We start from the raw sequence: 115,343 nt of genomic DNA, 5'->3' as shown, positions 1-115,343 counted from the left end.
GGATTGAATCTAGGGCTTCCGTCACCTTTAGCGTAGTTTAAAACTTCGTCTTGGAAAGTTTCCAAACCACCAATCCCGGCTCCCCAAATAACTCCAACTCTTAATTTATTGATTTTGTCTAAGTTTAACTTAGCATCTTTGATAGCCTCATCTGAAGCAATCATTGCATACTGTGTAAACCTATCCATTCTTCTTGATTCCTTTCTGTCAATGTAATTTTTAACATTGAAATTTTTCAGTTCACAAGCGAAACGAGTTTTGAACTTGGCAGCATCAAAATATGTAATAGGGGCTGCCCCGCTAACTCCGTTAACTAAGCCATTCCAATATTCTTCAATATTATTTCCTATTGGCGTTAATGCGCCAAGTCCAGTTATAACAACTCGTTTTAATTGCATATATTTTTACTTTTTAGCTTCTTCAATATAGCTTATTGCTTGACCTACTGTAGCAATGTTTTCTGCTTGATCGTCTGGGATTTGAATATCAAATTCTTTTTCGAATTCCATGATTAACTCAACAGTGTCTAACGAGTCTGCTCCTAAATCGTTAGTAAAACTTGCTTCGTTAGTTACTTCGTTATCGTCAACTCCTAACTTATCAACGATAATTGCCTTTACTCTTGATGCAATGTCTGACATAATTTTCTAATTTTTTAAATTTAAAATCGACGCAAAAATACAAATCTTAGGTTTTAATTCTAATTTTTGCTCAAAAATGTGAGTCTAAAATAAAAAATCTTTTGATTTACACCTCATTGATGTTAATAATTATTGTTTTTTTGCAGTCAATATATAGTGTCTTATTTTATGAAACGAATTGTAATTTTTGCCTCTGGTTCTGGAAGTAATGCCGAAAATATTATTAAGTATTTTCAAACTAGGGATTCTATTTCAGTTACGCATGTACTTACTAATAATCAGCAAGCCAAAGTTTTAGTTAGGTGTAAAAGGTTAAATATGAATTCTATGGTTTTTAACAGAGAAGAATTCACTAAAACTAATAAAATCATCGATTTCTTAAAAAAGGAAGCTGATTATATCGTATTAGCTGGGTTTTTATGGAGGATTCCTGTGAATATTGTTGAGGCTTTTCCTAATAGAATTATTAATATTCATCCTGCTTTATTACCGAAATATGGAGGAAAAGGAATGTATGGAATGAATGTTCATAGGGCTGTAAAAGAAAACTTTGAGGAAGAAACAGGTATTACAATTCACTATGTAAATGAGAATTACGATGAAGGAGCTATAATTTTTCAAGCTAGATGTAAACTATTTACGAGCGATACACCAGAAGATATTGCTCAAAAAGTACATAAATTGGAGTATGAACACTTTCCAAAGGTTATAGAACAAATAATTTTAAATAAGAAAATTGGCTAAAAAAAAGAAGTTTTATGTGGTTTGGAAAGGTAAGAAACCTGGAATATATTCTTCTTGGAATGAATGTAAAGAACAAATTAATGGGTTTGAAGGAGCTCAATATAAATCTTTTGTGAGTGAATCCGAGGCTAACTTAGCGTTGAAAAAAACCTATAATGACTACAAGGGTAAAGACACTAGAAAAATAACACTTACTAAAGAGGAGTTAGTAAAGTTTGGAAAACCAATATTAAATAGTTTGTCCGTAGATGCTGCTTGTTCTGGTAACCCAGGTGCGATGGAATACAGGGGTGTTGATACAAAGACCAAAAAACAAATATTTATACAAGGACCATTTAAAAAAGGAACAAATAACATAGGTGAATTTCTTGCAATTGTTCACGGATTAGCTTTTTTGAAAAGTAAAAACGAACATAACTATCCAATATATACAGACTCAAAGATTGCTATGAGTTGGGTAAAAAAGAAACAATGTAGAACTAACGTTACATTTTCGGATGAAAATAAAGATCTTTTGGATATGATAAAGAGAGCAGAGAAGTGGCTTCAGGAGAATAACTACAGTAACCCTATTTTAAAATGGGAAACTAAGGCTTGGGGAGAAATTCCTGCTGATTTCGGACGTAAGTAATTTATTCTTTACATAAGGTTTTCATTAATTCAATTAAAACTTTGAGTTTTTTCGGTGGATTATCATCATCGAATTGACTAGAAACATAATTATTAGATTCAGTTTTAATCGAAAGAGTCGCCTGTAATGCTCCGTCAAAAGCTCTTTTATTCGATGGAGCTTTAATATTCGATATGTTTTGTAAATCAATTTTCTTTATTAAATCAGTTAATTGTTTCTTCTGATCAGAGTCAATACCGAAAGTTTTGGAAGTCTCGTAAGTTTTATAAAATATAGCTTTATCAGAAATTGTAATGTTTTCTAGTTTACCGCGGGTTTGCGCATTAAATACAATCTCTTGAATGGAATCTGAACTTATATTGCTTTTTTGTGAAACACCATTCAAAGATGTAAATAAAATGACTATTAATTTAAAATATTTCATAATCTGTTTTATTTAAAAAGTGTCTTGTAAAATATGACGCTTGAATATAAACAATTTATTCTAGCTTAGTTTAAGATATAAATTATGGGGACCACTTGATTAGAAAGTAGTTCTCATTATTTCTTTTGTCTTTGAGAGAATAAACTCATACAACCATGATTATGTCTTAGAACTTTTTATTGAACCTTGGTTTTCGTTTAACTGATGGTTTAATACTTTCATTGATTGATATTTCGAATTTACTTTTTTTTATTTACTATCTAACTAGTGGTAAGTACTTGTTAATATTATGCTTAGGTAAAAGTATTTACTGTGAATTCTATATTTTAATTGTAAGGATATTTAGTTGAAAGATTTACTATTGTAACGATCCTTAAAAACCTTTCTTATTGGGTAAAATTTAAAGGTTGGATAATCGTAACAACAGTACCCCCGTAAATTTTCTGAACTTTTTTCGTTAAAAAATCAACAAAGAAGTTAGAAAGAAATTAATGGTTTTGATTAAGAACTTATTTTTGATGTTATAAGAAGAGTTATTTCTAATGTAATAGTATGATAAATGAACTTTTCTAGGATAACAAATAGTTAGAAGTTCGTTTACTCGTAAAAACGCATTAATTATTTTTTTACAAAACAGAAAAGAGCACTAAAAAATAAAACTATATAATACTTCTATGGTTTGTATTTTGATATAGAATGGATTTAACTCAGCATCATTTTTGCCTTTTTAACTGCAGCAACTAATGTGTCAATTTCTTCTTTTGTATTGTAAAAAGATAAGGATGCTCGAACTGTTCCGGGTATTTTAAAATAATCCATAATTGGTTGAGCACAATGGTGACCAGTTCTTACAGCAATTCCAAGTTTGTCAAGAATAGCTCCGATATCATACGGGTGAATATTGGCTATGTTAAAAGAAACTACTGATGTTTTATTAGCAGTACCATATATTTTAAGTCCTTCTATTTCAGTTAGTTTCTCGGTTGCATAATGTAAAAGTTCATTTTCACGTTCTTGAATGGTTTCAAAACCAATAGAATTCATGTAGTCTACAGCTGCACCAAATGCGATACCACCACAAATATTTGGTGTACCTGCTTCAAATTTATGAGGTAAACCTGCGTAGGTTGTTTTTTCGAATGTTACCGTTTCTATCATTTCTCCTCCGCCTTGATAAGGAGGTAACATTTCTAGCAATTCTTTCTTTCCGTAAAGGATTCCAACTCCCGTAGGGCCACACATTTTATGAGCAGAAGTCACATAAAAATCTACATCTAATTTTTGAACATCTGGTTTAATGTGAGGACAAGCTTGCGCTCCATCAATTAAAACGTAAGCTCCAAATTTATGTGCTTTATGAATTAAAGTTTCAATAGGATTAATAGTTCCTAAGGCATTTGATACGTGATTGCAAAAAACTAGTTTTGTTTTGTTTGTAAGCAATTCATCAAACAAATCCATTCTCAAAGAACCATCTTCATTCATAGGAAGTACTTTTAACTGAGCTCCAGTTTTCTCACACATCATTTGCCAAGGCACAATATTAGAATGATGTTCCAAAGCAGATACAATTACTTCATCTCCTTCTTTTATGATAGAAGAAAAACCAGAAGCAATTATATTGATACTTTCAGTAGTACCAGCGGTGAAAATTATCTCATAAGAATGTTTTGCATTGAAGTGATTTTGAATTTTAACACGAGCCTCCTCATACTTATCTGTAGCTTCTTGACTTAACGTGTGTACTCCACGATGAATATTTGCATTATAGTTAGTATAATAATTAACTATTGTATCGATAACTTGTTTTGGTGTTTGCGATGTTGCACCATTATCAAAATATATCAAAGGTTTACCATGAACTTCTCTTTTCAAAATCGGGAAATCTTCACGGATTGTGTCAATATCAAACATGAAATATTAATTTGTAACAAAAATACGGCTATACAGGCAAACGAACAATCAATCACTTAAATTCTTACATTTGTTTAAAATTTATCTTACATGAGAATAATTAAGAGAGGTCTACTATTACTTTTCACTATTTTACTTTTAATTGGTTTTTATAATTACCCAAAGCTAAACATTTTAGCAGGTTATTCTGCAAAAATGACGGGTTCTTCAGTTTTTTTAGCTGAAAGAGATTTAGTATTTACTGATTCTACCGATACTAATTTTTCGCCAATAAACTTAGCGACTAATACAATAAATGAAGAGAACAAAACTGCCCAGTCTTCTGCATTAGGTTTGTTAAAACGTACTTCAAAGTACAGAGAAGGATTTGGTAATGTATTATTAGTTGATGGTTTTGAACTTGATAGTAATATGAAAAAACCAACTAGATCTAAACCGGATGATACAACTGAATTCCCTTACGGGAATGCAGAGCCAAAAGATTCAGTATTTGCTAATATTGATTACGATAAGTTAAATTCTACCGTTGATGAAATGTTTAACAGTGTTAATAAAACAAGAGTAATACTTGTAATATACAAGGATAAGATTATTACGGAGAGATATGATACTGGCTTTGATAAAAACTCCAAATTCCTTGGTTGGTCAATGACTAAAAGTATTACGAGCGCTTTGTTTGGTGTTTTACAAAGCAAAGGGCTTATAGATGTTAATGATAAAGCGCCTTTTGAAGAATGGAGTAATGATGATAGAAAAGATATTACAATTCATAATTTACTTCAAATGAATAGTGGATTGGAATGGGATGAGGATTATAACACAATTTCTGATGTTACCAAAATGTTGTTCCTAACGGAAGATGTTACTAAAATTCAGTTAGGAAAACAGTTAATAGGAAAACCAAACGAAACTTGGAATTACTCTTCTGGAACGACAAATTTACTTTCTGGAATTTTAAGAAAACAGTTTGATACACATCAAAAATATTTAGACTTCTGGTATAGCGGTTTAATTGATAGGATTGGAATGAATTCAATGACAGTTGAAACGGATATGGTTGGTAATTATGTTGGTTCTTCTTATGCGTGGGCAACCGCTCGAGATTGGGCTAAATTAGGATTACTATATTTACATGACGGAAATTGGAATGGAGATTCTTTATTTGATAAAGATTGGGTAAAATACGCAACTACACCAACCCCAACTTCTGATGGTTGGTATGGAGCCCAAATTTGGTTAAATGCAGGAGGAAGATATTCTGATGTTCCAAAAAACATGTTCTCTTTTAATGGTTATCAAGGTCAGAATGTATTTATTCTACCAGACCAGGATTTAGTAGTTGTAAGATTAGGATTAACGAAAAATGCAGATGTTAATAATTTCTTAAGCGGCGTGATGAATTCCTTTAAATAAAGGTAAAGACGATTAAAAATATAATCAATATATAACAACAAAAAATGCTCGAGTTAAACTCGAGCATTTTTTATTTTTTTTCAATATCAAATCATTAGATAGTTGTTTTGGTGCTAATGTAAAATTCATTGTAATTATCTAGTAAGTTAATTAGTTCAGAAACTAAATCTTGAGTTTCTAACAAAATACTAAAGTAAAGTGTCGTGTTTTTTGGACTTGTTTCATATGTACGAATTCTTTCAACTTGTCTTTCGATAGATTCAGAAACTTCTTTTAAAAGTTCTTTTTTACCAATCAAAATATCATTTAAGTTTTCGAATTGCTTCTTTTCAAAAGCGTCATTAATTCCGTCTAACAGTTCACTAAGTTTGATGTCAATGTTTTTTAAATCTTTGATTTGAGACTTCTTTAAGTTCTTGTGATTGTTATTTACGTGTTTGAAAGTAGACTTAGAAATCAAGCTTATCGATTGGGCAACATCTTGTAAATGCCCAAGGATTAAGATATAGAATTTACTTGCTTGAACTGAAGTATCGTCGAGAGATTTAATAAAATAGAAAACTCCACTCTTTAAACTTTCGATTTCGTCGTTTAATTTTTCTACATACTTTTCAGTTTTTCTTAATTTATTTAAATTATGAGTTGCTAAATCATTTACTACGCTAGAGTATAATTTATTTACTCTTGTGGCTACATTAGCAATATGTCCAGAACTCTCCTCAATAACTTCATTAATTGAAATTAATTCTGCTCTTTCAACAAACTGTTGTTGTTTTTCTTCTTTTGATTTTTTTGAATATTGAAGAGTCGTTCTTACTAACATTGCAATTACAACAAATAATAAAACAGGAATCATTGCTGTATGCCAATAAATTAAGAAAGCAACAATACCAGCTGCCGTGAATGCGATAATTGCTGTTAGAAACCATCCTCCAATTACATTTAAAACACCGGCAACTCTATAAACAGCACTTTCACGACCCCAAGCTCTATCTGCTAATGAGGTTCCCATTGCTACCATAAATGTTACATAGGTAGTAGAAAGAGGCAGTTTCATTGAAGTTGCGATAGAGATTAAGATACTTGCCATGATTAAGTTAACTGAAGCCCTAACTAAATCGAAAGCTGGTAATTCATAAGTTTTATCTTTTGGTAATTTAATTACAGGTTTTTCAAACTTTGAATTAATGTATTCTTGGGTTTTAATAGGGATCAGTTTGTTTAAACCTAAATTAGCAAACATAGCAGCTCTAACTACAACACGAGAAAGATTGTTTGGTTGGAATTTTTCATGTCCATCTCCTTGGCGGGATAAATTAATTCCCGTTTCAATTACAACTCTAGCTTTTTTAGAAGTCCAAAGTGTAATTACCATAATTGCTCCAGCAATTAATAATAATATTGTATTAGATGGTACTTTATCGGCTAAAATACCCATTGAAAACTGGTTAGCTGCTTCTCCTGAAGCTTCCCAAGCATTATACGAATTCAATGCGGCAATAGGAACACCAATGAAATTGACTAAATCATTTCCGGCAAAAGCCATAGCTAAAGAAAATGTTCCAATTGCAATAATTGCGGTTAATATATTTATTTTGAAAACTTTTATTAACGCATAAGAAACAGTAGACCACAAAATAAAGCTACCAGCAATAATTACTGTAGTATTCCCCTCTATTATATGCTTTATATTTCCATAAAAGTCAGTTCCTTTTAAACCTTTGATAATTATAAAGTAGGTGATAGCAGTTATTGCAAACCCTCCAAATATTGCACTTATATATGTTGGTCTGCTCTCAAAATTGAAGGAATAAATTAACCTTGAGAAATATTGTACGATTGCACCAACGGTAAACGCTACAATTACGGAGAGTATAATACCTAAGATAATTTGAGTAGCTTGTTCGTTATTAATGTACTGAGAAATTTCATTAATTGGTTGATCTGATGCTGTTATTTTGAGTAAAGCGATTGCGACAGCTGCTCCAAGTAATTCGAATACAATGGATACTGTTGTAGATGTTGGCATTCCTAAAGAATTGAAAATATCTAGTAGTAGAATATCGGTTATCATAACCGCCATAAAAATGAACATTATTTCTTCAAACATGAACATATTGGGGTTGAATATTCCTTTTCTAGCTACCTCCATCATTCCACTAGAAGTCACTGCTCCAAAGAAAACTCCAACACTAGCAATAATCATAATGGTTTTAATTGGAATTGCCTTAGAACCAATAGCAGAATTTAAAAAGTTTACAGCGTCATTACTTACTCCCACCACCAAATCAAGAATTGCAAGTCCAGCAAGCGCTATTAACATTAAAATATATGGATCTCCCATTTTTATAGATTTAAACTCGACAAAAGTAAAAACCAATGCTTTTCTCAATGTTACCTTAATGTTATGAAATCGATTTTTCTATTGATATTCCTCAATATTTTTAGGACCTTCAAGAATAGTTTTTATAATTTTCATAGTTCCGTTTTCTTGAGTTACCAAATGCCATTTAATAAGAGTTATTTGATAATTTTCAATTTCTAAACCCGTTATGCATCTAGGATGTACGCAACTTCCATCATTAAAAAATGGAACTTCGTCAGGTTGAGGAAATCGAGGTCTGTGCGTATGCCCAGTTATAATTATTTGGTTTTGATTACTTTTAATCCATTTTTCAATTCGCTGTTCTACTTTAATTAATTCTCGAAAATTTTTAGCAGGACTGGTGGGGTCTTTAATTCCCAGGATTTGTAAAGGTTTCCATAAAAATCGCACTAAAAAGCGACTTAAACGCCAGAAGTTATAATTAAACCAATCTGCTTGATGTCCATGAATTAAGAATAGAGATTGTTTGGTTTGTTCATTTTTTAGTAGAATAGATTCAGAAAATGAAGCATTGGGCATAAGTTCAAGTTCTTTACCAAGAGCGTCTTCGAAATAATAAGCTAGATTTTTGTTGATGGTTTTTGGGTTCTTGTAAACCATATCATGATTCCCCCAAATAAAATGAAGTCTATTTGTATCATAGAATTTTTTCAAAAGCAAATAAACATCTTTATTTTCTTGGAAAATTGTATCAAATTTATTTTCCCATAATTCATCACCATCACCTAATTCGATATAAGTATAATCTTCAATAAAATATTGAGACAATGCATAGTTGAAAATATTTCTATTACGAGCAAAGTCATCAGCAAAACTATTATCTCCTCTATGGCAATCGGAAAACATAATGTATTTAGAACTTTCGGTTAGTGGAAGTGTTTTGGCATTATTAAAAGCTCTAGTTATTCTTTTTTTAGATGACATGATGTTTTTTATAAATATGCATAAAAAAAGCCAAGTTTTAAAACTCGGCTTTTTATTTGAAAATATGTTTGAATTATTTTCCAGTCACTTTTACATTGTCAATGTGATATCTAGTTTCCATGTTATCAGCAGAGCCTAAATACTTAAATGCTACGTGTACATCACCACTTAAACAAGAAATGTTGATAGAAGAAGAAACGAAATCTCCGAAACCTCCGTCACCTGTTGGTACGTTTGCATCAATTTGAATCCAATCAGTTGTGGTTGGGTCTCCAGTATAGTTTTCAGTAATGAAAGCTGTTAATACTTTTCCAGACTCAAAGTTTGCTGAGATATCAAATGTTAATACTTCTTCTGTAGTTCCGTCTAGGTTAATAGCTGGAGTTACTAACCAAGCTTCTAATGGATTCTCACCTGTTCCAAAAGCAGAGATTTTCATATATCTGTTTCCAGAGAAAGAACTGTCTTCATATCTTTCGCTACCTCCAGATACGTTAACATTTGTCCATCCCAAACCATCTAATTGAGCTTCGTTTGTAATTGTTTGGAAGTCTTCTTCGAATACAGTTACGTCAGTTGAAGTAACACCGGTACATTCTAATACGATTGGATCACATCTTTCATTGTTAGTGAATGCTAATTCAGCAGGATTATTTGCGATTAAAACGAAAAATTCTGCTCTAAAATCTTTAGCTAAAACTGCAGTAGCAGCACCTTGTCCTTCTGGTAATTTATTTGATTTAAAGCTAGAAAAAGTACTTGTTTGTAATGGGATAGTAGCTTCTGTTTCACATTCGAAAATGTTTCTAAACCCATCAAATTCGTCATTAACTTCACCGGCAAATGTTTTACCTAAATCTTCTTTATCAAACTGAGCGGCTGGTAAGTTAACTAAAGTATTCACATGTTTTTGCTCAATTTCTCCAATTTTGATTTCGGTTGGAACAACTGTAGCTAACTCTGTAGATTTTACTAAAGCTTTTCTTTGTTCTGGAGAGGTGTAAGGAATGTCATCAACACGACCTTCATTTGATAATAACCCTAAAGTGAAAACTCCAGGAATGTTATTTGTTGGGTTGATGAAGCTAGTGCTTTCACCATCATCATAAGAAACAGTTAAACCATCTAATCTGATGTAAACTTTTCTTCCGATTTCAAAAGATTCGCTTAAAGAACTGTTATTAACTAGTAATTCAATTCCAGCAGTTGCATTTTCAGCTTGATCTTGAATTACTAAAGTTCTGAAGAAATTTCCAGCAGCATCGCTAGAAACTACATATCCAGTAACATAAGTTGGATTTGCTAAATCAGCGAAATATGTAAGAGTTAAATCACCATTACTATTATACGCTTGAATTAAATCGTTATGAATTTTAGCCACTGTAAATTCAGTGTCAATGTCTGGCTCCTCAAAGCTAATATCGGGAGTTTCAAAAGAATTATCTTCAACACAAGATGTGATTGCAATGGCGAAGATAAAAAATGATAAAATGCTTAATATTTTATTAGTTTTCATTTTTTTCTATTTAAAAGAATATTTTGTTAAAATCTATAATTTAAGTTAATGAAGTACGTAGTTCCTCTACCGTACCAATATTTATTACCAAAAACAGGAGTTTCTAGTGCTTTATCATCTCTTAATTGACGATAGTTAGCGTTTCTTCCTTGTTCAAATCCACCTGTTCTGTATTCTCTATTGAAAATGTTACCAATACTAGCAAATAAACCAATGTATTGTCCGCTTCCAACTCTCCAAGATTTCCCTCCTACTGCGTTTACTACCATGTAGTCATTAAACCTTTCTTGTCTTAATAATTCTCTTGCAATTGATTCATCATAGTCAGGAAATGGTACTCCACCATCGTCAGCAAAGTTACTACTTCTTGTTAAAGGAGCAATATCAATATATGTATCATTAAATACGTTAGCAGTTGCTCCAAACCACCAGTAATCAGGATCTCTATATTCAAAACCAAAAGAATATGCTTTCTGAGGTCCACTTGCTATTCTATAATTTTTAAGATTGGATTTTCCAAAATCTTTTACCCCAAATTCATCTGCATCAGGATCACCAACAAAGTCTTCTGAAGCGATGAATAAATTTGGATTGTTGTCATAAGTATATTGTCCGATGTTTGCAGCACCTTTTAATTTAATAGTAGGAGTAACTTTAACTTCTAAACCTAATTCAGCTCCAATATGTCTCTTTTCAATTCCTTGTAAAGTTTCTTGTACGAAAGCAGTATTATCACCACCAATACCGTCAGCAAAGAAAAAAGATGTTTCGATAGCATCCTTAATACCTGTATAATAAGCAGTAGCTCTTGCCTGAATAATAGGAGTTCTTAAAATATAGCTAGCATCGAGTGTTAATACCTTTTCACTTTCAATTCCTTTAACAATAGCATTGTTCTCTCTTGAGTTGGCAAAAGTATTTCTTAAAGTTGGAGCTTTAGTTAAATAACCCGCATTAAAATCTAAGATATGACGACCAGTAATTTTATAAGTTAAACCTCCTTTTGCTCCCCAGTTAGTGAATTCCTGCTTTTCAGATTTTCCAAATGAAGTATTAACAAATCCTCCATTTTGGAAGTTACCTTCTCTTTGGTGAGAAGTTCTCGAAAGACTACCCGCTAAGAAGAAATCAACTTTGTTAAACTTGAACTGTGTTTGAACAAAACCATTTATTACTTGTGAAAGTAAATCGAAGTCATATTTAAAACGATCTCCTTCTCCTGCTAAATGAAGTGGGTTTAATAAGTTATTTTGTTTTTCTTCAAAAGTGTCTGCAAAAGTATCAACATCTAAATATCCAGTTCCTCCTAATAAGTCAACAATCTCTGCGAAGTTTTCCGATTTCTGAGAAGTGTAATTTACAGAAGCATTTAATGAAATGTTATCTGTCAATTCAGTATTGAAGATTGTATTAATTGTATATCTATCGTCTTCGTTTCTATCTTCATACAATACGTATGCAGAATTTCCTCCTGTAACAGAAGCAGCATTTGCAGCATATAGTTGGTTCCAATCTAATTGTCCGTTATTTACAAACTCTTGATACATTCCGTAAACACCAGGTAAACCTTCTCTTATTCCGTAACTAGGCAGTTTTTGATAATAAGTTGGATCTGGGTTAGCAGTTGCTAAATTTGTAATGAATGGGTTTCCGTCACCATCAACAATACCGTCTTCAACTCGTGCTCCATTAAAGTCAATTCTACTGTTACCAATACCTCCAAATTGGTAAGCAACATTTGTAGTTAAAGAAGTTTTCTCGTTAATGTTCCAATAGTGGTTTAACATAATGAAAGGCTCTTCAACATCTTTAATTCTTGAGTTTCTAATTTTACCATTTTGGTATCCCCAATATGGATTGTATTGAATTCCTTTGATATCAATAACTTCTTGAGTATTTGGAGCAGCTTTACCTCTTCTGTTAGCAGCAAATACTGATGTGAAGTTTAAACTGTGTTTATCATTGAATACTTTTTCAATAGACGCGAACGTTGAGTAAGCATTATATGAAGATCCGTCAGCGAAACCTTCGTCTGCGATTCTTCTACTTCCTGAGAAAGCAAATGCCCAACCATCATCCATTAAACCGGTTGCGTATGTTCCCATAACTCGGTGAACATAGCTTCTGTTAGATGAAGCATAGGAAACTCTTCCTCCTTGTCTATATTCAGAAGCTCTTGTACTAATATTGTTTGATCCTAAAACACCACCAAAAGTGAAGTTCGAAGGAGCTAAGCCATTTGTAAATTCTTGATTTCTCAATACATCATTCAAACCTCCCCAGTTTGCCCACTCTGGTCTACCTGTAGAAAGTTTGTTCATTTCAATACCGTTTATTAAAAGTTTTGCGTTGTCAGAATCTAAACCACGAACTCTAAAGAAAGAAGAACTAAATTCGAAAGCAGCAGTTCTTAAATAAACATCTCTAGAAGCTTGAAGAAGTCCAGAAATATTATCAGAAGCAGTAGTGTCGTCGTTTAATTCATCGTCAGTAATTATAATAGTACTCAAGTCTTGATCTTCAGCAAACTCATCCTCGTACATATATACAATCCCCAGATCTACTATATTTCCCGATAGTGTTACTGGATAGTTTTGAGTTTCATAACCATCCTTTTTTATTACAATAATGTGCCTCCCGTCAGGTAAGTTTTCAATGATAAAAGAACCGATAACATCTGTTGTTACCTTAATGTTCTTTCCTTCAACACTTACTGAAACACCTTGTAATAATCCTTCGGAGTTGCTGTCTTTCACAACCCCTTTCACAATGTTTTGAGCTGATAATCCTAAAGAAAAAATCAAGCTAAATAACACTGATAGAGTTAATTGTTTCATAAAATTGTTAAAATTATTTTTAATAAAAAATGCGCACAAAATTAGGATTTTACCAAAATGCCAATGTTAACTTAATATTAACATTTTAAATTGTTGATAACTCTCTTAATTGTGGCTGGGAAATTGTATTATTTTTGCCAAGTTAAATTTTAATAATGAGAAGAATACTGTTGTTAAGTGTGTTGTTAATGAGTGGTTTATTTGTTAACGCACAAAAGAAATATAAAATTAGAACTGTTGCGTTTTATAATCTTGAAAACTTATTTGATACTATCAATGATACTTCAAAAAATGATGAAGCGAGTCCAATGATGGAATTAAGAACGAATAAATCAAAAGTTTATTGGGATAAAATTGACAAGTTAGGGGAAGTAATTAGTCAATTAGGTAAAGAGAAAGCAAAAACTGGACCTGCTATTTTAGGAGTATCAGAAATAGAAAATAAACAAGTACTTGAAGATTTAGTAAATTCTGATAGACTGAAGAAAATGAGATACGGAATTATTCATTTCGATTCACCAGATAAAAGAGGTATTGATGTTGCATTATTGTATCAGCAACGTTATTTTAAACCAGTGCATTACGAAGCTGTAAATCCAAATATATTTTCAAATAATAGAAAGGTTTATACGAGAGATATTTTAAGAGTATCAGGATATTTGGATGATGAATTGGTGCATGTGATCGTAAATCATTGGCCATCAAGAAGAGGAGGAGAAGCGAAGAGTAGTCCTTTAAGAGAAAAAGCAGCTTTTAAAGTTTCTCAAATTATAAATAAAATTCGCGAAGAAGATAAGAATGCGAAAGTTATGATCATCGGAGATTTTAACGATGATCCAATGAACAAATCCTTCAAAGAAGTTTTAAAAACGAAAGCAGAGAAGGCAGAAGTTAATAAAGGAGACATTTATAATCCCTATGAAAAAATGTTTGAGAAAGGATTAAATACAACTGCTTACAGAGACAATTTAAGTTTATTTGATCAAATCCTTTTTACGTCACCTTTATTGAATCAGGAGGGTAAGAAAAACTTTTCTAGCTATAAAATGTTTAAATCAGGAATTTTTAATAAACGTTTTATGGTTCAAAATAAAGGAAGGTATAAAGGATATCCTTTCAGAAGTTTTTCAAACGGACAATATACTGGTGGATATAGCGATCATTTTCCAGTATATATTTATCTGATCAAAGAAAAAAAATAATAAAAATCCCAGGAAATTTGCTGGGATTTTTAGTTTTTACATATGTCTACTAAATAGTTGTTCAATCTTAATTGAAATAAGGTTCCTTTTAATAAATCTTCTATTTGTCCAAGTTCTATTGAGGAAACTGCAAGGCTAACTTTGTTAGACGGTGTTTGCAATAATATAGATCTACAATCTTCGCCCATCGGACACTCAGGGCATCTCTTTTGTTTCTTCGAGTCTATAATTTTTTCAATAAACAATTCAATTTCATCTTCTGTCAGATGAAATCCTGTATCTCTAAAAATTACTTGTGTTAGAAATGAGTTGGAGTTTACCCATCTAAATGAGATTCCGATTTTATTTTCATAAATTTTGATAATTTCGTTCATAATCTGATTTATTGATTACGGAACAAATATAGTTATTTAGATTTATTCTAAATAAATTATTTTAAATCTTTTAAAAGTAACTGTAATGAAGTTTTTCCATTCCAAGTATTTTCATCTATCTGGTATAAAACATCAAAGTCATTTTCAATTTTATTAATTTTATCACCCATGCTAAACCCAATTGCACCTATTATATACTTTGGGTTTCCTTGGAAAAGTGTGAGTTTTAAGTGTGATTTATCTTGTCCAACTAGTTTTCCATATCCATTATCTCTAACCGATGAGCTTTTAAAAACTGGTTTTCTATTTTCAGGACCAAAAGGAGCCATTTGTTGAATAATGCGATAAAGCTTTGGAGAAATTTCAGCAAATTCAAGTTCTGCATCAACGGTTATTTCTGGTGTAAGTAAGTTTTTGTCTATTGTACTTTTTACAACCTCTTCAAATTTAGCTTTAAACTTTTTGTAGTTTTCTGGCTTAAGGGTTAGCCCAGCGGCATATTTATGTCCGCCAAATTGTTCAATTAACTCGGAGCAAGCGTTTAAAGCATCATAAACATCAAAACCTTTTACAGATCTTACAGATGCGGCAAGTTTTCCTTCACTTTCAGTGAAAACCACAGTTGGTCTATAATAAGTTTCGGTTAACCTTGATGCTACAATTCCTATAACACCTTTGTGCCAATTTTTATCAAAAACAACAGTAGTGAAATTCTCGGTGTCGTTATTTTCTCTAATTTGAACTAGGGCTGCTTCTGTAATTTCTTTGTCTAACTCTTTTCTATGAGCATTAAATTTTTCAATAGATGAAGCGATTTCAGTCGCGACTTCGATATCTGATGAAGTTAATAATTCCACAGCATAATTGGCATGTTTTATTCTTCCTGCGGCATTTATTCTTGGAGCAATGATAAAAACTACATCTGAAATAGTTAATTCCTTTTTCTCTATGGATTTAATAAGCGCTTTAATTCCGATTCGAGGTTGGTCATTAATCACTCTTAAGCCGAAATAGGCTAAAACCCTATTTTCGCCTGTCATAGGAACAATATCTGCAGCTATGGCAGTTGCAACTAAATCTAATAACGAGATAATTTCAACTATTTCAACTCCATTTGTTGTCGCATGAGCTTGAATTAATTTAAATCCAACTCCGCATCCACAAAGTTCTTTGTAAGGATATTCGCAATCCTGTCTTTTGGGATTAAGAACAGCTATAGCTTTAGGAATTTCATTTCCTGGTTTATGATGATCACAAATTATAAAATCAATTCCTTTTTCGGTTGCATAAGTTACTTTGTCTATGGCTTTTATACCACAATCTAAAGCAATAATTAGGGAAAAATCATTATCGCTAGCAAAATCAATACCTTGATAAGAAATTCCATAACCTTCTTTGTATCTATCTGGAATGTATGTCGCTATATTACTGTAATGCTTAATAAAGTAATTGTATAGTAAAGAAACAGATGTGGTACCATCTACATCATAATCGCCGTATATTAAAATTTGTTCATTTTTTTCAATCGCAGTCTGGATTCTTGTTACTGCTTTGTCCATATCCTTCATTAAAAAAGGATCATGTAGCTCTTCTAATGATGGTCGGAAAAAATGCTTCGCTTCATCAAAATTTGTAATACCTCTTTGAACTAATATTGAGGCAAGTTTTGTGTTAATAGATAATTCATTAGCTAATTTTTTTGTTGTTGCCAAATCTGGCGTTGATTTAAATTTCCATCGCATAATTTTAAAAAACGTAATTTTGCTTTAACAGGTAAAAGTAATCCATTCCTATATGAAATCAAAAAAATTGGTATCTCACGTTATTCTTTATTTTTTATTCCAGTTTCAGATTTATACTCAAAATCAGCCACCTGTTTTAACGGCTTCAGGGGATCAAAGTTATTGTCCGTTAAGTCAATTACCTATTGTAACTAGTTTCACAATTACTGATTCAGATGATACAACTGTGGATTCTTTTTCTGTTCAGATTTCAGGTAATTATAATGCAACTTCGGATATTCTAATATTAACAGGATCTCATCCAAATATCATTGCTAGTTGGGATGATCGTGAAGGGAAATTAATATTTACGGGAGTTGGTGGAAGTGCTATTTTGTTAACTGATATAGAGCAAGCTGTTCCTGATGTAGTTTTTCAAAGTTCAGACCCAGCAATTTCTGGTGAAAAAATATTTTCATTAACAGTGGGTGATGCTAATTATTTGCCTTCAACACAACATTATTACGAGTTTGTCTCTGATATTGGAGTTTCTTGGTCTCAGGCAAGAGACTTAGCAGAAAATAGAACTTATTTTGGGTTACGAGGATATTTAGTGACAATTACCTCAGCAGATGAAGCGAATTTTGTTGGAGAGCAATCAAATGGTGCAGGATGGATTGGTGGAACAGATCAAGAAACCGAAGGAGAATGGAAATGGGTAACAGGTCCAGAATCAGGAACAATTTTTTGGTATGGTAATTTTAATGGTTCAACACCAAATTTTGCATTTTGGAATTCTGGCGAACCTAATGATTTCGGTGAAGGAGAAGACTATGCACATATTACAGATGATTCTGTAGGGATTATAGGTTCGTGGAATGATTTACAACTAAACGGAGATACAGGAGTTTATGAACCAAAAGGATATATTGTTGAATACGGAGGGTGGCCAGATGATCCACTTTTAAATATTTCGGCAACAACTCGAATTTATATACCAGAAATAATTTCAACCACTGAAAATGAAATTTGTGGTTCAGGAACTGTTTTGTTATCAGCGAATTCTTCTGAAGGAACCATTCTTTGGTTTGATGCTGAGGTTGGTGGAAATTTATTAGGAACAGGAACAACTTTTACTACCCCAGTATTAAATTCGTCACAAAATTTTTATGTTACCATATCAGTTGGAGGTTGTACGTCATTTAAGAGAACACGAGTAACAGCAACTGTAAATAATTTGCCTGTAATAACCGCGACTCAAAACGGTTTTGTTTGTGGAAGCGCTGGTACCCTAACTATAGGAGCCACTCCTTCTGATGGAATAGTTCAATGGTATGAAACACTAACAAGTACTACGCCTATTTATACAGGTAATAATCTTGAAGTAAGTGTTTCTTCGAATACAGATTACTTTGTTGAAGCGATTAGTTCTAATGGTTGTGTGTCAGCTAACAGGACTATGGTTTCAGTTACTACAAATAATATTATTCCCGAATTTGAGGTGAATGAGAATCAGATTTTATGTTTGAATGTTGGATCGTTAGATTTATCAATTTTAAATCCGAACGGGTCGGATTATACATATGAATGGAAGGATGAAAATGGAATGGTAGTGTCTAATCAAATGACTGCCAATATTACTTTATCTGGAAGGTATTTTGTTCAGGCAAAATCGCAGCAAGGTTGCGAGTCAGAAGTTAAAACAGTAGTTGTGAAGAGTTCTGAAATTGCCACATTAAAGTTAGAAGATATTGAAATTATAGATGACTCTAATAATAACTCAATTATTGTAGTAGGATCAAATTTGGGAGAAGGTTCTTATGAGTATTCAATTGATAATATTAATTTCAAGGAGAACGGTTTTTTTCAAAACTTACAGCCAGGTATTTATACACTATATGTAAGAGATAAAAACGGTTGTGGTACACTACCATTTGAATTTTCAGTATTCAATTATCCATCTTTTTTTACCCCGAATAGTGATGGTGTAAAAGATGATTGGAAGGTAGAAGGTTTTAAGGTAAGTGAATATTCATTCTCTAAAATTAGAATCTTTAACAGGTTTGGAAAACTCTTATACGAAAATTCAGATACTTCGAGTAATTGGGATGGAACTTATAATGGAAATATTCTCCCATCAGATACCTATTGGTTTTCTGTTGAAGTAACTGATAAGAATGGGAGAATAATTCGTAAAAAAGGTCCTGTAAGTTTATTGAGAAAATAAACTACCTTTAGTTATAGATTATTTCCGTTGTAACTGTTGAAAATTGACGGAACATTTCCATTACGCCGCAATATTTTTCGATAGATAAATTTACAACTTTGGATAATTTTTCTTCATCCAATTCTGTTCCTTCAAAAAGGTACTTTACGTGAACTTTATCGTAATATTTAGGATGTTCTTCCGTTAAATTGGCTTCCACTATGATTTTTAAGTTATCAAATGAAGTCCTCATTTTCTCTGCAATCATAACAACATCTAAACCAGAACACCCAGCCAAAGAAGACAACATTAAAGCTTTTGGAGATGCGCCAACTTCATTCCCACCATTTGTGAATGAAGTGTCCATTAAAACTTGAGCGCCATTTGGATTATCACTTTTAAATAATAAGTTTTTCTGCCATTCTGTGGTTACAATATTTGATGCCATTTGAGTTTTTTTTCGTTTCTTGTATAGAATTACAAAACTACTTAAAAAATAAATTATGCCACTAGTAACTCCGTTGGATCCTAATCATGATGAGGAAACCAAAAAGTTGTCAGATTTTTATAATGAAACACTTGGTTTTTGCCCAAATTCGGTATTAACCATGCAAAGAAGACCAGATATATCAAAAGCATTTATAAACCTAAATAAAGCAGTAATGGCTAACCATGGCCGTGTCACTTCTGCTTTAAAAAGAATGATTGCTTGGGTGAGTAGTAATGCTACTGGTTGTAGATATTGCCAAGCTCATGCAATTAGAGCTGCGGAAAGATATGGAGCCGAACAAGAAAAATTAGATAACATTTGGGAATATAAAACACATCCTGCTTTTACTGAAGCCGAAAGAGCTGCATTAGATTTTTCTTTAGCTGCATCTGTAGTTCCAAATGTTGTTGATGAAGCTATTAAAGAAAGACTCTACGAACACTGGAATGAAGGCGAAATTGTAGAAATGTTAGGTGTTATTTCTTTGTTCGGTTACTTAAACCGTTGGAACGATTCTATGGGAACAAGTATTGAAGATGGAGCTGTTGAAAGTGGAGATCAGTACTTAGGTAAACATGGATGGAATAAAGGTAAACATATCTAAAAACTAGAGTTTAAAAAAGCTAAAAGCTCGCAATATTGCGAGCTTTTTATATTTATCGGTTAACGGAAAAACGTATTAATTCTTCTTTAATAAGTCTCTAATTTCAGTTAATAACTCTTCTTGAGTCGGTCCTGCAGGAGCAGCAGGAGCAGCTTCTTCCTTCTTCTTTATTGCATTTACACCTTTTACAATCATAAACATTACGAAAGCAACAATGATAAAGTCAATAACGTTTGTAATAAAATCACCATATAAAACAGCAACTTCACCTGTTACTTTACCTGTTAAATCATCTGCAACACCTTCTTTTACAATAAATTTCAAATCTTTGAAGTTTTTGCCTCCTAAAAGACCAATTAGAGGAGAAACAATTCCTCCCGTAAACGAAGATACCACTTTGTTAAAACCAGCACCCATCACGAATCCAACCGCAATGTCCACTAAGTTTCCTTTCATGGCAAAGTCTTTAAACTCTTTTAACATTCCCATTTGTTTTTAGTTTTTGATATTATTAGGCAGGGAATTTATAAAAAATTTAACGTTTTACCAACCTTTTTACGCGTTGAGAAATGGCGGTTAAAATTTCATATGGAATGGTTTCGCATTTGTGTGCCATGTATTCAACATGCTGTTGGTGATTAAATATAATAACCTCATCACCTTCTTCACAGTCAATTTTTGTAACATCAACCATGATCATATCCATACAAACATTTCCAATTATTGGAGCAGGTTGATTATTAATAATAACAAACCCATTTTTATTACCGAGCCTTCTTGAAATACCGTCAGCATGTCCAACAGGTACAGTAGCGCTTCTAGTTGGTTTACTTGCTACGAAGGCTCGATTATATCCTACTGTTTCTCCTGGTTGAACATTATGAATTTGTGAAATAATAGACTTTAAGCTATGAGTGTTTTTTAACTCAGTAGTTTCCTTTGCGGTGTTGCTAAACCCGTACAAACCAATTCCAACTCTTACCATATCGAATTGAGCTTGTGGAAAATGAACAACACCTGAGGTGTTTAAAATATGAATCATTGGCTCATACCCTAAATGAGCATAGATTTGCTTTATTATGTATGCGAAATTATTAATCTGTTCAACTGTAAATTCCTGCTCGTTTAAATCTTCGCTTGCAGCTAAATGAGAGAATATTGATTGAACTACAATGTTATTTGATTTTTTTAATTGAGCAACGATATTAGGTATGTCTGTATGCCAAAATCCTAGTCTATTTAAACCAGTGTTAAATTTAATATGAATAGGATAATTCATCAAGGGAACATCTTTAGCATAGTTAAGAAATGCTTCAAAAATTTTAAAATTATACAAATTAGGCTCTAATCTGTATTTAACGATTTCTTTTATGTTTTGAATTTGAGGATGTAATACTAAAATAGGAGTATCAATTCCTGCTTCTCTTAAAGCGATTCCTTCGTTGCTGTAGGCTACTGAAAAATAGTCTACATGGTCTTTAACTATTTTTGCAATTTCTACAGCATCACTGCCATATCCAAAAGCTTTAACAACAGCTAAAATTTTTGTTTGCGGTTGTAATTTTTGTTTGAAATATTGAAGATTATGCAAAATTGCATTTGCATCAATTTCTAAAACAGTTACATGATTATTCATTCTTGCTCTTCTGAATTACGAGTTTGCTGTTCTTTAATAGCTTTGTAGTAAGCCGCTCTGCTCAAAGGTTCGTATTCCTGAGTTTCACCTAACATTACAATATTTTCACCTTCAGCTTTTCTAAAGCTGTAATGTGCTAAGTTACCAGTTCTTGTACAAACTGCATGTACTTTAGTAACATATTCTGCAGTCGCCATTAATGCAGGCATTGGTCCAAAAGGGTTTCCTTTAAAATCCATATCTAAACCTGCAACAATAACTCTAATCCCTCTATTGGCTAAGTCGTTACAAACTGCTACAATCTCGTCATCAAAAAATTGCGCTTCATCAATCCCTACAACATCTACGTTGTTTGCTAATAGTCTAATATTTGCAGATGCTGGAACAGGTGTCGAACGGATGCGATTATCATTATGAGAAACAACCTCTTCTTCATCGTAACGAACATCTATAGCTGGTTTAAAAATTTCAACTCTTTGTTTAGCAAATTTTGCTCTTTTAAGCCTTCGGATGAGCTCTTCTGTTTTACCAGAAAACATGGAGCCACAAATTACCTCAATCCACCCAAATTGTTCTGTATGATTTACTGTGTTTTCAAGAAACATTTTGTAATTTTAATGCTCAATTATATATTTTTGCTTCGCTGTTAACAAGCAACAAATTTATTAAATTTTAAAGGTAAAAATTAAAACCTACAAAGAACTTATGCACAAAAAATTAGCTTCTGATTTAACTAGTTTAGCACACAGTATCTTACAAATGAAAAATAAGGAAGATGTAGTGGCGTTAAAGGAGAAGGCCTGTGAAGTTTACGAAAAATTAGCTCTTTTAGCGTTTGTAGAAGAATATATTAATACAACTCCTAATGCAGAAGAAACGAAAGAAGAGTTAATTCAGAAAATTGAAAAAGCTGCTGAAGTAAAAGAGGAGAATATAGAAAAGGTAATAATTGAAAAAGTTGAAGAGATAAAAGAAGAAGCTCCAGTAGAAGACGTTCAAAAAGATGTTTTGGAATTAGTTGAAAATAATTTCGAAAATGTTGATAAAGTAGCAGCAACAGAAGATAATTTCGAAGAGCCAGAAATGGTTGTGGTTAGAAAGTTAGAAGATGTTGAAAAACCAATCGAAGAAGGTGTAGAAACGGAAACAAAGCCTTCTGTAATTGTTGAAGAAATTGTAGAGCAGCCTTTTGAAGAGTTAGAAAATTTATTATTCGGTGAACCAGAACCAGACAAGGAAGATCCGGAAATAAATAAAGCTACTAAGGAAGTTCAACCAACTTTAGAGGAGGAGTTACAAGACACCTTGCCAGTTGATGTAATGGCTGATTTATTTCAAAAGGTTGAGCCAAAGAAAACGATAAATGATTTGTTACAGGATACAATTAAAATTGACTTAAATGATCGAATTGCCTTTGTAAATCATTTATTTGGAGGAGATCAAGCCAATTTTAACAGGGTAGTTTCTCAATTAAATACTTTTAAAACAGAAAGAGAAGCAAAGAATTTCATTAGTAAAATGGTTAAACCAGATTACGATTGGAGCGATAAGCAAGGATATGAAATACGTTTATTAGAAATTATTGAACGTCGTTTCGCATAAATTGATTTAAGAATAATACATGAAGATTGAAGTATCAAACGGAGAGATAATTGACAAATACACGATTTTAGAAATAAAACGTGTTGAAATAAAAGATGAAAAGAAACTTGTAAATGTGCAGCATGAATACGATGTTTTAACGCCTATTGTAAAAAGTATTTATGATGAGGTTTCTGATGAATCAAAACTAAAAGAATTACACAACGATTTATTAACCATCAATAAGAAATTATGGAAGATAGAAGATGATATTCGTGAGTGTGAACGTAATAAAGCTTTCGGACAAACATTTGTAGATTTAGCTCGTGCGGTTTATTTTACTAATGATGAAAGATCGGTGGTGAAGAAAGATATTAATACACTTACCGGCTCAGATTTGGTAGAAGAAAAATCGTATGAAGATTATAAATAAACTAATATCACCAAAATTATTATTTATTGTATGTACAGTTGTAATGTTTTACAATTGTAAATCTACTTACAAAACACAGGAGTTTTTACGAGAAAACATTCCGCCAAAACCAGATTACACAAAAGAAGCATCTTGGGCGGTTTTACCCGGAAAATATACAGATAGCTTTAAGAAGTATGCATCCAATAAAATTGATACTTTAAAAGCAGATGTTTTTTATGTATATCCAACTTTAATCACTGATAAATCAGATACGCGTTGGAATGCTCCAATTGCTGATAAGAAGCAAAATGAAAAGGTATTAAACAAGGCCGTTTTAATGCAAGCTTCAGCGTTTGCGACCTGTGGGAAAGTTTATGTTCCATATTACAGACAGGCACATTTACGTTCCTATACATTATTTAATAAGGGAGGGAAAGAATCTCAGGAATTAGCTTACAGCGATGTAAGAAATGCTTTTAAAGTTTATTTGGAAAAATATAATAATGGTAGACCGATCATAATGGTTGGTCACAGCCAAGGGACAACTCATACTTCTAGATTATTAGAAGAATTTTTTGATGAAAAACCACTTCAAAAGCAACTGATAGCAGCTTATATTCCAGGAATTAGAATTAAATCTGATACTTATAATTCTATTCAGGCTATGAATGTTGCCAACGAAACAGGAGGTTTCGTTTCATGGAATACTTATAAGAAAAATAAGTATCCTAAAAAAGATAAGAATCGTTACAAGGGAAGTTTAACTACAAATCCAATTACTTGGGACTATAGCAAAAAAACAAACCTAAATCAGCATAAAGGTTTTTTGTATACAAATGGAAAAATATACAAAAAAGCACTTACTATTGAAATTACAGATGGGTTAGTTTGGAGTACAAATCCAAAATTTCCATTTCGCTTTTTCATGTCGTTCTTAAAAAATTATCATGCGGGTGATATTAATTTATTTTGGCAAGATATTCGTGAAAATGCTGAATTAAGAACTAATACTTATTTACTTAAGAATAAAGGTAACTAATAATCTTTATCAAGTCGAGAGATAATCCAAACATGAGGAAAAGTAATACAGGCCAAAAGAATGAATAATATTGGTGTGAATAGATTTTCGTTGTTGTTGAATAGGAAATAAATTACAACTAGACCAACAATGGAAATTACCCAGTATAAAAATGAAGATTTTAAATATTCTTTAAAACTGGATGCCTTATGATTTCCGTAAAGATACTTCACCTGTCTTATTAATGACGGAATACTGTGCCAGAAAACGAAGTAAATTGCAAATGACCAAATTAAAGAGGCAGTTTTAAAAATCACATAAAGTATCAATAAATAGAATGTTTCCTCTAATATCTCAACTAATTTAATTTCTTTCGTCTTAAGTTTTACTAAAAAGAACAAAAACAAAAAAGTGATTGAACCAATTAAAAATATTGTAAAATAATGAGAAGGAACTACTTTGTTTGTTATTTCTTGGATAATTTCAATAACAGCATTTTGATTACAGAGAAAAATGATTGAAAAAATTAGTAAACCGTGAATAGTGTACAGTATAGGTGAAGTTTTTAACGATTTATTAATTTTTGATGATAAATGCTCTTCTCCAAAATGATAACTACTTAAAACTACGAATAGGGTTAATGCAGTAATTGGAAAAAAATAGAAAAGACCTCCAGTAATTCCAACAAATAAAATATAAGCTGAAATTATCTTGGTAAATACAGATTTATTGAAATTGATATACTTTCGTTCTATTAATCTAAGGTCATTTGCTCCATGAATAATACCAAAAGAAAGAATTAAAATGTATGCCAAAAAACTTTCTACCTCGATGCTGAAATACACCGAAATCCAAAGCGAAAAAAAGGTGGCTACAATTATAAAACTTTTGTAATCAATCATTAAAAAAAAATTTGCTTAATATTTCTGATATAAAGTTAAACATTTTAGTTTAATATTTTGTAAATTTGATTAAACAAATAATTTTTACAAAATGAACTCATTTTTTACATTTATTAGCACCCCTGAGATCGCTACGGACGATTACGTCGGATTTACATTTTTCGTTGGTTGTATGGCCATGATGGCAGCATCAGTATTCTTTTTCTTTTCTATGAATAATTATGATAGAAAATGGAGAACTTCCATCTTGGTCTCTGGTTTAATTACATTTATTGCCGCAGTGCATTATTGGTACATGAGAGATTATTGGTACACAAATGGAAGTTCACCTACGTTCTTCAGATATGTAGATTGGATTTTGACTGTTCCTTTAATGTGTGTTGAATTCTATTTAATCCTGAAAGTAGCAGGTGCAAAAAAGGATTTAATGTGGAAACTGATTGGATTATCAGTTATCATGTTAGTAACAGGATACTTCGGTGAAGCGGTTTATAGAGATCAAGCGTGGTTATGGGGGTTAATCTCAGGTATAGCTTATTTCGTTATTGTTTACGAAATCTGGCTTGGTTCGGCTAAAAAGTTGGCTGAAAAAGTAGGTGGAGCTGTACTTTCTGCGCATAAAATGTTATGCTGGTTTGTGTTAGTCGGTTGGGCAATTTACCCAATTGGTTACATGGCAGGAACTCCAGGTTGGTACGATAGTATATTTGGAGGATTAGCAATGGATGTTATTTACAACATTGGAGATGCAATTAACAAGATTGGTTTTGGATTAGTGGTTTTTAATCTAGCAGTTAATGCATCAGAAACTTCAGTAGCCAACTAAGTTGGTTTATTGGTTATTTAATCAAAAGTCTCGCTTCGGCGAGACTTTTTTTGTAACAATTTTTTGCATGTATCGTCTTCATTACAAAACCAAGTATTATGAAACAAACATTTACGGGATTACTATTATTATTTACAGTAACCATTACAGCTCAGAAAACTAGTTTCAGTAATTTTTATCAAGATCATCAAGATGAAGCTCAGTTTTCAATGAGTGTTCCAACATCATTAGCGAATTTAATATCTGATGAAGGTGAAAGTGAAGAGATTGATTTGTTAGTAAAAAAAGCAGAACATTGTAAAATTACAGTGTATAGTAACAAATCAAATGTTATTGAAAAAAGTTTCCGAAAGTTCGCCAAATCACAAGGGTTGACAACGCTAGTGAAAGTCAAAAATGGTAAAGATAAAGCCGCAATTTACTTTAAAGAGAAGAATGATCTAATTCGTGAGATTATCATTAAAGCAAATAGTGATGAAAACAAATTAATTATGGTAGGACTTAAAGTAAAGCTCACCAAAGATGAACTTGCTGAAATCGTTTCAGGATTGAAAGATGAAAAAGCTTCTCGTTAGAGAAGCTTTTCTTTTAGTTGCTCGATTGTTTTTTTACTATTTCCAACGAATATTTCATCATTAACTACAAATACTGGACGTTTTAAAAATGTGTATTCATTTAATATATATTGTTTGTAGTCTTCTTCTTCTAAGTTCTGGTTTTTTAAGTCCATTTCTCTGTACAACTTTGCACGTTTATTAAATAAACTTTCGTAGCTTTTTGTATAGCTATGTAGCTCTTCAAGTTGATTTTCAGATACAGGAAATTGCTTTATTTCTTGTTTTTCAAAACCATCTAGAGTTACTTCTTTTAAAATTCTTCTACAGGTATCACAAGTTTGTAAAAAATAGACTTTCTTCATGTTAAATAAGTATCTTTATCATTTCCAAAAATAAACAGAAAATGGATACACAATTCGATATTTTAAAAAAATCAAGAGAACTAGTTTTAAAAAGAATTGAGGGATTAACTCATGAACAATTGCACGAAATTCCTGAAGGTTTTAATAATAACATCGTATGGAATGTAGCTCATTTAGTTGTTACACAACAATTATTACATTATAAATTATCAGGATTACAATGTTTAGTGCCAGATGAGTTAATTGAAAAATATAGAAAAGGAACCGTTCCTTCTGAAGAAATGAGTAAAGAAGAGTTCGAAGAGGTAAAAGAATTGTTGGCTGGTTTACCTGACACATTAGTTGAAGATTATAAAGAAGGTATTTTTAAAGAATATACAGAGTATCCAACAAGTACGGGATTTGTATTGACATCTATAGATACTGCAATTGATTTTAATAACTTACATGAAGGAATGCATTTAGGAACTATTATGGCATTAACTAAGTTGGTGTAATTAATTTCTATAAAAATTAAAGTATGAAGTTTAGTACAAAAGTTATACATGGAGGTCAAAAACCAGAAGAAGCAACAGGTTCTGTTATGCCACCTATTTTCCAAACTTCTACTTATGCCCAATCTAGTCCTGGTGTAAATAAAGGATATGCATATTCAAGATCGTCAAACCCAACAAGAACAGCACTAGAAAAAGGATTAGCCTCCATTGAAAATGGAACTCATGGTTTTGCATTTGCTTCAGGATTGGCTGCGATTGATTGTGTTTTAAGATTGTTAAAACCAGGAGATGAAGTTATAGCAGGTGACGATTTGTATGGAGGAACTTACCGCATGTTTACGAGATTATTTGAAAAGTATAATTTACATTTCAAGTATGTAAACATGGATGAAGTTAAGAATGTGTCTAATGCGATTAGTTCGAAAACGAAACTTGTTTGGATTGAAACTCCTACAAATCCGTTGATGAAAATTGCAGACATAGAGGAAATCACAAAGGCAATAAATTTAGCAAAACCAGAAGTGCTAGTCGCAGTAGATAATACCTTTGCTACTCCTTATATTCAACAACCATTGGATTCAGGAGTAGATATCGTAATGCATTCGGCTACAAAATATATTGGTGGTCATTCGGATTTGGTAATGGGTGCATTAATGGTGAATGATGAAGATTTAGCTAAAGAAATTCATTTTATACAGTTTGCGGCAGGTGCAATTGCAGGTCCAATGGATTCTTTTCTTGCATTAAGAGGAATGAAAACTTTAGATGTAAGAATGCAGCGTCATTGTGAAAATGGAAAAGCAGTTGCCGAGTTTTTAGATAGTCATCCAAATGTTGAAGATGTGTATTATCCAGGATTTGAGAATCATCCGAATTATTCAGTAGCAAAAAAGCAAATGAAAGATTTTGGAGGAATGGTTTCTTTTAAGCTAAAATCGAATAGTAAAAAAGATACTTTTAGGTTTTTAGAAAATCTAAAACTTTTCACACTTGCTGAGTCTTTAGGAGGAGTGGAAAGTTTGGCCAATCATCCTGTTACTATGACACATGGATCAATTCCAGAAGAAGATCGCTTAAAAATAGGGATAACCGATTCTCTTGTTCGATTAAGTGTAGGAATTGAAAATATTGACGATCTATTAAATGATTTAGAGCAAGCATTAAGAATATAAAAAAACTCCTGTGAGGAGTTTTTCTGTTTATCGACTATCCAAGAGTTTTTCATAGCTTTTTACCCACTTGTCGATACGTTTCTATAATTTATTCTTCGGCTTGATATTCTAAAATATCGCTAGGTTGACAGTCTAAAGCTTTGCAAATGGCTTCCAATGTTGAAAAACGAATGGCTTTAGCTTTTCCAGATTTTAAAATAGAAAGATTCGCACTTGTAATACCAATAATTTTTGCTAAATCTTTGCTCTTCATTTTGCGCTTAGCAAGCATAACATCTAAGTTTACTATAATTGCCATAATTTAAATTGTTAATTCGTTTTCAGTTTGTAATTCATTTCCTTTGTTTAAAAGAATGCTTACTACAAGCAATGATAAACCTACAATGAACATTGAAAAGTTAAATTCGAGAGTTGGGTTTAAAGAGAGATTGAAAGCATTGTTATAGTTAGTTTCGGAGTTAATAGAAATGAGATCGTAGTAGCGACCTATTATAAAACTAAGAACAAGTCCTAACACTTCTATGAGTATAATTAATAGACCTATTAATTTTGTGAATCTGATGATGTTATTGTCAAAAGTTAAATTTACTTTCAAAATTGAAAATATCCCTTTTAAGAAATATAGAATAAAAATTGTTATTAGTATTCTATAGTGTTGATTTATGTATAATAATATGGATAAAAATGTGTATTCAGATGTAACGAGAATATTTAATTTTTCAGGTAAAATTTTATTAGAGAATTTTAAAGGTTGATTTCCAGAAGAATCGGTAATTTCGAGACTACACCCCGTTCTTATTTTTTTTGTGTGATTGGTGATGATTTCTTTTACATGATTTTCTTTTATGTTATTGAAGTTGTTGAATTGTTCTTTAAGAGGTTTATTGTCCAATACTGTTATGCTACCTTTATTACTAATATAATTGTAGCCATATTGTCTTAAACTTAAATTCAATTGAACTGGAATTACATATCCTTTCGGTATTTATATTTTTGAATATTTGCTTGTCTTAATTTCTGAATTCTTAAAAAAAAGGCTCAAAGTCGTGTTAAATGTTAACCAAGCGATTAAAAACCAAAAAGATATGGATGTAATTAGGTGTAAAATTGACGAAAGTTTGTTTTTTTTATTCATTTTTTAAGTTTTTTATTCTTGGGTAAATATATAAAATTTATTGAATAACAATAATAAATATATTTTTAAAAATAATAAAATACCCTTTTTCAATTATTTTAATAAAATTGAATAAAAAATATACCAAACGGTATATTTTTATATATTTGTCAAACATGTTGAAATCGGAGAGGACGAGATTATATATTTTAGAAACGGTTGCACCATTATTAAACAAGAAAGGATACTCAGGAATGAGTTTATCTGGAATTACAAAAGCAACAGGATTAACGAAGGGAGCTATTTATGGACATTTCGGTAGTAAAGAAGAATTGGCAATAGAGGCATTTCGTTATTGTATACGTACGGTTCTTAAAGATTTAAATACACATGTAGCAAGGGGAAACACAGCGTTAGATAGATTAGTGAACGTTTCGAATTTTTACAAGAATTATTATAGTTACAGTAAAAAATTCGGTGGCTGTCCAATTTTAAATATTGGAGTAGATTCCGAATATCAAGAAACATCAATTTCAAACTTAGTTAGATCGTACAATGAACGAATATTAGATAAGTTCACAAAATTGATTGATGCGGCAAAAGAATCTAATCAAATAATTAAAGAAGTAAACAGTAAAGTGTATGCGAAAAGGTTTGCGTATATGATAGAAGGAGCAGTTTACATGTCCCACGTAATGAAAGATGGAAGTTATCTTGAAGATTTGGCTGAAGTAATGAAAGCAATGATAACAAATGAATTAAGAGTTTAAACTTTTGATTACAATATATCAATTGGTACAAAAAATATAGTTAATGAATTTAATAGTAGAAATAATCCCAAAAGAAACAGAGTTCGGATTCTTCATTTTAACGTTGAGTTCGCTTATGTATTTTAATTTGTTACTATCGTCTTCTGTGAAGAATTTATTGAAGACACATTCGCTTTTTGCCTTTTTGAAAAGAAATGTTACTTGAAATATAACAAACAACAAACTTTAAATGAAAGGGTCTAAAAAGTTTTGCACTTTCAAAAAAAATTAAAGCGAAAAAAAGCACCCAAAATGGGTGCTTTTTGTTTATGGTAATAGAAAATTACTAAACTAATTACTTAGCTTCAGCATATCTTCTTTCAACTTCATTCCAGTTGATTACTTTAAAGAAAGCATCAATATAATCTGGTCTTCTGTTTTGATAATTTAGATAATATGCATGTTCCCATACGTCCAATCCTAAGATTGGAGTTCCACCGCAAGTAACACCTGGCATTAACGGGTTATCTTGGTTTGGAGTAGAACATACTTCAACTTTACCTCCTTTATGCACACATAACCATGCCCATCCAGAACCAAATTGAGTAGCTGCAGCCTTAGAGAAAGCATCAATAAAAGCTTCTTTTGAACCAAATTCAGCCTCGATAGCATCTTTTAACTCACCTGATAAATATCCTCTGTCTTCTGGATTCATTACTGTCCAAAATAAAGAGTGATTGTAGAAACCACCTCCGTTATTACGAACACCAGCGTTGTTCATATCTAAGTTTGTTAAAATATCTTCAATTGACTTTCCGTCTAAATCTGTTCCTTCGATGGCAGCATTTAATTTTGTAGTGTATCCATTATGATGCTTAGAATGGTGGATTTCCATTGTTCTTGCATCTATATTTGGTTCTAACGCATCATAAGCGTATCCTAATTCTGGTAATTCAAAAGCCATAATTTTTGTTTATTTGATTACTGATTTATATATACAAAGTTACTGCAAAAAAATAGGACTAACAATTTGTAGTGCTATTAGATTTCTTATTCGTTTATAAGATTTTTATATGATCTATTTAACGTTTCAAATCTCTAAGAATATTCTTTCATAAATTCTTCAGCTTTCTCTACCATATTTTTACTTCCACAGAAAAAAGGAATTCTCTGATGTAACTCAGTAGGCTGCACATCCATAATTCTATTAAAACCATCACTTGCCTTCCCTTTTGCTTGCTCCGCGAGGAATGCCATAGGGTTACATTCATACAATAAACGTAATTTTCCATTTGAGTTTTTAGAGCTTTTTGGGTACATGTAAATTCCTCCTTTAATCATATTTCTATGAAAATCTGAAACCAATGATCCTATATACCTACTTGTATATGGTCTGTCTCCTTCCTCCTCTTGGCAATATTTAATATATTTTTTAACCCCGATTGGAAAATGGATATAGTTTCCTTCATTTACAGAATAAATTTTTCCATCCACTGGGAATTCCATATTAGGATGAGATAAATAGAATGTTCCAATTGCTGGATTTAACGTAAAACCGTTTACTCCATCTCCAGTAGTGTAGACCAACATGGTTGATGTTCCGTAAACTACATATCCTGCCGCAACTTGCTCACTACCTTTTTGTAAAAAATCTTCTTTGCTTACAGGAGTTCCTACAGGAGTTACTCTTCTGTAAATTGAGAAAATAGTTCCTACAGAAACGTTTACATCAATATTTGAAGAACCATCTAACGGATCAATCAATACAACGTATTTATTTTGGTGGTTTTCATCTTGGCTATTAACTACAATAAAATCATCTTCCTCTTCGCTGGCAATACCACAAACTATATTTCTATTGGTTAAAGTTTGAATAAATTTGTCATTAGCATAAACATCTAATTTCTGTTGATCTTCACCTTGAATATTGGTTTCACCAGCAGCTCCAATGATATCAACTAAGCCTGCTTTATTTACTTCATGATTAACAACCTTAGCCGCTAAACGAATCGAATTAATCAATCTTGAAAGTTCTCCTGAAGTATATTTGAAAGAAGCCTGGTTTTCTATAATAAATTCACCAAGCGTTTGATTTTTTTTTGCCATAGAACGATTTAGAATATTTAGTCTTTGCAAAGATGCCAACTTTTTGTTGAACGACAACGATTTAGTAGGGTAATTTTTTCTAGAATAAATTTTGATAAAAAATCAACAAAACATAATGATGTGTTGTAATTTGTAATTTTTTTTAACCAAGTATGATAAAAAGTATTTTTGCATAAATTTTTGAAAAATGAGTTTTACAATTCGACAAGGAAACAAAAATGACGTTAAAGCAATTTTAGATTTAATTGTTGAGTTGGCCGTTTTTGAGAAAGAACCAAATGCTGTTGAAATTAGTACGAAAGATTTAATCAGAGATGGGTTTTCAGAAAACCCTAAGTTTAAAACTTTTGTAGCCGAGGAAACAGACGGAACTATTATTGGGATGGCCTTGTTCTATGAAAGATATTCTACATGGAAAGGCAAGGCACTTCATTTAGAAGATTTAATGGTTACGGAATCTAAAAGAGGAATTGGCGCAGGGAAAGAATTGTACGGAGCAGTATTAAAATACGCGTATGATAACAATTACAATCGAGTTGCTTGGGAAGTATTAGATTGGAACACAAATGCTATCAATTTCTATGAAAATACAGGAGCTAAGGTTTTAAGAGATTGGGACGTTGCTCAAATGGATAAACAAAATTTAGAAAAATTTATAAATGAGAATTTTTAAGTTTGGAGGAGCATCGGTAAAAAGTCCTGATGCAGTGAGAAATTTAGCACGAGTGTTACAGCATGAAGGAATTGAAAATACACTGGTTGTTATTTCTGCTATGGGAAAAATGACTAATGCTTTCGAACGTCTGATAAAAGCGTATGTCGACGGTTCAGATGATTTAAATGAAGCATTGCAAGCAATTAAAGATTTCCATACGTTTATGATGGATGGATTGTTTGATAAAAATGATGAAATTTATAATAAAGTAACATATTTATTTGGAGAGCTTGCCGGTAGAATGGCAATCAATACATCAAAAGATTATAATTATATATATGATCAATTAGTTGGTTTTGGAGAATTACTTTCTACAACAATTGTTAGTGCATATTTAGCAAATATTGGAGTTGACAATAAATGGTTAGATGTTCGAGAATACGTAAAAACAGATAGTAATTATCGAGATGCCAAAATTAATTGGGAACTTACCGAGAAAATTATCAAAGAAAAAGTAGATACTTCTAAACTTAACATTACCCAAGGTTTCTTAGGAAATAATGGAGAATATACCACAACATTAGGTAGAGAAGGTTCTGATTATACGGCAGGAATTTTTGCATATTGTTTAAATGCTGATAGTGTTACTATTTGGAAAGATGTTCAGGGAGTTTTAAATGCAGATCCAAGAGTTTTTGAAGATACGGAGTTGTTAAGAAATATCTCATACACAGAGGCGATAGAAATGGCATTTTATGGAGCTTCTGTAATTCACCCAAAAACAATTCAACCGTTAGAACAAAAACAAATTCCTTTATCTGTTCGTTCATTTGAAGATTTAAATCTTGAAGGAACTGCGGTTACAGGAAGTGCAAAAGGAATTGAGCCTGAAATACCATGTTATATTGTAAAGAAAAATCAAACGTTGGTTTCTGTTTCAGCCAAAGATTTTTCATTCATGGTTGAGGATAATATAAGTGCAGTTTTCAAAAAATTACACGATTATAAATTGAAAGTAAACTTGATTCAAAACTCAGCAATTAGCTTTTCTGTGTGTATTGAAGATAAATTTAATAACTTCGATAAGTTTTATAATGATCTAAAATCTTCCTTTAACATGAAGTCATATAAAGACGTTACTTTATATACAGTAAGACATTTTAATGACCAAGCGATTGAGAGTATAAAAAGTAAAGGAAGGGCAATTATAAGACAGATTAATACAGAAACAGCCCAGTTAGTTATTCAAGAAAAAACCTAAGACAAACAATTTTCTTATATATTTGCGGTTTACGTTAACACCAAACTATGGGTTTAGTTACATCTAAAGAAGTTGCAAAGGTTATAAAAGTTGATAAACTAGGTATTATAGGAACGTTTATTGGTTGGTTACTAATGAAAGTTTCAAGGATATCGAGAGTAAATAAAGTTTATAACAAGTATAAACATCTTAACGATTTACCATTTTTAAAAGGACTTTTAGGTGAGTTTCAAATTGAGTTTGAAATTCCAGAAGAAGATTTTAAACGTATCCCTAAAGAGGGGCCATTTATTACCATTTCTAATCACCCATTAGGAGGAATAGATGGTATTTTGCTTTTAAGATTATTAGTAGAGCATCGTCCAGATTATAAGATTATAGCGAATTTTTTATTGCATAGAGCAGATCCATTAAAGCCTTATGTAATGCCAGTGAATCCTTTTGAAAATCACAAAGATGCTAAATCTAGTGTTGCAGGAATAAAAAATTCTTTATTACATCTAAGAGAAGGAAAACCATTAGGTATTTTTCCGGCTGGTGAAGTATCAACATATAAAGACGGAAAGTTAATGGTTGATAAAGAATGGGAAGAAGGAGCTGTTAAGTTGATTAAAAAAGCTAAGGTTCCTGTAATTCCTATTTACTTTCACGCTAAGAATAGTAGATTATTTTATATTTTATCAAAAATTAGCGATACGTTACGTACAGCTAAATTACCATCAGAATTACTTTCACAAAAGAATAGAGTTATTAAGGTTAGAATAGGAAAACCTATCTCTGTAAAAGATCAAGATAACTATAAAGAAATTCCAGCATTTTACGAGTTTTTACGTAAGAAAACGTACATGTTGGCAAATCCTTTTGAGAAGAATCAGAAATTAATTTCAACTCAAAAGTTAAAGATCCCCAAGAAAGCGAAAAAGATTACCTCACAGAGAAATCCTGAGTTATTTGTTAAAGAAATTGATGGATTAAGAGACCACGGAAAACGAATGCTGGAAAGTAAAAATTACGAAGTTTTTTTTACTGATGCAAAAGATATTCCAAATATCCTTCATGAAATTGGAAGACTTCGTGAGATTACATTCAGAGAAGTTGGAGAAGGTACTAATAATTCTATAGATTTAGATAAGTTTGATAAATATTATCATCATTTATTATTGTGGGATAATAATACGAATCAAGTAGTAGGAGCTTACCGCATGGGATTGGGAAAAGATATCTATAAGAGATACGGAATAAATGGTTTCTATGTTCAATCATTATTTAAAATTGAACCAGAACTTCATCCTATGATGGAGAAAACTATTGAAATGGGTAGAGCCTTTATTGTAAAACAATATCAGCAAAAACCAATGCCTCTGTTTTTACTTTGGAAAGGAATTGTTCACGTAACATTACGTTATCCTATATATAAGTATTTAATGGGTGGTGTAAGTATTAGTAATCAGTTTTCGGAGTTTTCAAAATCATTAATGATCGAGTTTATGAAATCGCATTACTATGATCCTTATGTTGCTCAATATATCCATCCAAAGAAAGAGTTTAAAGTTAAGCTTAAAGATGGTGATAAGGACTTTGTATTTGATGCTACCCAATCAGATATGAATAAATTTGATAAAGTAATTGATGAAATTGAACCAGGAGCGCTAAGAATTCCCGTATTAATTAAAAAGTACGTAAAGCAAAATGCTCGATTGGTAGCTTTTAATGTTGATCCCAAATTTAATAACGCAATTGATGGCTTAATGTATATAAAAGTATCTGATCTTCCAGAGAGTACCGTTAAGCCTGTTTTGGAAGAATTTCAGACTGAATTGGAACAGAAAGCACAAGAGAATTTACACAAGGAAAAATAACACAACATATAATAATATTGAATCTATTAAAAATAGTTTAAAAAATATATTATGTGCTTATATTGTTTGTATAGTTGAGCAGGTAAATAAGTTTATTTAAAGCCTATCATTAAAACGATAGGCTTAGTGTTTTTATTTTTTTCCAAAAAGGCGCTGAAAAAAGCCTCTTGCTTTTCCTTTTACCTCCTTTAATTCTTCAGCAGCTTCTTCTGCTAAGTCTACTGCTTTTTCGGCAGCTTCACTTAAAGCTTCTTTTGTTTCTTCGGCAAATTCATTTGCTTTTGCTTTAATTTTTTGAGCTTCTTCACTAGCTAATACCTCTTTTACTTTTTCTTTTGTATCGTTATATGCATCTTTCGCATCATCTGCTAGATCGGCAAGTTTTTCTCCAGCTTCTCCAGCAAATTCAGAAATCTTTTCTTCTGCAACTTTAGCATATTCACCTGCTTTATTCGCTGCTTCTTTAAAAGCTTCTTTTGCTTCTCCCGCCATTTCAGTTGCTTTATCAGCAGCTTCATTAAATGCATCTTTCGCAGATTTACCAGCCTCTTCAGCATCTCCAGTAGTTTCGTTTGCTATTTCTTCCGCGTTTTCTTCAGCTTCATTCACTGTGTTTTCTACATTTTCATTAGCGTCCTTAGCATGATCTTCTAAATTGTTGTTTTCTTCAGACATTTTTTTTGATTTAAAGTTAGTTACTTCTCAAATTTATAAAATAAAAAAGAAACCTAACAATCTCATATTGTTAGGCTTTGATCAACTATTAAGCTAATCGAATTATCAAAACAAATCCTTATCCTTCTGATTTCTCTCGATATAAGCAATATCTCTAGTGTTCTTTTGAACAGTAATAGCAGCATATATACTTAACATGAATGATATTCCGTAAAATCCTTTTTCACTTAATTCTAAATCAGCATTCCATAATCCTATAATTAGTAGCACAATAGAAATAACAGTTGTTGCCCAACTAATGCTATAATACATTTTAGTTACTTCAATACCTTCAAGTTTATCTCGAACTGCTTTTTGAACAGAAATAACCGAGAATAACCCGAATAATAAAATGGTAAAATAGTATCCTTTTTCATTTAATAACATATCAGCATTCCATAAACCGATACAAAAAGCAATTGTTCCCACGAACAAACTAGCCCATGACGCTCCAACAAATGCAGGAGTTGGTTTTTGGTCATAAATGGTGTTTTTTCTCATTTTTTCCTTTTTGTTTGTAGCTTCTTTATTTGAAACTGTTGTTTGATAATCCATAATAATTTATTTTAAATAATTACACTTCAAAGATGCTGTGATCTCAGTTCTTATGAAAAACAATTTTTATTTAAAACTGATGATATATAATTTTTTTAATTAAGTTTATCATTATTAAATACTAATAATAAACTCTAAAAACTTACGATATAAAATGAGTTTAAAATTATTGATTTCCTCTTTTTCTTCAGAAGAAGCCAATCGATTTATTGGTTTTTTGAATAAAAAGAATAAAAGGTCCGATGTTAAAAATATTGAGTTATTCAAGTATTTGTATACCGATGAGTTTTCTTCAGAGCAGATTTGTAGGCGATTGTATTCAAATGGAAAGAAAGATGCCTATCATGCATTAAGAAAAAGGTTGTATGAGTCTTTAATTGAGTTTTTAGCTGCAGTAAATTTAGAAGAAGAAAATTCGGAAAAGGTAGCCGTGATTAAATATATATTGGTAGCACGTTCCTTTTTGCAACAGCAACAATTTGTTTTAGGGTATAAATTGCTGGCGAAAGCATCAAAAATTGCGAAGGAATATCAACTCTATCCATACCTCAATGAAATTTACCACTTAAGAATTCAATTTGCACATGCCAATAATAAAGAAGATTTAAATCAATTAATTGAGTCGTATAACTTCTACAGAAAACAGGCTCGGCTAGAAGAAGAACTAAATATCGTATATGCTAAAGTAAGAGCCATATTATATCAAATTACAACTAAAGGTGAGATAATTAATTTTCAAAAAATCGTTGTACGAATTCTACAGGAACAAGATATAGATATTAATGAGTTCTTATCCTTTAAATCCTTATATCAATTGTTAATGATTGCAAGTATCTCTGCATTTGTATCGAAAGATTATTTGCAAATCGAGTCATTTATGTTAGAAATGTATGAGGTATTAAAAGAACATCCAAATAAAGATAGAGAACGTTTTTTTCATATCCATGTATTATATATGATTGCTAATACACTTTTTAGAACAAAACAATTTGGAAAATCGATGCAATTTTTAGAATTAATGGACAATGAAATTCTAAAGAACAAAAAAAAGTACGAACGTATTTTTAGACTAAAATATGAGTTACTCTACACCTTAAATCTAAATTACACCAACAATCAAAATAAAGCGATTGAAAGGCTTGAAACGATCATGAAAAAGAAACATTTAGATATGGTTGGAGCTTTAGATTTACATTTGTGTTTAGTCGTGTTTTATTTTCAAAAGGAAGAGCTAAAGACGTCATACAGTTTATTATCGAAATTATATCATACAGATAATTGGTATTTAGAAAAAGTAGGGAAAGAATGGGTAATCAAAAAAAGTTTGATTGAAATTTTATTGCTTGTAGAACTTGATAAGTTTGACCTGTTTGAAAATAGAATTACAAGGTTTAAACGTCAATACGGATCTTATATTAAGGAGGTAGGTCAGGAACGAGTTTTGATTTTCTTGAAATATGTAGAACAGTACTATGATAATCCGAAGTCTGTAACATCTGAAATTTTTCTAGATGCCGTTGAGAATTCTTTTGATTGGATTGGTGCGAAACAAGAAGATATTTTTGTGATGAGTTTCTATGCTTGGTTAAAAAGTAAAATGATCAAAAAACCAATTTATGAGGTTACTTTAGATTTAATAACTCAGGCTGCAGACTTTAAGAGAAATAGTATAAATTCATGTTCGTAATGCTATTGTTATAAAAAATATTTCACATTACTGCCAGAGAACTATATTCATCTTTAAATTTAACAATAGTTTCCAATTTGTTTTCTAATAATAATCAGATTTCTTTATTTTTAAATCTTTCATCCTATTATTACATTAATTTTTTGCAGGATTCTTTCAGTTTGTTTCTTCTTTATTCACCAATATCACTGAAATTAATTGGAGTTAAACTTCAAATTTATATTTACTTGTGAAATTAGTATGTTAGGAAAAATAGTTATTTTTCAATTGAACAAGTTGTTCTGAATATCTAATTTTTTTACTTACTTATTCTTGGTTTGTTTCTTATAAGTTCATTACAGATTTACCTTTTGAGTAAGGGTTAAAAAATGAAATAATTTTCTAATATTTAATGATTAGAGATAAACTAACAGAATTTCTTCTTGACTTTGTCAACAATTGTTTGTGCTAGTTTTTCTTTACTTTCTATAGTCCATCCTGCTACATGAGGCGATAGTAAAACATTTTCTGAGTTGATTAAATATTGAAAAGCTTCAGGCATCTCTGAATCTGTAAAAAGATTTTCAAACGATTTTTTCTCGTATTCTAAAACATCTAAACCTGCGCCTAAAATTTTTCCAGATTCAATAGCAGCAACTAAGTCTTTTGTGATAACAGATTTTCCTCTTGCCGTATTGATTAACCAAAATGGTTTTTTAAAGTCATTAATAAATGATTCGTTAACCATATTCATGGTTAATTCTGTTTGTGGAGTATGAAGACTCAATACTTCAGATTTTTCTTGAAGTTCTTCCAATGAAACTTGCTTGCAATTTTGGTCTCCAACATTTGATTTTATATCGTAACACAGAACCTCAACATCAAAACCTCTAAGTTTTTTAGCAAAGGCTTTTCCCATATTTCCATAACCGATTAACCCAACTGTTTTGCCGTCTAGTTCAATTCCACGATTATTTTCTCGTAACCATTTTCCTTGTCGAACTTCTTTATCCGCTTTATTCAATTTGTTGAATAAAGAAAGTAACATTCCTAAAGCATGTTCACCAACTGCATTTCTATTCCCTTCAGGAGCCGAAACTAATTCAATGTTTTTTTGTTGTGCATAATCACAATCAATATTTTCGAGTCCAGCACCAACACGGCCAATAAATTTTAGATTTGTTGCTTTATCCAAAAATTGTTGATCAATTGTAAATCTACTTCTGATTACAATTCCATCGTATTTATGGATTTTTGCTTCTATTTCATCTTTTAACGAAGTATAGTCTTCGTGATTTGTAAAACCTAAATCTTCGAATTGATTAATTAATAAAGGATGATTAGTATCGAGATGAAGAACTTTCATTATTCAGCTATGAATTTAACAACAATTGCTTTGCTTTGGTTAGTGAAAAAGGATTTTGAGCTACTTTTATTCATATTGGTATTGATATAAAAGTCCATTATATTAAAGCTTAAATTATCAATTTCTTTTACTTCTTTTACTTCTTGAACTTTTCCTAATTTCAAATCTGACAGCTCAGCAATCATTAAAGCTTTATTCTTTGCTTTTTGCAAAAGCTTTTTAAACAATCTCTTTTCTGAGTCTTTATCATCTTTAAAAAATGTTTCTTCTAGAGAAATATTCACATCCTCAAAATCTTTAAAAAGGTTATATGTCCTTTGAAGTTCTTGTTTATTTTTTATTGTTATAATAAAAGCTTTATCTGAAAAGTTATAAGAGTTTACTAAAGAGTTATAGTTTACAGGTTTTCTGTAAATATATTTTCCCTTTTTAAGAATATCCTCAATTTTCTCTTTTAGTTCATTTTTTTTCTCATTTATTCGTTCCTTTTTAGTCTTTGATCCAGTTTGAACAAAGTTCACTTCGTTTGTAGTATTTAAAATTTCTAAAGAGTATTCATACTTTAGAACTTTAGATCGAATAGTATCTTTTACTTCTACCTCAATAAAACCGTTTTGTGCATAACACAAAGATGAAAGGAATAAGATTCCAAAAAAAACACTCTTTTTCATTTTAACTATAAACACAGTTTTTAATACTGTTCTTTCTCATTTGGAAAATCAACGTTTTTTACATCAGTAATATACTGTTTGAAAGCATTGGTCATTTCACTATGTAAGTCTAAATATCTACGTAAAAAACGTGGATTAAATTCATGAGTCATACCCAACATATCATGCATTACTAAAACCTGTCCATCAACACCGCTTCCGGCACCAATTCCAATAACAGGAATAGAAATGCTTTCAGCAACTTCTTGAGCTAATTTAGCAGGAACTTTTTCTAAAACTAAAGCAAAACAGCCTAATTGTTCTAATAATTTAGCATCTTCTTTTAGTTTTATAGCTTCTTCCTCTTCTTTCGCTCTTACCGTGTATGTTCCGAATTTATAGATAGATTGCGGAGTTAAACCTAAATGTCCCATTACAGGAATTCCAGCGGTTAAAATTCTAGAAATAGATTGCTCAATTTCTGCTCCACCTTCAAGTTTTACAGCATGTCCGCCAGATTCTTTCATAATACGAATTGCAGAATCTAAAGCTTGTTTTGAATTTCCTTGGTAAGTTCCGAAAGGTAAATCAACAACAACTAAACAACGATCAATAGCTCTTACAACCGAACTTGCATGATAAATCATTTGATCTAATGTAATTGGTAACGTGGTTTCGTGTCCAGCCATTACATTCGAGGCAGAATCACCAACTAGAATAACATCAATTCCAGCATCATCAACAATTTTAGCCATCGTATAATCATAGGCAGTTAACATTGAAATTTTTTCATTGTTACTTTTCATCTCTACCAATGACTTTACAGTAACTTTTTTGTATTCTTTTTTTGCTACAGACATCTGTTATTTTTTAGTTTGCGTAAAAATAGACAAAATACAGGAAACAGGTTAATATATTGTTTATTTGAAGGGAATGTGAGTCTTTTTTATAGCTTTACATAAAACTTGAAACTATAAGATTTTTCATAATCTTTATTTTCTCAATAATTTTGAGTACAAAAATGAATCCTCAAGACACCTCGGAAAAAGCAGTGATTAAAGAAGTTAGTTGAATGTTTTTTGAAGGATTACGCACTGGGAATTCGTCAAATGTAAGTAACATTACAAAGGAACATTAAAATTCAAACAGCTTTTATGAGTAAAGAAGAAAGATGTTTATTTCCAAAAATTATTTTCAGACGATATGAAAATTGACGGAAATTTAGCTTCTGTTTGGACTCCTCATGAATTTTATGATGATATTAATTTTAGTCATTGTGGAGCAAATTCATTTCAGATGTTTAATATTAGTGGTAAATGGATAATTATTTTTATTGTTGACATGGGAAAGAGAGTAGGTTGTAAGTTAGGACAAGAAAAAAATAATGTATCTTTAGAGCGTGAGTGAAACTAGTAAAAACCAATTTTTAAGCCCTGAAAATTGGGTAGATAACTATTCTGATTATCTATTTAATTATGCAGTTATTAGAGTAAATAGTTCTGATATTGCGAAGGATTTGGTCCAGGAAACTTTCTTTGCAGGCTTAAGATCAGCGAAGAATTTCGAAGGGAAATCAACTGAAAGGACCTGGCTAATTTCTATTTTGAAACGTAAAATAATTGATTACTACAGAAAAATTAACTCTAAAAAAGGACAGTCGGAAGTTCGAATGAGTTTTTATGAAGATGGCGAAAAGGAAGGTAATTGGATTGAAGAACGTGTACCCCAGTCATGGAATAGCCAAACTGAGAAGGAAATAGAAAACGAAGAATTAAAAAAACAAATTGATGATTGTATTGATCATCTTCCAGAAAAATATGCAATGGTTTTCAGAATGAAAACGATTCAAGAGTTTGAAACTGAAGAAATTTGTAAGGAGTTAGATATATCTCCGTCAAACCTTTGGGTGATTATCCATAGAGCAAGAGTGCAATTAAGAAGTTGCATGGAAAAAAATTGGTTCAATAAGTAAGAAATGTTTAAATTTTTAAAAATTACCTGTCAAGAAGCAAATGAGATTTGTAATAAATCTCAATACAACGAGGCTACTCTCTTGGAGAAAGTAAAACTAAACATTCATATAATTTTTTGTAAGTTTTGCGCAAAGTATTCTAAGCAGAATGCTAAGCTAACGAACATATTTAAATCAAAAGCAATTGATTGTAAGAAAAATGTTCATCGTATGAAAGAAGAAGATAAAGAATTATTAAAAGAGAAACTAAGAGAAATGACAAGCTAATTTTTTATTAGAAGAACGTTTATTGATTTTTGATGATATTGAATGGTATTTACTTTATTTTAAGATAAATTCCATTTTTTTAAATTTTATCCCAATGCATTTTTTACCTGAAGATATTGATAATTATGTAATACAACATTCTCAACAAGAGCCACAACTTTTGAAAGACTTAAGTAGAGAAACTTGGCAAAAGGTTTTGAATCCAAGAATGTTAAGTGGTGCTTTTCAAGGAAGAGTATTGAGTATGATTTCTAAATTGATAGCTCCAAAGACAATTTTAGAAATAGGAACATATACGGGTTATTCTGCTTTATGTTTAGCAGAGGGGCTTCAAGAAAATGGAATTTTACATACGATTGATAAAAATGAAGAACTGGAAGAACTTCAATATAAATACTTTCAAAAATCTTCTTTTGTAAATCAAATAAAACAATACGTTGGAAATGCTATCGAAATTATTCCATCAATTGAGGAGAAATTCGACTTAGTATTTATTGATGCGGATAAATCCAATTATCCTAATTATTTCGAATTAATAATTGGTAAAATGAACAAAGGAGGCATTATTTTATCCGATAATGTATTATGGAGCGGAAAAGTTGTTGAACCTTTAGAAGAAAGAGATTTCGACACTAAAGTGCTACTTGAGTACAATCGTTTGTTGAATGAAGATGATAGAATTGAAACCGTTTTATTACCTATTCGAGACGGTTTAACAGTGAGTCGTGTAAAATAAAAATAATTTTACATGTTTCTCTTTATAGGACCAGTTAAATCATCGATATTGTCTTTAACTTGTTCTACTTCTTTGTTTATATCTGAAACGATATCCGTATCTATTCCTTGGTTTTTAGCACTATCGTTAATTTCTCGTTTTATTTCGTTCGTAGCATCTTTAACTTGACGCATACCTTTTCCAAGTCCACGAGCTATTTCAGGAATTTTATTAGGCCCAAATACTATTAAAACAATTGCAAAAATTACAAAAATCTCCGGACCGCTTATAAATAATAACACTGAGTTCATAAGTACAAAGATACGTAAAATAGTGAACCAGAGATTTACTTATATATTTTTATACAAATAAATTTAGTTGATGATTATTTGCTTGCTACTAATAATGGCGTCGTTAGTTACAAAAGGCATTGGCATCATATGATCTTCTCTTGGCTTTAAATTGAATTTAGGATGCGTTAATAAGTCATTTGAAATTTCATTTATAATTAAATTCAATTCTTGGTTTTTCTCGAAATCTAATTGAAGTTCAAGTTGTTTATCTTGATTTCCTAAATGATAAGTTAATAAGGTTCGTCTTTTTAAATCAGTTACTTTATTATATAAGTTGACTCCATTTGCAGTAAGAGAATTGATTTTGATGTTGTTATTGTTAATTATTTCAAACGTTGTAATATCTCTTTGAGGAGTCAATGTTAGCCAAATGGAACGATTACTTCCAACAACAGTATCTCTATTTGTAGTAATTAAGGACGTTTTAATTTCTTTATAGTCAGCTTGCTTTTGATAGTTAAACTTTCTACTGTATTTGTTTGTAGTTTCGGCATTTTCAATACTTCCTTTAGAAAAACTTTTATCGAAAATTTGTTGTGTATAATTATCTAGTGTTTTATTGTAAGTTCCCCAATAAGCTTTTTTGGTGTCAACATCTTGAATGTAAACTAAACTATTTGGCTTTCTTTTTTCAATGGAAAAACCGCTATTAAATGTGGCTAATAAAAAGAAAACTATTGCTCCGATACCAGCCAAAATTGTCCAAGAGTTTTTTCTGTTTTTTGTATGAAAAACAGGAACAACTAATCCTGTAACAAGAGCGATAAATAATCCAGAAATAAAAAGGTTTTTTAACCCTAAACCAACTGGAAACATTTTTATTAACGGCGCAAAAATATAAAGGGTTGGTATGGCTAATATACCTAGTATTAAATTCTTTGGTTTCTTATTACCAAATATTAGAATGGCGAGAGAAATAATTCCGATAAATGTTGGAAGTAGGAAGAATGCTGCACCTTTTAAATAAAAGTAAATTAAAACATTAATAATAATCCAAAATAGTATTGGAAAAACTAGCAAATCAGCTGAATTTACTTTAGTAAACTTCTGATAAATTTTAAAAATTAACCAAATATCAAGTAAACAGAAAGCTGAAATGTACATATAACCATTATAGGTGAATCCGTGTAAAATATCTTGGTAACCGGGATGAATAAAAAGTATAATTTCCCAAAGGATCCAATTAAAAAGTGTGACGAGGATCACTGATCCTTTGAAAGGAATTACCCCATTAAAAATCCCTTTGATAGTGAGTTTTTTGTTCTTTATTCCAAAAATTATGAGGCTAAAAGTAAGAATTAAAGCAAAAACAATTAAAGGTAAAATCCATTTGAAAGGAAAGGTCAGTAAATCTAAAAATGGGAAATTAACAAAAACGTAATCTTCATTACTATTCAATTTGGACAAATCAATTTCAGAAAAATGTTTTAAATTACTTACGAAATAATCTTTTTGGTGTGCTAATGACGATCTATCTAACCTGACATAGTTGTCTTGAACTGTGTGATAATCGAAATGATCGCCAATGAAGGCAAAGTTAAAACCGTTAATATTTCCACCTTCTCTAAAAACTGTCAAGTCAGTATCATTTGGCAGCATTTTATAAACGCTATACATAAGTGAATTTGCAGCCGGAAAGTTCGGGTTCGCTTTTAAAAATTCATCGATAAGAATACTGTTTTTTCCGTTGGTTTCCATGAGCATATAACTAGGCCCACCACTTCCACGAGCTTCAAAATTTAACACTAAGCCAACATTTTTAGCTTCTGGATGATATTGTACGAATGCTTCTGCTCCCAATAGTCCTAATTCTTCTGCATCAGAGAAGAGAATAATTATATCGTTTTTTGGGACTTTATTTTGTGCCAAATAAGCTCTAATTCCTTCTAAAATCGTTACAATACCCGATCCAGCGTCAGCTGCACCAATAGATGAGTGTGGACTACTATCATAATGACTAGCCACAACTAATGATTTACCATTAGAAGTTCCTTTAATTTTGGCAATAATATTTTCAACAGTTGTTCCCGCTTTCCACTTTTTATTGAAAACAGTAGCAGTTTGAATTTCGGGTTGTAAACCAATTTTTTGGAGTTCTTTGAATAAGTAAGTTTGAACTTTTTTATGCTCATCGATTCCAACATGATGAGGTTTAACAGCAATACGTTTTAAATGGTTTAATGCATTATTTACAGAAAGTTCATCTTGAGCTATGATATTTTCATTGTTATAACTTGGTTTCATATCGTGAAAGCCCCAATATATAGCTGCAATTAATATAAATAAAGTAAGCGTTCTGTTTGTCGTGTTCATTAGTCAATTATTTTTTTACAAAGTAAGCTATGGATATACTTTTTAAGTATAACACTTTAGCTTAATCGTGAAAATGAATTAATTAAGCGTATTAGTTTTAATGATTTTAAAAATATAAAAATTAAATAACAGAGCTATTTTATTTTTTAAACAACTATAAATCAGTATATTTAAGTGAATCAAAACTTTGTATTATGGGAATTAAAAGCTTTCAAGGTAAAAGAGCCGCCACTATAACAAAACCTTCACAACCAATATTGGTTTCCGACTACATGACGAAAAGTTTAATTACTTTTAAAGAGGATCAATCTATTGTGGAGGTTATAGAGATTTTGATAAAAAATAAGATTTCTGGTGGGCCAGTGGTGAATAATCAAAATCAGTTAATAGGTATTATTTCCGAAGGTGATTGTATGAAACAAATTTCAGAAAGTAGATATTATAATTTACCTGTAGATCAGAATAATACCGTTCAAAAGGCGATGATGAAAGAAGTAGAAACTATTGATGGAAACATGAATATTTTTGATGCGGCAAATAAATTTCTTGAATCTAAAAGAAGAAGATTTCCCATCGTAGAAAATGGTAAATTAGTAGGTCAAATTAGTCAAAAAGACATTTTAAAAGCAGCTTTACAAATGAAAGGGAATTCATGGTAGTATAATCTATCGTATTTTATTGACTGTTCTACTTGGTAAATCTGTAATAATAATTTTTTGTTTTTCATTGCTTTCTAAAGAAGCTATTTTTGAATAGGAATAGCTTGGAATTGGTTCCTTTAAATTTTTCCATTTAGCAATACCCGCTACAGTAATTTCTTCACCAATTTCAATAATAGCTTCTCTATATCTAATATTTTTTTTGAATCCTAAAAATCCTTTACTCTTAATATTATAACTACGAAGTAGTGCTTCAAATTCAGGTGTGCTTTCTTTAAATGTATGAGAAGAAGCTTTCTTATCAACTACTAAATGAGCTTTATAATTAATTGGATTTTTAGATGGATTAACAATCATATATTCTCCATTTTTTTGCACATAAAACGGTTGAAAACGAACATCTTTTACTAAAGTAGCCCAGTGAGAACTATTTCCAGAACTGCGCTTTTCTTCAATTTTTATACTATAAAAAATACATTCTCTTTTACTGAAAGGAGCAATAAGAGGTTTTTCAATATGTAATGCTTTTCCTGTTACTTTAGTTAATTGATTCGTGCGAATACCACTTATTCCAGAACTTGGTAATTTTCTTAATGTTCGAATGATAAATTGCTTGTTATTAAAATAATAACCGCAGCATATTACAATAATGAAAATTATAGGTACTAGAATTAGAAATGGTTCCATGAGTCAGTTTTTATTTTATTAGTACCTGTTTTTATAAAATAGTTACAGTTCCTTCTTAATCAATAAAAAAAGATCATTCTCCAAAGCCAAATAACCTTGATTGTAAACATAAAAATAAGTGTTACCAGTTTTAGTTTGATAAAGTGAAGTGAATAATTGAAAATCGAATCCTTTATCATATAATTTGGTTCGTGATGCTTTTGTTTTACCACTTGAATTCAATTCAGAAAGAATCTTGTAGTTTTTTTTAAGTCGATTATTGATGTTTCGGATTAAATTTTTAGTGTCTTTATCAACTTTATTATTGTAAGTATTTCTGCAGTAATCTGAACAAAACTTCTGATCGGCTCTTCCTTTTAATGGAGTACCACATTCTAAACATTCTCTTTTTTCCATAGGTCATAAATATATAAAATTATTTGAATGTAATCGACTACAAATATTTACAATCGAAAGTAATTGTTTTGCAACCGAATCTATCTTTCAATGTGGTCCATCTTTGCAGTGTCATTTTTCAATGGCAAGGTCTTAACTGTTAAACAATAAAATAAATAACATGAACGCATTAAAAAACAGAGTACAGTTAATTGGGAATTTAGGAAACAAACCAGAAGTAATCATTTTAGAATCTGGTAAAAAATTAGCAAAATTTTCTATTGCTACCAATGAAACTTACAAGAATTCAAAAGGAGAAAAGGTAACAGATACACAATGGCACAATATAGTTGCTTGGAGTAAAACTGCTGAAATTATTGAAAGTTATTTAAATAAAGGAAGTGAGGTAATGATTGAAGGTAGATTGGTTTATAAATCGTATGAAAATGAGACAGGAGAAAAGAAATATATCACCGAAATTGTATGTAATGAAATTCTAATGTTAGGAAATAAATAGAGGGGGAAATTGCTATACTCCAAAAAAGAAAATGAAAAAGAGGAAAATCCAATAGTTTTAACTATTGGATTTTTATTTTAAATATTTGATAAATGCAGGTAAATATTCTTTAAATTTTACTCTTTTGATTCACAAAGTAAATTTTAGTTTTATTTAATATTTTATGATTACCGCAATTTAATTGTCACAAAATAAATTTATAAATAGTGTTAACAGCAGTTTAAACGTTTAGATACATTATAACTGTACTTCGGTAAAAGCTTTTATTTCGTAATTTAAAAGATATTATATTTTGATAACCCACTGAATACCGTTGAAATATTTCTCTATTAGCATAAAAAAATGTTGCTTATGAATCGATATTTAAAGGAATTTTAGGTATTGCTATTATTAAAGATTATGTGTAGTCAAATTAGAAGCTTAATTTTTGAATTATTATTATTCGATTCAATTATTTCTTATTATCACTAATTGTGCTATTTAAGACGTCATAATAATTTAAGATGGATGTACTTTTTGAGTTACATCAGATATCAATACTTCTTAACTTATTATTGAATTGTTGAGGAAATGAAACAATAAAAACCCTCAAAAATTTTCGGGTAAAACCCCTTTAAATTTAAGCTATAGAATAAGAAACAAATATTAAATTTACAAAAGTCTTGTTCGCAAGAGTAATTAATCATTTTGTGCAGCTAGTTTTGTTATACGAGTATTTTAGTTTGTGCAAAAATTAACCAACCCAACCTCATGAAAAGTAATAACATTAATACGCTATTACAAATAGTAGCTATAATAATTTTGTTAATTATAGGTTACTTAGTGTTTAAGTCAAGTTCTAACTGGAAAATAATTGAAATAGAATTGGATAATGTGCGAAACGAACTTAAAGTTTCAAAGAATAATATGCTTAACGCGAAAACCGAGCTCGAAAATTTTAAAATAGAATTCGAACAAATGAAAGCCAAAAAAGATTTTATTATTCATAAACGTGATTCATTAATATTTCATTTTAAAAGAAAAAATGCTAAAGATTGGCAAGAATTAGAAAGCATTAAAGATTCTATAAGAGTAATAAACGATAAGTTAGTCCAAGACAGATTGATATTAGATGGACTTTTCGGTATTAATTAGAAAATCAAAGACAAAAAATAAAATGATGAAAAAAATTATATTACTGATATTTCTATTTTCTAAAGCTTCAAATTTTGGACAGATAGCAAGAGATTCAGTTCGTATTCTTGAAATTCCAGCTTCGTATGCAAATTTTATAGGAGAGCCTGTAATAGTTAAAAAAGATAGTTTATACAGATTTAAAACGCCAGAAGTTTATCTTGTAAACAAGAAGTCATTTTTAGCTATGAAAAGTATCTATCAAACTACTATTAATAAGGACAAGATGACTAAAGAACTGGTGGAGAAATATTCCGAAACATTACGCAGAAATATTGATTTAGAAAGGAAGTTAAAACTTAATTTTCAAGAATCAGATAGTTTAGACTTGAAAATATATGAACGAAATCAACAGACTTTAGACCGCACTCAAAAAGCATTAGATTATACTATAACTAGCTTAGATAAAGCAACAAAAAGTCTTAATATTATCGATAAAGAAGGAAAGCGTCAAAGACGTAAAAGCATTTTTGAAAAAATATTAATTGGAACTGCTGGTATAGGTGTTGGGATTTTAGTTGGGCTAGCTTTTTGAGCTACAATAAAATCAATAATTCAAAACTAGTAAGATATTCTGTTAGTGTTTAGTTGATACCAAAACTAAGTGACAATTACTTTACTAAGAAATAGTTATAAACGTTGAAAAGTAAATAGATTAAACATCAATTTTATATTTTTTTCTACTTCAATTTAGATTGAACCATCTCACAGCTATTTGAAGCATAAACTTCAAGTCATAAGAGCAACAGTATCATATTTTCTAATGGTATGATAGATGTAAAACTCCTTAATAAAAATAATGCACATAAATAATCAATAAAGAGTAAAGGATTACTTAATGAAATATTTATTTAAAACCAGCACTTAATTTCTATTAGTAAATGATAGTGAATTACTAATAACATTTTGTTCATATATTTTTCAGTAAAACTTAGTTTAAAATCACACCTAAATAAAAGTTAGGTCTGAAAAATAATCATACGTATTTAGGAAGATAAAGTATGTAAATGTTACTATAACTTGTTAAAATTAAAGATGTGGATGTAGATTCAGAATTTTTAGATTAATTTAGAATAAACGAAAATTACTCGTTAGAAAAACTATATCATTAATTAAAAAAATCAGAAAAGCTTAACTAGTTATTCTGTAGAGTTGTTAAACTTCCAATTGCCTTGTATGACACTTATTAAATAAGTAGTCAATGGTTGGTTTTTATTTAATTAAATTATTTTATGAAATAGAGCGATAGAAAGATCTTATCTTTATAAGTTTCTAATATGTTTTAATATTTACGAATAATACAAATAGTAATTTTTAGGATAATTAATAATGAAAATTAAGAGCAGAAATAATGTATTTCGAGAAGGAGCCATTTCCGCTGAGTTTATAGGTAATTCTATTCAAAAATACCAGTCACAAAGAAATATTGGAGCACATAATATTTTTTTAGGTCAAGTAAGAGGAGATGAAATTAATGGTAAAATCGTTGCTGGAATTCAATATTCTGCTTACGAAGAAATGGCCAATTTAAAATTTTATGAAATAAGAGAAGCTACTTTTGAAAAGTTTGAGCTGACTTGTGTGCAAATATATCACAGCATAGGATTAGTGAAGACAGGAGAAATCTGCCTTTTCGTTTTTGTTTCAAGCCCGAGAAGAAGAGTTGTTTTTGAGGCGTTAGAATATGTTGTTGAAAGAATCAAGGCTGATGTTCCAATTTTTGGACAGGAAATATTCAAGGATCAAACGTATCAATGGAAAGTAAATTCTTAGTAAATGGTAGATATTACACATAAAATAAATACACTTCGTTTGGCTACTGCTCAGGCTATTTTAAAAGTGAGTAAACAAGAAACAATTGATGCCATTGAGAATAATTTAGTTCCAAAAGGGAACGTGTTTGAAATTGCTAAAGCGGCTGGATTACTAGCTGTAAAAAACACATTCAATGTAATACCTGATTGTCACCCACTACCAGTTGAGTTTACAGGTGTTAATTATACCATTGAAGGATTAACTGTTAAAATTGAAATGATCGTAAAAACAATTTACAAAACTGGTGTTGAGGTAGAAGCGATGCATGGAGTAAGTGTTATTGCATTAACTATGTATGATATGTTAAAACCAATAGATAAGCAAGTTGAAATTGGTACGATAAAATTACTAGAAAAAAGTGGAGGTAAAAGCAGCTACAAAATAAAACATAAATCCCAATTAACAGCGAGCGTTATTGTTTGTTCTGATTCCATTGTAGAAGGAAAAAAAGAAGATAAAACAGGGAAAGTAATTATTAATAAATTAGAAGAATCTAATGTTGTGATCTCTAGTTATGAAATTATTCCTGATGATTTACAACAGATTAGAGAGAAAGCTATTGAAGGGGCTTCTGAGAATAATTTGGTCATTTTTACAGGAGGAACAGGGTTGTCTTATCGAGATGTAACTCCGGAAGCTTTGATTCCAGTCTTAGAAAGGAGAATTCCGGGAATTGAAGAAGCCATCAGAGATTACGGTCAAAACCGAATGCCCTATGCTATGTTATCTCGGAGTGTTGCAGGAACAATTGGAGATACATTGGTTTTAGCTTTACCAGGATCAACTAATGGAGCAAAAGAATCTATGGATGCAGTTTTTCCTCATCTATTACATGTTTTTAATATATTAAAAGGTGGAAATCACGATTAATGTCTGAAAGCTTAAACATACTACAAGATACATTTGAAAGAAATCATAATTATTTAAGAATTTCTTTAACCGAAAAATGCAATTTACGTTGCACATACTGCATGCCAATTAACGGTGTGCCACTTTCTCCAAAAAGTCATATAATGACGGCGGAAGAAGTGTATGAAATAGCAAAGGTATTCGTAAAAAATGGTGTTGATAAGATTCGGTTAACAGGAGGTGAACCACTATTAAGAAAAGATTTTCCAAAAATAATTCAAATGCTTTCAGCACTAAATGTTCAAATGTCAATTACAAGTAATGCTGTTTTAATTGACAGGCATATTAACATTTTGAAAAGGTATGGAGTTAATGATGTTAATATAAGTTTAGATACCTTGGCAACAGAAAAGTTTATACATATCGCAAAACGAGATCAGTTTAAAAAAGTATATGAAAACTTATTACTTTTAATTGATGAAGGATTCAGAGTAAAAGTAAATGTTGTTCTAATTAAAGGATTTAACGAAACTGAAATAATAGATTTTGTTAAACTCACTAAAGAACTTCCAATTTCTGTTCGCTTTATTGAATTTATGCCATTTGATGGTAATGAATGGGAAAAGGAAAAAATTATTTCTTATGACGAAATTATGAGAAACGTGTGTGATGAGTTTGAAAAAGAGTATGTTGAACGATTAGCGGACGCTAAAAACGATACTACTAAGAATTATAAAATTAAATTTTTTAAAGGAAGTTTCGGAATTATAAGTTCAGTAACAAATCCTTTTTGCGATACCTGTAATCGTATTCGTTTAACGGCTAATGGAAATCTTAAAAATTGTCTTTTTTCAAATTCAGAAACTAATCTATTAACAAAATTAAGAGAGGGAAAATCCATTGAACCAATTATTCAGAAAGTGATTAAAAGAAAGTATAAAATGCGTGGAGGAATGGATTCTATGCAGAAACTTGAAAATCCTAGTTTACATCAACAAAATAGAAGTATGATTACCATTGGTGGTTAATCTTATTCTAACAATTAGTTTTTGCTCTAAATACTTATGATAAATATTTGATAGTTTTATAGTATGAGTTTTGATTTTCATATCTCTGCTTTTTTCTTCTATAACTTCTATGAAAATATGAAGCCTTTAAAATATAAGAGCAACTTTTAGATTGAGTTCTTTTTAATTTATTCATTATTTCTTCTTATTTAAAATAAAATAATGAAATTATAACTTAACTCTTAGATGATTAATGTTGTTGTTATTCTAACAACTCTTATTAGTTATCTTACATCATATATATCTTGAATAGTCTTTTCAATTTGTTTGAAATAGCTCTTTATGTTAATTCAGTGAAATAAATTCGTAATAAGCTACGATTAAATAGAAAATAGTTGAATATTTTTCAAATGCATAACTCAACATAGATTTTAAAAGGAATATGAAATTTGTTTGAAGAAGAGGCTAATTTTTAATTAGAATACATTATTTTTCAAGATCATCATTATAATATCTACTTCTCGCTTTATGTAATTGTTTTTGAATTTGTGTTCTTAACTTCTGAGGTTTTAGAATTTCAATAGAGGATCCATACCCTAAAATAACTCGTTCCAATTCAAAGTTGGGCTGAACTAAGATATTAAAGATGACACCATCTTCAGTTTCTTTAATAACGCGTTGCGTATGATGAAAAGGCTTTGTAATTACATAAGGAGCCAATCTTCTTTCTATCCAAAACTCTATGCGTTGAGGTCTTGAATTTGAAACGGTAACACCAATTACATTTTTAAAGTATTCGTCGCCACTGATTTTTTTATCAATATAATTAAGACCCGATACTTCTTTAATAGCTACAATTCTATCTAAAGCCAAATTCATGTAATCGGATTTGTGATATACAATTAAAAACCAACGATTATTGAATTCTTTCAACAATTGTGGATGAACAATGAGTTGACTTTCTTTTCGAGCTTTGAAAGATTTATAAGTAATTTCAAGAACTATTTTTTTCTGAATTGCATTATACAAAGGATCAATAAAATGTAATCCTTTTAACTGTTCATTCTTATCCAAATGAATAATTGCTCTATTGTTTTTTTGAGAAGAGTATACCGAATCTTCCAGTCGTTTTAAAACACCATCCATCTCTTTAAACAAGGAAAAATCTTTAAACTGACGAAGTACTTGAATAGCATCATTCATTACTTTAACATCATTTTCCGTAACAGGAATTTTCATTATTGAATAACCTTCTTCAGCATATTTATAATACTTACGTTGATAAACTTCAATAGGAGCATTATAACCCAATTTATCACTTCGCATCATTTGAATATCTAACTGAACAGTTCGTTTACTTACATACACATCCTTTCCTTCATACTCATATAAAGCATCAGAACATGCATTAATTAAATCATCTAAAGTCCATTTACGCATCGTATTTCGTAAACATTGATCAATGGTTTTGTAGCGAATAAGTGCGTTTTTATTAGAAGCCATAATAGTTACTTACAATAATTGCAATATGCATTTTTAATAAATGAATGTCGTAAATTTTGAAAATCTTTTTTAATCCATTCACACCACCTTGTTTTATTTTTTTTCAAAGCTTCTTCAACAATTGTTTCTCTTAGATATTCTTTAGAATAACCGTCATTAATCATTAATGTTTGCGCATAAATAAATAGTGCATCTTCATTTAATTGATCATTCAAATAAGGTTTTGCTAATAACTCTAAAGTTAAATCAAAGCTACTCCATTGATTAAAAAATAAAGCAAGTTTAATATCGTCTTCTATTTTTAAAGATTGCTTTCTAAAATAATTACTAATGTAATTAAAAGACGTTGATATTTTTTGATAGTCATTAATCTGAGCGAAATAGTTTATAATAGCCATATGATAATTTAAATATAAGGTATTGTTGTGCTCTGCCTGTTCCATTTCTTCGAACAAGGTTCTTACTTTTTCTGGATGTAACACTTTGGCGAGTCTTTCATTATCAACATCCCAGAACATAAGTAATTGTCTTGTAGTAATTGTATACAAGTTCAAGAGGTTCTTTTTAGCACTTTTTGAAAGCTCATTGGCCCGTTTTATCCAATAATTAATGTAATATATAATGAGATCAGTTTGGTAGAACTGAATATTCTTCGCAATTAAAGCAGCGGTGTTTTGAACGAGTTCTTTTTTATGGATTAATCTATCCAGAATAAAATCTTGTTCAAGAATATATCCCGCATTTTTTTGATTGTATAATCCGATTAATGCTGCATTGGCAAGATTGCTGTTATCATGAAGTAATGCATCAATTAAATTATAAGTTGCATGATTCTTATCTGAAACATTCCAAGTTCCTTTTTCATAAATAAGAGCTTTAGATTTTCTCTGTTGTCCAAATTGATATTTAAATAAACTTTTTAGTTTAGTATTTGCAAATTGTCTTTTTTTAGATTTAGTATTATTTAATTGATTAGAAAAACCATATAATTCTAACTGAAAATCAAATAGCTCCCAGTTTTCTTTAGATTCAATTTTAATTTTGTTTTGAATTCTTCCGTACTTTTTAAGTAAATAGTTTTTAATGAAGGATGCTCTTTTGGTAAAAAGATACTTATTATTTGCATATGAACCATCTACTGAAGTATAACTTTTAATATCAATAGATTCAATACTGTTCTGATTAATGGTGTCTGAAATAATTCTATTGGATGTGGTTTTAGATGATCCAAAATCAAAATAAATTTCTTTAACAAAAGAAGTTCCTTCTGTTTTTAATTGAGTATTTGGAACAAATAATTCAGGTTCAATAGGGATTAAACTGTATTGCGAGTGTGGAATTGTTATAGGAACTCGATAGTCACATCTATTTCCATTATTAATTAAAATAAGATTTGCTGAAAATTCAGTCGCATTGAATGTCGGAGGAACTTTTCCTAAAGAGACTTTCAATCTAAAGGAACTTAATGCTTTATTTCCGCGGATTATTTCTTCTTTATAAATTGGTTTTAATAGTATTCCATCATAAATGGGTGAATCATCAAGTGTGTTGCTCTTATTACAAGCAAATTGCTCGTTTTTAACCAAATCTACTGCCAATCCATCATTATCGTCCTTAAAGATTTTTTTAAAGTATTCAAAATTATGATATCTAAAAATGATTTCATCATCTTCAATACTTATGCGATTTCCGAAACTAGCTAGGATATTACTGTAATCCAACATTTCTTGACAGTCGTCATAGCTACTACCAATTCCGAAAGAATTTTCAGAAAGTTGATTTGGGATACGAGTGCTCTTTTTTCCAAAAGTATGAGTAGCGTACATCTGTTTTGTTTTTTTATAATATGCAAAACCAAACCCAGAGTGTGAAAATTCTCTTGAAATCATATTTTTATAATGACCTTCCGAGTTTTTCCATGACTTGAACATTAAATTCGCTAGTAAGGATAACTTCCTTTTTGTGAATGGAGGTTTTATAGATCTAGATTTTAGTACATTCTCACCAAATCCCTTAAAATCATTTGAGTATTTTTCAATTCTATGTTTTGGTGTTACAAATTTCCTTTCTAATTGATGATGGGTAAGTTTATTTTTCTCACACATATAATTCGAATGAAATTTTGCAGCACTATCTAATTCGAAATGTTTTTCAAGAGGAGCAATTTTTTTTGATTTTCTTAGAGAATTTACTCTTTTTAAAATTTGATCCGATAAGTAGTTTTCTTCCTCAGCAGTTAATTGAGAATTTCCATTGTAGAAGCTTCCAATAATAGCAATTAATAGTAATAGTCTTTTCATGAAAAAAAGCATTTCAAAAACAATGCCTAAAGTGTGTTTAATTCTTTTTTAAGATTTGTTTTTGCTTGCTGCTCATATTTTGCAATAAAGGTATCGGTCTTATAAATAAAAGGTTTGTCAATAAAATGTTGCAATACTTTTTTTCTACCTTGTTTATATAATAGACTAGGAACAAGTTTGTATTCGGTTCGAATTAACTTAGAGTACTGTTGATACACTTCAGAAGGCTGACCTAAAATCGCTAAGTCAAAATCAATTAAATATTGAGCATCTAAATGTTCACTTTCATGAGTTTTTGTAGCGAGAATCTGTTCTTTAATAATCTCTAACCTCAATTCTGGTATTAAAGTACTCAAAACTTCTAAGGCAAAATCTGCACTTTTCTCTTCGTTATCTTTTTTCCAAATGTTATAAATGATATCATGATAAAAAATAGAAAAAGCTACTACATCAGGTTGTTCAAGATGAGTTTTATAATCATCAAAATAAGAGAATAGTTCTTCTAAATGTTTAAGATTATGGTAAGTTCTGTGTTTTTCAGTATACTTTGATTCTATTGATTTTCATAAAGAAGAAATCAACGTAGTATCATTTGTAAAACGACTTAATAAGTCGGTAAAACGTTCTTGTAAAGTCAACTTTTTCAATTAAATAGTTTGCTTTACAAAAATAAAAACTAATTTTATACCGACTTTAAAAGGAATAAAGTTATTCGTTCTTTTACTTTTTGTTCAACAATAGTCTTTGAATTAATGTTTAATTTAAATACAAATAATTATGAATTGGAAAATTCAAAAGCTATTGAATGGAGAAACAATTATCTCTAAGGAACCAGGAAACTCAATGTTACCAATTTTGAAATCTAGACAACCTGTGGTTTTAAAACCTGTGGATTGGCAAGATTGTAAAGAAGGCGATATCGTTTTTTGTAAAGTACGGGGAAATTGTTTTACACATTTAGTAAAAGGTAAAAACGACAAACGAGGATTACTAATAGGTAATAATCGTGGACATCTTAACGGATGGACGAAAAATGTTTATGGTATAGTAACTGAAATCTTACCATTTAAGTAGTGCTAATCAGCACTTTTCTTGTTTATAGACTTTTCTACTCTCAAATAAAATTTAAAATTTTTCCAATTAATTTTTATTGCGCAAAAACATCGCGCAATAATGTAAAATATTTGCAGTGTGATTAAGAAAAAGAAAACGCCGTAAGTGGGAAAATGCTATGAGAAAACAACTAAAAATTAAAACGTGAAAAGAAAAGATTAAAAGGAAATGAGATGGGAACAAAAATTTTAAACATTGAAAAATTAGAGGAAGCAATTGCAAAAGGATATATTCATAAGAATAAACATCCGAAGGAAAATCTATGGATTTATAATTATACGCAGTCTGCTCAATATGAAGCTTATTGGACAACTGAAACATTACTATGTCGAGGTTTGATTTTAGATTCAGAGTATGCTATTATAGCGAATCCAATTGCAAAGTTTTTCAATGTAGAGGAAGTTGGATATGATAAATTACCGAATCTTCCTTTTGAAATTTTTGAAAAAATGGATGGTTCTTTAGGAATTTTATACTGGCTACATAATGAGCCATTCATTGCTACTCGAGGATCATTTAATAGCAAACAGGCAATTAAAGCGAATGAACTTTTAAAGTCAAAGTATAAAGGTTCTATTGATAAATTAGATAGAAGTAAAACGTATGTTTTTGAAATTATTTATCCTGAAAATAGAATTCTTGTTGATTACGGAGAAACAGAACAATTGGTTCTTTTAGCTATTATCGATACTCAAACAGGAATTGAGGAAAATTTACTAAACATCGGATTTCCACTTCCAAAAGTGTATCCTTCAAAAAGTATTGCTGAATTAAAAGGATTGAATTGGGATAATAAAGAAGGTTTTGTAATTAAGTTCGAAAATGGATTTCGAGTAAAAGTAAAATTCGAACAATATGTAGCATTACATAAAATTATTACCCAAATTTCGTCGATTACTATTTGGGAAACTTTAAAAGAAGAAGGAAGCTTATTGAAATGGATTGAAGATGTTCCAGATGAGTTTTTTAAATGGGTGCGTAAAACCGAATTCGAATTGAAGTCTAAGTTTACATCAATTGAAAGTATCGCCAAAAAAGAATATAAACTATTAGAAACAGATAGAGAAACCGCGGAATATTTTAAAACTTGTACATATCCAGCCGTAATGTTCTCAATGAAAAATAATAAGAATTACGATCCAATTATTTGGAAAATGATTCGCCCAGAGTTTGAAAAAGCATATTCAAACGAAAACAATTAAAAATTAGAAAATGAAAAGAATAATCATATTAAAAGGAATTCCGGCTTCTGGAAAATCAACATTTGCAAAGAAATTAGTTTCTGAAAATCCAGGAATGTACAAACGAATTAATAGAGATAGTTTACGAACTATGTTAGATGCAAATCATTTCAGTCAGGGTAATGAAAAGTTTATTCTAAGAACAAGAGATTTCTTGATTAAAGAAGCGCTTTTAGATGGAAAACATGTAATTGTTGATGATACAAATATCTCTGATAAAAACTTTAATAGAATCAGTGAAATTGCTAAAGAATATACTAGTGAAACAGGTCACCATGTAAAGGTTGAGGTAAAGTTAATGGAAATTGATGTTGAAGAGGCAATCAAAAGAGATGCGGCTAGAGAGAAATCTGTAGGAAGAGAAGTAATTTTAAGAATGGATAAACAATTAAAAACCAAAGAAAAATTAAAGAATGTTTATATAAAGCAAGATGAAAGTTTACCAAAAGCTATTATTTGTGACCTAGATGGAACATTATCTTTAATTACCAATAGAAGTCCTTTTGACGGGAGTAAATGTGAACAAGATTTACCGAATGAACCTATTGTGAATTTGGTTAAGAATTATCAGAAGTTAGGATACAAAATTCTATTACTTTCAGGAAGAGATGGTCAATACAAATCCGAAACACAGAATTGGTTAACGAAATATGACGTTAAGTACGACGCTCTTTGGATGCGTAACCCTAAAGACAAAAGAAAGGATTCAATAATTAAAGAAGAACTGTTTAGAAATGAAATTGAAAACAAGTATTTCGTAGAGTTTATTCTAGATGATAGAAATCAAGTTGTTGATTTATGGAGAAAGAAGCTACAACTACCTTGTTTACAGGTTTTCTATGGAGATTTTTAAAAGAAGACTATTATGGAAATGTCGTATCAAATTTTTGGTTCAAAGAGCTCTATTGATTTAGATGTATGCTTTTTTGTTGATGATTTAGGTACTATTCAAGAAAATCATGAAATAATAAAAGTATATATCGAAAAATCAGCATTTAACTCAGGTAAGAAAGTAAATGCAAATTTAGCAGTGGTGCAAAACGGAATAATTGAAAGTTCTTTTAAAGGTGCCGAAGATGAATTGAATAATGCTTTATTTGAAACATATCACTTACATGGACAAAAGTTCGAAAGAAGAATAAGTAAAAAGGTAGAAAGAAATTTGGATGCAAGAATTGAAAGATGTTTAAGATCATTAGTTTCTTACTTTACAAGAACTTTATATAGAGTTGAAGCTAAAACAGCTTTGAGAGGAAATACAAGTGATAAAATTATGTTTTTAGATAGTATTCAACTAAATAGAGTAGAAGATTTTGGTAAAAACGGATCCGTAACTGAAGTCTATAAATCAATCGCTTTTCAATTGGGGATTACATTAGCATTATTAGAATCAATTGAGCTGTACACGAAAGAAAGTATTCTTGATTATTATCCAGATTTGAAAAATTATTTAGCTAGAGAGAAAGAAGATTCTGAAGTATTACAGGTTTATATAAAAAAGTTTATTGAATTAATGAAAAAGAGAAATTATGAAACCAAGTTTAGAAAAGATAAATAATTTTCCATTTCGCTATTATCAATATGGATCAAAAAGCTCGACTGATATTGATGTAATTATTGAGATTCCAAAAAATGAGATGCCTTTGACTCAAGAAGAAAGAAAGGTTAAGCTGAAACAATTAATGATAGATTTTGAGTTGAGCTGGAATGCCATTTTTGTGGTTATTCAAGATGGAGTTCTAACAGATACTATTTATACTAAATCATGGATAGATTCTTTAAATAATGCATTTTATTATACCTATAATAACCATAAACAATATTTTGATTTACCAGTTAAAAGGTTATTGAAAAGAAATAAAACACTAGCTGTATATAAGGCAGTTAGAACAGTAATAACAATGTTAACAAGAACAGATTTAAGAGTTAGTATTAAACCAATTCTCAAAGGAATTCATCCTTTTGAAAAGAAAATTGAAGTGTTAAAAGAACTAGATTTTACAAACTTTAACTCATTTAATCAGAAGAATACAAATGATGAGGGCATTTGGAAAATTTTAGCTTTTTATATTTCACAAAATATTTTATTGTTAGAAAAAAACAAAGAAGTTTATTCAAAAGAGGAAATATTGATTTGCTATCCAGAGCTCTATAATTTTATAAATAGAAAAGAAATTACTTTGTCCGATAAAAAATCACTGAATACTTTTAAGGAAGTTTGGATTGAGAAAATTTATAATTATGGAAATTTTACATCGGATAAAAATCTTTTAAAATGTAATGAAGAAGTAGTTGATATGGTAAAGGAAATAAGTTTAAAGTAAAAACAAAGATGAAAAGAAAAATATTAGAAAAATTAAAAGAAATAGAACGAGCGAATGATATAGAAATATTGTTTGCAGTTGAATCGGGAAGTAGAGCATGGGGTTTTGCTTCTCCTGATTCGGATTATGATATACGATTTGTATACAGACATAAAAAAGAATGGTATTTAAATCTTTGGGATAAAAAAGATACTATTGAATTTATGACGGAAGATGATTTAGATGGATCAGGTTGGGATGTAAGAAAGGCATTAAAATTATTGGCAAAGTCTAATGCTTCTTTTTCGGGTTGGTTATTTTCTCCTGTAATCTACAGAGCAAATTCTGAATTTTTAGAAGGAATGAAATCTTTAGCGAATAGCAATTTTAACCCTATTGCAGGATTCCACCATTTTCATTCTATGAATAAAGGTTTTGAAGAAACGTTAGGAACAGAAGAAATGACACTTAAGAGTTATTTTTATACAATAAGAACTGCGTTATGTGCGAACTGGATATTGAAAAATAATACTATACCACCAGTTTACTTCAGAGATTTATTTTCTTTATTGGAAAAGGATTATCATTCGAAAATAAATGATTTAATAGAATTGAAAAGTAAACGTATTGAAAAGAGCACAGAGAAGGTAAGTGTTGAATTAATTGATGTAGTGAGAGGAATAATTAAAGAGAATAATTCTCTGAAGGATAAATTAGTCAATGTAAAAGCGAATCAAGAAAAGTTCAATAATTTCTTTTTGATGTATATCTAACGTCATATTGAACGAAAAATGACAGAAGCAATCTGCATATCGAATATAAAGATTGCTTCATTTCAGTAGAACAAAATAAAAAAGGAGTTATGACACTTGAAGAATTAAAAAAATCAAATAATATAATTTTTGAATGTATCAGTGGAAGCCGAGCATATGGATTAAATACGCCTTCTTCCGACACGGATATTAGAGGAGTTTTTGTTTTACCTAAAGATCAGTTTTATTCATTGGATTATGTAGGTCAAATAAATAATGAAACTAATGACATTGTTTATTATGAGTTAAAGAAGTTCATAGAGTTGTGTTTAAAAAATAATCCGAATATACTTGAACTCCTGAATGTTCCTGAGAGATGTATTTTAAAAAAGCATGTCATTTTTGATGAAATTAAGTCGAACTTATTTTTGTCAAAACTTTGTAAGAATACATTTGCAAATTATGCTTTTACTCAAATTAAAAAAGCAAGAGGCTTAAACAAGAAAATTGTAAATCCGGTTGAAAAAGAACGCAAAACAGTTGAAGATTTTTGTATTATTCATAAAGGAAAAGAATCAATATCGTTGAAGATGTTTTTAGAAAATTCTAATGTGAATAAAGACTTTTGTGGTTTGGCAAAAGTTCCAAACATTAAAAATTGCTATAATCTGTTTTATAATGAAAACCTGAATTACCAGGGAATTTCAAGAGAAAATGCAAATGAAGTTTGTTTAAGTTCAATTCCTAAAGATCAAGAGTCAATAGGATTATTGTATTTTAATATGGAGGGTTATTCAACATATTGTAAGAAGTATAAAGAGTATTGGGATTGGGTTTCTAAAAGAAATGAAGACAGATATAAGAGTAATATTTCTCACGATAAGAATTACGATGCAAAAAATATGATGCATACTTTTCGCTTATTACTTATGGCTAAAGAAATAGGTGAAACCAAAACAATTCAAGTTGAAAGAAAAGATAGAGATTATTTGTTAGCAATAAAAAATGCTGATTTTGAATATGAAGAGTTAGTAGAAAAGGCAGAAGTTTTAAAGACAGAGTTAGAAGAAATTTATCTAAATTCTGACTTGCAAGATCGACCAGATATAAAAACTGTGAATTATCTATTACTAAATCTGAGAAGCAGTTTTTATCAAGAAAATTAGCAATGAATCAAGAATTAAAACAAAAAGCATTTGAGCTTTTAATTGATAAAATTGATGTAGATTCTTTTGAGAGGTATTTATATCAATTTGTAGAAGATAATGAGTTAGACAGTAAGTCTATTCTTTTTGATTTTATTGAAATTAATTATAAATCTGAACGCTGGAAGAAAGATTTAGAGAATTTAATTTTAGATTCCTTTCCGAAGGAAGAATTACTTAGTTATCAGATTTATAATCTATGTTTAAAAATTAGTGAAACCAAAAATACAGGAGTAATTTTAAATTCTTTAAATGAACTGTCTAGTCTATACTCTGAACATGATTTCGACTATGATATTTTGTATAACTTTTATATTTATAATGCAAGAGGAGGTCTATTAGAAATTGGTTATCACTTTTCTGAAGAAGAGGATATCATAAGTAATACAACAAAAGATGTATTTAAAGTTTTGGACTTATTTAAAAATGTACAGTTATGAAGGTAATTGGAATAGATTTTTAAATGAAGTACTAAACAAAGAACCAATATCAGTCTTTTATCCTGGAAAAACTGAAAAGCTAAAAAGGAGCAGTGCGATGTTAAGTAGTTCTAGTTCTAGTGAAAAAGAAAGAGATATGTTCGAAAGAATTCTGGATTTTTTCAAGGGAGTATTAGGACTTAGATAAAAAAGAAACTATGAGACTAAAGAAATCAATCGATAATCTATATACTGTTTTCAGTATCTATCATGTAGAAGGAAATTTGAGAGAAAGAAGTTGTAATTGTTGTGTGACAAATGAAGAAATTAAACAATTATTATCAAAACCATTTAGAGAGCTAAGAAAAGGTGATATCAATCATTTTATGACATCTGCAATAACAACTTATGGAGATGTAAATGATTACAAACATTTTTTGCCTAGGATTTTAGAATTGACTCTAGACTATGATGTGCTTTCTGATTTTGTTATTTTCGAAAAGTTAGAGTATGCGAATTGGAAATCTTGGCAAGAAAATGAAGTATCAGCAGTTGAGGTTTTCTTTGAAAGCTTATTTATTTTTTATTTAAAGAATAATTCTAATTCTTTTGAACTATCTGATGTAATTAATTTATCGATAAAATATCTTGGAGAAAAAAGAACATTTAATATTTGGAAGGAAAATTTATCTGAAAGTCATCTGAGCTTTTTTGTAGATTATAAATTAGGAATTTCAGATTTACTATTATTGGATTTTAAAAAAACGTTATTTGAAAAATGGATTTCCAGCGATTTCATATTAAATAAGTTAGAAGCTTTATTCCTAAAAACCAAAGATAAAATTGATGCTAATAGAATTTCAATTGCTTACACAATTCTACTTAACGAAAGAGACTTAAAATGAATCAAAAAACAAAAGAAAAAATATAATGATCTACATTATCATTACCGTTATAGTATTACTTATAATTTATAGTTCTCAGAAGAAGGAGAACGAAAAAATAGTACCAGAAAATAGAATAGAAATCCAAGAACATTGGTATACAATTCTAGAGGAAAACGTATTCTTTTATCAAAAGTTAGATACTCAACAACGATTGCATTTTAAAAAGAGAATCCAATCTTTTTTAAATAGTGTTGAAATTGTTGCTGTAGATTTTGAATTGGAAGATTTAGATATTCTTTTAGTCGCTGCAAGTGCAATCATACCCGTTTTTGGTTTTAATAATTGGATGTATCCAAATTTGAAAACTGTTATTATTTATCCAGATTATTTTAACGAGAATTTGGAGTTTGCTGCTAAATCTGAAAACAAAATTATTGGTGGTTTAGTAGGAAATGGAATGTTCGAAAACAAAATGATTTTATCTCGACGAGCCTTACATCATGGTTTTCTAAATAAAACAGATAAAGGAAATACAGGAATTCACGAATTTGTTCATTTATTAGATAAGCTTGATGGAAACATAGATGGAATTCCGAAAGCATTGATAGATAACGAGAATCTACTACAATGGTTAGACGTTGTTCATGATAAAATGGAGGCGATTAATAACGATGATTCTGATATTAGAAATTATGGAGGAACTTCTAAAGAGGAATTTTTTGCAGTGGCTTCTGAGTATTTTTTCGAGCGTCCAAAATTATTACAACGTAAACATCCAGACCTATATAAAATGCTTCAAGAATGTTTTAGTATAGAGTGAAATAAGTAGTAACTGATGTAGAGTCAGAACATAATTTAAAATCAATCTAAGGACTTTAATCAAATAAAAATGGCATATTTGCCTCCAAATAAGTAATAAAATAATAAAATATATAACCTATGACAATGCAATTTGATTACATAATGGACGCCCAAAAGCGATTTCTATGGTGTTACAAATAGGTTATTGTAGTATAAAATCACTTAAAAGCGTCCAAGTTGTAAAATTTGGACGCTTTTTTTATGAAAAATTTTCAAGCTATTGAAAACATCCTGTGAAGTACTACATAGTTCTGCATCAGTAGATTAGTTATCTGAAGAAATTCGGACAGGAATTCCATGTCTCAAAATCAACACAACTAATTGATTTTCAGTAAAATAAATTCAAAAAAGATTTGCGTAATTCAAAAAAGCCTCACATCTTTGCATCGCAATTATGCAACAAAACAATTTTAAAACGAAGTACATATGTTTATTAAAACAGTAAAACAAAGTATTACAACAGAACTAGGTTCTTTAGTATACTCGCTTCGTGACTTCAGTAATAAATAGAATTCCAATCTAATTATATGAATAGTCCGAAGCCAAATTAAAGTTTCGGATTTTTTTTATGCCTTTTCCAAAAGTAGTTTAAGCAAAATTTCGAAGCACAAAAGATTCGACAGCACCCTTTTTAGGAAGAATTGATCTGCGGAAAACTCTCAAAAAATTAATTATCGTGAGTTTTCTGAATGAAGAAGTATTTGCCAAAATTAATCTCTAATGCAAAAATCAACATGTATTGGCTTAGAAATTAAGTGGCTTTACATAGACAATAATCTAGTAAAGAACTTTAAAAATGAAAATGAATTGGAAAACACAAAATGTAGAGAACCGTCAAAGTAGTTTTATTCAACTTGTTGAAAAAATTGATAGAGAAAAGAATAAACCAACACGTTACAAAAGAACTATTGAGACGATGCTTCTTGAGTTTTTTGGAAAAACTAGTAAGAAGCGCTATACCTGGAAAAGAGAGACTTTTAAAAGACTATTAATTCATTTATATAATCAAAAGTGTTACGCAATACTAAGAGATTATAACAGTGTAGAAGTAGTTCATAAAATGAGTTCTTTCGGAAATAAAATAGTGAGAAACATAGAAGACTGGAAGCAAGAAGGTTTTGAAAAAGAGGAACAGTTGAAATCATTAATTAAGCACTGTTTTGTAATTTATGAAACACCAGCTTTTTTGGAGAGTTCATTCTTTAGAAGTGATAAAAAATACATGCTTTGGTATATACAAATTGGTAGAGGGAAAAGCATTAAAGAATTATCACAAATGCCAGTACAATTAACAAGTAAAATGGCTCACGAATTTAGGAATGCTCCAGCTTTTTTTGAAGCAAACCAAGCACTACGATATGCGCAAGCACTCGGGTTTGGAGCTTCAGTAGAAATAGCCAAAGTAATAGGTTTTTCAAGACTTTCAATAATAAGAGAAAGTGAAGAGGAATTTTGGGTAACAGTAGTTCAGTTTTTTGCAAAACAAAAAGGATTAGTTAAAAATGAAATAGATCAAATAATCGATTATTTGGCATATAAATATCGAGAAGATCAGTCATTTTCAATGAAAAGTAGAACGCTAAATGCACTAGTAAATCAAACCAGAGAGTGGCATAGAAATGTATACAAAGCTGAAATAGGTGAGGTATTGACTTGGAAACCATCAGGAATAAAACCTTTATATGTAGAGGAAGTTGAGGAAGGTAAAAAAGTAGTTTATAAGACAGTTGAATTATTGAACTCAGTTGATCTCTACGAAGAAGGAAATGAAATGCATCACTGTGTTGCTGAATATGATGACGATTGTAAAGATAAAGCATGTACAATCTTTTCATTACAACGTCAAGTTGAAGGCGAACCAATGAAACGTATGGTAACCATTGAAGTAGGATTACCCGAAAGAGAAATCTTGCAAGCTCAAGCAAAGTACAATGAAGAGCCAGATAAGAAATCTGCAGAACTAATTGATTTATGGATGACAAATGCAAAAATTAAAATGCCAAAAGCTGTTTCATATGAAACCTATCAAGTACAGGCAAACGTTGCAGGAGAAGGTAATAATAGAGTAGTACATGTTCCAAGTTCTAATGATTATGATACAGGTGAAGTGATAAGAGCAGTCTTTTGGATTTTGTATTTCATTTTTAAGGTAATACTGTTCAGCAGATAAAGGAGAAGATGATGAAAATAATATTCATCTTCTCTTCAACAGAAAAGATTAGAAATAATGGGAAAAAAATTAAAAGGAAAAGACCTAATCAATTTAGGATTTCCAAAGAATAATAGCATAAACATCGCCTTAGGGCAAATTAACCGATATAGAAAAAAGGAAAAGAAAAATCGCATTTTAGAAGAAGCAAAAGACGTATTGCTTCATCCAGAAAAATATCAAGGAAATGCGATTTGGGGGAAAGTTGCAGAAGGGTTAACAAAACCAGTAGAAGTGAGAATGCATCAATTACGTAATACAAGAGCACCATTTTCAATTTATGGGGAAAACGAAATTGACGATCAAGCGAAGTATCAATTGTACGATGCATTAAAATTACCAATAGCGGTGCAAGGCGCATTAATGCCAGATGCACATTCGGGTTACGGTTTGCCCATAGGAGGTGTTTTAGCTACAGAGAATGCTGTAATTCCTTACGGTGTAGGATTGGACATTGGTTGTAGAATGGCATTAAGTATTTTTCCAATGAAAGCTTCATATTTAAAAGGGAAGCAACATCAAATGGAAAATATTTTAAAAGATCACACCAAGTTTGGAATGTATGAAACGCATGATAAAAAACAAGATCATGAAATTTTTGAACGAAAAGAGTTTCAAGATATTCCTTTGGTTAAACGATTAAAAACAAAGGCCTATAACCAATTAGGAACTTCTGGAGGTGGAAATCACTTTGTAGAGTTTGGAATTGTAAACATTGTAGATGAGAATAATGAATTCAATGTTCCAGTTGGTGAATATGTGGGATTGCTAACACATAGCGGATCAAGAGGATTGGGAGCTAACATAGCAAAACATTATACCTATTTAGCAACAAAGCAATGTCCGTTACCAAAAAATGTACAACATTTAGCGTGGTTAGATTTAAATACGCACGACGGACAAGAATATTGGTTGGCTATGAATTTAGCGGGAGATTATGCAAAAGCATGTCATGATAATATTCATAAACGAATTACCAAGTTATTAGGTGTAAAACCATTGACTATGATCGAAAATCATCACAATTTTGCTTGGAAAGAACAAGTAGATGGGATAGAAAGAATTGTTCATAGAAAAGGAGCAACACCAGCAGGAAAAGGAGTTTTAGGAATTATTCCTGGATCTATGACAGCACCAGGATACATTGTTCGTGGTAAAGGTAATTCAGATAGTTTACAATCAGCATCTCACGGAGCAGGAAGAAAACATTCTCGAAGAAAATGTAAAGAGAAATTTACAAAAAGCGATATCAAACATCAATTAAAAATGAATGATGTTAGTTTAATCGGTGGAGGAATTGATGAAGCACCAATGGCGTATAAAAACATTAAAAAAGTAATGGGAAATCAACAAGAATTAGTTGATGTCGTTGGAACATTTACACCGAAAATCGTGAGAATGGATAAGTAATCTCAGGGAATAGTTATCAGTAAACTGTGAACAATGTCAGTTCGAGTGATTTTTCGAAAAGAAATGTAGAATCCCGAAATGTCGGGAGTATCGAGAACAGTTTGGGCGTTACCCTACGGGTCGGGCTTTTAGCAGTCGCTCTCTGCAATTGTTTTGATTAGCAATTGCAGAGGAGCTCCAACAAATGCTTCAATCCCTAACGCGGAATGATAGTTTTTGAGTGAAGAGTTCACAAGACTAGATTTTTTTGATTCTTTTTTCATCAATGGAAAAAAGAATATTTAATATATAAATCGTCATTCCGAAGGAGGAAAGGACTGAAGGAATCTATTGTATATGCTGAATTAATTTCAGTGTTAAATAAACAGATTGTTCCATTTCACTCGCAATGACAAAAATAAAATACTATGGGAGCATATCATAACACAAAAAGATACGGAGAATTATGGCCTGATTACCGTATAGAATTAGGCTTAAAAATATTAGAAAAATTAAAGCAATGGATTATTGTTTCTGGAGGATGGGCATGGCATTTTATGTCAGAAATGAATCATAAAGAATATAAACATGCTCATGATCATAAAGACATAGACATTTTTGTGAATCCGAAGAATGTAGGAATCGTAATGCAGATTTTATTGGAAGAAGGATTTCAAAAAGTTTGGACGAGATACGATAAACTACAAAGTGATGAAAACTTTAGACGATACGAAAAAGTAGAATGGTTAGATATTGGAAGAGAAGTAAGAATTACCATCGATTTTTTTGAATCAAAATCGCTTAAGACTATAGAAGTGAATGGATGGAATGTGGTTGATCCACAAACCTTATTGAGTTTCTATTCAAACATTCATTCAAGTGATAAATGTTGGGCGGTAAAAGGAGCATTACAATTATTATCGGAACATAAAAATCCAGTTGGTAATCCATTGTTATCAAAAAATCCTTTAGAAGGATAGCTTACAACATGGAAACAAAAACAATTCAGTTTACAGCAGGGCGTGGTCCAGTAGAATGTACTTGGGTGGTTGCAAAAGTTTTAAAAACGTTCATTAAAAATAGTTCGAATGTGGGAATATCATATACTATTCTGCATCAAGAAAAAGGAGTTGAGAACGGAACAGTTCAATCTGTTTCATTACAACTTAAAGGTCAAAATCTAACACTCTTTTTAAAAGATTGGTTAGGAACAATTCAGTGGATTGGAAAATCAACTTTTAGAAAGTACCATAAACGTAAAAATTGGTTTATCGGTTGTTTTGAATTAAAAGAGTTGAAGACTTTAGAAGTTTTTGAGAGAGATATAGAGTTTCAGGCAATTCGTAGTTCTGGACCTGGTGGTCAACATGTAAATAAAGTGAGTTCTGCAGTTCGAGCAAAACACATTCCAACAGGAGTACAAGTGCTAGTTTCAGAAAGTAGATCGCAACATCAAAATAAAAAGTTAGCGATTCATCGATTAAAAGAACAGTTGGCAAACTATAATATTCAGCAATTGCAAAAGAATATTCAAGACGAATGGGAAAATCATTTGAATTTAGAAAGAGGTAATCCAGTTCAAATATTTACTGGAATAGATTTTAAAATTCAGAAGAAAAAGAAAAATTATAAATCAAAACGCGGTCAATTAAAAAGTGATTTGCGAAAAGAATTAAACTAATAAAAACTCGTCATTACGATGAACAAAACAAAGTGAAGAGATGAAGTAATCTGCTTGTTTAATCCTGAACTTAGTTTAGAAAGTAACAAATTGCTTCGTTTCACTCGCAATGACGTTTGGTAAGAATTAAACTAAAATGAAAACACTAACGAATAATTATATTTTTAAAGCATTGGATGCATATCCATATGAATTAGAAGAAGCAATAGAAGCGTTAACTTATGCTTTAGCATATGATGAAAAAAATGTTATGGCTTTATGTTTAATGGGAAGAATTTATGCAGAACGTTTACATGATTTTGAAAAAGCTAAGGAATATTATGCAGAGGCAATCACAGAAAACATAAATGCTTTTCATGTATATCCACATTACATTAACGTATTGCTTTGGAATGATGACAATCAAGAAGCGGAGAGATTAATTGATTTTGCATTAACAGTTAAAGGCGCAGACAAAGGAGTTTTATACGTAAAGAAATCGCAGTATTTAGAAAAATGTGGAGAATATAAAAAAGCGTTGAAAGCTTTAAAAGAAGCGAAGCGAGTTACTTATAATAACGACTATTTATATACGATTGATCAAGAAAAGGAACGTGTAAAAGGGAAGATGTCTAAAGAGAAAAAGAAAGAAAAAGGTAAAAAAGAAAAGAAAAAGAAAAAATAATTTTCACTACGCAAAAACAATGCGCAATAGTGTAAAATATTTGCAGTGTAATTATGAAAAAGAGGAAGAAAAAAGCTTGAAAAAGCGAAAGTAGAAAAAGAAAAAGCCTCATCATAACAAATGGATTATGATGAGGCAAATTAAAAGAGTTCATTAAAATATTTAAAATATCAAACGAGTCTTGTTGCGTGTTTCTGTATAACACCATTGTATACAATCGTGCAAAATTTGTATTCGCTTTTGTATATGCAACTTGATTTGAAGGTTTCGATTATTACCCAAAAAATAATCACACAACCTATAGGTCACGGGTTCGAATCCCGTCATAAACATTGTTTATGTAGTTCAGTTGGTTAGAACGATAGATTTTTTAATTGTGTGGGTTCGAATCCCGCTATCCCAAAAGGATATGGCGAAATGGTAGACGCGCTAGACTGAAAATCTGGTAATTGAGGTAAGCCTAACGGCGAATCGGTTCGACTCCGATCTTAGACTTAAGTAAAGTCACCAAAGCTCATCATCTTGTAAAACTGATGTTAGTAAAGAAAGTTGGTATGTTCTGAATGAGTTCTTAAATGAACACTTTGATAAGAACCTTGAGATGTTCAATACTAAAACTAGAAAGTAATAACTTTTTACAAATCAGTTGAAGTCAATTTAGATTTCAATCCATTTTTAAAAACGAATTATAGCCTTTTTTTAGATTGTTTATTTCCGTGCTTTGAAAAGCATTTAGACATATCTCTTTTTATAAAAATTAAATTAGAATTTTTTAGTATTCACTAAAACCAAAAAAAATAAAACTAGAGAAATGAAAAGAGTAAGAATTAATGCAGGAAAAGTAGGATTAGTTTTCAAAGGCGGAGACTACCAAAAAGTAATTACACAAGGAAAGCACTGGTTGTTTTTAAACCAAAATGTAGTTATGTACGATTTAACTCAAGAATTTAGAACAACAGTAGCATTAGAAATTTTATTAAAAGATAAGGTTTTAGCTAATATGTTAGAACTTGTTGAAGTCGATGATAATGAGTTAGTACTGGTTTATGAAAACAATAACTTCAAAACTACTTTACAAGCCGGTAGATATGTGTATTGGAAAGGTTTGGTGAACAGAAAATTCAAAAGAGTTGATTTAAGTAAAATTGATATCACGGAAAATATTGAGAAATCATTGTTTAAAAATTATGAATTGTCAAAATATATCAGAGTATTTGAAGTAGCCGCTTATGAAAAAGCAGTAATGTTAGTAAATGATGTGTATACGAAAACCTTAACTGGGGGAACTTACAGATTCTGGAGAAATGATACTACTATCAAAATTGCAAAGGCAGATACAAGACAGTTGCAAATGGAAATTGCAGGTCAAGAATTATTGACAAAAGACAAAGCAAATATTAGGATTAACTTTTTTACGCAGTATAAAGTTACAAATATTGAAAAAGCACTTTTAGAAAATAAAGACTTTGAAAAGCAATTATATATATTGATGCAATTAGCCTTACGAACTTATGTTGGTACTTATACTTTAGATGAATTGTTAGAGAAAAAGGAAAACATTGCAACAGCAGTGTTTGATCAAGTGTCTAAAGAAGCGAGTCAATTAGGTGTGAAGGTAATTAACTGCGGAATTAGAGATGTGATTTTAACTGGAGACATGAAAGATATCATGAATCAAGTATTAGTTGCACAAAAAAGAGCGCAAGCCAACATTATTACTAGAAGAGAAGAAACTGCTTCAACAAGAAGCTTATTGAATACAGCTAAATTAATGGAAGACAATGAAATGTTGTTTAAGTTAAAAGAAATGGAGTATGTTGAAAAAATTGCCGATAAAATTGGGGAAATAACAGTTTCTGGAAATGGCAATATGGTGAAACAGTTGAAAGACATATTCACGGCAAATAAACTTAGCTAAGATTGTTAAGGTATTTTATTAATAAATGTAATCTCGTTGAGATAGTGTTTATCCTATCTCAACGAGTATATTTTGTGATGTAAATCTGAAGTTGTAGTTACTTATAGAAATTGAAAATATTTGCCATTTATCTAGAGTATTATCATTAACAACTTTTAAATAGAATCAAATTTAACCTATTTTTTACCATTTATTTTTTTTCCAAAAAAGTAACCAAGACCAAAAGGAATGAATAATATCAGTATAATTATAAGAAGTAAATAAATGAAAACATCATTTATAATCTTTCTGATATGGCCCATTGTATCATTAACAGCTTTATCAGATATTGTTTTGATTTCGCTCTTAATACTTTCTCTTTCTTTTAAATAAATAGTATAATAAGCATTTCTCTCTCTCGCAAAAATGCTATCCCACATATGTCTTTCATTAACTAAAGTACTAACAGAAGAATCAAAAGTATAATTAAGTTTATCGAATAAAGGAATAATTTCATTTTTAAAATTAATTAAAACTGAGTCTAATTTTTCTGGTGAGTTTTCTGCTATAATAATTAATTTTTCTAATTTTCTATTGATATTAGTTTTTAAAGAGTCAACCGTTAATGAGTCTAAACCATTTTCAATTAGAAGTAATTCTGTATTCCATTTTAATTGTTTTGAGGCAAGTACGCTTGCATAGTCCATCCTATTCGTTAAGTCTGAAACTACCTCAGATAATGTACCAACTGTTTTGATTGAAGCACTATCTGTAGCGTTTAAGTAAGCTTCAAAATCACTTTTCAGTGATTTGTAATAAGGCTTATTACCATTGTTGAGAGTGTAAGACTTATTATGGTTTATAACTAACTCTTCAAGTGCTAAAAATTGTTTTTCACTAAGATTTTTTCGAGCAATATTTCTAATGCGTTCAACATTAATCAAATTAACTCTATCGATGATTGAGTCATTAATACTATTTTGTATAGACTTTTCCTGGTAGTAATCTTGAACCTTTTCTAAATAACTCCAAGTGTCTGCTAAAGCAAGTTTTGGTAACGTTTGAAACCCTGTTTTACGTAAGCCAGACGTTACATATAATTTCCAACGAACTAAATCTATCTTATCATTGGTTTTCCGTGTTGTTTTCAGTAAGCTATCTGCTGTAAATTCTACTCTATCCGAAACCTCTATTACTAGAGCTTGGGTTAGCAATCGTATCCCCAAATCCTTTTCCCCAAGAGGAATTTGCTCACTTTCTATTTTAATCAAAGAGCAAGAGTATAGGAAAAGAAAAGTAATAACTATCCAAAGAAAAAATCTACTTGGCTTATGCGCTAACATCTTTTACATATAATTAATGCCACCAAAACTCTTAAGCGACAGTAAAACTAATAATCTAATCGTAAATTAAATGTTTTGCTGATTTGTGTATTTCTACAAAACTAATTGTATATTAAAAGGTTAAAATTATACCTATTAACGTCCTATTTTAATTCTGGGATAATGATTTTATTTTTAACTAAATACTGGGTTAAATTATCCGCATAGGTCTTGGCTCCACTTTGAATACTTGTTGGATCATGTACTGCAGATTGTCCTTTCCAAAGAAGTGCTTTTTCCTTGCTAGAAGTAATTTCTACGTCATATAAATTTGATTCCACAATATATTCTTTTACGTCTTTGTAATATGAAGGATTGTAAACTCTATCGTATGTAGTGTAAATATACCTACCATATCTGTAATAACCACTTGGATATAAATATGAGTCACCTCCTATTAATTCTGTTTTATCTCGAATATTTACCAAAGTAACCCCAATGGCCCCGTCAACGCCTAAGAATCGAAGTTTTTCACCTATTTTTTTTGTTTCCCAGTTTTCCTTGGGAGCATCAGGTCCTAAAAAAGAAATTCCTTTGACCACTTCAAAACCTTCACTTGCTAAATCTTGTGCAATTTTAGATTCTACTCTACTTCTTACTTCATAATCTTTACTAACAACGATAACCGCTATTTTTTTAAATTTTTTTCCAGTAAAACCTTCCTTAGACCAAGTATATTGCATGGAAGGAGCACATCCAGTTATGGATATAATCGCGAAAACGTAAAATATTATATTTAGAAATTTTATTTTTTTCATAATGATTGATTTGTTTATAAGAAGATAGTTCCGCCTAATCTGAACGTATGAATATTCCCTGTAAAATTGGGTAAGTAACCAATGTTTACCTTAAATTTATTAGGTTTTATCATATAGTTAAAATTAAATTCTCCTGACCAAACGGTATTAGATAAAAATGTTACAATAGGATTTACAAATAGAAAAGCCCGTGAGTTAAAACTGATACTCATATTCGTTTGAAAATTTACACCTGTTTGTGAGGCGCCATCAAAGTCAGAAGGTTCAGTGATATGAACAATACCAGCTCCAGGAAACATTGCAATTTTTGGTGAAACTACATAACCCGCAACTACTCCCGCAGAAAGAGACCAAACATTACCTCCCAAACCATTCTCAAAGGAACCTGTAGGAACTGTTATGTCAGCATAAGGGGCAATAGCAATAAGTCTTTTTGTTATATTTCGCTTTAAAGCATGAAAATAACGAATTCTTAAGTCTGAAATACCGAATTTATTACTAGCATCATTATATAAAAATGGCACTTCCAGTAGTAATAAATTATCTGCATCAAACGCGTATTGAACATTTACTCTTAATCCGTACAAGTCACCTCCGTTTTCATGGCTTTGATATTCCAGTGCTCCATTAATTTGAGTATATAAATTTGTTGGTTTCGATGCATCCACTGTTTGAGTATCATCTTGGCTAAATAAAAAGCAGGATGTGCTAAAAAAAACAGCGAAAAATAATTTTAATTTTTGTGACATGATTTTTAAATAGTTATAATTTGTCAAAGAGTTGGTTTATTAAAGCTACATCAATTATAAATTTAACGGTGTATTAAATAGAAAATATCATTATAACTCAAAAAAATAAAATATTTGTTAAGCTTAATGTTTTTATTTATCGTGTAAAGGCTTTTAGAATAAGAAAAAATTATAAGAAGCTTTGCATTAATTTATTTTTTCGAATTTAGTTACTTGTTTTTCATTTTGTAAGTTTTCATAAACTTGACTGTTCCAAACTTCACCATTTTCAAGATGTAATTTAAATCGGTAATTTTTTCCACTCACAATTTGAGAACTGGCATCTGTAATTTTTTCAATCTTACTCCCTAATTCTTTGCTTTCTGTAACAAAAGCCGCCATTTCTTTTACTTTATCGTCTACATCAATAGAAGTCCATCCTCCAACAATGTTTTCTTTTTTTACCTCTTGTTGAACCTCATTGGTTTTATCTACTTGGTTTTTTTTGTAGCCACAACTCATAACAAAAATGCTCAAAATAAAGAGGAATAATATTCGTTTTTTCATAATTTTAATAAATTTTAACAATTTAAAATTAATTGTTTTTTGAATAAATCACAATAAAAATAAGTTTAATTATACCATAATTATTTTTTTACTTGTTTTTATTGGTTTTTTCCTGCCATTATTTTGATTGTTAATTTTTCTAAGGCATCATTTATTTAACTTAATTAGTTTAATTTAAATAGATTGTATGTTGAATTAAATTAACAGAAAAAAAATGTGTTACTAAAACTATATTCAGTATCTGCATGCATTGTGATTATGACTTTTATAATTGATTTAAATCAGCAATGTTAAATCAGGAGATAGGTTAAATTTGGTTTTGAAGTTCCATTAAATGGGCAATGCTAAAATTATATTTAATTTAGATTTCTTTTAATCGAAAAAGAGTTTAGTTAATTTAAAGGTTTTAAGAGTTTGATTTATTGGATAATTTGCCTATTTTAAACAAAAAAATATATTCCTTACAAATGTTAAATTCTCATGAAGGCAACCAATATTTTTATAATTTTTGTTCTGACTACTTTAACCAACAGTTATAAAGTGTTTTCGGAAGAACTTCTGCACAAGTCAGATAATGTGTTGACAACTGATACCTCAAAAACTCTATGGCATGACTTAATCACACCAGATATAGAAAGTTCGAAGCAGTTTTATACAAGTGTATTTGGTTGGTCTTTTGAAATTTATAATTTTAAGGGGCTTAAATATGCTCTAATAACAAATGATAAGGAAGTTATTGGAGGTGTTATTGAGGTAAAACAGGCCAAATCTTCTACATGGATTACATCTTTAATCACCAACGCAAAAGAAATGAAACGTAAAGTAAAATTTGCTATTGTATCAGGTTGTAAGCTAGTCGGAAAACCCCTTAAACTTCCTGGTAGAGGAAAACAAGTAGTTTTAGAAACCCCACAGGGAGAAGAATTTGCATTCATTACCGAAATACCATCTTCTACATTAAAAGATAAAACCATAAATGGAGCTTGGATTGGTGTTGAATTGTGGTCAAGTAATGTTAAAGATTCTAAAGAGTTTTATCAAAATAACTTTAACATTACTGTAAAGAAGTTGGAAGTGGATGGAAAGCCATATTGGATATTTAAAAGTAATGATAAAGATGTTGCAGGTATGATTAATAATCCTGTAATTAATCAAGGATCGCAGTGGGTTCCATACTTATATAATTCAAATCCAAGCAATCTTGTTTCAGTAGTTACAAAAAAAGGAGGAACCGTAATACTATCTCCTAAAGTATCGGTAAGATCTGGGAAACTAGCTATATTTCAAGATCCTAACGGTGCAGTCTTATGTGTTCAAAAAAAATAGAAATTATGAAAACTTCTCGTAAAACAGTACTAATTTTATCCTTAATTATTCTTTCAATTGTTTTAGAAAGCTGTTCTAGTGCTAGATGGGGAACTAATGCAGGAGTTAATGTTACTTGGGGTCCAAATGGTCCGAAAGTTAAGCCTCATGTAGATTTAAATATTTACAATGGAGGAAGATTATAAAATAAACCATTTCAAATGAAAACTATATTCCAATTACTTTTTGTCGCAACTATTTTTATTGGTTGTAGAGAAGAAAAAAAAGAAAGTGAAAATTACGATAAAGGCCTTGTCAAGTATTACGGAGGAGATATTATTACAATGGCTGATTCTAAAAATTATATGGTAGAGGCAGTGGTCTCGAGTTATGACAAAATAGTATTTGTTGGTTCCGAATCAGAGGCTAATAAAATGTATCCAAAAGCAAAACCTCATAGATTAGGCAGAAATACATTAATGCCTGGTTTTATAGAGCCGCATGTGCATCCCTCTTTAGCTGCCACAATGTTGCCAAATGAAATTATGGCGCCATATGACTGGGTGCTTCCCGGTGAGGTAAAAAAAGGAATTGACGGACATGATAATTACATTAAAAGATTAAAAGAAGTTGTTTCGAAAAAAGGAAATAAAGATCAATTCTTTTTTATTTGGGGTTATCACCAATTATGGCACGGTGACATGTCTAGAGAATTACTCAATGAACTAGCAGGTGATGTTCCTGTGGGTTTAATTCACCGTTCATTTCATGAAATATTTCTAAATGATGCAGCTATAGCATTATTAGGAATTAAAAAAGAAGATTTCAAAGGAAACGTTCAAGTTGATTGGGAAAGAGGACATTTTTTTGAAGGTGGTTGGTTAGCATTGGTTCCAAAAATGGCACCTATTATGTTGGAACCTAATAGATATATGAAAGGGTTAGGTATTATGTCACAATTAATTCAAAAAAATGGAATTACAACTATAGCAGAACCAGGTTTCCCAAGCTCTGACTTTAATGGAGAATATCAATTGCTCAAGAAGTTAATGGATACGAAACCGCCTTACGACGTATATTTAATTCCATCAGGAACTCAGTTATATGGTATGAAAGGAGGAAATAAAGAAGCAATGTCATTTATGGAAACATTAGCAGACACATATGACACTGAAAATATCCATTTTTTACCAAAACAGGTTAAATTATTCTCTGACGGAGCTATATATTCGCAGTTAATGCAGATGAAAGAGGCTTACGAAGATGGTCACAACGGAGAATGGATGACTCCTTTACCTTTATTTCAGAAGCAAATAAGTATGTACTGGGAGAATGGATACAAAATACATGTACATTCAAATGGAGATAAAGGAATTCAGCAAGTATTAGACTATTTAGAAATTGATCAAAAAAATAAACCAAGAATTGATCATAGATTTACCTTACATCACATGGGTTATTTTTCTGATGAGATGGCCCAACAAATTGCAGATATGGGAGTTGAGGCTTCAGTAAATCCTTACTATTTGTGGGCCCTTGCTGATAAATATTCCTCAAATGGATTAGGAAAGGCAAGAGGAGAGTATCTAGTAAGAATTAATTCTCTGGCAAAAAGAAATATTCCAACATCTTACCATTCAGATTTTTCTATGGCGCCAATGGAACCGTTGACTTTGGCTTGGACAGCAATAAACAGAGTAACATCACAAAATAGTAAATTGTCCCAAGATCAAAAAGTAGATGTTTATACAGCAATGAAGGCTATTACAATTGATGCTGCAAGGACATTAAATTTGGAAAACAAAATTGGTTCTCTCGAAAAAGGTAAAAAAGCTAACTTCGTTATTTTAGATAGTAATCCTTTTAAAATAGATCCAATTAAGATTAAGGATATAAAAGTTAAAGCAACCATTTTTGAAGGTGATTTTAATATTATTAAGAGTAATAACTTAAAAGGTGGTAGATAAAGTAATTCTGCTTTGTATTAATTTGTTATAGTATTGATTAGAAATTAATTTTAACGATTTGTATATTTTTTTAGAAAAATTATTTTGATCGTAGTTTATGATAGGTTTAAATATTAAGAGAAATTATCGAATCGTTTTTGTTAGTTTTTTATCTCTTTACCTAAATTTAGATTTATTCGAATAATAGGTTCTTTGAAGTTAACTCGTTTATATATGATCTACATAATAAATTAATTCATTCAGGAAAACTAAAATTTTGTATTTATGTTTATCAATTTGCTTTCATTAATAAGGATAGTATAATTTATACTAAAAAAAATAGAATGATTTTTTTTCATAGACGCTTTGAATCAAATTATTATCTTTCTCAAGTTCGTTGTTTTGTTAAATAGTGTTCATGTACTTAAATGAATTATCTTAAAAAGTAAGACAGCCTTTAGATTTGCTTTAGTTTTTAAAAAGGGATTTTATTTTGAACTCAATTAAATTCTAGAGCATTTTAAATTCAACAATTAGTTTATATGTAAAAAACTTTATTACAGTTAATAAGGGTAAAATAAGAACAAGTTAAATATTGAAAATTATGAAAAAAATCCTGATATCGTTGTTAGTTATTGCCTCGGCAGTTGCTTGCAAAACTGATCAAAAAGAAAAGCCAATTGCAAAACCTTACCAACTAAATCAAACTATTTATTTTGGTGGAGATATCATTACTATGAGAGGTGACAAACCAGAATATGTAGAGTCAGTAGTCCAGAGAGAGGGCAAGATAATTTTTGCAGGTGCTAAAAAGGATGCTATGAGTCGTTTTAAAGGCAAAGCTAAAGAACATAATCTTAATGGAAAAACTATGCTACCTGGGTTTATCGATGGGCATGGTCATGTTTTTAATGTTGGCCTTCAAGCTCTTTCGGCGAATCTTTTACCAGCCCCAGATGGAGAGGCAAATACAGTAGAAGATATTAAAAAATTACTGAAAGATTGGATAAGTAAAAATTCAGATTTTATTAAAAAAACTGGCTGGGTAATTGGTTTTGGTTATGACGATTCACAATTGGATAGGTACCCAACTAAAAATGATCTAGATGAAATCTCTGAGGAATATCCCGTAATTATTATTCATCAATCAGGCCATTTATCGGTGGTAAATTCAAAAGCACTGGAACTTGTTGGTTACAATGCCAATACTCAAGATCCAAAAGGTGGAAAAATTCGGAGGATGGAAGGAAGCAATGAGCCTAATGGAGTTCTAGAAGAAATCGCCCACTTTAATGTTTTAATAGCAAAGTTTTTACCTAAAATGACCACAGAGTTACAAGACGAAATGTTGGTGAAAGGACAAAAATTATATGCAAGCTTTGGTTATACTACAGCTCAGGAGGGTCGAAGTACACCAGATGGTACAGCTGCTATGGAACGCGCTTCGAAAAGCAACTCTTTAATATTAGATATTGTTTCTTATCCAGATATATTAAGTAACAGAGTTGCTGCAACAAGTAAATATCAAGGAAACAAATATATTAACAAATACAGAGTAGGTGGTGTAAAATTAAACTTAGATGGTTCACCTCAAGGAAAAACTGCATGGTTGACTCATGCATATCATAAACCACCGGAAGGAGAAGGGAAAGATTATCACGGATACGAAAGTATGAGTGATGAGGAAGCATACAAACATGTAGCTGATGCATATCAAAATAATTGGCAGATTATGTCTCATTGTAATGGTGATGCTGCTATTGATCAATATTTAAAAGCTGTAACTCGAGCAAATAAAGAGTTTGGAAATAATGATAGAAGAACTATAATAATTCATGCACAAACAGCAAGAGAAGATCAAGTAGAACGCTTTGCTAAAGAAAAGATCTTCCCTTCATTTTTCCCGATGCATACCTTTTATTGGGGTGACTGGCATGTTAATTCTGTTCTAGGTAAAGAAAGAGCTTACAAAATATCTCCGACAAATACAGCACTTAAATATGGCTTAAAATTCACTTCTCATCACGATGCTCCTGTCGCACTACCGAGCTCAATACGTGTTCTTTCGGCGACAGTAACTCGAGTTTCAAGAAGTGGTGATATAATTGGACCTGATGAGAGAGTTTCTGCTTATATCGGTTTAAAAGCGCTTACTGATTGGGCGGCATACCAACATTTTGAGGAAGCGTCAAAAGGTACAATTGAGAAAGGTAAAGTTGCAGATTTTGTCATTTTAGATAAAAACCCATTAAAAATTAAGACTTCTGAATTAGAGAATTTGAAGGTAATAGAAACAATAAAGGATGGAGAACCCGTTTATTTGCGTTAATTTAAATTCATTTTTCATGGATATTTAATTTGATAAACTTTTTCATTATAAAGATCCCTTAAATTCAATTCTAATAATTACTAAAAAGCTATGTAAATAATTTTGATGGGATATTATTTAAAGATCCATATAAAATTCTTTGCATAGTTAGTATTAATGTTCTTTTTTTTGAAAATTTACATAACTAATTTATAAGTAATATTTTAAAAAAATCTCCTTAATATTAAGGTTTACTATTAAAATTTACTAGTAAAAGTATCGAAGAAAGTGTCTTATTATGATAAATTATAAATTAACGAGAAAAAGAAACTACTTTTATAGAAACAAATAAATATAACCTCTAGCTTAGTTTTCAAAATATGGCTAGAGGTTTTTTATTTTAGAGAAATTCACGCTAACTTAGTTTTTTATTTGAATCAACCTTGAGTTTCTTAACTGCATCAATAGTAATTTACAACAATATAAGTCAAGTACAAGAGTTACTGAATGATTTAATGTTTTACAATGGAAAAATTCAGGTGTTTGTAATAGACAATTCGGAAGAAAGCAATGCTAAATATTTTTCAAATATTGATAGAGTTGATTATAAGTTCAATAATAAAAACTTAGGATATGGCAGAGCACATAATATTGCTATAAATAAATCAGTTCAACTTGGGTCGGATTATCATGTGATATTAAATCCAGATATCAGATTTAACCAAGGAACCTTAAGTTCACTGGTAAGTTTTATGAATAGTAATCCTGAAATCGGAATGTGTAGCCCGAAAGTATTGTTCCCAAATGGAGATTTACAATACTTGTGTAAATTAATTCCTGAGCCAAAGAATTTAATGATTCGAAGGTTTTTACCTAGTAAGAAAATCACTAGTAAACACAACAACAATTATGAGTTAAGAAGTTTTAGTTATAATCGTAACATAGAAATTCCTTATATTTCAGGGTGTTTTATGTTTGCTAAAACTAGTGTTTTAGAAAAAGTTAATGGTTTTGATGAGCGCTTTTTCTTATACTTTGAAGATTTAGATTTAACGAGAAGAATTGGGAAAATTTCAAAAACTTATTTTTTCTCTGAAACTTTTGTCTACCATGGCTATAATAAAGAATCATACCGAAGTACTAAAATGTTGATTCATCATATTAGAAATGCAATAAAATATTTTAATAAATGGGGTTGGTTTTTCGATAAACAAAGAGATGAAGTAAACAAACAAACCCTTTTACAACTAAATAAATGATCAACTTAATAAAGGTAATTTCATATTTTTCAATATTTAAATATCCTTTGACTGCTGACGAAATATTTTATTTTTCTAATAAAAAGGAAAAGGATAAAGTACTTGAAGAATTAAATGTTTTAAAAGAAAAAGGTGTTATTCAAGAAAGCGAGGGATTTTATTCCGAAACGAACAATGATGAATTAATTGCAAGACGTAAAAAAGGGAATGAGGAAGCTAATTTGATTATGCCTAAAGCATGGGAGATTTCCAAGCTAATATCTAAGTTCCCATACATCAGTTCCGTTTGTATTTCAGGTTCATTATCAAAAGGATACTTTGAAGATAAGAGCGATATAGACTTTTTTATCATTACAAATAAAAACAGATTATGGATCGCTCGAACATTGTTAATTCTTTATAAAAAAATCTTTCTTCTAAATTCAAAAAAGTACTTCTGTGTGAATTATTTTATGAGTTCTGGTCATCTAGAAATTGAAGAGCAAAATAGATTTACAGCAACTGAAATAGTAACTTTAATTCCAACATATGGAAAAGACATGTTTCATGATTTTGTGAGAAATAATCAATGGGTATATGATTATTATCCAAATTTCAAAATCGATTCAGAAAACACTAAAAATATTTCGAAAAACTTTTTTTCAAACAGTATAGAGAAAGTTCTAAATAAGAAGTTAGGAAATAAGTTGGAACGCTTTTTCATGAAGATTACTATCAAAAAATGGAATAATAAATTTAATCATTTATCTAAAGAAGATTTTGAAATAGCATTTAAATCTTCTGAGAATGTGTCAAAACATCACCCAAGTAATTTTCAAAAGAAAGTACTAAACTTATTAAATGAGAAATACGAGAATATTGAAAAAAAATATTATATAAAACTTGAACCGGAAAATGTTTAAAGTAGCATTAGCAAATTCATATTTTTATCCGTTTGATGAAAAACAATGGAATAATCAAACACCATTTCCTCCTTTAGGGACTATATATACAGCTTCTTTGTTAAGAGAAAATGGTTACAGTGTGAGTTTATTTGATACATGTTTGTTAAATAACATTAACTCTGTCGAAGCATTTTTAGATGATAATAAACCAAATGTGTTCGCAATCTATGATGACGGTTTTAATTATCTCACAAAGATGTGTTTAACAAAAATGCGTGAAGCCGCGTTTGAAATGATTGCACTTGCGAAAAAAAGGAAATGTAAGGTATTAGTTTGTAGTTCTGATGCTACCGATCACTCTGAAAAGTATTTAAATGCAGGAGCGGATTTTATCATTCAAGGAGAGGGTGAGATTACTTTAAAGGAAATGGTAACGGCTATTGAAAATAATGAAGATTTATATAATATCAAAGGAGTTGTTTACAAGAATGAGGAAGGAGAGTTTATAACAACTGGAAAAAGAATTGTTTACAAACAGTTAGACGATTTCCCGATGCCAGCATGGGATTTGATCAATATGAATGCTTATAAAAGCATTTGGAAAAAAGGAGGAAATGAGTTTACACTAAACATAGCAACAACTAGAGGTTGTCCATTTAAATGTAATTGGTGTGCAAAACCAATTTATGGTAACAGATACAATTCTCATTCACCTGAATACATCGTAAAACACATTAAGTTTTTAAAAGAAACTCATGGAGTGAGTAAGTTCTGGATGTGCGATGATATTTTTGGCTTAAAGCCAAATTGGGTTCAAGAATTTAATTCCTTATTAAAGGATCAAGATTTAAAAATCCGATATTATATTCAAAGTAGAGCTGATTTACTTTTAAAGGAAGATACCATTGATGCTTTAGCAGAAAGTGGATTAACCGAAGTTTGGATTGGTGCGGAAAGTGGTTCTCAAAAAATACTTGATGCTATGGATAAGGGAACTACAATAGCACAAATTGAAGAAGCTACGAAACTATTAAAACAAAAAGGAGTTAAAGTTGCATTTTTTATCCAATACGGATATTTAAATGAAACAAAAGAAGATATCAATCTTACGATTAAAATGATACAGGATTTGTTGCCAGATAATATTGGAGTGTCTGTTTCATATCCTTTACCTGAAACACCTTTTTATGAAAAGGTGAAAGAAGATTTAAAATTGAAAGCGAACTGGACAGATTCTGATGATTTAGCAATGATGTTTAAAGGAACGTTTAACTCGAAGTTTTATAAAAAACTACAACGATATACCCATAAAATCTTTAGAAAAAGTCAAGGTATTAGCTTTTTAAAGAAAATTATAAAATCTCCATTTTCTATTAAGAAAAGTGAGTTACGATTAATTTGTTTGTTACCGTATTATAGTATTACATCCATTATCCAGGCTAGGCAATTAAAAAGATTACAAAACACGAATGCATAGTTTTTTCGACATAGCGGCTGCTACTTATGATAATACTTTCACCAATACTAAAATTGGTGTTGAGCAGCGAAAAAAATTATATGGTAGTTTAGACTTTATTTTTAATCAAAATAAAACACTAGATATACTAGAATTAAACTGTGGAACAGGAGAAGATGCAATTACATTCGCAGAAAAAGGCCATAAAATTATCGCAACAGATATTTCTGAAGGAATGATTGCCGTTTCTCAATCTAAAAACACATTTGATAACCTTCATTTTGAAGTATTGAATAGTAAAGATATTTCTCAAGAAAGATTTAAAAATGGTTTTGATGTTATTTTTTCCAATTTTGGAGGACTCAACTGTCTTAATTACCAAGATCTGAAATCTGTAATTCATGATAGTGTTGAAATATTAAAACCAAAAGGAAAATTAATTATGGTTTTAATGCCTAAAAACTGTCTGTGGGAACAAATTTACTTTTATGTGAAAGGAAATTTAAAAAAAGCAAAAAGAAGAAGTACGGCTAATTCTCTATTAGTAAACGTTGAAGGAGAATCAGTGCCAACATGGTATTATAATCCTAGTGATATTGAGTTGATGTTGCCTGAGGGATTTAAAATAACTGAAATTTTACCAGTTGGTTTTTCGGTACCACCTTCGTATTTAGAAAATTCTATTTTGACTAAATCTATTTTATGGTCAGTTTTGAAATTCATTGAACAAGGAATTAAACGTTCTTATTTTGCAAAGTATTCAGATCATTTTTTAATTGAATTAACGAAAGAATGAGTGTAATTTTAACCCATGCATATTATATTTTTGAAGATGAAAAGGAGCAGAATATTATGCGTCCTTACGCTCCTTTAGGTTTATTATATCTTTCTGGTTATTTGAATAAGAATAATTTTAAAAATGAGGTGTACGATTCTACGTTTTATTCTTATCAAGAACAACTATCATTCATACTCGAAAATAAACCAAAAATCGTAGCGATTTATGCTAATTTAATGACAAAGATTAATGTTGTTAAATTGATGAAAGAGTTGAGGGCGAATCCTAAATATGGTAATCCAGCTATTGTTTTAGGTGGACCAGATGTTACACACAATAGTGAAAATTATTTGAATGCAGGAGCCGATTTTTTGATTATTGGAGAAGGTGAGCAAACTAGTCATGAGTTGTTTTTAGCTATTATTGAAAATAAGGATTATCATGAAATTAAAGGAATTGCTTTTTTAGATGAAGAAGGAAAGGTTCAAAAAACTCCTCCAAGAATAAAAATTAAAGAACTAAAAGATTTACCATTGCCTAATCGTGATGCTATTCCTATTCATAAATATTTAGAAACCTGGAAGGAGTATCATGGTAAAAGTTCTATGACTGTAAGTACTCAGCGAGGTTGCCCTTATACTTGTAAATGGTGTAGTACAGCAGTTTACGGTCAAAGTTATAGGAGAAGACCAGCTAATTTAGTTGCAGAAGAGTTAAAATTATTGAAAACAAAATATCAACCAGATTCTATTTGGTTTGTTGATGATGTTTTTACAGTAAGCCATAAATGGTTAAAAAGTTTTCATGAAGAGGTAATAGCCCAAGATGCGATAATTCCGTTTGAATGTATTACAAGAGCAGAAAGATTAAATGATGAGGTTTTAGAGTTATTAAAAGAAGTAGGTTGTTACAGAATATGGATTGGTGCAGAGAGTGGGTCTCAAAAAATTATTGATGCAATGGATAGGAGAGTAGATGTAAACGTTGTGAAGTCTGCGATTCAAAAAACAAATGCATTAGGAATTGAAACAGGAACATTTATCATGTTAGGATATCCTGGTGAAGATATGACAGATATAAATAATACGGTTCAATATTTAAAAGATGCGAACCCAACGCATTTCACAATAACAATAGCTTACCCAATAAAAGGAACTTCATTGTATAATGAGGTTGAAACAAAAATTAAACAAAAACCAGAATGGCAAACTTCAACAGATAGAGATATTGATTTCAAACGAACCTATAGTAGAAAATTTTATGATTATGCGGTTCGTTATGTAGTAAATGAAGTAAATAGTTCAAGAAAAAATACTGTTGTTTCTTACGGTAAAACAAAAATAAGATCCATTTTAGCTCAAGTTGGAATGCGAATTTATAAATAATAGTGAATGAATGATCTTCTTAGCAATGTAACGGTTGTTATACCCACTAGAAATAGGTTAGAATCTTTAAAAAGAACATTAGTTTCTTTAAATAATCAATCAATACTGGCTAAAGAAGTAATTGTTGTTGATTCCAGTGATAATAATATTTGTGAAGAAGATCTACATGGTAGCTACAATTCTTCTCGCTTGTTAGTAATACATTCAAAGCCATCTGTATGCTTACAAAGAAATATAGGTATTGAAAAAAGTAAATCGGAATTTATATTTCTTTGTGATGATGATATGGAACTTCCAGGTAATTATATCGAATCACTTATTAAGTATTTGAATGAAAATAAGGATGTAAATATTGTAAGTGGTTTAGTCGTTGAAAAAAGAAACGAGGAATGGAAATATTCGGAAAGGAAAATTACTTTCTTTAAACTTCTGGTATATCATGTTTTTGGATTGTCTATTTGGACGGAACTAAAAATGAAGGACTTTTCAAGTAATAAACTGGTTCAAAAATTCGTAAAGTTTTATTTGGGTAAGGGAAATCGAATAGCTAAATCTGGTTGGCCAATAGTGATTAATTATGAGTTGCCAATTTTTAAAACACCTATATATAGTTTAATGTGTGCCGTAATTCGATCAGAAATAATTAAAAATTCACCCTATGATGAAGCTTTTTATGAAAATGGAATTGGAGACAATTATGATGTGTTGATGTCTATGAATAGTGAAGTTACTGTTTTAAGTACGTTAAAGGTCAAACATTATAAAGCACCTACAAATAGAGTGAAAAACGAAAAGGCATACTATTATAGAGTGTCGGCATTGCATTATATTTTATTAAAATTTAAAAGATTTGGCATTCGTAATCTAGCTTTTTTTCTTTGGTCTATATTTGGTAATTCAATGCTTTTTTTACTCAATGGAAAATTCAAAATGCTTGGTTACAATATGAAATTATTAGCTAGAATTTTAGCGAACAAAAGCATTTATAATTAGTAATGACAAAGACTCTGTTTAAAGCATATCAACTAATTCCTAATTCGAAAAGAAAAAAATTACCTGGCTTTTTTTCTTATTCTTTTGTGAATACAATTTTAGATTTTATATCTCTTGCATTATTGATTCCTGTAATTCTGATTTTATTAGATAAGGAGAGAGTCAAAACTGTTTTTGTAGAATATTTTGATGTAGAATTGAATAATGTATTAACAATAGTTTTGCTCTTAAGTTTAATAAGTTTTTACATCATAAAAAATTTAGTTCAAACCTTAATCATAAAAAAACAAGCGAGGTTTATTTATAGTATTTCTTCGGAAATCTCTAGAAACTTAATGAAGAAATTTATCTATGATAATTTTTCTAATTATAATAAAACTGATAAAAGTTCTTTTTTTAGAGATGTTTTTCAGCTACCAGTAGTATTCTCTACCAACATATTAAGTTCGTATTATACTATTTTTTCGGAGTTAATTATTTTGATAGTTATTATTATAATTTCCGCGGTATATAAACCTAAAATTACCTTATTGGCTTCACTTTTTTTATTTTTCTTCGTAGTGGTTTTGTTGTGGTTAAAGAGAAGGAAACTTAACTTTTTCAATAAAATTATAGTAAAGCTGTATGAAAGGAATGTAAAAAACATAACGAATATTCTTCAAGGTTTTGTTGAAATAAAATCAACTAGAACAGAAATGAATTTTCAAAATGTATATGAGGCATCAAATATTGAGCATAACGAACAGTTGGCGCTACAAACTACATTTAAACAAACAAATTCCCGCTATTTTGAAATTTTTATAGTTATAGGATTGTCAGTGGTAATCATATTTTTCATGTTTAGTAGTGAGGTTGTAAATGTCTCTGTACTACTTTCTTTTTTTGCTGGGATTAGTATTAAAATTCTACCGTCTTTTAATAAAGTATTAAATGCCTATGTAAGTATTAAATCAAACAAAAGTTGCGTTGATTTATTGAGTAACTATAGGTTTACTGAAAAAACAAAAATAAATCCATTAAAATTCGAATCAAATCTAAAACTTAATAATATTAGTTTTAGTCATGGAAAAAATGTGCTTGCTTCTGAATTAAATTTTACTGTTCAAAAGGGAGATTTTATTACAATTTCTGGTAAATCAGGTGAAGGTAAAAGTACTTTGCTTCAAGTGATGGCAGGCTTGTTGAAACCAATTAATGGTACCATTGAACTCGATGGTTTAAATATATATTCAGATGAGAATATATTTAATTTTATAGGATATGTTTCTCAACAACCATTTTTATTTCAGGGAAGTGTTTTAGACAATATCACCATGCTAAATAATGAAGCCCTAAACCTTGAATATGTAAATAAACTGATTAAAGAGTTGGATCTAGAAGATTGGTTAGCTTCATTACCTAACAGACTAAACTCAGAATTACTTATAGAAAGTAAGACATTATCAGGTGGACAAAAACAACGAATTGCATTAGCAAGAGCTTTGTACTTTAAACCAGAAATCCTTTTGTTAGATGAATCAACCAATCAACTAGATGATAGGTTAGAGAAGAAGATCTTTAACTTTTTAAAATCCCTTACAGATTCAAAAAAAGTAACGATTGTTGCAGTTTCTCATAACAATACAATAAACGATTATGCTAACAAAAGATATGTTTTGAAAAACCAAAAGTTAAACATAAAACATGAGTAAAAGATTACTTTTTATAACACCAATTTTTCCCAGAAAATTGGAGGAAGATTTTGTAGTTCCTTTTATAGCTCAGTTTACTTATGCGTTTGCAGAACAAACAGAAATTGTAGTTGATGTTATCAGTATTGCTTATCCGTTTGAAAAGGTAGAATATAAAATAGGTAATATAAGTGTTCACGCTATTGGTAGTAATTTTCTTTCCCCAGTAAGACAAATTCCATTTATATTAAAAGCTGTTTACAATGGCGTTCGTTTGCATAAGAAAAATAACTATGATGGTGTTTTATGTTTTTGGTATCGAGAAGCCTCTTTAGTCGGTGTGTTATTAAATAAGATTTTAGGCATAAAATTAAGAGTTTGGTTACATGGTCAGGACGTTCAAAAGAGTAATAAGTTTATTCCGTTGTTGCGAATTTCACCTGAGAAGTTAATAATGTTGTCTAAACAACAGCGTGATATTTTCTATAAAAACCATGAGATATTAATTCACAAGATTACTAATGTAGCATTTGATAGAAAAAAATTCCCTGAACTAAATAAAGATGAAAGACTTATAGATGTAATTGGTGTGGGAAATCTTGGTGTTATAAAAAATTATGATCATTTTTTGGATGTTATTATTTTATTAAGAGAGTCTTATCCTGAAATAAAAGCAGTTATTTGCGGAAATAATGCTGATCAAAAATCAATACTTGATAAAAAAATAAAGGAGTATAAGTTAGAAGATAATATAACTTTCACTGGAAGACTTTCATTAGGTGAAGTATTTGATTATATGAATACATCTAAAGTTTTTTTGCATACATCAAAAGCAGAAGGTGCAGGTTTAGTATTACAAGAAGCTTTATATCTCGGTTGTAAAGTTGTTAGTACAATTGAAGTGGAAGAGAGTGAGGAAATGGAGGGTAATTTTTTCTATAGTAAAAAAACAGAAGAACTAGTGGATAAAATCAAAGAACATTTAAATAATCCGTTTGTTCCAGTAAGAATTGAAAGGTTTAAAATGGAAGATTCTGTAAAGAGTATTTACAAATCCTTTTATGATTAATGTTTAGCTAATTATTCGCAAGCTTGTTTTTTTATTTAGTTTTTCTAAAAACAAAGATTTTGGTAAAAAAGAATAAATCAGAAATTCTCTAATTGAATTAATATATCAATAGGGCAACTTTAGAATATTTTTAATGGATTTATTACAGTTGCACAACATAATAGGCGGAGTAAGCATTTCAGCAGTAAACTAATTGATGACCATATTAAATCTAAAAATATATGTTCCTTTCTGTTTGATAATAGGAAGGAAATAAAAGTATTATTATCATTTAGTAATAGAAAAATTATCCACTTACCAGAAGCAATGAATTAATAAATATTTAAAGAATCTGCCAAATTATGGAAGTATGATTTGTTTTCTAATCCTAGTAATTAATTACATGGTAAACCTTGAAAATGAAAGAATTAAATTCATGACAGCTAATAGTTATGTAAAGTCTCCAATTAAGAATCTTGTAAATAATATTAAGAAATATTATCCTGATTTTAAATTTGAAGAATCCATTATCTTACAATAATTTCCTTTGTTATATTTGAGATTTAGTAGATAATGTTAAGAGCGATATTTAATGATGAGTAAGGAATCACTTTATAGTAAACCTTGGAAAAGCAAAAAAACACCTAAGAAAATACTTTTAATAAGATATCAAGCCTTGGGTGATGTGTTCTTTACATTTCCTTACATTTCAGATTTAAAGTCAAGATATCCAGAAGCTTCATTCGATTTAATAGTAAGAAAGCAATATTCTGATTTACCTTTCAAGATGAAAATGTTTAGAGGTGTTTACACTGTAAAAAGATCAGAGTCAAAATGGACAAGAATTTTATCTTTTGTAAAAGTTCGACTCAAACTACTCTTTAAACGATATGATATTGTTATTGATTTACAAAGAAATCATTATTCCAGATTTATTCGTAAGACTTTTTTTCCAAAGGCTTTCACGGAGCTAGAACGTTTTTCACCAAAGCTTGCTTCTGAAAGGTATAAAGAAGCAATTGAAAGACTGCAACTCGGAACATCTCAAATGGATTTTTCATTTGCAAAAGATTATCCAAAGGATCCAAATATGATTCAATTATTATTAGATAATGGTTGGAAAAAGAATAACAAACTTATATTGTTAAATCCAGCAGGTGCATTTGTCACAAGAAATTGGTCAATTGATAATTATGTTGCCTTAATTGAAAAATGGTCTAACAACAACCCAAATTCTCAATTTGTAATTTTAGGTATTGATAGAATAAAAAGTAAAGCAGAGGAAATACAAAGAAGAGGAGGAGAAAAGGTTATTAATTTAGTCGGTAAAACAAATGTATCTCAGGCATATAGTATTGTTCTTATGTGTGATTTAACTTTAACAGAAGATTCTGGTCTAGGGCATTTTTCTTGGTTATCTTATATTCCTACATTAACAATGTTAGGTTCAACAAGAAGTGATAATTCGGCTCCAATAGGAGCACATACTTACTTTTTTGATTCTTCAAATTTGGAATGTGGAAATTGTATGCTACGCGAATGTATTCATGATGAAATATTGTGTATGGAACAGATAAAGGTGGAAGATGTTTATACAGAAATGCAAAAGTTGGCTGAAAATGAAATTTAATTACAGTTTTTTGAAGTAAGCTATTGCAGCATTATATGATTCGTACAAATCTTCTTTAGTTTGATTGTCCAATTCAACTAATTCCTTTTTAGTTTTTTGTATCAATTGCTTTCTTATATTTTCCGATCTATCCCCTAAAACTCCAGTAGTTTTTTTGAGTTTATAAAAAGGAGTTAAAGGCTTCTTTAGTTTTAAAAATTCACTTATTTTAATCAGTGTTTCATCTGTATTAGACACAATATCTTCGTACGTGATGAATATTTGTTGATGTGATTCTAGTTTTTTACTAAAGTTAATTAGATATTTAATTCTATCCTTATAATAAGAAATGTAATCAAAATATTCAGAGACTCCATTGTAGGCTTTTTTAAGTTTTTTCATACTGGAAAGTGTTTCGTGTGGATCTCTTATTAGGAATAGATATTTCCCATTAGTGTTCTTAAGGAAGTCCAAGTTAGGAGTAAGATGATTATGCAAAACTTGATCTGTAAAATAAGGGAAATTGCTTAGAAATGTTTTATTGTTGACTCTTGAAAAAAACTCTGATTTTTGAAAATCGTACGAAGATTCATAAATACGAGCTTGTTCTCCTGAGCCAATTATTGAAGAATTACTAGATAGAATATGTTCTAACAAAGAACTTCCAGATCTCATGTGCCCCATTATAAATACCGGTGATCCAGGTTTAATTACTTTAAAGTAGCTTTTAATAATAATTTTCTTTAGTTGACTCATGTTCTAAAATTGATTATCAATAATATTACAAATACGATGTTCTATAAATAAATGCACTTCCTGAATAATTGGAGTTTTTGTAGAATTTACAATAATATTTTTATCACAATAAGTATTCATTTCTCCTCCATTATTACCGCTTAATCCAACTATGTATGAATTCTTTTTTTTTGCCTGTATAAGTGCGTTTACAATATTTTTGCTATTTCCACTTGTACTAATTGCAATAACTATATCTTTTTCAGTAACGAAGGCTTCAATTTGTCTAGAAAAAACATAATCATATGTAAAATCGTTACTTACAGAAGTTATGACAGACGTATCGGTAGTTAATGCAATTGCAGGTAAAGCTTTTCTGTTTTTTTTATTGAAACAGCCAACAAGTTCAGCAGCCATATGCTGAGCATCAGCAGCGCTACCACCGTTTCCTATTAAATATATTTTTCCTCCATTTTTTAATCTTCTGCAGCATTCATTGGCTACTTTAGTAATTTCTTCTTCATAAACTCTCACAGTTTCTCTTAATACTTTAATATGCTCCTCTAAGTTTTCTAACATTATTGTTTTATTGTGTTTATTATGTTAGTAGTACTTTTTCCTTCAATATAATCTATAACAACTGTAGATTTAGCAATGTCATTTCCAACAATATTTTCAATTTTGTAATCACCGCCTTTCACTAAAATATCGGGTTGTATTAATTTTATGAGTTCGTAAGGAGTTTCTTCTTTAAAAACTATAGTATAGTCAACACATTTTAACGAGTTTAATAAATAAGCTCGATCCAATTCTGAGTTAATTGGTCTATTTTCTCCTTTAAGTATTTTAACAGAACTATCAGAATTAACTCCGATAATTAATACATCACCCATTTTCTTTGCTTGCTCTAAATATTTTACATGTCCTAAATGTAAAATATCAAAACATCCATTAGTAAAAACTATTTTTTTATTCTCCTCTTTTAGTTTTTTCAGAATTATTTTTAAATCTTCTTTGTTCTTGATATTCTGGACAAAGGCATTAATTTCACTCAAAGATGCTGTTGCAACACCTATTTTGCCAACCACAACTCCAGCTGCTAAGTTTGCAAATTCAATTGCTTCTTCAATTGTTAGGTTTTTAGCTAGCTTATAAGCAATAGCAGCGATAACAGTATCACCTGCTCCTGTAACATCGTAAACTTCTTTCGCTTTTGTTGGAAAAAGTTTTAATTGATCATCAAAAAGTGCGATACCATCTTTACCAAGTGTAATAACTGATTTGGTAAGATTATATTTAGATTTTAAAACAGAAGTAGCATTTTCTAATGTATCATTATTAATATCGAAATTTATAATATCACTAGCTTCCTTTTTATTAGGAGTTAGTAGATAAGCTCCCTTATACTTTGAATAATCCGAACCTTTAGGGTCTACAAGAATTTTTATATTCTTATCATTAGCTAGGTTTATGAGTTTTAATGTTAACTCTTTTGTTAGTAGTCCTTTGTTGTAATCGGATATTATGATAATATCGTAGTTTACAATAATATTTTTATAAATATTGAAAACCCCTTCCGATGTTTCTTTTGTAATCTCTTTACTATCCTCTTTATCGTAACGAACAATTTGTTGGTTAGAAGCAAGAATTCGAGTCTTTTTGGTTAGTACTCTTCCTTTTTCAACGAATAAAAATTTTGAACTGATATGATTCTTTTTAAATAAAGATTCGACTTCACCAAAAGCGTCGTCGTCTCCAATAACACTTAAAATATCCGCATGTGTTCCAAAAGCTAAAAGATTATTTACTACGTTTCCAGCTCCACCAATATTGGTGATGACATTGTCAATTTTCACAACTGGAACTGGTGCTTCAGGTGATATTCTTTCTGTAGAACCTATAAGGTAGTTATCTATAATAATATCTCCTATTACTAAGATTTTCTTCATTATTTATGATTCCAATTAAATGATTTTTTAATGTAAGGAATATATTGTTTAATTCCTTTTTCTAGACTATATTCCGGCGTATAGTTCAAGTATTTTAAGCTTAAACTTATATCTGCCTGTGTATTCATTTGATAATTGTTATATGGATTTTCAAAATAATCTACAGCTAATTTTGTGCCCAATTCATTTTGTAAGATGTTTACAATATCTAAGAAACTTCGGCTTATACCAGTTCCGATATTATAAACACCACTTTTTGAGGGATTGCATGCTAAAATATTAGCACGCACTACGTCTTTTATATACACAAAATCTCTCATTATTTTATCAGAGTTATAAAACAGTCTTGGAGATTTTTTGGATAAAATCTGATGACCTAATTGGAGAATCATAGAAGAAGTTTTGTCTTTAAAGAATTCACCTTCTCCATAGACATTGAAATATTTCAATCCAATTATTTGAATATTGTCACTCGATTTCGCAAAGCTTGAGGCAATTTGATCCATTGCATATTTTGAAAACCCATAAGGAGTATTCGGGTTTTCATCTCCTATTTTTTGCGGAGCTGTAGAATTTCCATATGTCGCTCCTGAACTTGCATAAACAACCTTTGCCTTATTAATTTCTGCAAGATGTAAAATATCATAAAAACTATTAATATTAGTTTTCATGATTAGTTCTTGATTATAAACTCTTGTGTCAGAAATAGCTGCTAAATGAAATATATAATCCAAATGATAGTCATTTAACTTTTTTAGGTCAGCTTGGTTTGAAATATCACCACATATAATATTCCCAGTAAATCCAATCAGGTTTTTGTAGTGTCCGAAGCTTTTCAAATTGTTATTCTCAAAAGTTTCATTATTTCTGAACGAATCAAAAATAAATATTTTGCAATTGGGGAAATTTTCTTGTAAAAAAAAAGCAAGATTCGAACCTATAAATCCAGCACCTCCAGTAATAAGAACGGTTTTATTGTTAAAGTTTTCGTACATGTTTTAGTTGTCAACTCTTAATTCAGAAATCTTATTTATATCCTTCATAGAAGGAATTATAAATTTAGCTTTACTATTTTCTATCTGAACATTTTGATTACTATTTATTAATATAGTATTGTTAATTCCAAAATTAATACCAGCTTCAATATCCGTTTCCTTGTCACCAATTACCCAGGAATTACTTTTCTCAATATTATATTTTAGGTCAGCTTTGTCTAACATTCCAGTTTTGGGTTTTCTACAATTGCAATTATCTTGGGGGGTATGTGGACAGAAAAACACATCACAAATATTAACATCCGCTTTCTCAAACTCATTTAACATCCAGTCATTTAGAATCAAAAAATCCTCAACTGTATAATACCCTCTTTCAATCCCACTTTGATTAGTAATTATAATAAGCTCAAAGCCTTTACTTATTAAACTTCTACAACTATCAAAAATTCCTTGAATAAAAACAAAATCTTCTTTTTTATGAACATAACCACTGTCCTTATTTATAACGCCATCCCTATCAAGGAATACTACTTTCATTAATGTTTAGTTTTGAATAAATTTAAACGGTTTTCATCTGTTGTTACTTATTAATTACTGTTGAGCGTAATGATAATTTTTATTGTTTTTAAAATAATAATAGCATCAAATTTTATTGATCTATTATTAACGTAATACAAGTCATATTTTAATTTATCTAAATTATCTTTTGGTTTAGCTTTTGGTAAACAAACTTGCGCCCATCCTGTAATTCCAGGCTTAATTTCGTGTCTTAAAGAAAAATTAGAATTTATTTTTAAAAATTCGTCAACATATTGTGGTTGTTCTGGCCTTGGACCAATGATGTGCATATCACCCTTGATTACATTAAAAAGTTGAGGGATTTCATCTATTTTACTTTTTCTTAGAATTTTTCCGATTAATGTGATTTGATCCATTGAGTGGTCAGCAATGGTTTTAATTTTATACATTAAGAAAAGGCGATTATGTTTTCCGACTCGGATTTGAGAATAAATGGGATTCTCTTTTAGGTCAATTAAACTTAATATACATCCAAATATGAATAATGGAGAAGCTAATAAAAGTAATACTGATGCCGTGAGAACTTCAAAAAACCTGTAAAAGGACGATTTGTTATGAGCATTCGAATTAATTAATATACTTTCCATTTTAGATTTAATATCAAAAGAAAATCAATATATATCTTTTAATTGGATTGAATAGAAGTATTTTTGGTTTTTATTCAATGTAATACGTTAAATAATGAATGTTCCTTAAAAAGTATAAGTAATTTTAAATGTAGGCGTGTTATCCATAAAACCAGAAGAAACATTAATATTATTTTCTTTGTCAAAAGGTTTTGTGAATAAGTAACTCATCCCTGTTCCAATAATTGTTCCGGCTAAAACATCCCACTCATCATGTTTGTTTGCTTCAATTCTAGAAAATCCAACATATCCAGCAAGTACATATGCAAGGGCACCATATTTCCAACCATATCTTTTTTGAATAAAAGCAGCACTAGCAAAAGAGACTGATGTATGTCCTGATGGAAAGCTATTTAAACTTTCTCTGTTAGGACGTTCTTTATTTATCAAAAGTTTTAATCCCCATGTTATGGCGATTGTACTTACTAACGACTTTGAAAATTGCCAAGTTCCTTTTTGTCCATCTTTCCAAATAAAAGTTGAGGTTAATGATAAAGCAGGAAGTAATCCAACTAAAACATCTCCAGAGGTTTTATGAAATTTCTCAAAAGAAGTTAGTTCTTGCTGAGCAAAAGAATTTTGATTTACTAAAATGAATATTCTAAAGAAGAGTAATGTAAAACGTATTCTTTTTGTCATATTTCAATGTAAGTTGATGTAAAAGAGATGTAATCTGAAGCGTTTACAAAATACTCTGATTTCTTTTTGTTTTGGATTCCAAGAATATACTAAAAAATGTTTAACTATTTAAAGTACATAATTGATCTTAGTTTACATTTTACTTGATATGTGCAAAAAGAGTGCGTATTTCAGTTTGACTTTTGTTAAAAAAAAGGATTTGAACACTTTATAGATGCTATCAAAAGATGTAAAGACTATACAAATCGAAAAAAAAACTTAGTTTTGTTGCTGAAAATGAATATCACAGCAATACATAGTAAACAGTTAGGACTTTGTTCTTATGATTTTCGCCCGAGAATTTGGCGAAAAGGATGCTACGTATTCAATATTGAAGTATGATTTATAAAATTTAGATAAGAAATATATACAAATGAAAGCGTCCAATTGAATTGGACGCTTTTTTTATGAAAAAAATTTAAGAAAGGAAATGCTCAACTAATAGAAATAACATAAAGCGATAAAAACTGAAAACAATTGAGAGACAGGCCTTTGTGAAAATGTTTAATATCTGTTGAAAAACGGACAAGAAATCTACTGCTTAAAAACAATATAAGTACCTGAAAATCAATAAAATAAAATTAATTTTTTCTTGTGTAGTTGAAAAATACATTCCATATTTGCAACGTCAAAACGAAATAAAAAAAGACATTTATAAAAACAGTATAAAATGAAACAATGTTCAAATCATAGTATAACAAATCAGTTCCGATGTAGTGATCCTGAATTTGGTCTTCAGTTATGTGGAGATAGACTATTCATTTTATTAAAGGAGATATATTACGATGATATAAACTAATAAAAAGTTTATACATATAAAATTAAAAGCGTCTCCTTAAAAAGAGATGCTTTTTTTATGAAATAGAATTAAGGAAGAGCAAGCCAATTGGCGGTGGCCGCGGTTTTGAAATGAGTTTACGAATTCAACGAGTCCATAAGAATCTAGAATTATTCGAGTTAAAACCGTTCGGAGTTAACGACTCGTGTGGATTCGAATCCCACTTCTTCTGCGACAAAACAAGGTGGCTGAAAGGTTAAGGCAGCGGACTGCAACTCCGTTTTTTATGAGTTCGAATCTCATCCTTGTTTCAATGATTGAAATAATTTCAAATTGATTTGAAAATTATGGAAATCCAAATTGAAACTCAATGAGATCGTATGACAATCTCATCCTTGTTTCAAAGTTCATTGACAATAGGAAGTGTTGAGCAATTGGTTGGCTCGCCAGAATGAAATGAGTTTACGAATTCAACGAATACGCTATGTAATTTTAGATTTATGAGTTAAAATCTGGTCTTGAATAAGCGTGTAGGTTCGAATCCTACCACTTCCACAAAATTGGAGAATAGGTAAATATTGGTTTGTTACGCTAAACTGCTAATTAAGTCCATGAAATAATGGTGAAGGTTCGATTCCTTTATTCTCCGCAAAATACATCTATAGAGTAATGGATAGCACTAGAGCTTTCTAATCTCTTAGTCTAAGTTCGAATCTTAGTAGATGTACAAATGGTTCATTGTGGTTAATGGTTAACCTTCCCGACTGTCTCTCGGGAGATACGAGTTCGATTCTCGTATGAACCGCAATACTGGGAAGATAACGATTGGTTGTTTACCTGCTTTGGATGCAGGAGGTTGTAGGTTCGAGTCCTGCTTCCCAGACAAATTTTAGAAAGGAGAGTGTGTTTAATGACTTGGGATAATTTATGAATTATCATGGCTAATAAAGAAAAAGAAAATTCCCAAGTCATTTAAAATGAGGTATAACTCAGTTGGCAGAGTACTGTGCTTTTAATACAGGAGTCTTGGGTTCGAATCCCAATGCCTCAACAAAAGCAGGAATGGCGGAAGTGGCATACGCGTCTGATTTAGAATCAGAATATTGAGAGTTCGAATCTCTCTTCCTGTACTAATAAACCTGTGATGTAAAGGTTAGCATACAAGATTTTGATTCTTGTTGTATAGGTTCGAATCCTATCGGGTTTACAAATGGTGGTTTTAGTTTAACTGGTAAAACGTCTCATTGTGGATGAGAAGAATAGGGTTCGAGCCCCGAAATCACCCAAAAACGGAACAATAGCAAAGTTGGTCAATGCGTCGGTTTGAAGCACCGAAGATATAGGTTCGAATCCTATTTGTTCCACAAGAAAAAGAGAATTTTAAGAGAAGAAAAAATGAAAAGTGTTAATCAGAATTGGAGAAATTTTAGTGGTAAAATTTTTCAAGAACCAATTACAGAAATTGTAGAAAAAGCGATTGTAAGAGAATTAAGTGAAGGATATAAACTTAAAGTATGTGTGGGATCAGATTCACAAGCTTATAAATCTCATATTGAATATGCAACGGCAGTTGTTGTATTGAGAGAAGGAAAAGGAGGTTTTATGTTTATGAAAAATTTAAAAGGGACTAAGCAAATTGGTATTAAAGAACGTATGCTAAAGGAAGTAACAATGTCGGTAGAAGTTGCATATGCAATTTGCAATATTCTAGATAAACATAGTGTGAGTTTGGAAGTACACGCAGACATTAATACTGATGCCAAGTTTCAATCAAATGTCGCTTTAAAAGATGCTATGGGATATATTTTAGGGATGGGATTCGAATTTAAAGCTAAGCCCCACGCTTTTGCGAGTTCATCATGTGCTGATAAAGTAGTATAATATTTAAGCATATAGTTTAACGGATAAAACGTTAGGTTACGACCCTGAAGATGCGAGTTCGATTCTTGCTATGCTTACTATTAGTTTATTGGGGAAAGGGATGTGAAAAAGAAAAGCCTTTTCATAAGTTGATTATGATAAGGCTTTTTGTTTGTTTATACAGTTGCTTTGCTCCAAGTAAAAGGTTTAAATGGTGCATCAATAGGTGTTTGTGCAATGTGATTAGTGTAGTTACTAATAGTTTTTTGTGCTAATCCTAAGATAATTTCTAGAACTTGTTGTTGTCCATAACCGACGTTATAAAAACGTTGTAATTCTTCATCTGAAATATTACCTCGAGTTCTTACGATACTTAGAGTTGTATCTCTTAGAACTTCTAGTTTTTCTGTAGGTAACTTTGTTGAATTTCGCAAAGCATTACTAATTATAGAATCTACCTTCATCATATACGCAATAGCCGTATGTGCAGGAACACAATAATTACATTCGTGCTCAACATTTATAGCTTGCCAAACAACAGTTAGTTCTTCAGCGGTAAATGAAGAATTAGAAAATAGCTCATGTAATTTTTGATATGCTTCAAATGTTTCTGGGGATGAAGCTAATACACCATGTAAGCTAGGAACCATTCCGTATGCTTTCAATGATGCTTCTAACAATGGTTTACTCTTTTCTGGAGCTGTTTCAATTGTGTGAATTTTTAAAGTACTCATAATTATTAGTTTATATTTATTTTATTTCTAAACGGTCGGTTAGTTATAGGTTAAAAAAAATGACTATAGATTTCTAAAGGTCATTTCAATATAATCTTTAATTTCATCTCTGTTATTTACTCTTGTTGCCGCAGCCAATCCGTGTTTTGCTAAAAGCAAAAAGTTAGCTTGCTTGCGAACAGTTTCGTCATCCTTGGATGAATCTTGAAGTTTCTCAACAAAAATTTGTTTTAGATTTTTCATCATTTTATGAATTAAATCATTGATGCTCTCATCATTTTTATTAAAAAACTCGTTATAGGTGTTCGTTATTAAACATCCTTTATGATTTCCATCAACATAACAAACATCTACAGAGTCGTAGAAAAATGTTTTAATATCTTCAATACCACCTTTACCTTGTTTTAGCTTATTGAACATACTTCTAGTTTTTTGATTATAGCTTTCTAAACTTTTTAAAAAAACACCATGCTTACTACCAAAACTTGAATAGATAGAAAACTTATTAATGCCCATCTCTTTCTCTAGCATTTGCATTGAAGTATTTTCATAACCATTTCTCCAAAATAGTCTCATAGCTTTATCCAAAACTTCAGCTTCTATGTATTGTTTTCTTCTAGACATAAATAATTTATACACTACAAAACTAAACAATCGGTTAGAAATAAAAAAATGATTTAGATTTTTAATATTTAACAATAAAATCAGTGAGTTTGTTTCTCTAAAATCTTTATCATTTTAAAAGATTTCAATAAGTGAAATAATCCTGGAACAATTAATAAACCCCCTACCAATAGTGAGATTCCTAAAACATTAATCACTGATTCTGGTGCAACTTTTTCTAATAAACTTAAAGTCCCGTTTTTAGTGATTAGTAAACTAGGATAATGTGGATATAAAGCCACTGTAATAATTAATAGCACTTGAATCCCTGCAAAAATTCTACTGGCAATTCGAATTCCTTTTTTGACAGTATACCATAAAGGATATAAAAATGCTGCAGAAACTAAAATTAATCCAATACTAACATTATGGCTAGTAATTCCGTGAACAAATTGTATGCTCATAACATAACCGTAGGCAATTGTAATGAATCCTAAAATTACGACAATGATCGTTGCAATTTTAGCTTTCCTTACATAAACAGGATATCCTTCTTCATCTGCTTCACCAATCAGTAAAACAGCAGAAAGAAAGGTACATAAGCTTGCAAAGAATAAGCCTACTAAAAAAGAGAATATATTGAACCAAGGATGAATATAAGCTTCTACAAAATCAAGAGGAACGTCTTTAGTAATCAACACAATTTTACCACTTACCATTCCTCCGAAAATCATTCCTAAGAATATAGGTGTAATTAAACTAGAAACATGAAATAACCAATTGTATACACGTTGAGATTCATCAACGTAGGCATCATAGTGTCGAAACACAAAAGCAACACCGCGTAAAGTAATTCCTAGTAACATTAAGGTAATTGGAATATGTAAAGAAGTTACCATCACTTTATAGTATAGCGGAAAGGCAACCCAAAGAATTACGATCAAAATAATAACCCAAATGTGGTTCGCTTCCCAAACTGGACCCATAACCCGATAAATCGTCTTTTTAGTAATTTTTTGATTGTCTTCAGAAGAGAATAATTCTAGAATACCAGCACCGAAATCAGCTCCACCTAACAGTACATATAACAGTAAAGAGAAAAATAAAAAAAATAAAACTACTGAAATCATAAGCTAGAAATTGGAGTTGAGTTTAACGATTTAATTTGTCTACGTAGTAACCAAGCAACCGTAATTGTCAGAATAGTATATAAAACAACGTACAAATAAAAGCTGTATACGATTCCAGGCATAGGAGTAACAGCATCTTTGGTTCTCATTATTTTGTGAATAATCCACGGTTGTCGCCCAACTTCTGTAACAATCCATCCTGCTTCTAAAGCTATAAAACCAGCAGGTGCTAAAAATGCAAATACTTTCCAAAAGAATTTCTTATCAAACCAATGTTTCTTTTTCCAGTTTGAGAAGAAAAAGAAAATACCAGCAAGCATTAATAGTCCACCAATTCCTACCATAATTTGAAAGGCATAGTGAACAATAGCTACATTCGGAATATCATCTTTTGGAAAATCATTTAATCCTTTTACTTCTGCATTAAAATCACCAAAAGCCAAAAAGGAAAGTGCATTTGGAATTTCTATTTTGTAGTTAACTTCTTTCTTTTCTTGATCTACAATTCCTCCAATATATAAAGGAACACCTTTAGAAGTTTCATAATGAGCTTCCATAGCGGCTAATTTTACGGGTTGGCGTTGAGCAACATCTTTGGCAGAAATATCACCACTAATAGGTTGTAAAATTGCAGCAATTGCTCCAAAGGTTATGGCAATTTTAAACGCCTTTTGATGCAATTCTTTTTGTTTATTTCTAAGTATTTGAAAAGCATGAATTCCAGCAACTGCAAATCCTGTTGCTGTAAAGGCAGCTAAAACCATATGTAAAGCTTGAGTGAACCAAGCAGGATTCAATAGAGCTTTTACGGGATCAATGTTTAGGAATTTTCCATCTACATAATCAAATCCAGAAGGAGCATTCATCCATCCATTTGCGGAAACTACAAGTATACCAGAAGCTACACCTGCAATTCCAACTATAATTCCTGTAAACCAATGAAATTTAGGAGGAATTTTATTCCAGCCATATAAGTAAAATCCGAGTGCAATTGCCTCCACAAAAAATGCAGCTCCTTCGAGCGAAAACGGCATTCCAATTATAGGTCCGGCATGTTCCATAAATTCAGGCCATAATAAGCCCAATTCAAAAGATAACGCAGTTCCAGAAACGGCTCCGGTAACAAAGAAAATGGCAACACCTTTTTGCCAGGCTTTGGTAAGTTTTAGATATACTGGATTTCCTGTATTGAGCCACTTTTTATGAGACACAACCATAAAAAAAGGCATCACCATTCCAATACAAGCAAATACAATATGAAAAATTAGCGTGAATGCCATTTGAAGTCTTGCAGCATCTAAATTTTCCATAACAAAATGTTTAAAAAGACAGTTCCGTAAATTTACGAATTATTACGTTTTTTACCTATCGAAAACTAGGTTAATAATTAGATCTATACCTTTCTGTAAAAGTAATATTAGTTCTATTTGTAATGGATAGTATTCCCAGTTATTATAACTCGACTTGTAACATTTACAAATATGATTTGTCTTTTGAGTAAACTAACTTATTATGCGTCTCTTTTTAGTAGTATTTTATACTTTTACTTTCTTTTATTCAGGTAGATCTCAAACCTCTCTTCTAGAAATTGGTTTAACACATGGAAATTATAATGTTGGCTTTACACATTATCTCACCCATGATGCTACGAGAACTTACCAAAAAGTTTATGACTGGAACTCCAAAAAAATTATTCGTCCGATGCATATTAGTATTTGGTATCCTTCTGAAGCTAGCATCCAAAAAGCTGAAAAAATTTCAGTTTTAGATTATATGTCTATTTTGAAAACTGAAGAAGAATGGGAGTATTTACCAGACGAACAAATCTTAAATTGGTTTTATTATCAGAACACAATATCAAACCAAAAGCATCTTAAAGAGGTAGCCTTTGCTCAGAAAAACATCAAACCTAGTACAAATAAATTTCCTGCTATAGTTTATGCTCCAAGTTTTAAAGCATCCTCTATCGAAAATTTCGCTATTTGTGAGTATTTAGCTAGTCATGGTTATGTTGTTATTTCTAGTCCTAGTAAAGGAGCAGATAATAAATTATTCACTGGCAGTATCGAGAAAAATACTGAAGCTCAAGCTAGAGATATTGAATTCTTAATTGCTGAAGTTTCAAAGTTGCCTTATGTTGAAAAGGAAAAAATAGGTACTTTGTCTTTTAGTTTTGGAGGATTATCTGATATTATTTCTAAAATGCGAAATGGAACTATAAAAGCAATGGTTAGTTTAGATGGAACTATAAAATACAACTACAGAGCTTTAAAAAAATCACCTTCTTTTAATTTAGAAAACTTTGATGTGCCCTTTATCCATATGTCTCAGAAAAAAGTGCCTGAGCAAGTATTAAAAGAAGATAAAATTGATCCAAAGCTAGATGAAACATTCGATTTTTTTGATGATATTTTTAAGAGTAAAGCGTATAGATTTAAGTTTCATAATCTTTCACACGCTTACTTCAGTACTTTGGGCGTTTTATTTCATAAACGAGATACTCGTCAAGATAAATCAGATAAAGAGATTATGGAATCATATAAATTGGTGGCTGATTACACGCTGAACTTTTTAAATGCCTTTTTGAAGAATGATTCTCAAGCTTTTCAATTTTTAGAAAATAAACCTGAGAAAAATAGAATCCCAAAAAATATAGTCACAAAAGAACAAGTAAAAGAGGCAAAGCAGAACGTATTTACTTTTTCAGATTTTAATGAGTTATCAAAGAAGAACAATTATAGAGAGCTTGAAAAGCTTTATCATTCAATATTGAAGAAAAATCCAGAATACAGACCAGAAGAATGGAAATTAAATAATCTTGGTTTGCAGCTTCTTTACAATCCAAAAACATCAACTAAAGCTATAAAGGTATTTTCGTTTGCCACCTTGTTGTACTCTGATTCAGCTAATCTTTTTGATAGCTTGGCTGAAGCATATTTGTTTGTTGGAAATAAGGAAAAAGCAAAAGAAAACTTCAAAAAATCGTTAACCTTAAATCCTAATAATAATAATGCAATTCAAAAGTTGGAAATTATAAAATAATTTATGCTTTGTTTATGAGTTGCAACTGAATTCTTTTTCGTGAAATATCTATTTCTAAAACTTTTACTTGAACTTGTTGTTGCAGACGAACTATTTTATTGATGTCTTCGACAAAAGTATCGGACAAATTTGAGATGTGGACTAAGCCGCTCTCTTTGATTCCAATATCAACAAAACATCCAAAATTTGTAATGTTATTTACGATACCAGGAAGTACCATTCCCATTCTTAAATCGTCGATGGTTTTTACTTCTTCACTAAACGAAAAAGCTTTTGCTTTTTCACGTGGATCTAAACCTGGTTTTTCCAATTCTTTTACAATGTCTTTTAGCGTTGGCAAACCAAAATCTGAAGTAACATATTTATTCAGTTGAATCTCTTTTAATTGCTTTGTATTTCCAATTAAATCTTCTGTTTTTAACCTTAAATCTTTAGCTATGTTTTTTACCAAAGAATAACTCTCTGGATGCACGCTTGAATCGTCTAAAGGATTTGCACCTTGTTTAATTCTTAAAAAGCCCGCAGATTGCTCAAAAGCCTTTCCTCCTAAACGAGCTACTTTTTTAATGTCATTACGTGTTTTAAAAACCCCATTTTGATTTCTATGATTTACGATGTTTTCCGCTAATTTTGGTCCAATTCCAGAAACATAACTCAACAAAGAAGCACTGGCGGTATTGATATTTACACCAACTTTATTCACACAATGTTGAACTACGGTGTCTAAAGACTTTTTTAACTGATTTTGATCCACATCATGTTGATATTGACCAACACCGATTGATTTCGGATCTATTTTTACTAATTCCGCTAAAGGATCTGCTAAACGTCTTCCGATTGAAACTGCACCACGAACGGTTACATCTTCATTAGGAAATTCATCTCTTGCAATTTTAGAAGCTGAATATATAGAAGCTCCAGCTTCATTTACCACAAAGATTTCAAGATTTTTTGTGATAGTAATATTCTTTACAAATCGCTCTGTTTCTCTTGATGCAGTTCCGTTTCCAATGGAAATAGCTTCGATATTATATTTTTTAATTAAGTGTTCAATAGTGTAAGCTGACTCTGTAGTTTTGTTTTGAGGAGCGTTTGGGTAAATTGCGGTGTTATGCAATAATTCTCCTTGTTCACTCAAACAAACCACTTTACAACCTGTTCTATACCCTGGATCAATAGCTAGAATTCTTTTCTCTCCTAAGGGAGCTCCTAATAAGAGTTGTTCAAGGTTGTTTTTAAACACTGTAATCGCAGATTCGTCGGCCTTTTCTTTAGCAACATTCATTGCTTCCGTAGTTAATGAAGGTAATAATAAACGTTTGTAACTGTCGTCAATTGCCAATTGAATTTCAGCGCCACATTCATTATTACTTCGAATTAATTTACGATCTACTTTTTCTAATACACGATCGTCGTCAATTTCAACCTTCACACGAATAATTCCTTCTTTTTCTCCTCTTAAAATTGCCAATAAACGATGCGAAGGAATTCTACTTAAATTCTCAGACCAATCGAAATAATCTTTAAATTTTTGAGCATTTTCATCATCTTTTTTCGTTTTTACAACTTTGGTAACAATTGTAGAAAAGCGTTCTAATTCTCTACGAATTAAATTACGTATATCTGTTCGTTCGTTAATCCATTCAGCAATAATATGTCTGGCTCCTTCTAGAGCTTTATCTTTATTTTCAATCTTGTCATTTACATACTTAGAAGCGATATAATCTAAATCATCAGATTTCTGACTCATAATGATTTTTGCTAATGGTTCTAATCCATTATTTCTTGCAGTCTCGGCCTTCGTTTTACGCTTTTTCTTATACGGTAAGTAAATATCTTCTAAGGTCGTTACATCTTGTGCGTTCTCAACTTTTGATTGTAATTCTGAAGTAAGTACTTCTTGTTCTTCTAACGCTTTAAGAATAGCTTTCTTTCTTTTCTCTAATGTTTCAAAAGCTTCTTTTAATGCAACAATTTTTTCGATTTCAACTTCATCTAAATTTCCAGTTCGTTCCTTACGATAACGAGCAATAAACGGAATTGTACAATCTTCATTCAACAATTCAACCGTATTTTGAATACTTTTTTGAGCATACGAAGTTTTTGAGGATATATATGAAATTAGCTGCATTGACAGTACGTATTTTTAAAATGAATTTAGAGTTACAAAGAAACAAAAAAGTAGGATTTTATTGATGAGAATTAAATTAAGTTCTCGTCAAGCTGAATTTATTTTAACTTCTTATTAAAAGATTCTGAAACCAGTTCAGAATGACAATTTACTATTAAAAAAATATTTCTTGAGCCAAACGAAAAGTATTCGCATGAGCTTGGACAATGATATTGATATCTCGAGAATATCCGCCGCCCATACTACACATTACAGGGATTTTTTGATCGAAGCAAGTTTGTAAAACGAATCGATCTCGTTCTTTACAGCCTTCTGATGAAACGCTTAGTTTACCGAGTTTATCACTTTCTAAAATATCCACACCACATTGATAAAAAATAAAATCAGGTTGGTGTTCGTAAATTAATTTTGGCAATGTGTTTTTTAAGATAGAAAGATATTCTTCATCTTTGGTTTCATTCTCTAGTGGAATATCTAAGTCGGATTGTTCTTTATGAAAGGGATAATTCGTTTTCCCATGCATGGAAAAAGTAAAAACAGAAGGATCATCTCTAAAAATTTCTGCTGTACCATTTCCCTGATGCACATCTAAATCAACAATTAATGCTTTTTCTATCAGTCCTTTATTTTGAAGGTAACGAGCGGAAACTGCTTGATCATTTAGTAAACAAAACCCTTCGCCACTATCTGTAAAAGCATGATGTGTCCCACCGGCGATATTCATTGCAATTTTGTGTTCTAAAGCAAATTCAGAAGCTTTCATACTTCCATCTGTAATAATCATTTCACGTGCAATTAGTTGTTCACTTAAAGGAAAACCAATTTTACGCTCTTCTTTCTTTGAAAGTGTTATGTTTAATAGATCGAAAAAATATTCAGGAGTATGAACCGAAAAGAAGTGTTTGTTATTTGGTATTTCTGGTTCAAAGAAATTATCTTCTGTACATGTACCTTCATGGACTAATTGTTGTGGAATTAAATCGTATTTATCCATTGGAAATCGATGATTATCCGGCAATGGATGATTGTAAATAGGATGGTACGCGATTTTTAACATCAACAATTAATTTCAAAGCTAAATTATAAAATCTTTCTGAAACTTAATTTTTTATATTTGAGTATGATATTACCACTTTCTACTTTTCCAGATTTCAATTTTTATAGTACTCCGTTATTAGTTTTAGTGGTGCAAGGAGTGCTACTATCAGGTTTGTTATTTGCGAAATTTAGTAAAGGGAAAAACATATCTCATTTTATATTAGCATCAATTTTACTCTTAGTTTGTTATCAACAAATCTGTTATACAGTTGGTTTTATGGGATGGTATAATGTTTATAAAACTACCAAAATAAATTACTGGTTAATGCCGATAGCTTTGGCTTTAGGACCATTGATTTATTTTTATGTGAAATCTATAACGCAGTCTAATTTTAAATTTAAAAGAAGAGATATTTTACATTTTACATTGGCTATTTGTTTAGTGTTTTTTAGAGTATTTATTTATATCTACGATTCTTTACAACCAGGTTTTAATGATAAGCAAAATGGAGTTTTAAAAATTGCTTTGGATGAAAACATTGTACAACCAGTTTTAGTGTTTTTAGATTTCTCGGTTATGTTACTGTATTTGGCATTTACTTTTCAGCTATTCTACAATTACCGAACTAAGATTAAAGAGTACTTTTCTAATACCTACAAACTAGAATTGAATTGGGTGCTAAGTTTTTTAATAGTTTTCACTTCACTTTTTTTATACAGTAGTATTCAAACAGTAATAAATGTTGCATTTATTGAATTGAGTTATACACAACAATGGTGGTTGAATTTGTTTATGGCGATTATTACCATTTATATTGGAGTTAGAGGTTATTTTACAGATACAGGAAAGTTGAACAATTTGTCATTTAGTTTTACGCCTAATGAAATTAAAACTGTTCAAAAAGAAACTAATCAAAACATATCAGAAGATGAAGTTCAGTTGATATCTGAATTTATGAAAACCGAAAAACCATATTTGAATTCCGAGTTAAACTTGTCGGATTTAGCTTCGGAATTAGAAATGCATCGTAATGAACTTTCTCAAATTATAAATAAAGGCTTTCAGAAAAACTTTAATGATTTTATTAATGAGTTTAGAGTGAATGCTTTTAAAAAAGAGTTAGAAAATGGAGCTCATAAACAACTTTCTCTTTTAGGAATTGCTATGGATTGTGGGTTTAATAGTAAAGCTACGTTCAATAGAGTTTTCAAAAAAATAACCAATACTTCACCAACCGAATTCTTACAAAATTTACCAAAATAAGACGTCTCAAATCGTAAATGAGCCTTCTAAATACGTTATAAGTCGTCCACGTATAAGTAATTTGAAATCTTTGTGTCATCAAAAACGAGATAAAAATTTTACTTATGAAAACTGTTCTTAAAAAATTAATTACACCTGTATTACAAAAACATTGGATAGTAGATTTACACTTTGCAATCATTCGATTTATATGTGGAATGTTACTTACAATAGATTTTGGTGCGAGTAAGTTTGGAATGCCATGGACGCCAGCAGATCGTAACCTAAGTTTATTTGAAGTTTCAGCTTGGTTTCCAGAAGACGTAGCTGCTTACGGAGGAATATTCGCGTTATTTTCGGTTTTCTTCGCTTGGATGGGTGCTTTTAGTGAAGCTGTTGGAGGATTATTATTAGCATTCGGATTAAAAACAAGAATTACATCTTTTTTAATTATCTGTACCATGTTAGTAGCCATTTTTATGCAAAAGTGGAATCAAGGAACTTGGGGAATGTTACCAGCTATGGGATTCTTATGGATGGCAACCTATAACTTATACTTAGGATCAGGAAGATTCGGAATCGATTATTTAATATCTAAAAAATTATAGAATGAAAAAATTAGCAATACTTATAATAGCAATTATCACAGCGAGTTGTGTGCAAGAACAACATCTAAAAACTGTTCAAGTAAAGATCGACATGAGAGGAGTAGATGATGTAAACTCTATTGGTGTAAAAGGAAATTTTACCAAACCTAGATGGAAAGTAGAAGTACCATTAACAGATGAAGATAAAGACGGTATTTATGAAACATCATTATCTCAGAAAACTGCAGTATCGGGAATAGAATTTAAGTTCGTAAAAAATGGTGAAATCTATGAATTGAAAGGTAAACCAAATAGAGTCCTACAATTTGAATACAAACCAGAGAATATAATATATTCTACAAAATTTAATGATATTGAAAGTGTAGTGATTCAAAGAGAATAAAAAAGAGCCTTGTAAAAGGCTCTTTTTTTTATTAATCTTTAAATTCTTCTAATCTAAATAATTTAGATCCAGAATAGTAAGTCACGTATACAAAGAAGTCTTTGAACTTAAATAAGGTTTCACCTTTTCTAGGTTTAGAATGGAAAGGCTTCATTTTATCAAAAGCATCATCTTTTATTTTTCCTTCTACGTGATTCATTTCTTCATCAAATAAAGATTCAATGATAGTTGAAACACTATTTATGGAAGAATTAAAAGAACTTTGGGATACATTGAAAAATACAGAGAAATTTCCAAAACCAGCTCCCACACCACGAGTACCAACTGGAATATAGCCTCCCATAACTAAATGATATTTACCATCTACTTTTCTAGCAGATAGTCCAAAGTTGTCTTTATTGATTTTTCGTAGATATTTTTTAGTTTTCTCCATTCTTCTAGTCGGAACATATAGTCCTCCTCGTTGAATAATCGGAGTATTTTTAAATGAAATAAGTTGATCTTTTTTTATGAGATATTCCTTAATAAGGTTACCTGTATTGTAGTCTAGTATCTGTAATACTAATTTTTCTGAATTTGTGGTGGCAAGGAATATCTTATCATCTATAATAAAAGAGTTTGATTTTTTTTCTTTGGATTTAAATTCCTCCAGTGGCTTTTTAAATGATTTAGCTGCAGACGAAAAAGTTTTCAAATCAATAGTTAAAACTTGAGTCAAATTTTTATTAGTATCAAAAGAAAAAACAATAGAGTTTTCTCTAATGTACATTTTGTTTAAATCCCCTGAAGTTTCAACTGGATTCGGTACATCAGTATCAATTTTCTTTAAATCACTTTTTTGAGAGAATAGTAAAGCAACGGGTGTCACAACTTTCCCTGTTTTTCCGAGAAAATTGAAATCAGGTAAAGTAACCTTATGTCTTTTACTAATTCCTTTTTCATCAAAAGAATAAACAAATAGCTCATCTGTTTTCTTATTCGCAGAAATTAAATAAAATCGATTATTTAGAGATAGTGATTGAATAAATTTCTCGTCTGGAGTATTTAAGGAAAACTGCTTTGTTTGTGATTCCTGTTTTTCAAAAGAGAAGTTTGCGAAAAGGAATTTATTTCTTTTTTTATTGGCTAAAAATACTTGATAATTATTGTTATAAATGCTATTACCTATTAGTGTTTTAAATGTTCTTTGTTTATTAGTAAAAGCCAATTTATTCTTTACAGCTAAGTTGTCATTTAATAAATATCCATAAATGTTTTTTGGATCGGTAATAAAAAGAGCAACGTTATTATTTAAATGATTTACTACAGGAATTGCGTCTTTGACACTAACATTAGTACTTGT

115 protein-coding genes and 12 tRNA genes (2 of these 127 only partly in view) are annotated in these 115,343 nt (G+C 30.3%); 77 read left to right on the top strand and 50 right to left on the bottom strand.

The window, feature by feature from the left end; all coding sequences use genetic code 11:
• A protein-coding gene (gene fabF / locus BTO06_RS14930) for a beta-ketoacyl-ACP synthase II (protein ID WP_100926069.1) crosses the window boundary here: on the bottom strand, positions 1–398 show its beginning. The gene continues 853 nt to the left of window position 1, outside the view; only the first 398 of its 1,251 coding nucleotides appear in the window; its start codon is at positions 396–398; the stop codon falls past the left edge of the window.
• Positions 399–404: 6 nt separating this feature from the next.
• A complete protein-coding gene (locus BTO06_RS14925) occupies positions 405–641 on the bottom strand; it encodes an acyl carrier protein (RefSeq protein WP_075340350.1) in 237 nt (78 codons plus the stop codon).
• Positions 642–809: 168 nt separating this feature from the next.
• On the opposite strand from BTO06_RS14925, the gene purN reads away from it, so the two are divergent.
• Together purN and BTO06_RS14915 are read left to right on the top strand one after the other, a co-directional pair.
• Complete coding sequence (purN, locus tag BTO06_RS14920; RefSeq protein WP_100926068.1) at positions 810–1,385, top strand: phosphoribosylglycinamide formyltransferase; 576 nt, start codon at positions 810–812, stop codon at positions 1,383–1,385.
• Positions 1,378–2,016, top strand: a complete 639-nt coding sequence (locus BTO06_RS14915; RefSeq protein ID WP_100926067.1) for a ribonuclease H1 domain-containing protein — start codon at positions 1,378–1,380, stop codon at positions 2,014–2,016. The genes purN and BTO06_RS14915 overlap by 8 nt, the downstream gene beginning before the upstream one ends.
• 1 nt (position 2,017) lies before the next feature.
• Here BTO06_RS14915 and BTO06_RS14910 read toward each other — a convergent pair whose 3' ends face one another.
• Both BTO06_RS14910 and BTO06_RS14905 read right to left on the bottom strand, forming a co-directional pair.
• A complete protein-coding gene (locus tag BTO06_RS14910; RefSeq protein ID WP_100926066.1) occupies positions 2,018–2,440 on the bottom strand; it encodes a hypothetical protein in 423 nt (140 codons plus the stop codon).
• 702 nt (positions 2,441–3,142) lie between these two features.
• Entirely contained in the window at positions 3,143–4,354 is a 1,212-nt protein-coding gene (locus BTO06_RS14905; protein WP_100926065.1) for an aminotransferase class V-fold PLP-dependent enzyme, read from the bottom strand.
• Between the two features lie 90 nt (positions 4,355–4,444).
• Here BTO06_RS14905 and BTO06_RS14900 point away from each other — a divergent pair, with 90 nt between their 5' ends.
• A complete protein-coding gene (locus tag BTO06_RS14900) occupies positions 4,445–5,767 on the top strand; it encodes a serine hydrolase domain-containing protein (protein WP_198517090.1) in 1,323 nt (440 codons plus the stop codon).
• A gap of 94 nt (positions 5,768–5,861) precedes the next feature.
• Here BTO06_RS14900 and BTO06_RS14895 read toward each other — a convergent pair whose 3' ends face one another.
• The 4 genes from BTO06_RS14895 to BTO06_RS14880 form a co-directional block, all read right to left on the bottom strand.
• On the bottom strand, positions 5,862–8,111 hold the full coding sequence (locus BTO06_RS14895) for an inorganic phosphate transporter (protein WP_100926064.1): 2,250 nt from the start codon (positions 8,109–8,111) through the stop codon (positions 5,862–5,864).
• A 78-nt stretch (positions 8,112–8,189) separates the two neighbouring features.
• The gene (locus tag BTO06_RS14890) at positions 8,190–9,077 is read right to left on the bottom strand and encodes a metallophosphoesterase (protein WP_100926063.1); all 888 of its coding nucleotides are present in this window, start codon (positions 9,075–9,077) and stop codon (positions 8,190–8,192) included.
• Between the two features lie 73 nt (positions 9,078–9,150).
• Positions 9,151–10,593 (bottom strand): DUF5689 domain-containing protein, encoded by a 1,443-nt coding sequence (locus BTO06_RS14885; protein ID WP_100926062.1) that lies wholly within the window; start codon positions 10,591–10,593, stop codon positions 9,151–9,153.
• Positions 10,594–10,619: 26 nt separating this feature from the next.
• Positions 10,620–13,430, bottom strand: coding sequence for a TonB-dependent receptor (locus BTO06_RS14880; RefSeq protein ID WP_100926061.1), 2,811 nt, complete (start codon positions 13,428–13,430; stop codon positions 10,620–10,622).
• Between the two features lie 155 nt (positions 13,431–13,585).
• Between BTO06_RS14880 and BTO06_RS14875 the strand changes: the two genes are divergently transcribed.
• Positions 13,586–14,632, top strand: a complete 1,047-nt coding sequence (locus BTO06_RS14875) for an endonuclease/exonuclease/phosphatase family protein (protein WP_100926060.1) — start codon at positions 13,586–13,588, stop codon at positions 14,630–14,632.
• 29 nt (positions 14,633–14,661) lie between these two features.
• Here the strand turns inward: BTO06_RS14875 and BTO06_RS14870 are convergent, their stop codons facing one another.
• Positions 14,662–15,006 (bottom strand): hypothetical protein, encoded by a 345-nt coding sequence (locus tag BTO06_RS14870; RefSeq protein WP_100926059.1) that lies wholly within the window; start codon positions 15,004–15,006, stop codon positions 14,662–14,664.
• A gap of 56 nt (positions 15,007–15,062) precedes the next feature.
• The gene (gene recJ, locus BTO06_RS14865; protein WP_100926058.1) at positions 15,063–16,748 is read right to left on the bottom strand and encodes a single-stranded-DNA-specific exonuclease RecJ; all 1,686 of its coding nucleotides are present in this window, start codon (positions 16,746–16,748) and stop codon (positions 15,063–15,065) included.
• 52 nt (positions 16,749–16,800) lie between these two features.
• Between recJ and BTO06_RS14860 the strand changes: the two genes are divergently transcribed.
• Positions 16,801–18,954: an Ig-like domain-containing protein gene (locus BTO06_RS14860; protein WP_100926057.1), complete on the top strand. Its 2,154-nt coding sequence runs from the start codon at positions 16,801–16,803 to the stop codon at positions 18,952–18,954.
• A 7-nt stretch (positions 18,955–18,961) separates the two neighbouring features.
• Here the strand turns inward: BTO06_RS14860 and BTO06_RS14855 are convergent, their stop codons facing one another.
• Positions 18,962–19,381: an OsmC family protein gene (locus BTO06_RS14855; protein WP_100926056.1), complete on the bottom strand. Its 420-nt coding sequence runs from the start codon at positions 19,379–19,381 to the stop codon at positions 18,962–18,964.
• A 55-nt stretch (positions 19,382–19,436) separates the two neighbouring features.
• On the opposite strand from BTO06_RS14855, the gene BTO06_RS14850 reads away from it, so the two are divergent.
• Positions 19,437–20,027 (top strand): carboxymuconolactone decarboxylase family protein, encoded by a 591-nt coding sequence (locus BTO06_RS14850; protein ID WP_100926055.1) that lies wholly within the window; start codon positions 19,437–19,439, stop codon positions 20,025–20,027.
• A 75-nt stretch (positions 20,028–20,102) separates the two neighbouring features.
• Here the strand turns inward: BTO06_RS14850 and mscL are convergent, their stop codons facing one another.
• From mscL to BTO06_RS14835, 3 genes are read right to left on the bottom strand one after another with little or no spacing between them, the layout of a single operon-like run.
• Complete coding sequence (mscL, locus tag BTO06_RS14845; RefSeq protein ID WP_335755674.1) at positions 20,103–20,516, bottom strand: large-conductance mechanosensitive channel protein MscL; 414 nt, start codon at positions 20,514–20,516, stop codon at positions 20,103–20,105.
• 46 nt (positions 20,517–20,562) lie between these two features.
• Positions 20,563–21,663 carry an alanine racemase gene (gene alr / locus BTO06_RS14840; protein ID WP_100926054.1) on the bottom strand — a complete coding sequence of 367 codons (1,101 nt, stop codon included), beginning with the start codon at positions 21,661–21,663 and terminating at the stop codon, positions 20,563–20,565.
• Positions 21,660–22,268 (bottom strand): thymidine kinase, encoded by a 609-nt coding sequence (locus BTO06_RS14835; protein WP_100926053.1) that lies wholly within the window; start codon positions 22,266–22,268, stop codon positions 21,660–21,662. The genes alr and BTO06_RS14835 overlap by 4 nt, the downstream gene beginning before the upstream one ends.
• Positions 22,269–22,368: 100 nt before the next feature.
• Between BTO06_RS14835 and BTO06_RS14830 the strand changes: the two genes are divergently transcribed.
• From BTO06_RS14830 to BTO06_RS14820, 3 genes are read left to right on the top strand one after another with little or no spacing between them, the layout of a single operon-like run.
• Complete coding sequence (locus BTO06_RS14830; RefSeq protein WP_100926052.1) at positions 22,369–23,265, top strand: hypothetical protein; 897 nt, start codon at positions 22,369–22,371, stop codon at positions 23,263–23,265.
• Positions 23,266–23,284: 19 nt separating this feature from the next.
• Positions 23,285–23,677: a DUF6165 family protein gene (locus BTO06_RS14825; protein WP_100926051.1), complete on the top strand. Its 393-nt coding sequence runs from the start codon at positions 23,285–23,287 to the stop codon at positions 23,675–23,677.
• Complete coding sequence (locus tag BTO06_RS14820) at positions 23,661–24,698, top strand: DUF3089 domain-containing protein (RefSeq protein ID WP_100926050.1); 1,038 nt, start codon at positions 23,661–23,663, stop codon at positions 24,696–24,698. Before BTO06_RS14825 ends, BTO06_RS14820 begins: the two co-directional genes overlap by 17 nt.
• Here the strand turns inward: BTO06_RS14820 and BTO06_RS14815 are convergent.
• Positions 24,695–25,579, bottom strand: coding sequence for a Brp/Blh family beta-carotene 15,15'-dioxygenase (locus BTO06_RS14815; RefSeq protein ID WP_100926049.1), 885 nt, complete (start codon positions 25,577–25,579; stop codon positions 24,695–24,697). The two genes, BTO06_RS14820 and BTO06_RS14815, sit on opposite strands and share 4 nt — an antisense overlap.
• 91 nt (positions 25,580–25,670) lie before the next feature.
• On the opposite strand from BTO06_RS14815, the gene BTO06_RS14810 reads away from it, so the two are divergent.
• Positions 25,671–26,405, top strand: coding sequence for a bacteriorhodopsin-like (locus BTO06_RS14810; RefSeq protein ID WP_100926048.1), 735 nt, complete (start codon positions 25,671–25,673; stop codon positions 26,403–26,405).
• Positions 26,406–26,503: 98 nt separating this feature from the next.
• Positions 26,504–26,980: a DUF4252 domain-containing protein gene (locus tag BTO06_RS14805; protein ID WP_100926047.1), complete on the top strand. Its 477-nt coding sequence runs from the start codon at positions 26,504–26,506 to the stop codon at positions 26,978–26,980.
• Here BTO06_RS14805 and BTO06_RS14800 read toward each other — a convergent pair.
• Entirely contained in the window at positions 26,977–27,324 is a 348-nt protein-coding gene (locus tag BTO06_RS14800; protein ID WP_100926046.1) for an arsenate reductase family protein, read from the bottom strand. The genes BTO06_RS14805 and BTO06_RS14800 overlap by 4 nt on opposite strands.
• A 41-nt stretch (positions 27,325–27,365) precedes the next feature.
• Between BTO06_RS14800 and BTO06_RS14795 the strand changes: the two genes are divergently transcribed.
• Positions 27,366–27,821 carry a DinB family protein gene (locus BTO06_RS14795; protein ID WP_100926045.1) on the top strand — a complete coding sequence of 152 codons (456 nt, stop codon included), beginning with the start codon at positions 27,366–27,368 and terminating at the stop codon, positions 27,819–27,821.
• 23 nt (positions 27,822–27,844) lie between these two features.
• The gene (locus BTO06_RS14790; protein WP_100926044.1) at positions 27,845–28,993 is read left to right on the top strand and encodes a cystathionine gamma-synthase; all 1,149 of its coding nucleotides are present in this window, start codon (positions 27,845–27,847) and stop codon (positions 28,991–28,993) included.
• A gap of 88 nt (positions 28,994–29,081) precedes the next feature.
• On the opposite strand, the gene BTO06_RS14785 is transcribed toward BTO06_RS14790, so the two are convergent.
• The gene (locus BTO06_RS14785; protein WP_100926043.1) at positions 29,082–29,291 is read right to left on the bottom strand and encodes a helix-turn-helix domain-containing protein; all 210 of its coding nucleotides are present in this window, start codon (positions 29,289–29,291) and stop codon (positions 29,082–29,084) included.
• Positions 29,292–29,294: 3 nt separating this feature from the next.
• Entirely contained in the window at positions 29,295–29,948 is a 654-nt protein-coding gene (locus BTO06_RS14780; RefSeq protein WP_157811881.1) for a DUF2975 domain-containing protein, read from the bottom strand.
• Between the two features lie 335 nt (positions 29,949–30,283).
• On the opposite strand from BTO06_RS14780, the gene BTO06_RS14775 reads away from it, so the two are divergent.
• Positions 30,284–30,877, top strand: a complete 594-nt coding sequence (locus tag BTO06_RS14775; protein ID WP_100926041.1) for a TetR/AcrR family transcriptional regulator — start codon at positions 30,284–30,286, stop codon at positions 30,875–30,877.
• A 334-nt stretch (positions 30,878–31,211) separates the two neighbouring features.
• Here BTO06_RS14775 and BTO06_RS14770 read toward each other — a convergent pair whose 3' ends face one another.
• Entirely contained in the window at positions 31,212–31,820 is a 609-nt protein-coding gene (locus BTO06_RS14770) for a superoxide dismutase (protein ID WP_100926040.1), read from the bottom strand.
• 134 nt (positions 31,821–31,954) lie between these two features.
• Positions 31,955–32,962, bottom strand: coding sequence for a class 1 fructose-bisphosphatase (gene fbp / locus BTO06_RS14765; protein WP_100926039.1), 1,008 nt, complete (start codon positions 32,960–32,962; stop codon positions 31,955–31,957).
• Between the two features lie 187 nt (positions 32,963–33,149).
• On the opposite strand from fbp, the gene BTO06_RS14760 reads away from it, so the two are divergent.
• From BTO06_RS14760 to BTO06_RS14750, 3 genes are read left to right on the top strand one after another with little or no spacing between them, the layout of a single operon-like run.
• Positions 33,150–33,635: a GNAT family N-acetyltransferase gene (locus tag BTO06_RS14760; protein WP_100926038.1), complete on the top strand. Its 486-nt coding sequence runs from the start codon at positions 33,150–33,152 to the stop codon at positions 33,633–33,635.
• Positions 33,622–34,878, top strand: a complete 1,257-nt coding sequence (locus BTO06_RS14755) for an aspartate kinase (RefSeq protein ID WP_100926037.1) — start codon at positions 33,622–33,624, stop codon at positions 34,876–34,878. Before BTO06_RS14760 ends, BTO06_RS14755 begins: the two co-directional genes overlap by 14 nt.
• A gap of 47 nt (positions 34,879–34,925) precedes the next feature.
• The gene (locus BTO06_RS14750; protein ID WP_100926036.1) at positions 34,926–36,737 is read left to right on the top strand and encodes a GNAT family N-acyltransferase; all 1,812 of its coding nucleotides are present in this window, start codon (positions 34,926–34,928) and stop codon (positions 36,735–36,737) included.
• 132 nt (positions 36,738–36,869) lie between these two features.
• Here BTO06_RS14750 and BTO06_RS14745 read toward each other — a convergent pair whose 3' ends face one another.
• Together BTO06_RS14745 and yiaA are read right to left on the bottom strand one after the other, a co-directional pair.
• Positions 36,870–37,412: a hypothetical protein gene (locus BTO06_RS14745; RefSeq protein WP_100926035.1), complete on the bottom strand. Its 543-nt coding sequence runs from the start codon at positions 37,410–37,412 to the stop codon at positions 36,870–36,872.
• Between the two features lie 105 nt (positions 37,413–37,517).
• Positions 37,518–38,006: an inner membrane protein YiaA gene (gene yiaA, locus BTO06_RS14740; protein ID WP_100926034.1), complete on the bottom strand. Its 489-nt coding sequence runs from the start codon at positions 38,004–38,006 to the stop codon at positions 37,518–37,520.
• 154 nt (positions 38,007–38,160) lie between these two features.
• Here yiaA and BTO06_RS14735 point away from each other — a divergent pair, with 154 nt between their 5' ends.
• The gene (locus tag BTO06_RS14735; RefSeq protein ID WP_157811880.1) at positions 38,161–39,693 is read left to right on the top strand and encodes a hypothetical protein; all 1,533 of its coding nucleotides are present in this window, start codon (positions 38,161–38,163) and stop codon (positions 39,691–39,693) included.
• 406 nt (positions 39,694–40,099) lie between these two features.
• Here the strand turns inward: BTO06_RS14735 and BTO06_RS14730 are convergent, their stop codons facing one another.
• From BTO06_RS14730 to panB, 3 genes are read right to left on the bottom strand one after another with little or no spacing between them, the layout of a single operon-like run.
• Positions 40,100–41,038, bottom strand: a complete 939-nt coding sequence (locus BTO06_RS14730; protein WP_100926032.1) for a 2-hydroxyacid dehydrogenase — start codon at positions 41,036–41,038, stop codon at positions 40,100–40,102.
• The gene (locus BTO06_RS14725; protein WP_157811879.1) at positions 41,038–41,709 is read right to left on the bottom strand and encodes a hypothetical protein; all 672 of its coding nucleotides are present in this window, start codon (positions 41,707–41,709) and stop codon (positions 41,038–41,040) included. Before BTO06_RS14725 ends, BTO06_RS14730 begins: the two co-directional genes overlap by 1 nt.
• Positions 41,710–41,729: 20 nt before the next feature.
• Positions 41,730–42,548 (bottom strand): 3-methyl-2-oxobutanoate hydroxymethyltransferase, encoded by an 819-nt coding sequence (gene panB / locus BTO06_RS14720; protein WP_100926030.1) that lies wholly within the window; start codon positions 42,546–42,548, stop codon positions 41,730–41,732.
• Positions 42,549–42,891: 343 nt separating this feature from the next.
• Between panB and BTO06_RS14715 the strand changes: the two genes are divergently transcribed.
• The 4 genes from BTO06_RS14715 to BTO06_RS14700 all read left to right on the top strand — a co-directional run bounded on the left by BTO06_RS14715 (position 42,892) and on the right by BTO06_RS14700 (position 44,663).
• Positions 42,892–43,095 carry a hypothetical protein gene (locus BTO06_RS14715; protein WP_100926029.1) on the top strand — a complete coding sequence of 68 codons (204 nt, stop codon included), beginning with the start codon at positions 42,892–42,894 and terminating at the stop codon, positions 43,093–43,095.
• On the top strand, positions 43,088–43,660 hold the full coding sequence (locus tag BTO06_RS14710) for a sigma-70 family RNA polymerase sigma factor (RefSeq protein ID WP_100926028.1): 573 nt from the start codon (positions 43,088–43,090) through the stop codon (positions 43,658–43,660). The genes BTO06_RS14715 and BTO06_RS14710 overlap by 8 nt, the downstream gene beginning before the upstream one ends.
• A gap of 3 nt (positions 43,661–43,663) precedes the next feature.
• The gene (locus BTO06_RS14705; protein WP_100926027.1) at positions 43,664–43,927 is read left to right on the top strand and encodes a hypothetical protein; all 264 of its coding nucleotides are present in this window, start codon (positions 43,664–43,666) and stop codon (positions 43,925–43,927) included.
• 94 nt (positions 43,928–44,021) lie between these two features.
• Complete coding sequence (locus BTO06_RS14700) at positions 44,022–44,663, top strand: O-methyltransferase (RefSeq protein ID WP_100926806.1); 642 nt, start codon at positions 44,022–44,024, stop codon at positions 44,661–44,663.
• 8 nt (positions 44,664–44,671) lie between these two features.
• On the opposite strand, the gene BTO06_RS14695 is transcribed toward BTO06_RS14700, so the two are convergent.
• Positions 44,672–44,953 (bottom strand): Sec-independent protein translocase subunit TatA/TatB, encoded by a 282-nt coding sequence (locus BTO06_RS14695; protein WP_100926026.1) that lies wholly within the window; start codon positions 44,951–44,953, stop codon positions 44,672–44,674.
• Between the two features lie 63 nt (positions 44,954–45,016).
• A complete protein-coding gene (locus BTO06_RS14690) occupies positions 45,017–47,308 on the bottom strand; it encodes a M28 family peptidase (RefSeq protein WP_100926025.1) in 2,292 nt (763 codons plus the stop codon).
• Positions 47,309–47,502: 194 nt separating this feature from the next.
• Between BTO06_RS14690 and BTO06_RS14685 the strand changes: the two genes are divergently transcribed.
• Complete coding sequence (locus BTO06_RS14685; protein WP_100926024.1) at positions 47,503–47,967, top strand: CBS domain-containing protein; 465 nt, start codon at positions 47,503–47,505, stop codon at positions 47,965–47,967.
• 6 nt (positions 47,968–47,973) lie between these two features.
• Here the strand turns inward: BTO06_RS14685 and BTO06_RS14680 are convergent, their stop codons facing one another.
• Positions 47,974–48,654 (bottom strand): GIDE domain-containing protein, encoded by a 681-nt coding sequence (locus tag BTO06_RS14680; RefSeq protein ID WP_100926023.1) that lies wholly within the window; start codon positions 48,652–48,654, stop codon positions 47,974–47,976.
• Positions 48,655–48,696: 42 nt separating this feature from the next.
• A complete protein-coding gene (locus BTO06_RS14675; RefSeq protein ID WP_100926022.1) occupies positions 48,697–49,050 on the bottom strand; it encodes a DUF2116 family Zn-ribbon domain-containing protein in 354 nt (117 codons plus the stop codon).
• A 160-nt stretch (positions 49,051–49,210) separates the two neighbouring features.
• Between BTO06_RS14675 and BTO06_RS14670 the strand changes: the two genes are divergently transcribed.
• From BTO06_RS14670 to moaA, 6 genes are all read left to right on the top strand, one after another.
• Positions 49,211–49,546 (top strand): single-stranded DNA-binding protein, encoded by a 336-nt coding sequence (locus BTO06_RS14670; protein WP_100926021.1) that lies wholly within the window; start codon positions 49,211–49,213, stop codon positions 49,544–49,546.
• A 750-nt stretch (positions 49,547–50,296) separates the two neighbouring features.
• A complete protein-coding gene (locus BTO06_RS14665) occupies positions 50,297–50,680 on the top strand; it encodes a hypothetical protein (protein ID WP_100926020.1) in 384 nt (127 codons plus the stop codon).
• A gap of 25 nt (positions 50,681–50,705) precedes the next feature.
• Positions 50,706–51,254 (top strand): hypothetical protein, encoded by a 549-nt coding sequence (locus BTO06_RS14660; protein WP_198517089.1) that lies wholly within the window; start codon positions 50,706–50,708, stop codon positions 51,252–51,254.
• 794 nt (positions 51,255–52,048) lie between these two features.
• Positions 52,049–52,492 carry a molybdenum cofactor biosynthesis protein MoaE gene (locus BTO06_RS14655; protein ID WP_100926018.1) on the top strand — a complete coding sequence of 148 codons (444 nt, stop codon included), beginning with the start codon at positions 52,049–52,051 and terminating at the stop codon, positions 52,490–52,492.
• 3 nt (positions 52,493–52,495) lie between these two features.
• A complete protein-coding gene (gene moaCB / locus BTO06_RS14650) occupies positions 52,496–53,404 on the top strand; it encodes a bifunctional molybdenum cofactor biosynthesis protein MoaC/MoaB (RefSeq protein ID WP_100926017.1) in 909 nt (302 codons plus the stop codon).
• The gene (gene moaA, locus BTO06_RS14645) at positions 53,404–54,411 is read left to right on the top strand and encodes a GTP 3',8-cyclase MoaA (RefSeq protein ID WP_100926016.1); all 1,008 of its coding nucleotides are present in this window, start codon (positions 53,404–53,406) and stop codon (positions 54,409–54,411) included. Before moaCB ends, moaA begins: the two co-directional genes overlap by 1 nt.
• Positions 54,412–54,876: 465 nt before the next feature.
• Here the strand turns inward: moaA and BTO06_RS14640 are convergent, their stop codons facing one another.
• The 3 genes from BTO06_RS14640 to BTO06_RS14630 are packed head-to-tail and all read right to left on the bottom strand — an operon-like array spanning position 54,877 to position 58,549.
• Positions 54,877–55,893: a helix-turn-helix transcriptional regulator gene (locus BTO06_RS14640; protein ID WP_100926015.1), complete on the bottom strand. Its 1,017-nt coding sequence runs from the start codon at positions 55,891–55,893 to the stop codon at positions 54,877–54,879.
• Between the two features lie 5 nt (positions 55,894–55,898).
• Entirely contained in the window at positions 55,899–58,193 is a 2,295-nt protein-coding gene (locus BTO06_RS14635) for a CAP domain-containing protein (RefSeq protein WP_157811877.1), read from the bottom strand.
• Positions 58,194–58,219: 26 nt separating this feature from the next.
• Entirely contained in the window at positions 58,220–58,549 is a 330-nt protein-coding gene (locus BTO06_RS14630; RefSeq protein ID WP_100926013.1) for an HD domain-containing protein, read from the bottom strand.
• A 421-nt stretch (positions 58,550–58,970) separates the two neighbouring features.
• On the opposite strand from BTO06_RS14630, the gene BTO06_RS14625 reads away from it, so the two are divergent.
• The 18 genes from BTO06_RS14625 to BTO06_RS14540 all read left to right on the top strand — a co-directional run bounded on the left by BTO06_RS14625 (position 58,971) and on the right by BTO06_RS14540 (position 74,835).
• The gene (locus tag BTO06_RS14625) at positions 58,971–59,267 is read left to right on the top strand and encodes a phage repressor protein (protein ID WP_100926012.1); all 297 of its coding nucleotides are present in this window, start codon (positions 58,971–58,973) and stop codon (positions 59,265–59,267) included.
• A gap of 212 nt (positions 59,268–59,479) precedes the next feature.
• Positions 59,480–60,508 carry an RNA ligase gene (locus BTO06_RS14620; RefSeq protein WP_100926011.1) on the top strand — a complete coding sequence of 343 codons (1,029 nt, stop codon included), beginning with the start codon at positions 59,480–59,482 and terminating at the stop codon, positions 60,506–60,508.
• A 10-nt stretch (positions 60,509–60,518) separates the two neighbouring features.
• Positions 60,519–61,400 carry a phosphatase domain-containing protein gene (locus BTO06_RS14615; RefSeq protein WP_100926010.1) on the top strand — a complete coding sequence of 294 codons (882 nt, stop codon included), beginning with the start codon at positions 60,519–60,521 and terminating at the stop codon, positions 61,398–61,400.
• Between the two features lie 18 nt (positions 61,401–61,418).
• Positions 61,419–62,105, top strand: coding sequence for a hypothetical protein (locus tag BTO06_RS14610; protein ID WP_198517088.1), 687 nt, complete (start codon positions 61,419–61,421; stop codon positions 62,103–62,105).
• Positions 62,077–62,871, top strand: coding sequence for a hypothetical protein (locus BTO06_RS14605; RefSeq protein ID WP_100926008.1), 795 nt, complete (start codon positions 62,077–62,079; stop codon positions 62,869–62,871). The genes BTO06_RS14610 and BTO06_RS14605 overlap by 29 nt, the downstream gene beginning before the upstream one ends.
• Positions 62,872–62,879: 8 nt before the next feature.
• Positions 62,880–63,623 (top strand): nucleotidyltransferase domain-containing protein, encoded by a 744-nt coding sequence (locus tag BTO06_RS14600; RefSeq protein WP_100926007.1) that lies wholly within the window; start codon positions 62,880–62,882, stop codon positions 63,621–63,623.
• Positions 63,624–63,712: 89 nt separating this feature from the next.
• Positions 63,713–64,768, top strand: a complete 1,056-nt coding sequence (locus BTO06_RS14595) for a nucleotidyltransferase domain-containing protein (RefSeq protein WP_100926006.1) — start codon at positions 63,713–63,715, stop codon at positions 64,766–64,768.
• 2 nt (positions 64,769–64,770) lie between these two features.
• Positions 64,771–65,247 (top strand): hypothetical protein, encoded by a 477-nt coding sequence (locus tag BTO06_RS14590; RefSeq protein WP_100926005.1) that lies wholly within the window; start codon positions 64,771–64,773, stop codon positions 65,245–65,247.
• Positions 65,234–65,434 (top strand): hypothetical protein, encoded by a 201-nt coding sequence (locus BTO06_RS14585; RefSeq protein WP_100926004.1) that lies wholly within the window; start codon positions 65,234–65,236, stop codon positions 65,432–65,434. The genes BTO06_RS14590 and BTO06_RS14585 overlap by 14 nt, the downstream gene beginning before the upstream one ends.
• 10 nt (positions 65,435–65,444) lie before the next feature.
• Positions 65,445–66,131, top strand: a complete 687-nt coding sequence (locus tag BTO06_RS14580; protein ID WP_100926003.1) for a hypothetical protein — start codon at positions 65,445–65,447, stop codon at positions 66,129–66,131.
• A gap of 25 nt (positions 66,132–66,156) precedes the next feature.
• Entirely contained in the window at positions 66,157–66,933 is a 777-nt protein-coding gene (locus tag BTO06_RS14575; protein ID WP_100926002.1) for a zinc-dependent peptidase, read from the top strand.
• 843 nt (positions 66,934–67,776) lie between these two features.
• On the top strand, positions 67,777–69,144 hold the full coding sequence (locus BTO06_RS14570; RefSeq protein WP_157811876.1) for a PcfJ domain-containing protein: 1,368 nt from the start codon (positions 67,777–67,779) through the stop codon (positions 69,142–69,144).
• A 57-nt stretch (positions 69,145–69,201) separates the two neighbouring features.
• The gene (locus tag BTO06_RS14565) at positions 69,202–70,593 is read left to right on the top strand and encodes an RtcB family protein (protein ID WP_100926000.1); all 1,392 of its coding nucleotides are present in this window, start codon (positions 69,202–69,204) and stop codon (positions 70,591–70,593) included.
• A gap of 407 nt (positions 70,594–71,000) precedes the next feature.
• A complete protein-coding gene (locus tag BTO06_RS14560) occupies positions 71,001–71,552 on the top strand; it encodes a hypothetical protein (RefSeq protein WP_100925999.1) in 552 nt (183 codons plus the stop codon).
• Positions 71,553–71,560: 8 nt separating this feature from the next.
• Positions 71,561–72,253 carry a peptide chain release factor H gene (gene prfH, locus BTO06_RS14555; RefSeq protein WP_100925998.1) on the top strand — a complete coding sequence of 231 codons (693 nt, stop codon included), beginning with the start codon at positions 71,561–71,563 and terminating at the stop codon, positions 72,251–72,253.
• 136 nt (positions 72,254–72,389) lie between these two features.
• A complete protein-coding gene (locus BTO06_RS14550; RefSeq protein ID WP_100925997.1) occupies positions 72,390–72,917 on the top strand; it encodes a tetratricopeptide repeat protein in 528 nt (175 codons plus the stop codon).
• Positions 72,918–73,320: 403 nt separating this feature from the next.
• Positions 73,321–73,408, top strand: a tRNA-Phe gene (locus BTO06_RS18585).
• Between the two features lie 320 nt (positions 73,409–73,728).
• On the top strand, positions 73,729–74,835 hold the full coding sequence (locus BTO06_RS14540; RefSeq protein ID WP_100925996.1) for a slipin family protein: 1,107 nt from the start codon (positions 73,729–73,731) through the stop codon (positions 74,833–74,835).
• A gap of 176 nt (positions 74,836–75,011) precedes the next feature.
• On the opposite strand, the gene BTO06_RS14535 is transcribed toward BTO06_RS14540, so the two are convergent.
• The 4 genes from BTO06_RS14535 to BTO06_RS14520 all read right to left on the bottom strand — a co-directional run bounded on the left by BTO06_RS14535 (position 75,012) and on the right by BTO06_RS14520 (position 78,249).
• Positions 75,012–76,085 carry a hypothetical protein gene (locus BTO06_RS14535; protein WP_100925995.1) on the bottom strand — a complete coding sequence of 358 codons (1,074 nt, stop codon included), beginning with the start codon at positions 76,083–76,085 and terminating at the stop codon, positions 75,012–75,014.
• Positions 76,086–76,300: 215 nt separating this feature from the next.
• Positions 76,301–76,954, bottom strand: coding sequence for a hypothetical protein (locus tag BTO06_RS14530; protein ID WP_157811875.1), 654 nt, complete (start codon positions 76,952–76,954; stop codon positions 76,301–76,303).
• Positions 76,955–76,968: 14 nt separating this feature from the next.
• Complete coding sequence (locus BTO06_RS14525; RefSeq protein WP_100925993.1) at positions 76,969–77,703, bottom strand: hypothetical protein; 735 nt, start codon at positions 77,701–77,703, stop codon at positions 76,969–76,971.
• Positions 77,704–77,889: 186 nt separating this feature from the next.
• Positions 77,890–78,249 (bottom strand): cystatin domain-containing protein, encoded by a 360-nt coding sequence (locus BTO06_RS14520; protein WP_157811874.1) that lies wholly within the window; start codon positions 78,247–78,249, stop codon positions 77,890–77,892.
• A 480-nt stretch (positions 78,250–78,729) separates the two neighbouring features.
• Here BTO06_RS14520 and BTO06_RS14515 point away from each other — a divergent pair, with 480 nt between their 5' ends.
• From BTO06_RS14515 to BTO06_RS14455, 14 genes are all read left to right on the top strand, one after another.
• The gene (locus tag BTO06_RS14515) at positions 78,730–79,575 is read left to right on the top strand and encodes a hypothetical protein (RefSeq protein ID WP_100925991.1); all 846 of its coding nucleotides are present in this window, start codon (positions 78,730–78,732) and stop codon (positions 79,573–79,575) included.
• Positions 79,576–79,580: 5 nt separating this feature from the next.
• Positions 79,581–79,760 carry a hypothetical protein gene (locus BTO06_RS14510; RefSeq protein ID WP_157811873.1) on the top strand — a complete coding sequence of 60 codons (180 nt, stop codon included), beginning with the start codon at positions 79,581–79,583 and terminating at the stop codon, positions 79,758–79,760.
• A 15-nt stretch (positions 79,761–79,775) separates the two neighbouring features.
• Positions 79,776–81,521 carry an amidohydrolase gene (locus BTO06_RS14505; protein ID WP_100925989.1) on the top strand — a complete coding sequence of 582 codons (1,746 nt, stop codon included), beginning with the start codon at positions 79,776–79,778 and terminating at the stop codon, positions 81,519–81,521.
• A gap of 583 nt (positions 81,522–82,104) precedes the next feature.
• Positions 82,105–83,829 (top strand): amidohydrolase, encoded by a 1,725-nt coding sequence (locus BTO06_RS14500; protein ID WP_100925988.1) that lies wholly within the window; start codon positions 82,105–82,107, stop codon positions 83,827–83,829.
• A 422-nt stretch (positions 83,830–84,251) separates the two neighbouring features.
• Entirely contained in the window at positions 84,252–85,067 is an 816-nt protein-coding gene (locus BTO06_RS14495; RefSeq protein ID WP_100925987.1) for a glycosyltransferase, read from the top strand.
• Positions 85,064–85,969, top strand: coding sequence for a nucleotidyltransferase domain-containing protein (locus BTO06_RS14490; RefSeq protein ID WP_232731470.1), 906 nt, complete (start codon positions 85,064–85,066; stop codon positions 85,967–85,969). Before BTO06_RS14495 ends, BTO06_RS14490 begins: the two co-directional genes overlap by 4 nt.
• A complete protein-coding gene (locus tag BTO06_RS14485) occupies positions 85,962–87,428 on the top strand; it encodes a B12-binding domain-containing radical SAM protein (RefSeq protein WP_100925986.1) in 1,467 nt (488 codons plus the stop codon). Before BTO06_RS14490 ends, BTO06_RS14485 begins: the two co-directional genes overlap by 8 nt.
• Positions 87,421–88,203 carry a class I SAM-dependent methyltransferase gene (locus BTO06_RS14480; RefSeq protein ID WP_100925985.1) on the top strand — a complete coding sequence of 261 codons (783 nt, stop codon included), beginning with the start codon at positions 87,421–87,423 and terminating at the stop codon, positions 88,201–88,203. Before BTO06_RS14485 ends, BTO06_RS14480 begins: the two co-directional genes overlap by 8 nt.
• Positions 88,200–89,570 carry a B12-binding domain-containing radical SAM protein gene (locus tag BTO06_RS14475; protein ID WP_100925984.1) on the top strand — a complete coding sequence of 457 codons (1,371 nt, stop codon included), beginning with the start codon at positions 88,200–88,202 and terminating at the stop codon, positions 89,568–89,570. Before BTO06_RS14480 ends, BTO06_RS14475 begins: the two co-directional genes overlap by 4 nt.
• Positions 89,571–89,576: 6 nt before the next feature.
• Positions 89,577–90,563, top strand: coding sequence for a glycosyltransferase family A protein (locus tag BTO06_RS14470; RefSeq protein WP_100925983.1), 987 nt, complete (start codon positions 89,577–89,579; stop codon positions 90,561–90,563).
• 2 nt (positions 90,564–90,565) lie between these two features.
• A complete protein-coding gene (locus BTO06_RS14465) occupies positions 90,566–92,254 on the top strand; it encodes an ATP-binding cassette domain-containing protein (protein WP_100925982.1) in 1,689 nt (562 codons plus the stop codon).
• Positions 92,247–93,302: a glycosyltransferase family 4 protein gene (locus tag BTO06_RS14460; RefSeq protein ID WP_100925981.1), complete on the top strand. Its 1,056-nt coding sequence runs from the start codon at positions 92,247–92,249 to the stop codon at positions 93,300–93,302. Before BTO06_RS14465 ends, BTO06_RS14460 begins: the two co-directional genes overlap by 8 nt.
• A 349-nt stretch (positions 93,303–93,651) precedes the next feature.
• Entirely contained in the window at positions 93,652–93,822 is a 171-nt protein-coding gene (locus BTO06_RS18580) for a hypothetical protein (RefSeq protein ID WP_157811872.1), read from the top strand.
• Positions 93,823–93,873: 51 nt separating this feature from the next.
• Complete coding sequence (locus BTO06_RS14455) at positions 93,874–94,911, top strand: glycosyltransferase family 9 protein (RefSeq protein WP_100925980.1); 1,038 nt, start codon at positions 93,874–93,876, stop codon at positions 94,909–94,911.
• On the opposite strand, the gene BTO06_RS14450 is transcribed toward BTO06_RS14455, so the two are convergent.
• From BTO06_RS14450 to BTO06_RS14420, 7 genes are all read right to left on the bottom strand, one after another.
• Positions 94,912–95,646, bottom strand: coding sequence for a sulfotransferase family protein (locus BTO06_RS14450; RefSeq protein WP_100925979.1), 735 nt, complete (start codon positions 95,644–95,646; stop codon positions 94,912–94,914).
• Positions 95,647–95,649: 3 nt separating this feature from the next.
• The gene (locus tag BTO06_RS14445; RefSeq protein WP_100925978.1) at positions 95,650–96,204 is read right to left on the bottom strand and encodes a D-sedoheptulose-7-phosphate isomerase; all 555 of its coding nucleotides are present in this window, start codon (positions 96,202–96,204) and stop codon (positions 95,650–95,652) included.
• Positions 96,204–97,574, bottom strand: a complete 1,371-nt coding sequence (gene rfaE1, locus BTO06_RS14440; RefSeq protein ID WP_100925977.1) for a D-glycero-beta-D-manno-heptose-7-phosphate kinase — start codon at positions 97,572–97,574, stop codon at positions 96,204–96,206. Before rfaE1 ends, BTO06_RS14445 begins: the two co-directional genes overlap by 1 nt.
• Positions 97,574–98,569: an ADP-glyceromanno-heptose 6-epimerase gene (gene rfaD / locus BTO06_RS14435; RefSeq protein ID WP_100925976.1), complete on the bottom strand. Its 996-nt coding sequence runs from the start codon at positions 98,567–98,569 to the stop codon at positions 97,574–97,576. Before rfaD ends, rfaE1 begins: the two co-directional genes overlap by 1 nt.
• A gap of 3 nt (positions 98,570–98,572) precedes the next feature.
• Entirely contained in the window at positions 98,573–99,106 is a 534-nt protein-coding gene (gmhB, locus tag BTO06_RS14430) for a D-glycero-beta-D-manno-heptose 1,7-bisphosphate 7-phosphatase (RefSeq protein ID WP_100925975.1), read from the bottom strand.
• A 50-nt stretch (positions 99,107–99,156) separates the two neighbouring features.
• A complete protein-coding gene (locus BTO06_RS14425; protein ID WP_100925974.1) occupies positions 99,157–99,735 on the bottom strand; it encodes a sugar transferase in 579 nt (192 codons plus the stop codon).
• Between the two features lie 105 nt (positions 99,736–99,840).
• The gene (locus BTO06_RS14420) at positions 99,841–100,413 is read right to left on the bottom strand and encodes a phosphatase PAP2 family protein (RefSeq protein ID WP_100925973.1); all 573 of its coding nucleotides are present in this window, start codon (positions 100,411–100,413) and stop codon (positions 99,841–99,843) included.
• Positions 100,414–101,468: 1,055 nt separating this feature from the next.
• Here BTO06_RS14420 and BTO06_RS14415 point away from each other — a divergent pair.
• The 12 genes from BTO06_RS14415 (at position 101,469) to BTO06_RS14370 (ending at position 103,188) form a co-directional block, all read left to right on the top strand.
• Positions 101,469–101,541: transfer RNA gene (locus BTO06_RS14415), tRNA-Cys, on the top strand.
• Between the two features lie 108 nt (positions 101,542–101,649).
• Positions 101,650–101,785: transfer RNA gene (locus tag BTO06_RS18575), tRNA-OTHER, on the top strand.
• Positions 101,786–101,885: 100 nt separating this feature from the next.
• Positions 101,886–101,957: transfer RNA gene (locus tag BTO06_RS14410), tRNA-Arg, on the top strand.
• A 5-nt stretch (positions 101,958–101,962) separates the two neighbouring features.
• Positions 101,963–102,035 (top strand) — tRNA-Asp (locus tag BTO06_RS18570).
• Positions 102,036–102,040: 5 nt separating this feature from the next.
• A tRNA-Pro gene (locus BTO06_RS14405) sits at positions 102,041–102,113 on the top strand.
• 95 nt (positions 102,114–102,208) lie between these two features.
• A tRNA-Lys gene (locus BTO06_RS14400) sits at positions 102,209–102,281 on the top strand.
• Positions 102,282–102,286: 5 nt separating this feature from the next.
• A tRNA-Leu gene (locus BTO06_RS14395) sits at positions 102,287–102,360 on the top strand.
• A 5-nt stretch (positions 102,361–102,365) separates the two neighbouring features.
• Positions 102,366–102,437, top strand: a tRNA-Gln gene (locus BTO06_RS14390).
• A 5-nt stretch (positions 102,438–102,442) separates the two neighbouring features.
• A tRNA-His gene (locus BTO06_RS14385) sits at positions 102,443–102,515 on the top strand.
• A gap of 6 nt (positions 102,516–102,521) precedes the next feature.
• Positions 102,522–102,594: transfer RNA gene (locus tag BTO06_RS14380), tRNA-Phe, on the top strand.
• A gap of 31 nt (positions 102,595–102,625) precedes the next feature.
• Complete coding sequence (locus BTO06_RS14375; RefSeq protein WP_100926804.1) at positions 102,626–103,111, top strand: ribonuclease H-like YkuK family protein; 486 nt, start codon at positions 102,626–102,628, stop codon at positions 103,109–103,111.
• A gap of 5 nt (positions 103,112–103,116) precedes the next feature.
• Positions 103,117–103,188, top strand: a tRNA-Arg gene (locus BTO06_RS14370).
• Between the two features lie 78 nt (positions 103,189–103,266).
• On the opposite strand, the gene BTO06_RS14365 is transcribed toward BTO06_RS14370, so the two are convergent.
• From BTO06_RS14365 to BTO06_RS14350, 4 genes are all read right to left on the bottom strand, one after another.
• Positions 103,267–103,824, bottom strand: coding sequence for a carboxymuconolactone decarboxylase family protein (locus BTO06_RS14365; protein WP_100925972.1), 558 nt, complete (start codon positions 103,822–103,824; stop codon positions 103,267–103,269).
• A gap of 63 nt (positions 103,825–103,887) precedes the next feature.
• The gene (locus BTO06_RS14360; protein ID WP_100925971.1) at positions 103,888–104,448 is read right to left on the bottom strand and encodes a TetR/AcrR family transcriptional regulator; all 561 of its coding nucleotides are present in this window, start codon (positions 104,446–104,448) and stop codon (positions 103,888–103,890) included.
• A gap of 80 nt (positions 104,449–104,528) precedes the next feature.
• On the bottom strand, positions 104,529–105,557 hold the full coding sequence (locus BTO06_RS14355; protein WP_100925970.1) for a cytochrome d ubiquinol oxidase subunit II: 1,029 nt from the start codon (positions 105,555–105,557) through the stop codon (positions 104,529–104,531).
• Positions 105,554–106,867: a cytochrome ubiquinol oxidase subunit I gene (locus BTO06_RS14350; protein ID WP_100925969.1), complete on the bottom strand. Its 1,314-nt coding sequence runs from the start codon at positions 106,865–106,867 to the stop codon at positions 105,554–105,556. Before BTO06_RS14350 ends, BTO06_RS14355 begins: the two co-directional genes overlap by 4 nt.
• A gap of 202 nt (positions 106,868–107,069) precedes the next feature.
• Here BTO06_RS14350 and BTO06_RS14345 point away from each other — a divergent pair, with 202 nt between their 5' ends.
• The gene (locus BTO06_RS14345; protein ID WP_100925968.1) at positions 107,070–108,599 is read left to right on the top strand and encodes a dienelactone hydrolase family protein; all 1,530 of its coding nucleotides are present in this window, start codon (positions 107,070–107,072) and stop codon (positions 108,597–108,599) included.
• A 1-nt stretch (position 108,600) separates the two neighbouring features.
• Here BTO06_RS14345 and BTO06_RS14340 read toward each other — a convergent pair whose 3' ends face one another.
• Both BTO06_RS14340 and BTO06_RS14335 read right to left on the bottom strand, forming a co-directional pair.
• Positions 108,601–110,730: a Tex family protein gene (locus BTO06_RS14340; RefSeq protein ID WP_100925967.1), complete on the bottom strand. Its 2,130-nt coding sequence runs from the start codon at positions 110,728–110,730 to the stop codon at positions 108,601–108,603.
• Positions 110,731–110,884: 154 nt separating this feature from the next.
• Positions 110,885–111,787 carry a histone deacetylase family protein gene (locus tag BTO06_RS14335; RefSeq protein WP_100925966.1) on the bottom strand — a complete coding sequence of 301 codons (903 nt, stop codon included), beginning with the start codon at positions 111,785–111,787 and terminating at the stop codon, positions 110,885–110,887.
• Positions 111,788–111,850: 63 nt separating this feature from the next.
• On the opposite strand from BTO06_RS14335, the gene BTO06_RS14330 reads away from it, so the two are divergent.
• From BTO06_RS14330 to BTO06_RS14320, 3 genes are all read left to right on the top strand, one after another.
• A complete protein-coding gene (locus BTO06_RS14330) occupies positions 111,851–113,032 on the top strand; it encodes a helix-turn-helix domain-containing protein (RefSeq protein WP_100925965.1) in 1,182 nt (393 codons plus the stop codon).
• A gap of 104 nt (positions 113,033–113,136) precedes the next feature.
• On the top strand, positions 113,137–113,619 hold the full coding sequence (locus tag BTO06_RS14325) for a DoxX family protein (RefSeq protein WP_232731469.1): 483 nt from the start codon (positions 113,137–113,139) through the stop codon (positions 113,617–113,619).
• A 1-nt stretch (position 113,620) separates the two neighbouring features.
• Positions 113,621–114,001, top strand: a complete 381-nt coding sequence (locus BTO06_RS14320; protein ID WP_100925963.1) for a hypothetical protein — start codon at positions 113,621–113,623, stop codon at positions 113,999–114,001.
• A gap of 31 nt (positions 114,002–114,032) precedes the next feature.
• Here BTO06_RS14320 and BTO06_RS14315 read toward each other — a convergent pair whose 3' ends face one another.
• A protein-coding gene (locus BTO06_RS14315) for a hypothetical protein (RefSeq protein ID WP_157811871.1) crosses the window boundary here: on the bottom strand, positions 114,033–115,343 show its 3' portion. 102 nt of this gene lie beyond the right edge of the window; 1,311 of the gene's 1,413 nt are visible here — the last part of the coding sequence; its start codon lies off the right edge, out of view; its stop codon occupies positions 114,033–114,035.

The sequence above is a fragment of the Tenacibaculum sp. SZ-18 genome (assembly GCF_002813915.1).
GTDB lineage: Bacteria > Bacteroidota > Bacteroidia > Flavobacteriales > Flavobacteriaceae > Polaribacter.
Note: the sequence above shows the minus strand (reverse complement) of the source record. Positions and strands in the feature narration are given on the sequence as shown.

Excerpts from the sequence above, each read along its gene's own strand:
- BTO06_RS14925 (WP_075340350.1), bottom strand. The coding sequence starts at position 641 with ATGTCAGACATTGCATCAAGAGTAAAGGCAATTATCGTTGATAAGTTA.
- purN (WP_100926068.1), top strand. The coding sequence starts at position 810 with ATGAAACGAATTGTAATTTTTGCCTCTGGTTCTGGAAGTAATGCCGAA.
- BTO06_RS14910 (WP_100926066.1), bottom strand. The coding sequence starts at position 2,440 with ATGAAATATTTTAAATTAATAGTCATTTTATTTACATCTTTGAATGGT.
- BTO06_RS14905 (WP_100926065.1), bottom strand. The coding sequence starts at position 4,354 with ATGTTTGATATTGACACAATCCGTGAAGATTTCCCGATTTTGAAAAGA.
- BTO06_RS14900 (WP_198517090.1), top strand. The coding sequence starts at position 4,445 with ATGAGAATAATTAAGAGAGGTCTACTATTACTTTTCACTATTTTACTT.
- BTO06_RS14895 (WP_100926064.1), bottom strand. The coding sequence starts at position 8,111 with ATGGGAGATCCATATATTTTAATGTTAATAGCGCTTGCTGGACTTGCA.
- BTO06_RS14890 (WP_100926063.1), bottom strand. The coding sequence starts at position 9,077 with ATGTCATCTAAAAAAAGAATAACTAGAGCTTTTAATAATGCCAAAACA.
- BTO06_RS14885 (WP_100926062.1), bottom strand. The coding sequence starts at position 10,593 with ATGAAAACTAATAAAATATTAAGCATTTTATCATTTTTTATCTTCGCC.
- BTO06_RS14880 (WP_100926061.1), bottom strand. The coding sequence starts at position 13,430 with ATGAAACAATTAACTCTATCAGTGTTATTTAGCTTGATTTTTTCTTTA.
- BTO06_RS14875 (WP_100926060.1), top strand. The coding sequence starts at position 13,586 with ATGAGAAGAATACTGTTGTTAAGTGTGTTGTTAATGAGTGGTTTATTT.
- BTO06_RS14870 (WP_100926059.1), bottom strand. The coding sequence starts at position 15,006 with ATGAACGAAATTATCAAAATTTATGAAAATAAAATCGGAATCTCATTT.
- recJ (WP_100926058.1), bottom strand. The coding sequence starts at position 16,748 with ATGCGATGGAAATTTAAATCAACGCCAGATTTGGCAACAACAAAAAAA.
- BTO06_RS14860 (WP_100926057.1), top strand. The coding sequence starts at position 16,801 with ATGAAATCAAAAAAATTGGTATCTCACGTTATTCTTTATTTTTTATTC.
- BTO06_RS14855 (WP_100926056.1), bottom strand. The coding sequence starts at position 19,381 with ATGGCATCAAATATTGTAACCACAGAATGGCAGAAAAACTTATTATTT.
- BTO06_RS14850 (WP_100926055.1), top strand. The coding sequence starts at position 19,437 with ATGCCACTAGTAACTCCGTTGGATCCTAATCATGATGAGGAAACCAAA.
- mscL (WP_335755674.1), bottom strand. The coding sequence starts at position 20,516 with ATGGGAATGTTAAAAGAGTTTAAAGACTTTGCCATGAAAGGAAACTTA.
- alr (WP_100926054.1), bottom strand. The coding sequence starts at position 21,663 with ATGAATAATCATGTAACTGTTTTAGAAATTGATGCAAATGCAATTTTG.
- BTO06_RS14835 (WP_100926053.1), bottom strand. The coding sequence starts at position 22,268 with ATGTTTCTTGAAAACACAGTAAATCATACAGAACAATTTGGGTGGATT.
- BTO06_RS14830 (WP_100926052.1), top strand. The coding sequence starts at position 22,369 with ATGCACAAAAAATTAGCTTCTGATTTAACTAGTTTAGCACACAGTATC.
- BTO06_RS14825 (WP_100926051.1), top strand. The coding sequence starts at position 23,285 with ATGAAGATTGAAGTATCAAACGGAGAGATAATTGACAAATACACGATT.
- BTO06_RS14820 (WP_100926050.1), top strand. The coding sequence starts at position 23,661 with ATGAAGATTATAAATAAACTAATATCACCAAAATTATTATTTATTGTA.
- BTO06_RS14815 (WP_100926049.1), bottom strand. The coding sequence starts at position 25,579 with ATGATTGATTACAAAAGTTTTATAATTGTAGCCACCTTTTTTTCGCTT.
- BTO06_RS14810 (WP_100926048.1), top strand. The coding sequence starts at position 25,671 with ATGAACTCATTTTTTACATTTATTAGCACCCCTGAGATCGCTACGGAC.
- BTO06_RS14805 (WP_100926047.1), top strand. The coding sequence starts at position 26,504 with ATGAAACAAACATTTACGGGATTACTATTATTATTTACAGTAACCATT.
- BTO06_RS14800 (WP_100926046.1), bottom strand. The coding sequence starts at position 27,324 with ATGAAGAAAGTCTATTTTTTACAAACTTGTGATACCTGTAGAAGAATT.
- BTO06_RS14795 (WP_100926045.1), top strand. The coding sequence starts at position 27,366 with ATGGATACACAATTCGATATTTTAAAAAAATCAAGAGAACTAGTTTTA.
- BTO06_RS14790 (WP_100926044.1), top strand. The coding sequence starts at position 27,845 with ATGAAGTTTAGTACAAAAGTTATACATGGAGGTCAAAAACCAGAAGAA.
- BTO06_RS14785 (WP_100926043.1), bottom strand. The coding sequence starts at position 29,291 with ATGGCAATTATAGTAAACTTAGATGTTATGCTTGCTAAGCGCAAAATG.
- BTO06_RS14775 (WP_100926041.1), top strand. The coding sequence starts at position 30,284 with ATGTTGAAATCGGAGAGGACGAGATTATATATTTTAGAAACGGTTGCA.
- BTO06_RS14770 (WP_100926040.1), bottom strand. The coding sequence starts at position 31,820 with ATGGCTTTTGAATTACCAGAATTAGGATACGCTTATGATGCGTTAGAA.
- fbp (WP_100926039.1), bottom strand. The coding sequence starts at position 32,962 with ATGGCAAAAAAAAATCAAACGCTTGGTGAATTTATTATAGAAAACCAG.
- BTO06_RS14760 (WP_100926038.1), top strand. The coding sequence starts at position 33,150 with ATGAGTTTTACAATTCGACAAGGAAACAAAAATGACGTTAAAGCAATT.
- BTO06_RS14755 (WP_100926037.1), top strand. The coding sequence starts at position 33,622 with ATGAGAATTTTTAAGTTTGGAGGAGCATCGGTAAAAAGTCCTGATGCA.
- BTO06_RS14750 (WP_100926036.1), top strand. The coding sequence starts at position 34,926 with ATGGGTTTAGTTACATCTAAAGAAGTTGCAAAGGTTATAAAAGTTGAT.
- BTO06_RS14745 (WP_100926035.1), bottom strand. The coding sequence starts at position 37,412 with ATGTCTGAAGAAAACAACAATTTAGAAGATCATGCTAAGGACGCTAAT.
- yiaA (WP_100926034.1), bottom strand. The coding sequence starts at position 38,006 with ATGGATTATCAAACAACAGTTTCAAATAAAGAAGCTACAAACAAAAAG.
- BTO06_RS14735 (WP_157811880.1), top strand. The coding sequence starts at position 38,161 with ATGAGTTTAAAATTATTGATTTCCTCTTTTTCTTCAGAAGAAGCCAAT.
- BTO06_RS14730 (WP_100926032.1), bottom strand. The coding sequence starts at position 41,038 with ATGAAAGTTCTTCATCTCGATACTAATCATCCTTTATTAATTAATCAA.
- BTO06_RS14725 (WP_157811879.1), bottom strand. The coding sequence starts at position 41,709 with ATGAAAAAGAGTGTTTTTTTTGGAATCTTATTCCTTTCATCTTTGTGT.
- panB (WP_100926030.1), bottom strand. The coding sequence starts at position 42,548 with ATGTCTGTAGCAAAAAAAGAATACAAAAAAGTTACTGTAAAGTCATTG.
- BTO06_RS14715 (WP_100926029.1), top strand. The coding sequence starts at position 42,892 with ATGAAAATTGACGGAAATTTAGCTTCTGTTTGGACTCCTCATGAATTT.
- BTO06_RS14705 (WP_100926027.1), top strand. The coding sequence starts at position 43,664 with ATGTTTAAATTTTTAAAAATTACCTGTCAAGAAGCAAATGAGATTTGT.
- BTO06_RS14700 (WP_100926806.1), top strand. The coding sequence starts at position 44,022 with ATGCATTTTTTACCTGAAGATATTGATAATTATGTAATACAACATTCT.
- BTO06_RS14695 (WP_100926026.1), bottom strand. The coding sequence starts at position 44,953 with ATGAACTCAGTGTTATTATTTATAAGCGGTCCGGAGATTTTTGTAATT.
- BTO06_RS14690 (WP_100926025.1), bottom strand. The coding sequence starts at position 47,308 with ATGAACACGACAAACAGAACGCTTACTTTATTTATATTAATTGCAGCT.
- BTO06_RS14685 (WP_100926024.1), top strand. The coding sequence starts at position 47,503 with ATGGGAATTAAAAGCTTTCAAGGTAAAAGAGCCGCCACTATAACAAAA.
- BTO06_RS14680 (WP_100926023.1), bottom strand. The coding sequence starts at position 48,654 with ATGGAACCATTTCTAATTCTAGTACCTATAATTTTCATTATTGTAATA.
- BTO06_RS14675 (WP_100926022.1), bottom strand. The coding sequence starts at position 49,050 with ATGGAAAAAAGAGAATGTTTAGAATGTGGTACTCCATTAAAAGGAAGA.
- BTO06_RS14670 (WP_100926021.1), top strand. The coding sequence starts at position 49,211 with ATGAACGCATTAAAAAACAGAGTACAGTTAATTGGGAATTTAGGAAAC.
- BTO06_RS14665 (WP_100926020.1), top strand. The coding sequence starts at position 50,297 with ATGAAAAGTAATAACATTAATACGCTATTACAAATAGTAGCTATAATA.
- BTO06_RS14660 (WP_198517089.1), top strand. The coding sequence starts at position 50,706 with ATGAAAAAAATTATATTACTGATATTTCTATTTTCTAAAGCTTCAAAT.
- BTO06_RS14655 (WP_100926018.1), top strand. The coding sequence starts at position 52,049 with ATGAAAATTAAGAGCAGAAATAATGTATTTCGAGAAGGAGCCATTTCC.
- moaCB (WP_100926017.1), top strand. The coding sequence starts at position 52,496 with ATGGTAGATATTACACATAAAATAAATACACTTCGTTTGGCTACTGCT.
- moaA (WP_100926016.1), top strand. The coding sequence starts at position 53,404 with ATGTCTGAAAGCTTAAACATACTACAAGATACATTTGAAAGAAATCAT.
- BTO06_RS14640 (WP_100926015.1), bottom strand. The coding sequence starts at position 55,893 with ATGGCTTCTAATAAAAACGCACTTATTCGCTACAAAACCATTGATCAA.
- BTO06_RS14635 (WP_157811877.1), bottom strand. The coding sequence starts at position 58,193 with ATGAAAAGACTATTACTATTAATTGCTATTATTGGAAGCTTCTACAAT.
- BTO06_RS14625 (WP_100926012.1), top strand. The coding sequence starts at position 58,971 with ATGAATTGGAAAATTCAAAAGCTATTGAATGGAGAAACAATTATCTCT.
- BTO06_RS14620 (WP_100926011.1), top strand. The coding sequence starts at position 59,480 with ATGGGAACAAAAATTTTAAACATTGAAAAATTAGAGGAAGCAATTGCA.
- BTO06_RS14615 (WP_100926010.1), top strand. The coding sequence starts at position 60,519 with ATGAAAAGAATAATCATATTAAAAGGAATTCCGGCTTCTGGAAAATCA.
- BTO06_RS14610 (WP_198517088.1), top strand. The coding sequence starts at position 61,419 with ATGTCGTATCAAATTTTTGGTTCAAAGAGCTCTATTGATTTAGATGTA.
- BTO06_RS14605 (WP_100926008.1), top strand. The coding sequence starts at position 62,077 with ATGAAACCAAGTTTAGAAAAGATAAATAATTTTCCATTTCGCTATTAT.
- BTO06_RS14600 (WP_100926007.1), top strand. The coding sequence starts at position 62,880 with ATGAAAAGAAAAATATTAGAAAAATTAAAAGAAATAGAACGAGCGAAT.
- BTO06_RS14595 (WP_100926006.1), top strand. The coding sequence starts at position 63,713 with ATGACACTTGAAGAATTAAAAAAATCAAATAATATAATTTTTGAATGT.
- BTO06_RS14590 (WP_100926005.1), top strand. The coding sequence starts at position 64,771 with ATGAATCAAGAATTAAAACAAAAAGCATTTGAGCTTTTAATTGATAAA.
- BTO06_RS14585 (WP_100926004.1), top strand. The coding sequence starts at position 65,234 with ATGTACAGTTATGAAGGTAATTGGAATAGATTTTTAAATGAAGTACTA.
- BTO06_RS14580 (WP_100926003.1), top strand. The coding sequence starts at position 65,445 with ATGAGACTAAAGAAATCAATCGATAATCTATATACTGTTTTCAGTATC.
- BTO06_RS14575 (WP_100926002.1), top strand. The coding sequence starts at position 66,157 with ATGATCTACATTATCATTACCGTTATAGTATTACTTATAATTTATAGT.
- BTO06_RS14570 (WP_157811876.1), top strand. The coding sequence starts at position 67,777 with ATGAATTGGAAAACACAAAATGTAGAGAACCGTCAAAGTAGTTTTATT.
- BTO06_RS14565 (WP_100926000.1), top strand. The coding sequence starts at position 69,202 with ATGGGAAAAAAATTAAAAGGAAAAGACCTAATCAATTTAGGATTTCCA.
- BTO06_RS14560 (WP_100925999.1), top strand. The coding sequence starts at position 71,001 with ATGGGAGCATATCATAACACAAAAAGATACGGAGAATTATGGCCTGAT.
- prfH (WP_100925998.1), top strand. The coding sequence starts at position 71,561 with ATGGAAACAAAAACAATTCAGTTTACAGCAGGGCGTGGTCCAGTAGAA.
- BTO06_RS14550 (WP_100925997.1), top strand. The coding sequence starts at position 72,390 with ATGAAAACACTAACGAATAATTATATTTTTAAAGCATTGGATGCATAT.
- BTO06_RS14540 (WP_100925996.1), top strand. The coding sequence starts at position 73,729 with ATGAAAAGAGTAAGAATTAATGCAGGAAAAGTAGGATTAGTTTTCAAA.
- BTO06_RS14530 (WP_157811875.1), bottom strand. The coding sequence starts at position 76,954 with ATGAAAAAAATAAAATTTCTAAATATAATATTTTACGTTTTCGCGATT.
- BTO06_RS14525 (WP_100925993.1), bottom strand. The coding sequence starts at position 77,703 with ATGTCACAAAAATTAAAATTATTTTTCGCTGTTTTTTTTAGCACATCC.
- BTO06_RS14520 (WP_157811874.1), bottom strand. The coding sequence starts at position 78,249 with ATGAAAAAACGAATATTATTCCTCTTTATTTTGAGCATTTTTGTTATG.
- BTO06_RS14515 (WP_100925991.1), top strand. The coding sequence starts at position 78,730 with ATGAAGGCAACCAATATTTTTATAATTTTTGTTCTGACTACTTTAACC.
- BTO06_RS14510 (WP_157811873.1), top strand. The coding sequence starts at position 79,581 with ATGAAAACTTCTCGTAAAACAGTACTAATTTTATCCTTAATTATTCTT.
- BTO06_RS14505 (WP_100925989.1), top strand. The coding sequence starts at position 79,776 with ATGAAAACTATATTCCAATTACTTTTTGTCGCAACTATTTTTATTGGT.
- BTO06_RS14500 (WP_100925988.1), top strand. The coding sequence starts at position 82,105 with ATGAAAAAAATCCTGATATCGTTGTTAGTTATTGCCTCGGCAGTTGCT.
- BTO06_RS14490 (WP_232731470.1), top strand. The coding sequence starts at position 85,064 with ATGATCAACTTAATAAAGGTAATTTCATATTTTTCAATATTTAAATAT.
- BTO06_RS14485 (WP_100925986.1), top strand. The coding sequence starts at position 85,962 with ATGTTTAAAGTAGCATTAGCAAATTCATATTTTTATCCGTTTGATGAA.
- BTO06_RS14480 (WP_100925985.1), top strand. The coding sequence starts at position 87,421 with ATGCATAGTTTTTTCGACATAGCGGCTGCTACTTATGATAATACTTTC.
- BTO06_RS14475 (WP_100925984.1), top strand. The coding sequence starts at position 88,200 with ATGAGTGTAATTTTAACCCATGCATATTATATTTTTGAAGATGAAAAG.
- BTO06_RS14470 (WP_100925983.1), top strand. The coding sequence starts at position 89,577 with ATGAATGATCTTCTTAGCAATGTAACGGTTGTTATACCCACTAGAAAT.
- BTO06_RS14465 (WP_100925982.1), top strand. The coding sequence starts at position 90,566 with ATGACAAAGACTCTGTTTAAAGCATATCAACTAATTCCTAATTCGAAA.
- BTO06_RS14460 (WP_100925981.1), top strand. The coding sequence starts at position 92,247 with ATGAGTAAAAGATTACTTTTTATAACACCAATTTTTCCCAGAAAATTG.
- BTO06_RS18580 (WP_157811872.1), top strand. The coding sequence starts at position 93,652 with ATGATTTGTTTTCTAATCCTAGTAATTAATTACATGGTAAACCTTGAA.
- BTO06_RS14455 (WP_100925980.1), top strand. The coding sequence starts at position 93,874 with ATGATGAGTAAGGAATCACTTTATAGTAAACCTTGGAAAAGCAAAAAA.
- BTO06_RS14450 (WP_100925979.1), bottom strand. The coding sequence starts at position 95,646 with ATGAGTCAACTAAAGAAAATTATTATTAAAAGCTACTTTAAAGTAATT.
- BTO06_RS14445 (WP_100925978.1), bottom strand. The coding sequence starts at position 96,204 with ATGTTAGAAAACTTAGAGGAGCATATTAAAGTATTAAGAGAAACTGTG.
- rfaE1 (WP_100925977.1), bottom strand. The coding sequence starts at position 97,574 with ATGAAGAAAATCTTAGTAATAGGAGATATTATTATAGATAACTACCTT.
- rfaD (WP_100925976.1), bottom strand. The coding sequence starts at position 98,569 with ATGTACGAAAACTTTAACAATAAAACCGTTCTTATTACTGGAGGTGCT.
- gmhB (WP_100925975.1), bottom strand. The coding sequence starts at position 99,106 with ATGAAAGTAGTATTCCTTGATAGGGATGGCGTTATAAATAAGGACAGT.
- BTO06_RS14425 (WP_100925974.1), bottom strand. The coding sequence starts at position 99,735 with ATGGAAAGTATATTAATTAATTCGAATGCTCATAACAAATCGTCCTTT.
- BTO06_RS14420 (WP_100925973.1), bottom strand. The coding sequence starts at position 100,413 with ATGACAAAAAGAATACGTTTTACATTACTCTTCTTTAGAATATTCATT.
- BTO06_RS14375 (WP_100926804.1), top strand. The coding sequence starts at position 102,626 with ATGAAAAGTGTTAATCAGAATTGGAGAAATTTTAGTGGTAAAATTTTT.
- BTO06_RS14365 (WP_100925972.1), bottom strand. The coding sequence starts at position 103,824 with ATGAGTACTTTAAAAATTCACACAATTGAAACAGCTCCAGAAAAGAGT.
- BTO06_RS14360 (WP_100925971.1), bottom strand. The coding sequence starts at position 104,448 with ATGTCTAGAAGAAAACAATACATAGAAGCTGAAGTTTTGGATAAAGCT.
- BTO06_RS14355 (WP_100925970.1), bottom strand. The coding sequence starts at position 105,557 with ATGATTTCAGTAGTTTTATTTTTTTTATTTTTCTCTTTACTGTTATAT.
- BTO06_RS14350 (WP_100925969.1), bottom strand. The coding sequence starts at position 106,867 with ATGGAAAATTTAGATGCTGCAAGACTTCAAATGGCATTCACGCTAATT.
- BTO06_RS14345 (WP_100925968.1), top strand. The coding sequence starts at position 107,070 with ATGCGTCTCTTTTTAGTAGTATTTTATACTTTTACTTTCTTTTATTCA.
- BTO06_RS14340 (WP_100925967.1), bottom strand. The coding sequence starts at position 110,730 with ATGCAGCTAATTTCATATATATCCTCAAAAACTTCGTATGCTCAAAAA.
- BTO06_RS14335 (WP_100925966.1), bottom strand. The coding sequence starts at position 111,787 with ATGTTAAAAATCGCGTACCATCCTATTTACAATCATCCATTGCCGGAT.
- BTO06_RS14330 (WP_100925965.1), top strand. The coding sequence starts at position 111,851 with ATGATATTACCACTTTCTACTTTTCCAGATTTCAATTTTTATAGTACT.
- BTO06_RS14325 (WP_232731469.1), top strand. The coding sequence starts at position 113,137 with ATGAAAACTGTTCTTAAAAAATTAATTACACCTGTATTACAAAAACAT.
- BTO06_RS14320 (WP_100925963.1), top strand. The coding sequence starts at position 113,621 with ATGAAAAAATTAGCAATACTTATAATAGCAATTATCACAGCGAGTTGT.